The sequence below is a fragment of the Nonomuraea roseoviolacea subsp. carminata genome (genome assembly GCF_024172185.1).
GTDB classification, from domain to species: domain Bacteria; phylum Actinomycetota; class Actinomycetes; order Streptosporangiales; family Streptosporangiaceae; genus Nonomuraea; species Nonomuraea roseoviolacea.
In genome coordinates, this window is record NZ_JAMZEC010000001.1 from 2,620,634 (window position 1) to 2,728,925 (window position 108,292).

General features: G+C 71.2%; 117 protein-coding genes and 1 tRNA gene (2 of these 118 cut by a window edge). 44 read left to right on the forward strand and 74 right to left on the reverse strand.

The features are described from left to right. Positions 1 to 71, forward strand: the 3' portion of a protein-coding gene (locus tag HD595_RS11865; protein ID WP_253768441.1) for an adenosine deaminase. 949 nt of this gene lie to the left of the window's left edge; 71 of the gene's 1,020 nt are visible here — the last part of the coding sequence; its start codon lies beyond the left edge, outside the window; its stop codon occupies positions 69 to 71. 22 nt (positions 72 to 93) lie between these two features. Here the strand turns inward: HD595_RS11865 and HD595_RS11870 are convergent, their stop codons facing one another. Together HD595_RS11870 and HD595_RS11875 are read right to left on the reverse strand one after the other, a co-directional pair. Beyond that, a complete protein-coding gene (locus HD595_RS11870) occupies positions 94 to 897 on the reverse strand; it encodes a hypothetical protein (protein WP_253768443.1) in 804 nt (267 codons plus the stop codon). Then, on the reverse strand, positions 884 to 1,441 hold the full coding sequence (locus HD595_RS11875; protein WP_253768445.1) for an RNA polymerase sigma factor: 558 nt from the start codon (positions 1,439 to 1,441) through the stop codon (positions 884 to 886). The genes HD595_RS11870 and HD595_RS11875 overlap by 14 nt, the downstream gene beginning before the upstream one ends. 107 nt (positions 1,442 to 1,548) lie before the next feature. On the opposite strand from HD595_RS11875, the gene HD595_RS11880 reads away from it, so the two are divergent. Beyond that, positions 1,549 to 2,283, forward strand: a complete 735-nt coding sequence (locus tag HD595_RS11880; protein ID WP_253768447.1) for a class I SAM-dependent methyltransferase — start codon at positions 1,549 to 1,551, stop codon at positions 2,281 to 2,283. Positions 2,284 to 2,287: 4 nt separating this feature from the next. Here HD595_RS11880 and HD595_RS11885 read toward each other — a convergent pair whose 3' ends face one another. The 5 genes from HD595_RS11885 to HD595_RS11905 all read right to left on the reverse strand — a co-directional run bounded on the left by HD595_RS11885 (position 2,288) and on the right by HD595_RS11905 (position 8,809). Continuing rightward, complete coding sequence (locus tag HD595_RS11885; RefSeq protein ID WP_253768455.1) at positions 2,288 to 3,172, reverse strand: carbohydrate ABC transporter permease; 885 nt, start codon at positions 3,170 to 3,172, stop codon at positions 2,288 to 2,290. Further along, the gene (locus tag HD595_RS11890; RefSeq protein ID WP_253768458.1) at positions 3,172 to 4,056 is read right to left on the reverse strand and encodes a carbohydrate ABC transporter permease; all 885 of its coding nucleotides are present in this window, start codon (positions 4,054 to 4,056) and stop codon (positions 3,172 to 3,174) included. The genes HD595_RS11885 and HD595_RS11890 overlap by 1 nt, the downstream gene beginning before the upstream one ends. A gap of 70 nt (positions 4,057 to 4,126) precedes the next feature. Continuing rightward, positions 4,127 to 5,404, reverse strand: coding sequence for an extracellular solute-binding protein (locus tag HD595_RS11895; protein WP_253768459.1), 1,278 nt, complete (start codon positions 5,402 to 5,404; stop codon positions 4,127 to 4,129). 203 nt (positions 5,405 to 5,607) lie between these two features. Next, on the reverse strand, positions 5,608 to 7,470 hold the full coding sequence (locus tag HD595_RS11900; protein ID WP_253768461.1) for an acyl-CoA dehydrogenase family protein: 1,863 nt from the start codon (positions 7,468 to 7,470) through the stop codon (positions 5,608 to 5,610). Positions 7,471 to 7,537: 67 nt separating this feature from the next. Next, a complete protein-coding gene (locus tag HD595_RS11905; RefSeq protein ID WP_253768463.1) occupies positions 7,538 to 8,809 on the reverse strand; it encodes an APC family permease in 1,272 nt (423 codons plus the stop codon). Positions 8,810 to 8,889: 80 nt separating this feature from the next. Between HD595_RS11905 and HD595_RS11910 the strand changes: the two genes are divergently transcribed. Next, positions 8,890 to 9,372: an Lrp/AsnC family transcriptional regulator gene (locus HD595_RS11910; RefSeq protein ID WP_253768464.1), complete on the forward strand. Its 483-nt coding sequence runs from the start codon at positions 8,890 to 8,892 to the stop codon at positions 9,370 to 9,372. Between the two features lie 490 nt (positions 9,373 to 9,862). Here HD595_RS11910 and HD595_RS11915 read toward each other — a convergent pair whose 3' ends face one another. The 6 genes from HD595_RS11915 to HD595_RS11940 form a co-directional block, all read right to left on the reverse strand. Further along, entirely contained in the window at positions 9,863 to 11,008 is a 1,146-nt protein-coding gene (locus tag HD595_RS11915) for an acetyl-CoA C-acetyltransferase (RefSeq protein ID WP_253768466.1), read from the reverse strand. Between the two features lie 60 nt (positions 11,009 to 11,068). Then, the gene (locus HD595_RS11920) at positions 11,069 to 11,746 is read right to left on the reverse strand and encodes a hypothetical protein (protein WP_253768467.1); all 678 of its coding nucleotides are present in this window, start codon (positions 11,744 to 11,746) and stop codon (positions 11,069 to 11,071) included. A gap of 23 nt (positions 11,747 to 11,769) precedes the next feature. Next, positions 11,770 to 12,522, reverse strand: a complete 753-nt coding sequence (locus HD595_RS11925) for a class F sortase (protein WP_253768469.1) — start codon at positions 12,520 to 12,522, stop codon at positions 11,770 to 11,772. 7 nt (positions 12,523 to 12,529) lie between these two features. Next, complete coding sequence (locus HD595_RS11930; protein ID WP_253768471.1) at positions 12,530 to 13,438, reverse strand: hypothetical protein; 909 nt, start codon at positions 13,436 to 13,438, stop codon at positions 12,530 to 12,532. Between the two features lie 131 nt (positions 13,439 to 13,569). Further along, a complete protein-coding gene (locus HD595_RS11935; protein WP_253768473.1) occupies positions 13,570 to 14,487 on the reverse strand; it encodes a class F sortase in 918 nt (305 codons plus the stop codon). Continuing rightward, entirely contained in the window at positions 14,487 to 15,860 is a 1,374-nt protein-coding gene (locus HD595_RS11940; RefSeq protein WP_253768474.1) for a hypothetical protein, read from the reverse strand. Before HD595_RS11940 ends, HD595_RS11935 begins: the two co-directional genes overlap by 1 nt. Before the next feature lie 183 nt (positions 15,861 to 16,043). Between HD595_RS11940 and HD595_RS11945 the strand changes: the two genes are divergently transcribed. Both HD595_RS11945 and HD595_RS11950 read left to right on the forward strand, forming a co-directional pair. Continuing rightward, positions 16,044 to 17,189: an acyl-CoA dehydrogenase family protein gene (locus tag HD595_RS11945; protein ID WP_253768476.1), complete on the forward strand. Its 1,146-nt coding sequence runs from the start codon at positions 16,044 to 16,046 to the stop codon at positions 17,187 to 17,189. A gap of 97 nt (positions 17,190 to 17,286) precedes the next feature. Then, positions 17,287 to 17,448 (forward strand): hypothetical protein, encoded by a 162-nt coding sequence (locus HD595_RS11950; protein WP_175595499.1) that lies wholly within the window; start codon positions 17,287 to 17,289, stop codon positions 17,446 to 17,448. A 16-nt stretch (positions 17,449 to 17,464) separates the two neighbouring features. On the opposite strand, the gene HD595_RS11955 is transcribed toward HD595_RS11950, so the two are convergent. Next, the gene (locus tag HD595_RS11955; RefSeq protein ID WP_253768478.1) at positions 17,465 to 17,896 is read right to left on the reverse strand and encodes a MarR family winged helix-turn-helix transcriptional regulator; all 432 of its coding nucleotides are present in this window, start codon (positions 17,894 to 17,896) and stop codon (positions 17,465 to 17,467) included. 20 nt (positions 17,897 to 17,916) lie between these two features. Here HD595_RS11955 and HD595_RS11960 point away from each other — a divergent pair, with 20 nt between their 5' ends. Next, on the forward strand, positions 17,917 to 18,285 hold the full coding sequence (locus HD595_RS11960; RefSeq protein ID WP_253768480.1) for a MarR family transcriptional regulator: 369 nt from the start codon (positions 17,917 to 17,919) through the stop codon (positions 18,283 to 18,285). On the opposite strand, the gene HD595_RS11965 is transcribed toward HD595_RS11960, so the two are convergent. The 3 genes from HD595_RS11965 to HD595_RS11975 form a co-directional block, all read right to left on the reverse strand. Continuing rightward, on the reverse strand, positions 18,282 to 19,058 hold the full coding sequence (locus tag HD595_RS11965) for an alpha/beta fold hydrolase (RefSeq protein ID WP_253768482.1): 777 nt from the start codon (positions 19,056 to 19,058) through the stop codon (positions 18,282 to 18,284). The genes HD595_RS11960 and HD595_RS11965 overlap by 4 nt on opposite strands. A gap of 17 nt (positions 19,059 to 19,075) precedes the next feature. Further along, positions 19,076 to 21,295 carry an ATP-binding SpoIIE family protein phosphatase gene (locus HD595_RS11970; protein ID WP_253768484.1) on the reverse strand — a complete coding sequence of 740 codons (2,220 nt, stop codon included), beginning with the start codon at positions 21,293 to 21,295 and terminating at the stop codon, positions 19,076 to 19,078. A gap of 123 nt (positions 21,296 to 21,418) precedes the next feature. Next, positions 21,419 to 22,126, reverse strand: coding sequence for an iron-dependent transcriptional repressor DtxR (locus HD595_RS11975; RefSeq protein ID WP_301309491.1), 708 nt, complete (start codon positions 22,124 to 22,126; stop codon positions 21,419 to 21,421). 104 nt (positions 22,127 to 22,230) lie between these two features. Between HD595_RS11975 and HD595_RS11980 the strand changes: the two genes are divergently transcribed. Beyond that, a complete protein-coding gene (locus HD595_RS11980; protein WP_253768486.1) occupies positions 22,231 to 22,872 on the forward strand; it encodes a UdgX family uracil-DNA binding protein in 642 nt (213 codons plus the stop codon). On the opposite strand, the gene HD595_RS11985 is transcribed toward HD595_RS11980, so the two are convergent. Both HD595_RS11985 and pdxH read right to left on the reverse strand, forming a co-directional pair. Next, positions 22,847 to 24,085, reverse strand: a complete 1,239-nt coding sequence (locus tag HD595_RS11985) for an MFS transporter (protein WP_253768487.1) — start codon at positions 24,083 to 24,085, stop codon at positions 22,847 to 22,849. The two genes, HD595_RS11980 and HD595_RS11985, sit on opposite strands and share 26 nt — an antisense overlap. A 10-nt stretch (positions 24,086 to 24,095) precedes the next feature. Beyond that, positions 24,096 to 24,749 carry a pyridoxamine 5'-phosphate oxidase gene (gene pdxH / locus HD595_RS11990; protein ID WP_253768489.1) on the reverse strand — a complete coding sequence of 218 codons (654 nt, stop codon included), beginning with the start codon at positions 24,747 to 24,749 and terminating at the stop codon, positions 24,096 to 24,098. 177 nt (positions 24,750 to 24,926) lie between these two features. On the opposite strand from pdxH, the gene HD595_RS11995 reads away from it, so the two are divergent. Further along, positions 24,927 to 26,033: a citrate synthase 2 gene (locus tag HD595_RS11995; RefSeq protein WP_253768491.1), complete on the forward strand. Its 1,107-nt coding sequence runs from the start codon at positions 24,927 to 24,929 to the stop codon at positions 26,031 to 26,033. A 170-nt stretch (positions 26,034 to 26,203) separates the two neighbouring features. Next, positions 26,204 to 27,313, forward strand: a complete 1,110-nt coding sequence (gene serC / locus HD595_RS12000) for a phosphoserine transaminase (RefSeq protein WP_253768493.1) — start codon at positions 26,204 to 26,206, stop codon at positions 27,311 to 27,313. Between the two features lie 78 nt (positions 27,314 to 27,391). Here the strand turns inward: serC and HD595_RS12005 are convergent, their stop codons facing one another. From HD595_RS12005 to HD595_RS12040, 8 genes are all read right to left on the reverse strand, one after another. Further along, the gene (locus HD595_RS12005) at positions 27,392 to 28,015 is read right to left on the reverse strand and encodes a rhomboid family intramembrane serine protease (protein ID WP_253768495.1); all 624 of its coding nucleotides are present in this window, start codon (positions 28,013 to 28,015) and stop codon (positions 27,392 to 27,394) included. Positions 28,016 to 28,126: 111 nt separating this feature from the next. Next, entirely contained in the window at positions 28,127 to 28,891 is a 765-nt protein-coding gene (locus tag HD595_RS12010; RefSeq protein ID WP_253768497.1) for a crotonase/enoyl-CoA hydratase family protein, read from the reverse strand. A 6-nt stretch (positions 28,892 to 28,897) separates the two neighbouring features. Beyond that, positions 28,898 to 29,671: an SDR family NAD(P)-dependent oxidoreductase gene (locus HD595_RS12015; protein WP_253768499.1), complete on the reverse strand. Its 774-nt coding sequence runs from the start codon at positions 29,669 to 29,671 to the stop codon at positions 28,898 to 28,900. A 47-nt stretch (positions 29,672 to 29,718) separates the two neighbouring features. Further along, positions 29,719 to 30,057, reverse strand: coding sequence for an STAS domain-containing protein (locus tag HD595_RS12020; RefSeq protein WP_101785558.1), 339 nt, complete (start codon positions 30,055 to 30,057; stop codon positions 29,719 to 29,721). Positions 30,058 to 30,111: 54 nt separating this feature from the next. Continuing rightward, a complete protein-coding gene (locus HD595_RS12025) occupies positions 30,112 to 30,858 on the reverse strand; it encodes an energy-coupling factor ABC transporter ATP-binding protein (RefSeq protein WP_253768501.1) in 747 nt (248 codons plus the stop codon). Next, positions 30,855 to 31,610, reverse strand: a complete 756-nt coding sequence (gene cbiQ, locus HD595_RS12030) for a cobalt ECF transporter T component CbiQ (protein ID WP_253768503.1) — start codon at positions 31,608 to 31,610, stop codon at positions 30,855 to 30,857. The genes HD595_RS12025 and cbiQ overlap by 4 nt, the downstream gene beginning before the upstream one ends. A 10-nt stretch (positions 31,611 to 31,620) precedes the next feature. Beyond that, on the reverse strand, positions 31,621 to 32,649 hold the full coding sequence (locus tag HD595_RS12035; RefSeq protein WP_253768505.1) for an energy-coupling factor ABC transporter permease: 1,029 nt from the start codon (positions 32,647 to 32,649) through the stop codon (positions 31,621 to 31,623). 74 nt (positions 32,650 to 32,723) lie between these two features. Then, positions 32,724 to 34,547: a glycosyltransferase family 2 protein gene (locus tag HD595_RS12040; RefSeq protein WP_253768507.1), complete on the reverse strand. Its 1,824-nt coding sequence runs from the start codon at positions 34,545 to 34,547 to the stop codon at positions 32,724 to 32,726. 338 nt (positions 34,548 to 34,885) lie between these two features. On the opposite strand from HD595_RS12040, the gene HD595_RS12045 reads away from it, so the two are divergent. The 3 genes from HD595_RS12045 (at position 34,886) to HD595_RS12055 (ending at position 35,847) form a co-directional block, all read left to right on the forward strand. Continuing rightward, positions 34,886 to 35,236 (forward strand): hypothetical protein, encoded by a 351-nt coding sequence (locus HD595_RS12045; RefSeq protein WP_253768509.1) that lies wholly within the window; start codon positions 34,886 to 34,888, stop codon positions 35,234 to 35,236. A gap of 9 nt (positions 35,237 to 35,245) precedes the next feature. Continuing rightward, positions 35,246 to 35,605, forward strand: coding sequence for a ClpX C4-type zinc finger protein (locus HD595_RS45750; protein ID WP_301309492.1), 360 nt, complete (start codon positions 35,246 to 35,248; stop codon positions 35,603 to 35,605). 104 nt (positions 35,606 to 35,709) lie between these two features. Continuing rightward, complete coding sequence (locus tag HD595_RS12055) at positions 35,710 to 35,847, forward strand: hypothetical protein (RefSeq protein WP_253768511.1); 138 nt, start codon at positions 35,710 to 35,712, stop codon at positions 35,845 to 35,847. Between the two features lie 65 nt (positions 35,848 to 35,912). On the opposite strand, the gene HD595_RS12060 is transcribed toward HD595_RS12055, so the two are convergent. Beyond that, positions 35,913 to 36,575: an esterase/lipase family protein gene (locus HD595_RS12060; RefSeq protein WP_253768512.1), complete on the reverse strand. Its 663-nt coding sequence runs from the start codon at positions 36,573 to 36,575 to the stop codon at positions 35,913 to 35,915. Positions 36,576 to 36,631: 56 nt separating this feature from the next. On the opposite strand from HD595_RS12060, the gene HD595_RS12065 reads away from it, so the two are divergent. Then, positions 36,632 to 37,267, forward strand: coding sequence for a TetR/AcrR family transcriptional regulator (locus tag HD595_RS12065; RefSeq protein WP_253768514.1), 636 nt, complete (start codon positions 36,632 to 36,634; stop codon positions 37,265 to 37,267). Here HD595_RS12065 and HD595_RS12070 read toward each other — a convergent pair. The 8 genes from HD595_RS12070 to HD595_RS12105 all read right to left on the reverse strand — a co-directional run bounded on the left by HD595_RS12070 (position 37,254) and on the right by HD595_RS12105 (position 48,200). Further along, the gene (locus HD595_RS12070; RefSeq protein ID WP_253768515.1) at positions 37,254 to 38,165 is read right to left on the reverse strand and encodes a DMT family transporter; all 912 of its coding nucleotides are present in this window, start codon (positions 38,163 to 38,165) and stop codon (positions 37,254 to 37,256) included. The two genes, HD595_RS12065 and HD595_RS12070, sit on opposite strands and share 14 nt — an antisense overlap. A 64-nt stretch (positions 38,166 to 38,229) precedes the next feature. Then, positions 38,230 to 40,140: an APC family permease gene (locus tag HD595_RS12075; RefSeq protein WP_253768517.1), complete on the reverse strand. Its 1,911-nt coding sequence runs from the start codon at positions 40,138 to 40,140 to the stop codon at positions 38,230 to 38,232. Between the two features lie 125 nt (positions 40,141 to 40,265). Further along, positions 40,266 to 40,934: a response regulator gene (locus HD595_RS12080; protein ID WP_253768518.1), complete on the reverse strand. Its 669-nt coding sequence runs from the start codon at positions 40,932 to 40,934 to the stop codon at positions 40,266 to 40,268. Next, positions 40,931 to 43,489: a DUF4118 domain-containing protein gene (locus HD595_RS12085; RefSeq protein ID WP_308211123.1), complete on the reverse strand. Its 2,559-nt coding sequence runs from the start codon at positions 43,487 to 43,489 to the stop codon at positions 40,931 to 40,933. The genes HD595_RS12080 and HD595_RS12085 overlap by 4 nt, the downstream gene beginning before the upstream one ends. 32 nt (positions 43,490 to 43,521) lie before the next feature. Continuing rightward, a complete protein-coding gene (locus HD595_RS12090; protein WP_253768520.1) occupies positions 43,522 to 44,361 on the reverse strand; it encodes a potassium-transporting ATPase subunit C in 840 nt (279 codons plus the stop codon). Next, positions 44,362 to 46,464 carry a potassium-transporting ATPase subunit KdpB gene (kdpB, locus tag HD595_RS12095; protein ID WP_253768522.1) on the reverse strand — a complete coding sequence of 701 codons (2,103 nt, stop codon included), beginning with the start codon at positions 46,462 to 46,464 and terminating at the stop codon, positions 44,362 to 44,364. Then, a complete protein-coding gene (gene kdpA, locus HD595_RS12100) occupies positions 46,464 to 48,110 on the reverse strand; it encodes a potassium-transporting ATPase subunit KdpA (RefSeq protein WP_253768524.1) in 1,647 nt (548 codons plus the stop codon). Before kdpA ends, kdpB begins: the two co-directional genes overlap by 1 nt. Further along, positions 48,111 to 48,200, reverse strand: a complete 90-nt coding sequence (locus tag HD595_RS12105) for a potassium-transporting ATPase subunit F (RefSeq protein ID WP_253768526.1) — start codon at positions 48,198 to 48,200, stop codon at positions 48,111 to 48,113. Positions 48,201 to 48,510: 310 nt separating this feature from the next. On the opposite strand from HD595_RS12105, the gene HD595_RS12110 reads away from it, so the two are divergent. The 3 genes from HD595_RS12110 to HD595_RS12120 all read left to right on the forward strand — a co-directional run bounded on the left by HD595_RS12110 (position 48,511) and on the right by HD595_RS12120 (position 51,049). Then, positions 48,511 to 49,803: a hypothetical protein gene (locus HD595_RS12110; RefSeq protein ID WP_253768528.1), complete on the forward strand. Its 1,293-nt coding sequence runs from the start codon at positions 48,511 to 48,513 to the stop codon at positions 49,801 to 49,803. A gap of 135 nt (positions 49,804 to 49,938) precedes the next feature. Further along, the gene (locus HD595_RS12115; RefSeq protein ID WP_253768530.1) at positions 49,939 to 50,490 is read left to right on the forward strand and encodes a hypothetical protein; all 552 of its coding nucleotides are present in this window, start codon (positions 49,939 to 49,941) and stop codon (positions 50,488 to 50,490) included. A 4-nt stretch (positions 50,491 to 50,494) separates the two neighbouring features. After that, on the forward strand, positions 50,495 to 51,049 hold the full coding sequence (locus HD595_RS12120; RefSeq protein WP_253768531.1) for a YceI family protein: 555 nt from the start codon (positions 50,495 to 50,497) through the stop codon (positions 51,047 to 51,049). Between the two features lie 40 nt (positions 51,050 to 51,089). On the opposite strand, the gene HD595_RS12125 is transcribed toward HD595_RS12120, so the two are convergent. Continuing rightward, entirely contained in the window at positions 51,090 to 52,052 is a 963-nt protein-coding gene (locus tag HD595_RS12125; RefSeq protein WP_253768533.1) for a DUF1838 family protein, read from the reverse strand. 171 nt (positions 52,053 to 52,223) lie between these two features. On the opposite strand from HD595_RS12125, the gene HD595_RS12130 reads away from it, so the two are divergent. Continuing rightward, entirely contained in the window at positions 52,224 to 52,694 is a 471-nt protein-coding gene (locus tag HD595_RS12130; RefSeq protein ID WP_253768535.1) for an SRPBCC family protein, read from the forward strand. A 73-nt stretch (positions 52,695 to 52,767) separates the two neighbouring features. On the opposite strand, the gene HD595_RS12135 is transcribed toward HD595_RS12130, so the two are convergent. Then, positions 52,768 to 53,043 carry an FIG domain-containing protein gene (locus HD595_RS12135; protein WP_253768537.1) on the reverse strand — a complete coding sequence of 92 codons (276 nt, stop codon included), beginning with the start codon at positions 53,041 to 53,043 and terminating at the stop codon, positions 52,768 to 52,770. Positions 53,044 to 53,139: 96 nt separating this feature from the next. On the opposite strand from HD595_RS12135, the gene HD595_RS12140 reads away from it, so the two are divergent. The 3 genes from HD595_RS12140 (at position 53,140) to HD595_RS12150 (ending at position 55,044) form a co-directional block, all read left to right on the forward strand. After that, the gene (locus tag HD595_RS12140) at positions 53,140 to 54,036 is read left to right on the forward strand and encodes an alpha/beta fold hydrolase (RefSeq protein ID WP_253768539.1); all 897 of its coding nucleotides are present in this window, start codon (positions 53,140 to 53,142) and stop codon (positions 54,034 to 54,036) included. A gap of 46 nt (positions 54,037 to 54,082) precedes the next feature. Continuing rightward, the gene (locus HD595_RS12145; protein ID WP_253768541.1) at positions 54,083 to 54,499 is read left to right on the forward strand and encodes an HIT family protein; all 417 of its coding nucleotides are present in this window, start codon (positions 54,083 to 54,085) and stop codon (positions 54,497 to 54,499) included. A gap of 116 nt (positions 54,500 to 54,615) precedes the next feature. Further along, the gene (locus HD595_RS12150; protein WP_253768542.1) at positions 54,616 to 55,044 is read left to right on the forward strand and encodes a DUF6463 family protein; all 429 of its coding nucleotides are present in this window, start codon (positions 54,616 to 54,618) and stop codon (positions 55,042 to 55,044) included. A 3-nt stretch (positions 55,045 to 55,047) separates the two neighbouring features. Here the strand turns inward: HD595_RS12150 and HD595_RS12155 are convergent, their stop codons facing one another. Beyond that, entirely contained in the window at positions 55,048 to 55,470 is a 423-nt protein-coding gene (locus HD595_RS12155; protein ID WP_253768544.1) for a hypothetical protein, read from the reverse strand. Between the two features lie 10 nt (positions 55,471 to 55,480). Between HD595_RS12155 and HD595_RS12160 the strand changes: the two genes are divergently transcribed. Together HD595_RS12160 and HD595_RS12165 are read left to right on the forward strand one after the other, a co-directional pair. Further along, positions 55,481 to 58,978, forward strand: a complete 3,498-nt coding sequence (locus HD595_RS12160) for a protein kinase domain-containing protein (RefSeq protein ID WP_253768546.1) — start codon at positions 55,481 to 55,483, stop codon at positions 58,976 to 58,978. Between the two features lie 77 nt (positions 58,979 to 59,055). Next, positions 59,056 to 60,012: a hypothetical protein gene (locus HD595_RS12165; protein WP_253768548.1), complete on the forward strand. Its 957-nt coding sequence runs from the start codon at positions 59,056 to 59,058 to the stop codon at positions 60,010 to 60,012. Positions 60,013 to 60,145: 133 nt separating this feature from the next. Here the strand turns inward: HD595_RS12165 and HD595_RS12170 are convergent, their stop codons facing one another. Further along, positions 60,146 to 60,343, reverse strand: a complete 198-nt coding sequence (locus HD595_RS12170) for a DUF2283 domain-containing protein (protein ID WP_253768550.1) — start codon at positions 60,341 to 60,343, stop codon at positions 60,146 to 60,148. 809 nt (positions 60,344 to 61,152) lie between these two features. On the opposite strand from HD595_RS12170, the gene HD595_RS12175 reads away from it, so the two are divergent. Then, a complete protein-coding gene (locus HD595_RS12175; protein WP_253768552.1) occupies positions 61,153 to 62,442 on the forward strand; it encodes an NAD(P)/FAD-dependent oxidoreductase in 1,290 nt (429 codons plus the stop codon). A 740-nt stretch (positions 62,443 to 63,182) separates the two neighbouring features. Here HD595_RS12175 and HD595_RS12180 read toward each other — a convergent pair. The 4 genes from HD595_RS12180 to HD595_RS12195 all read right to left on the reverse strand — a co-directional run bounded on the left by HD595_RS12180 (position 63,183) and on the right by HD595_RS12195 (position 65,024). Next, the gene (locus tag HD595_RS12180) at positions 63,183 to 63,479 is read right to left on the reverse strand and encodes a hypothetical protein (protein WP_253768554.1); all 297 of its coding nucleotides are present in this window, start codon (positions 63,477 to 63,479) and stop codon (positions 63,183 to 63,185) included. Further along, entirely contained in the window at positions 63,472 to 64,014 is a 543-nt protein-coding gene (locus HD595_RS12185; protein ID WP_253768555.1) for a Panacea domain-containing protein, read from the reverse strand. Before HD595_RS12185 ends, HD595_RS12180 begins: the two co-directional genes overlap by 8 nt. 242 nt (positions 64,015 to 64,256) lie before the next feature. After that, positions 64,257 to 64,625 carry a hypothetical protein gene (locus HD595_RS12190; RefSeq protein WP_253768557.1) on the reverse strand — a complete coding sequence of 123 codons (369 nt, stop codon included), beginning with the start codon at positions 64,623 to 64,625 and terminating at the stop codon, positions 64,257 to 64,259. Between the two features lie 24 nt (positions 64,626 to 64,649). Next, the gene (locus tag HD595_RS12195; protein ID WP_210157602.1) at positions 64,650 to 65,024 is read right to left on the reverse strand and encodes a winged helix-turn-helix transcriptional regulator; all 375 of its coding nucleotides are present in this window, start codon (positions 65,022 to 65,024) and stop codon (positions 64,650 to 64,652) included. A 183-nt stretch (positions 65,025 to 65,207) separates the two neighbouring features. Here HD595_RS12195 and HD595_RS12200 point away from each other — a divergent pair, with 183 nt between their 5' ends. After that, positions 65,208 to 66,071, forward strand: a complete 864-nt coding sequence (locus tag HD595_RS12200) for an SDR family oxidoreductase (RefSeq protein ID WP_253768558.1) — start codon at positions 65,208 to 65,210, stop codon at positions 66,069 to 66,071. A gap of 1,100 nt (positions 66,072 to 67,171) precedes the next feature. Here the strand turns inward: HD595_RS12200 and HD595_RS12205 are convergent. The 7 genes from HD595_RS12205 to HD595_RS12230 all read right to left on the reverse strand — a co-directional run bounded on the left by HD595_RS12205 (position 67,172) and on the right by HD595_RS12230 (position 71,200). Then, positions 67,172 to 68,037, reverse strand: a protein-coding gene (locus HD595_RS12205) for an IS5 family transposase (protein ID WP_420540749.1) whose coding sequence is annotated in 2 segments (ribosomal slippage) — positions 67,172 to 67,641 and positions 67,641 to 68,037 — 867 coding nt in all. Because the reading frame shifts where the segments join, the coding sequence is not laid out codon by codon here. A 102-nt stretch (positions 68,038 to 68,139) separates the two neighbouring features. Continuing rightward, positions 68,140 to 68,871 carry a CAP domain-containing protein gene (locus tag HD595_RS47200; RefSeq protein ID WP_420540701.1) on the reverse strand — a complete coding sequence of 244 codons (732 nt, stop codon included), beginning with the start codon at positions 68,869 to 68,871 and terminating at the stop codon, positions 68,140 to 68,142. Between the two features lie 247 nt (positions 68,872 to 69,118). Next, positions 69,119 to 69,283 (reverse strand): hypothetical protein, encoded by a 165-nt coding sequence (locus tag HD595_RS12210; protein ID WP_253768560.1) that lies wholly within the window; start codon positions 69,281 to 69,283, stop codon positions 69,119 to 69,121. Between the two features lie 2 nt (positions 69,284 to 69,285). Next, positions 69,286 to 69,636, reverse strand: coding sequence for a hypothetical protein (locus HD595_RS12215; RefSeq protein ID WP_253768561.1), 351 nt, complete (start codon positions 69,634 to 69,636; stop codon positions 69,286 to 69,288). A 6-nt stretch (positions 69,637 to 69,642) separates the two neighbouring features. Beyond that, positions 69,643 to 69,891 (reverse strand): hypothetical protein, encoded by a 249-nt coding sequence (locus HD595_RS12220; RefSeq protein WP_253768562.1) that lies wholly within the window; start codon positions 69,889 to 69,891, stop codon positions 69,643 to 69,645. Between the two features lie 22 nt (positions 69,892 to 69,913). Continuing rightward, complete coding sequence (locus HD595_RS12225) at positions 69,914 to 70,687, reverse strand: hypothetical protein (RefSeq protein ID WP_253768564.1); 774 nt, start codon at positions 70,685 to 70,687, stop codon at positions 69,914 to 69,916. Then, positions 70,688 to 71,200, reverse strand: coding sequence for a hypothetical protein (locus HD595_RS12230; RefSeq protein WP_253768566.1), 513 nt, complete (start codon positions 71,198 to 71,200; stop codon positions 70,688 to 70,690). Positions 71,201 to 71,266: 66 nt separating this feature from the next. Between HD595_RS12230 and HD595_RS12235 the strand changes: the two genes are divergently transcribed. Then, entirely contained in the window at positions 71,267 to 71,953 is a 687-nt protein-coding gene (locus HD595_RS12235; RefSeq protein WP_253768567.1) for a site-specific integrase, read from the forward strand. A 95-nt stretch (positions 71,954 to 72,048) separates the two neighbouring features. Here the strand turns inward: HD595_RS12235 and HD595_RS12240 are convergent. The 6 genes from HD595_RS12240 to HD595_RS12265 all read right to left on the reverse strand — a co-directional run bounded on the left by HD595_RS12240 (position 72,049) and on the right by HD595_RS12265 (position 77,892). Beyond that, positions 72,049 to 72,121 (reverse strand) — tRNA-Thr (locus HD595_RS12240). 20 nt (positions 72,122 to 72,141) lie between these two features. Further along, a complete protein-coding gene (gene rlmB / locus HD595_RS12245) occupies positions 72,142 to 73,107 on the reverse strand; it encodes a 23S rRNA (guanosine(2251)-2'-O)-methyltransferase RlmB (protein ID WP_253768569.1) in 966 nt (321 codons plus the stop codon). A 230-nt stretch (positions 73,108 to 73,337) separates the two neighbouring features. After that, positions 73,338 to 74,027, reverse strand: a complete 690-nt coding sequence (locus HD595_RS46705; protein WP_253768570.1) for a winged helix-turn-helix transcriptional regulator — start codon at positions 74,025 to 74,027, stop codon at positions 73,338 to 73,340. Positions 74,028 to 74,031: 4 nt separating this feature from the next. Then, the gene (locus HD595_RS12255; protein WP_253768572.1) at positions 74,032 to 75,066 is read right to left on the reverse strand and encodes an alpha/beta fold hydrolase; all 1,035 of its coding nucleotides are present in this window, start codon (positions 75,064 to 75,066) and stop codon (positions 74,032 to 74,034) included. 112 nt (positions 75,067 to 75,178) lie between these two features. Next, positions 75,179 to 76,714, reverse strand: coding sequence for a TIGR03619 family F420-dependent LLM class oxidoreductase (locus HD595_RS12260; RefSeq protein WP_253768574.1), 1,536 nt, complete (start codon positions 76,712 to 76,714; stop codon positions 75,179 to 75,181). A gap of 986 nt (positions 76,715 to 77,700) precedes the next feature. Next, a complete protein-coding gene (locus HD595_RS12265) occupies positions 77,701 to 77,892 on the reverse strand; it encodes a hypothetical protein (protein WP_253768575.1) in 192 nt (63 codons plus the stop codon). Positions 77,893 to 77,997: 105 nt separating this feature from the next. Here HD595_RS12265 and HD595_RS12270 point away from each other — a divergent pair, with 105 nt between their 5' ends. Next, positions 77,998 to 78,780: a hemerythrin domain-containing protein gene (locus tag HD595_RS12270; RefSeq protein WP_253768577.1), complete on the forward strand. Its 783-nt coding sequence runs from the start codon at positions 77,998 to 78,000 to the stop codon at positions 78,778 to 78,780. 581 nt (positions 78,781 to 79,361) lie between these two features. Here HD595_RS12270 and cysS read toward each other — a convergent pair. Next, the gene (gene cysS, locus HD595_RS12275) at positions 79,362 to 80,753 is read right to left on the reverse strand and encodes a cysteine--tRNA ligase (RefSeq protein WP_253768578.1); all 1,392 of its coding nucleotides are present in this window, start codon (positions 80,751 to 80,753) and stop codon (positions 79,362 to 79,364) included. Positions 80,754 to 80,797: 44 nt separating this feature from the next. Next, positions 80,798 to 81,184, reverse strand: a complete 387-nt coding sequence (locus tag HD595_RS12280; RefSeq protein ID WP_253768580.1) for a PPOX class F420-dependent oxidoreductase — start codon at positions 81,182 to 81,184, stop codon at positions 80,798 to 80,800. A gap of 236 nt (positions 81,185 to 81,420) precedes the next feature. Here HD595_RS12280 and HD595_RS12285 point away from each other — a divergent pair, with 236 nt between their 5' ends. Continuing rightward, the gene (locus tag HD595_RS12285; RefSeq protein WP_253768582.1) at positions 81,421 to 82,620 is read left to right on the forward strand and encodes an RNA-guided endonuclease InsQ/TnpB family protein; all 1,200 of its coding nucleotides are present in this window, start codon (positions 81,421 to 81,423) and stop codon (positions 82,618 to 82,620) included. A 59-nt stretch (positions 82,621 to 82,679) separates the two neighbouring features. Beyond that, positions 82,680 to 84,203, forward strand: a complete 1,524-nt coding sequence (locus HD595_RS12290; protein WP_253768583.1) for a DUF2637 domain-containing protein — start codon at positions 82,680 to 82,682, stop codon at positions 84,201 to 84,203. A 410-nt stretch (positions 84,204 to 84,613) separates the two neighbouring features. Here the strand turns inward: HD595_RS12290 and HD595_RS12295 are convergent, their stop codons facing one another. The 4 genes from HD595_RS12295 to HD595_RS12310 form a co-directional block, all read right to left on the reverse strand. Further along, complete coding sequence (locus HD595_RS12295) at positions 84,614 to 84,892, reverse strand: GlsB/YeaQ/YmgE family stress response membrane protein (RefSeq protein WP_175605258.1); 279 nt, start codon at positions 84,890 to 84,892, stop codon at positions 84,614 to 84,616. 99 nt (positions 84,893 to 84,991) lie between these two features. Next, entirely contained in the window at positions 84,992 to 85,279 is a 288-nt protein-coding gene (locus HD595_RS12300; RefSeq protein ID WP_253768585.1) for a GlsB/YeaQ/YmgE family stress response membrane protein, read from the reverse strand. Positions 85,280 to 85,469: 190 nt separating this feature from the next. Beyond that, positions 85,470 to 85,949: a 2-C-methyl-D-erythritol 2,4-cyclodiphosphate synthase gene (ispF, locus tag HD595_RS12305; protein ID WP_253768586.1), complete on the reverse strand. Its 480-nt coding sequence runs from the start codon at positions 85,947 to 85,949 to the stop codon at positions 85,470 to 85,472. 17 nt (positions 85,950 to 85,966) lie between these two features. Continuing rightward, a complete protein-coding gene (locus HD595_RS12310) occupies positions 85,967 to 86,449 on the reverse strand; it encodes a CarD family transcriptional regulator (protein WP_043624891.1) in 483 nt (160 codons plus the stop codon). 239 nt (positions 86,450 to 86,688) lie between these two features. On the opposite strand from HD595_RS12310, the gene HD595_RS12315 reads away from it, so the two are divergent. Next, positions 86,689 to 87,273: a copper chaperone PCu(A)C domain-containing protein gene (locus HD595_RS12315; protein ID WP_253768588.1), complete on the forward strand. Its 585-nt coding sequence runs from the start codon at positions 86,689 to 86,691 to the stop codon at positions 87,271 to 87,273. A gap of 100 nt (positions 87,274 to 87,373) precedes the next feature. Here HD595_RS12315 and HD595_RS12320 read toward each other — a convergent pair whose 3' ends face one another. Both HD595_RS12320 and HD595_RS12325 read right to left on the reverse strand, forming a co-directional pair. Further along, positions 87,374 to 88,066, reverse strand: a complete 693-nt coding sequence (locus tag HD595_RS12320) for a response regulator transcription factor (protein WP_253768590.1) — start codon at positions 88,064 to 88,066, stop codon at positions 87,374 to 87,376. Beyond that, positions 88,063 to 89,232 (reverse strand): sensor histidine kinase, encoded by a 1,170-nt coding sequence (locus HD595_RS12325; RefSeq protein WP_420540753.1) that lies wholly within the window; start codon positions 89,230 to 89,232, stop codon positions 88,063 to 88,065. Before HD595_RS12325 ends, HD595_RS12320 begins: the two co-directional genes overlap by 4 nt. A gap of 132 nt (positions 89,233 to 89,364) precedes the next feature. Between HD595_RS12325 and phoU the strand changes: the two genes are divergently transcribed. Then, positions 89,365 to 90,009: a phosphate signaling complex protein PhoU gene (phoU, locus tag HD595_RS12330; protein WP_175595664.1), complete on the forward strand. Its 645-nt coding sequence runs from the start codon at positions 89,365 to 89,367 to the stop codon at positions 90,007 to 90,009. Between the two features lie 138 nt (positions 90,010 to 90,147). Here phoU and HD595_RS12335 read toward each other — a convergent pair whose 3' ends face one another. The 3 genes from HD595_RS12335 to mshA form a co-directional block, all read right to left on the reverse strand. Next, entirely contained in the window at positions 90,148 to 90,891 is a 744-nt protein-coding gene (locus HD595_RS12335) for a phosphoglyceromutase (protein ID WP_253768593.1), read from the reverse strand. Positions 90,892 to 90,960: 69 nt separating this feature from the next. Then, the gene (locus HD595_RS12340; protein WP_253768594.1) at positions 90,961 to 91,449 is read right to left on the reverse strand and encodes a type III secretion system chaperone family protein; all 489 of its coding nucleotides are present in this window, start codon (positions 91,447 to 91,449) and stop codon (positions 90,961 to 90,963) included. A 25-nt stretch (positions 91,450 to 91,474) separates the two neighbouring features. Next, positions 91,475 to 92,713, reverse strand: a complete 1,239-nt coding sequence (gene mshA / locus HD595_RS12345) for a D-inositol-3-phosphate glycosyltransferase (RefSeq protein ID WP_253781137.1) — start codon at positions 92,711 to 92,713, stop codon at positions 91,475 to 91,477. Positions 92,714 to 92,931: 218 nt separating this feature from the next. Between mshA and HD595_RS12350 the strand changes: the two genes are divergently transcribed. The 7 genes from HD595_RS12350 (at position 92,932) to HD595_RS12380 (ending at position 97,362) form a co-directional block, all read left to right on the forward strand. After that, complete coding sequence (locus HD595_RS12350) at positions 92,932 to 93,675, forward strand: SDR family NAD(P)-dependent oxidoreductase (RefSeq protein ID WP_253768596.1); 744 nt, start codon at positions 92,932 to 92,934, stop codon at positions 93,673 to 93,675. Beyond that, positions 93,668 to 94,486 (forward strand): class I SAM-dependent methyltransferase, encoded by an 819-nt coding sequence (locus HD595_RS12355; protein ID WP_253768597.1) that lies wholly within the window; start codon positions 93,668 to 93,670, stop codon positions 94,484 to 94,486. The genes HD595_RS12350 and HD595_RS12355 overlap by 8 nt, the downstream gene beginning before the upstream one ends. Positions 94,487 to 94,597: 111 nt before the next feature. Then, positions 94,598 to 94,954, forward strand: a complete 357-nt coding sequence (locus HD595_RS12360; RefSeq protein ID WP_308211124.1) for a BlaI/MecI/CopY family transcriptional regulator — start codon at positions 94,598 to 94,600, stop codon at positions 94,952 to 94,954. Then, entirely contained in the window at positions 94,951 to 95,856 is a 906-nt protein-coding gene (locus tag HD595_RS12365; RefSeq protein ID WP_253768599.1) for a M56 family metallopeptidase, read from the forward strand. Before HD595_RS12360 ends, HD595_RS12365 begins: the two co-directional genes overlap by 4 nt. Before the next feature lie 60 nt (positions 95,857 to 95,916). Then, positions 95,917 to 96,411, forward strand: a complete 495-nt coding sequence (locus HD595_RS12370) for a helix-turn-helix domain-containing protein (protein ID WP_301309493.1) — start codon at positions 95,917 to 95,919, stop codon at positions 96,409 to 96,411. Between the two features lie 3 nt (positions 96,412 to 96,414). Beyond that, a complete protein-coding gene (locus HD595_RS12375; protein WP_253768601.1) occupies positions 96,415 to 96,834 on the forward strand; it encodes a hypothetical protein in 420 nt (139 codons plus the stop codon). Between the two features lie 165 nt (positions 96,835 to 96,999). Beyond that, complete coding sequence (locus HD595_RS12380) at positions 97,000 to 97,362, forward strand: DUF2516 family protein (protein ID WP_253768603.1); 363 nt, start codon at positions 97,000 to 97,002, stop codon at positions 97,360 to 97,362. Between the two features lie 13 nt (positions 97,363 to 97,375). On the opposite strand, the gene HD595_RS12385 is transcribed toward HD595_RS12380, so the two are convergent. Further along, the gene (locus tag HD595_RS12385) at positions 97,376 to 98,167 is read right to left on the reverse strand and encodes an SGNH/GDSL hydrolase family protein (protein WP_253781141.1); all 792 of its coding nucleotides are present in this window, start codon (positions 98,165 to 98,167) and stop codon (positions 97,376 to 97,378) included. A gap of 29 nt (positions 98,168 to 98,196) precedes the next feature. Here HD595_RS12385 and HD595_RS12390 point away from each other — a divergent pair, with 29 nt between their 5' ends. After that, positions 98,197 to 98,958, forward strand: a complete 762-nt coding sequence (locus HD595_RS12390) for an alanyl-tRNA editing protein (RefSeq protein ID WP_253768605.1) — start codon at positions 98,197 to 98,199, stop codon at positions 98,956 to 98,958. A 9-nt stretch (positions 98,959 to 98,967) separates the two neighbouring features. Here HD595_RS12390 and HD595_RS12395 read toward each other — a convergent pair whose 3' ends face one another. Beyond that, positions 98,968 to 99,900, reverse strand: a complete 933-nt coding sequence (locus HD595_RS12395) for a TetR/AcrR family transcriptional regulator (RefSeq protein WP_253768606.1) — start codon at positions 99,898 to 99,900, stop codon at positions 98,968 to 98,970. 118 nt (positions 99,901 to 100,018) lie between these two features. Here HD595_RS12395 and HD595_RS12400 point away from each other — a divergent pair, with 118 nt between their 5' ends. Then, a complete protein-coding gene (locus tag HD595_RS12400; RefSeq protein WP_253768608.1) occupies positions 100,019 to 101,116 on the forward strand; it encodes an FAD-dependent monooxygenase in 1,098 nt (365 codons plus the stop codon). A gap of 6 nt (positions 101,117 to 101,122) precedes the next feature. Here the strand turns inward: HD595_RS12400 and HD595_RS12405 are convergent, their stop codons facing one another. Next, positions 101,123 to 101,560, reverse strand: coding sequence for a DNA-binding protein (locus HD595_RS12405; protein ID WP_253768609.1), 438 nt, complete (start codon positions 101,558 to 101,560; stop codon positions 101,123 to 101,125). 115 nt (positions 101,561 to 101,675) lie between these two features. Between HD595_RS12405 and HD595_RS12410 the strand changes: the two genes are divergently transcribed. Together HD595_RS12410 and HD595_RS12415 are read left to right on the forward strand one after the other, a co-directional pair. Continuing rightward, positions 101,676 to 103,322, forward strand: coding sequence for a DUF2207 domain-containing protein (locus HD595_RS12410; protein ID WP_253768610.1), 1,647 nt, complete (start codon positions 101,676 to 101,678; stop codon positions 103,320 to 103,322). 166 nt (positions 103,323 to 103,488) lie between these two features. Beyond that, positions 103,489 to 104,070 carry an ankyrin repeat domain-containing protein gene (locus HD595_RS12415; RefSeq protein WP_253768612.1) on the forward strand — a complete coding sequence of 194 codons (582 nt, stop codon included), beginning with the start codon at positions 103,489 to 103,491 and terminating at the stop codon, positions 104,068 to 104,070. Between the two features lie 16 nt (positions 104,071 to 104,086). Here the strand turns inward: HD595_RS12415 and HD595_RS12420 are convergent, their stop codons facing one another. After that, positions 104,087 to 104,698, reverse strand: coding sequence for a TetR/AcrR family transcriptional regulator C-terminal domain-containing protein (locus tag HD595_RS12420; RefSeq protein WP_253768613.1), 612 nt, complete (start codon positions 104,696 to 104,698; stop codon positions 104,087 to 104,089). 44 nt (positions 104,699 to 104,742) lie between these two features. On the opposite strand from HD595_RS12420, the gene HD595_RS12425 reads away from it, so the two are divergent. After that, the gene (locus HD595_RS12425; protein ID WP_253768615.1) at positions 104,743 to 105,156 is read left to right on the forward strand and encodes an ester cyclase; all 414 of its coding nucleotides are present in this window, start codon (positions 104,743 to 104,745) and stop codon (positions 105,154 to 105,156) included. A 113-nt stretch (positions 105,157 to 105,269) separates the two neighbouring features. On the opposite strand, the gene HD595_RS12430 is transcribed toward HD595_RS12425, so the two are convergent. Continuing rightward, positions 105,270 to 106,184 carry an asparaginase gene (locus HD595_RS12430; protein ID WP_253768616.1) on the reverse strand — a complete coding sequence of 305 codons (915 nt, stop codon included), beginning with the start codon at positions 106,182 to 106,184 and terminating at the stop codon, positions 105,270 to 105,272. Positions 106,185 to 106,245: 61 nt separating this feature from the next. Here HD595_RS12430 and dtd point away from each other — a divergent pair, with 61 nt between their 5' ends. Next, positions 106,246 to 106,671, forward strand: a complete 426-nt coding sequence (gene dtd, locus HD595_RS12435; protein WP_253768618.1) for a D-aminoacyl-tRNA deacylase — start codon at positions 106,246 to 106,248, stop codon at positions 106,669 to 106,671. 14 nt (positions 106,672 to 106,685) lie between these two features. Here the strand turns inward: dtd and HD595_RS12440 are convergent, their stop codons facing one another. After that, a complete protein-coding gene (locus HD595_RS12440; protein ID WP_253768620.1) occupies positions 106,686 to 107,663 on the reverse strand; it encodes a helix-turn-helix transcriptional regulator in 978 nt (325 codons plus the stop codon). 62 nt (positions 107,664 to 107,725) lie between these two features. Between HD595_RS12440 and HD595_RS12445 the strand changes: the two genes are divergently transcribed. After that, a protein-coding gene (locus HD595_RS12445) for an epoxide hydrolase family protein (protein ID WP_253768621.1) crosses the window boundary here: on the forward strand, positions 107,726 to 108,292 show its beginning. It continues 573 nt past the right edge of the window; 567 of the gene's 1,140 nt are visible here — the first part of the coding sequence; its start codon is at positions 107,726 to 107,728; its stop codon lies beyond the right edge, outside the window.

Below are 108,292 nucleotides of genomic sequence, written 5' to 3' on the forward strand. Positions count from 1 at the left end.
CGGCGGCGCCGGAGGAGACCCGCAAGGAGCTGCTGAAGGAGATCGACGACTGGCTCGCCGCTCCTGAGTGAGCGCCGCTCCCGGGAGGGCGGGTCAGCGCAGTGAGGCGGCGATGCGGGCGGCGCGGTTCTTGTCCCCCGCGCCCTCCAGGCGGTGGCCGACTCCCCCGCTCTCCCAGATGAGGGTGGGCGCGGCCTGCCGCAGCGGCACGGAGGTGCCGTCCTCGCGCTTGATGTAGCCGAGGGGGTGGGCGCCGCCGATCCACAGGGCGTCGACGCCCGCGGCGTGGACCTCCTCGGGGAAGGGCGGGCCGAGCTGCTTCCACAGGTACGGGCTGATGGTGCCGTCGAACTGGTCCAGGCGCAGGCCGCCGGGCCAGAGCATGGAGACGACGCGCCCGCCGTCGGCGACGGTGACGGTGTCCGGGGCCCCGAGGGCGGCCGGGGTCCTGACGGGGAAGCGGACCATGGCGCGGGCCTGGGCGAGGGTGACGGCGTGCTCTCCCGGCAGCGAGGTGGTTGTGGGCGCACCGGTGGCCGGGGTGGGTGTGGGCGCACCGGTGGCCGGGGTGGCGCCGAGGCGCAGTTCGATCCCGGCGTACCGGAGGATCTGGGCCACGGCGGCCCTGCCCTGCGGGGTGGCGGCCGTGAGGGCGGCCACGGCGAGCACGACGGCGGCGACGACGGCCCACCTGCGCCCGCGCCGGCGCCTCAGGGGGCGGGTGACGGGGGAAGCGGGGCTGTCGGCCAGGCGGGCGCGCACGGCCGCCGCGACGTCGGCGGGCGGCGGCGCGGGGACGTCGAGGGACTCGCCGAGCGCGAACAGCTCGGCTTCGAGGTCGCCGAAGCCAACCGGCTCGTCACCGCGATCGTCGTCGTGGGGCTCACGCGAGCTCACCGCCCACCTCCTCCCTCAGCCGGGCCAGCCCGCGGTGCGTGCTGGACTTGACGGTGCCCACCGGGCGGCCGAGCACCTCGGCGGTCTCGGCCTCGCTCAGCTGTAAGAAGTACCGGCAGACGACGGCGTCGCGTTCCCCGTCGGGCAGGCCGCGCACGGCCTCCAGCAGCCGCGCGCGGCGGTCCCCGGCCACGGCGGCGCCCTCCGGGTCGTCGGGGGCGACGGGGTCGGCGACGGCGCCGAGCCGGGCGGTGAGGCCGTTCCTGCGCCCGCGCGAGCGGGTGAGATTGTGCGTCTCGTTGGCCACGATCCGCAGCAGCCACGGCCGGAACGGCGACCCGCGGCGGAACGACGCGAGGGCGCGGTACGCCTTGACGAACGCCTCCTGCACCACGTCCTCGGCCTCGTCGGCGGCGCCGAGCATGGCGGCGGTGCGGTGGGCGAGCGCGCTGTAGCGGGCGACCAGCGCCTCGTAGGCGGTCAGGTCACCGTCGAGGGAACGGGCTATGGCCTCGTCGTCGTCCATGAACGTGTCAGATTCCACCGCATCCGGGACGGTCTGGGAAGGCCCGTTCGGCGCATCATGTGACCTTCGAGCCCGGCCGGGCACTAGACTCGGGCCAATCCGCGAGCCCTTAAAGGAACGGGACTATGTCTTCAGGGTATGACCGTGTAGTGCAGCCGGCGGCCGGCGACGAGGCGTTGGAGAACCACCTCGGTGGCGACGAGGCCAAGAACTACCGGCAGTACGAGCTGGACATGGTCGCCCCGCATGTCGGGCGGTCGATGCTGGAGATCGGCTCCGGCCTGGGCCACTTCGCCGAGCAGTTCCTGCCGCGGCTCGACCGGCTCGTGGTGAGCGACTTCGACCCCTACTGCGTCGAGCAGCTGCGCAAGCGGTTCGCCGGCCGCGACGACATCGACGTGCTCCAGTTCGGGCTGCCGACCGAGATCCCGCTGGAGGACAAGGTCGACACGGTCGTGATGATGAACGTCCTGGAGCACATCGAGGACGACGCCGGGGCGCTGCGCTCGCTGGCGAAGGTGACGCTGCCCGGCGGGCGGATCATCATCTGGGTGCCGGGCTACATGCAGCTCTACGGAGACTTCGACCGCAAGGTCGGTCACGTGCAGCGCTACACGCCCAAGACGCTGCGCTCGACGGTCGCCAAGGCGGGGCTCGACATCGACGTGCTCAAGCCGATCAACTTCCTGGGCGGCATCGCCTGGTGGGCGGCCGTGCGGCGGGGCGGGGTGGGCTACCCCGACCCGCGGCTGGTGAAGATCTACGACCGCACGGTGGTGCCGGCGACGCGGCTGATCGAGCGGTTCGTCACGCCGCCGTTCGGCCAGACGGTGTTCTGCGTCGCCCGCGTCCCCGGCTGAGCCGCTATTTGATGGAGCCGGCGGTGAGGCCGCCGACGACCTTCCGCTCGATCAGCGCGAACAGGATGATCACCGGGATGGTCGCGATGACCGAGCCGGCGAACAGGCTCTGCCAGTCCACCTGGTACTGACCGATGAACGAGTTGAGCGCCACGGTCAGCGGCTGGTTCACGGGCGTGGTGGCGAGGGTGAGCGCCACCACGAACTCGTTCCACGCGGCGATGAACGTGAAGATCAGCGCGGTGATGACGCCGGGCATGGCCAGCGGCAGCGTGATGCGGAACATCGCGCCGAAGCGGCCGTTGCCGTCGATGAACGCGGCCTCCTCCAGCTCGCGCGGGATCGACGAGAAGTAGGCGTTGAGGATCCACACCGCGAACGCCAGGTTGAACCCGCCGTTGACCAGGATGAGCGACCAGATCGAGTCGACCATGCCGAAGTGGAAGAACTCGCGGTAGATGCCGACGACCATGGCGGTCGGCTGGAACATCTGGGTGACGAGCACGAGGATGAGGAACGCCGTGCGGCCCCGGAAGTCGTGCCGGGCGGAGTAGTAGGCGGCGGGCAGGGCCACGAGCAGCACGAGGATCGTGGACCCGGCGGCGACCTTGAGGGTGACCATGAGGTTGCCGGCCAGGCCGCTGCTCCAGAAGCCGGTCAGGCTCGACAGGTCCCACGCGGAGGGCAGCAGGGTGGCCTCGCGCAGCGAGCTCTGCGGCCGCATCGCGGTGATCAGCATCACCAGGTACGGGAACACGAAGACGAACGCGATCACGTAGGCGGCGGCCGCGACGAGCGTGGTCTTGAGGCGCGGCATGGCCCGCCGGCCGGGGGGCCGGGGCCGGGCGTGCTGGTGGCTGGTGGCCGGGGGCGCGGTCGTGACGGCCATCAGGCCACCTCCTTGTTCCAGCGGGAGACCTTGAGGAAGATCACGGTCAGGACGAGCACCATGCCGAAGTTGACCACGGACATGGCGGCCGACTCTCCGATGTTCGAGCCCTTGAGGATGAACATGAGGATCGTCGAGGTGGCCGTGGAGTAGCCGGGCTGGCCGTGGGTCATCGCCCAGATGATGGGGAAGCTGTTGAAGACGTTCATCACGTTGATGAGCGCGGCCACGGTCAGGGCGGGCCGCAGCAGGGGCAGCGTGATGGACCAGTACGTGCGCAGCCTGGACGCGCCGTCCATCTTGGCCGCCTCGTAGACGTCGGCCGGGATGGTGGCCAGGCCCGCGAGCAGCGCGTACGTGGTGAACGGCACGGAGACGAAGACGGCGACGAAGACCAGCCACGGCATGGCGGTGGAGGCGTCGCCGAGCTGGTCGGCCGAGGCGCCGCCGAGCGCGTCGATGAGGCCGAGTTTGAGCCGGATCTGGTTGATGACGCCGACCTCGGGGTCGAGCATCCACTTGAAGATGATCGCGGTCATCAGCACGGACGCGGCCCAGGGGGCGATGAGCGCCCAGCGGGCGACGCGGCGGCCGGGGAAGCGCTGGTTGAACAGCTGGGCCAGGGCGAGCGAGACGAGGACGGTCAGGGCGACGACGGCGACGACCCAGATGACGCTGCGGACCATGATCTCCGCGAAGTCCTTCTCGTCGAACAGCTTGTCGTAGTTGGCGAAGCCGTAGAAGCCCTGCTCCACCCCCCGCCGGTTGATCTTGAGGAACGACGACCGGATCATCTCGACGACGGGCCAGAGGACGACGAGCGCGATGAGCACGACGGCGGGCCCGGTCCAGGCCAGCGGCTCCAGGGCACGCAACCTTCTCATGAATTACCTTCCAGGACGGTACGGCCGGCGTCCCGGCTGCGGGACGCCGGCCGTACGGTGCGCCGAGGGGTCAGCCGGCGTCGGCGGTCTTCTGGAGCTCGCCGAGCACCTTGGCCGGGTCGTCCTTGACGGCCCCGCCGATGGTCTGCTTGATCTCCGGGTTCACGTCGGCCCACTTGGGGTCCTGGAACGGGTAGAAGCTGGCGTTGGGCAGGGCGTCGAGGAACGGCTTGAGCTTCTCGTCGCTCGACAGCTTCTGGATGCCGCCGTTGGTGACGGGCAGCAGCTTGTACGTGTCGCTGATCTTCTGGGCGGCCGAGCCGGTGTAGAAGAAGTCGAAGAACTTCTTGATCTCGGCGGCGTGGCCGTTCTTGTTGAACGCCATGATCCAGTCCATGACACCGAGGGTGGTGTCGAGCGGGCCGGACTTGCCGGGGATGGGCGCGACGCCGTACTTGTCCTTCAGGCCGGCCGCGTCGAAGATCGGGATGGACATGGGGCCGCCGTTGACCATGCCGACCTTGCCGGCGCCGAAGTCCTCCCAGACCGTCTTGCGGTCCTTGGTGCCCGGGTTGGGGGTGGTCAGGCCGGCGTTGACCAGGCCCTTGAGGTAGGTGAACGTCTCGATGTTCTGCGGGGAGTTGATGGCCCACTTGCCGGAGGCGTCCTTGTAGCCGCCGCCGTTGCCGAGCATCCACAGGAACGACTCGCCCTGGGCCTCCTCCTGGCCGAGGGGCAGGCCGAACGGCTGGCTGACGCCGGCCTTCTTGAGCTTCTCGGCGTCGGCCTTGAGCTCGTCCCAGGTCTTGGGCGGCTCGCTGATGCCGGCCTTGGCGAACAGCTCCTTGTTGTAGAACAGGGCGCGGGCGGAGGAGACGAACGGGATGCCGTAGGCGGTGCCGTCGACCTTGCCGTACTCGGCGAACTTCTGCAGCATGTCGCCGGAGACGTTCGGGGAGAGCACCTCCTCGACCTTGTAGAGCATGTCGTCCTTGGCGAAGCCCGAGTAGTCGCCGGTCTGCAGGATGTCGGGCACCTGGCCGTTCTGGACCATGGTGGCGACCTGCTTGTCGATGTCGTTCCAGTTGATGACCTGGACCTCGACCTTGATGTTCGGGTTGGCCGCCTGGAACTCGTCGACGACGCCCTTCCAGAACGTCTCGCCGGAGTTGGGCTTCCCGGGGCCGTCGCCGTAGTCGGCGGCGACCATCTTCAGCGTGACCTGGCCTCCGTCGGACGCCTTCTGGTCGCCGGACGAGCCGGAGCCGCCCGAGCCCGAGCCGCAACTCGACAGGACCAGCATGGCCGCCACGCCGAGAGCGGCGCCGCCCGCAAGCTTGATTCTCACCTGTGTACCGCCTTCTCGTCGGACGGGGTCCCTGCTGGTCCGTACCAGTCGCCGTCCCGCCCAGAGGGATTTGGGGGTGCGTGAGCCGTCTCGCCACGCGTTTGCGTCAGCGTAAGCCCGCTTTCGGCGGCCGGTCTATACCGGCTCGTCTCGGTTCGGCAACATCTGGACCGGAAAGCGCTGACCGGTGGTCTAGACCGGGATCAGGTGATCTTCCGGCGGAGGTTCTCGCCGCCGGCGGGCGCGCCGACCCACGGTCCCTCGATCGACGGGTCGAGCACGCCCTCCTCCAGGAAGCCGTAGCGGCCGTCGAGGACGTACCGGGCCAGGCGGACGTCCGCGCTGTCGCTGTTGTCCCACAGCCGGGCGAACAGGGCGTCGGCCCGCCGCCTGGCCTGCCGGCAGAAGGTGTCGGCCAGCTCGTACGGCCGGCGCCCCAGGTCGGCGGCGTCCTCCTCGGCCCGGACGCAGGTCGCGGTCATGGCGAACAGCTCGGCCCCGATGTCCACGATCCGGCCGAGGAACGCCTGCCGGTGCTCCAGCCGGCCCTGCCAGCGGGACATGCCGTAGAACAGCGACCGGGCGAGCTTGCGGCTGGTCCGCTCCACGTAGCGCAGGTGGGGCGCCAGCGGGCCGAAGTCCGCGTACGAGGTGGGCAGGTTGCCCGTGCCGGCCACGAGCGTCGGCAGCCAGCGGGCGTAGAAGGCGCCGGCCCGCTTGAGCGCCCGGGCGCGGGCCTGCGGCGAGGCGTCCGGGTCGATCAGCTCGCCGGCGGCCGACAGGTGGGCGTCGACCGCCTCGCGGGTGATGAGCAGGCGCATGATCTCGGAGGAGCCCTCGAAGATCCGGTTGATGCGGGAGTCGCGCAGCATCTGCTCGGCGGGCACGCCGCGCTCGCCGCGGGCGGCCAGCGACTCGGCGCTCTCGTAGCCGCGCCCGCCCCTGATCTGCACCAGCTCGTCGAGCACCTGGTACGACAGCTCCGAGGCGTACAGCTTGGCCAGGGCGGCCTCGATGCGGATGTCGTTGCGCCGGTCGTCGGCCATGCGGCTGGTCAGGTCGCAGACGGCCTCCAGGGCGTACGCGGTGGCCGCGATGAAGGAGATCTTGGTGGCGACGGCCTCGTGCCGCCCGACGCTGCGCCCCCACTGGACCCGGGCGTCGCCCCACTCGCGGGCGATCTTGACGGCCCACTTGGCGTTGCCCGCGCAGGTGGCGGGCAGGGAGAGGCGGCCGGTGTTGAGCGTGGTGAGGGCGATCTTCAGGCCCTGGCCCTCGCGGCCGATGAGGTTGCGGGCCGGCACCCTGACCTGGCGGAACTCGGTGACGCCGTTCTCGATGCCGCGCAGGCCCATGAACCTGTTGCGGCGCTGCACCGTGATGCCCGGCGTGTCGGCCTCGACGACGAACGCGCTGACCTTCTCGCCGGTGCGGGCCATGACGACGAGCAGGTCGGCGACGACGCCGTTGGTGGTCCACAGCTTGACGCCGTCCAGGACGTACTCGTCGCCGTCGCGCACCGCGGTGGTGGACAGGCGGGCGGGGTCAGAGCCGACGTCCGGCTCGGTCAGCAGGAACGCGGAGATCTCGCCGCGCGCGCACCGGGGCAGGAACTCGCGCTTCTGTTCCTCGGTGCCGAACAGCTTGAGCGGCTGCGGCACGCCGATCGACTGGTGCGCCGACAGCAGGGTGGCCAGCGCGGGGCAGTACGAGCCGACCAGCATGAGGGTGCGGCAGTAGTACAGGTACGGCAGGCCGAGCCCGCCGTACTCCTCGCCGATCGTGATGCCGAACGCGCCGAGCCCGGCCAGGCCCTTGACGACCTCGTCGGGCACCTGGGCGGTGCGCTCGATCTCGGCGGGGTCGACGTGCGCGTCCAGGAACCTGCGCACCGCGCGGACGAACTCCTCCCCGCGCTTGGCCGGCTCGTCGGCCGGTGCGGGGGCCGGGCGCACGAGGTCCAGCCGGAAGTCCCCGAGGAACAGTTGCTTGGCGAAGCTGGGGCGCGTCCATTCCTTCTCGCGGGCCTGCTCGCCGAGCTCTCTCGCCTTCGCGTACTCGCTCATGGCATCCTCCCGCCGACGTTACGCTCCCTGGGGATGCCTGTGTACCCGGCGCTCCGGCGAGATCACCTCAAGGGATCGTCACGCGTGCCACCGGGCGGCGGGCCGAGACGCGCGTCGCCACCAGAGCGGCCAGCGCCAGCACGGCGGGCACCAGCAGGTACGCCCCGCAGCAGGCGAGCGCGGCCAGCGCGAGCCCGGTCGCGACCACGGCCATGACCCGCAGCCGCCCGCGGGGCAGCACCCGCACGGCCGCCGCCACGCCGGCCGCGGTCACCGCCGCCAGGCAGGCCGACGTGGCCCGCATCAGCGTGTCGAGGTCCACGGTCCAGACCAGTGCCAGGCCGGTCGTCACGGCCGTCGCCGCGGCCAGCAGCCCGAGGCTCCGGTACGGCGTGCGGCCGGGCCCGCCGCCCCGGGCGAACCAGGCGGGCAGCGCGCCGTCCCTGGCCAGCGCCGCCCCGAGGCGGGAGGCACCGGCGACGTAGGTATTGATCGCGCCGAACGTCAGCAGCACCGCGACGCCGCCGACGACCGGCCGGGCGGCGGAGCCGATGCCGATCTCCAGCAGCGCGGCCAGCGGCACCGGGCTCTCGGCGGCGCGCGGGCCGAGCACGCCGATCGTGGTGAGGGCCACGCCCAGGTAGAGGACCGTGATGAGGCCCAGGGTGGCGACGGTCGCCCGGGTGAGCCCGCGGCCGTCGGCGAACTCGGCCGACAGGTGGCTCGCGGCCTCCCAGCCGACGAAGGCGAACAGCAGCACCCCGGCCGCGTCGGCCACCCCCGGCAGGCCGTACGGGGCGAAGGGGGTGAAGTTGGCGGCCTCGGCGTGCGGCGCGGCGGTGAGCACGGCGCCGGCCAGCACCGCGACCAGCGCCAGCACCATGCCGAGCTGGAGCCGCCCGGAGGTGCGCAGCCCGGCGGCGTTGGCCGCGAACGCCAGCAGGAGCAGCGCCGCGGCGACCGCCCAGGTGCCGGTCCGGGAGTCCAGGCCGAGGGCGGCGGCCACGTACTCGCCGCCGACCAGCGCCCCGGCCAGCGCGCCCACGGGGATGACGCCGTAGAACCACCAGCCGACGACCGCCGAGGCGCGCCGCCCGAACGCCAGCGCCGCGAAGCTGGCCACTCCCCCGCCGTCGGGGTAGCGGGCGCCGAGCGCGGCGAAGGTGAGCGCCACCGGAACGCTCAGCAGCAGCAGGGCGACCCACGCCAGCACCGAGGCGGGCCCGGCCGCGGCGGCGGCGAGGTGCGGCAGCACGAGCATCCCCGGCCCGAGCACCGCCCCCACCAGCAGCGCCGTCCCCTGCGCGGCCCCGAGCCGCCCACCGATCTGTCCTGTCATACCGCGAAAAACTAGTCATTCGCCCGCTCTGATGGGACAGCGACCGAACACCTGGCCGGAACCGGTGCGAGACTGCCGCCATGGACGAACTAGATTCGGCGATCGTGCGCCTTCTCCAAACAGATGCGCGCCAGTCCAACCGCGAGCTGGCCCGCAGGCTCGGCGTGGCGCCCTCGACCTGCCTGGAACGGGTCCGCGCGCTCACCCGCCGCGGCGTGATCCGCGGCTACCACGCCGACATCGACCCCGCGGCGCTCAACCGGTCGGTCCAGGCGATGGTGTCGGTGCAGGTGCGCCCGCTCAGCCGGGAGGTCATCGACGCGTTCAAGCAGTCGGCCGCCGAGCTGCCGGAGGTGCTCAGCGTCTTCGTGCTGGCGGGCGGCGACGACTTCCTGCTGCACGTCGCGGTGCAGGACCTCGACCACCTGCACGCGTTCCTGCTGGACCGGCTGAGCAAGCGGCGCGAGATCGCGGGCTTCCGCACGTCGGTCATCTTCCAGCAGGTCCACGACACCGCCCCGGCCCGGCTGGAGCAGCCCTCGACGAAGACTTCGCGCGAATAATCGGTTGCGCCCCTTCCGGGACGCCCCCTACCGTCGAGGACATGCGTTTCTTCCTGTGATGAGCGGGGCCGACCTCGATCGGCCCGGCCACTCGGCAGCCCATCCGCCCGGCGGTGTCCACTCCCGCGGGCGAGTCCGTCCAGACGCGGCAGCTGAGCTTGTCGACCGGCGTCCCACAGCCGCGTCGCGAGTCACGTGAAGGAGCCTCGTATGCGAGTACATGCCAGCGGTAAGCGAAAGAAGAACGCCCCGAGTCTTCCGGGGACCCCGGCGTCGCCGGTGCCGCGGAAGATGCCCAGGATGCCGCAGCGGCCGGTCGCGCCGCCGCGGCGCATCCCGCCCAAGGGGCGCTAGACCACTACCGGGATGGTGGTGAGTGCGGCGCGCGGCCCGTACGCCATGGGCCCCCGCACACCACCGCGGCGCCCCGGCCTCCACGTGGGGCCGGGGCGCCGCGCTGGACCGCTTCTCGGGTTCTCGGGTTCTCGGGTCAGAGCCGTTCGATGATGGTGACGTTGGCCTGGCCGCCGCCCTCGCACATCGTCTGCAGGCCGTACCTGCCGCCGGTGCGCTCCAGCTCGTGCAGCAGCTTCGTCATGAGGATCGCGCCCGTGGCGCCCAGCGGGTGGCCGAGGGCGATGGCTCCGCCGTTCGGGTTGACCCGGGCCGGGTCGGCGTCCAGCTCCTTGATCCAGGCGAGCGGCACCGGCGCGAACGCCTCGTTGATCTCCACCACGTCGATGTCGTCGATCGACATGCCGGCCTTGTCCAGCGCCTTGCGGGTGGCGGGGATCGGCGCGGTCAGCATGTAGACCGGGTCGTCGCCCATGAGCGCGAGCTGGTGGATCCGCGCGCGCGGGGTCAGACCGTGCTCGCGTACGGCCTGCTCGGAGGCGATGAGCACCGCGCCGGAGCCGTCGGAGATCTGCGACGAGGTGGCCGCGGTGATCCGGCCGTCCTCCTTCAGCGTCTTCAGCTCGGCCATCTTCTCCAGCGTCGTGTCGGGACGCGGGCCCTCGTCGTCCTCGACGCCGTTGACCGGCGCGATCTGGTCGCGGAAGTAGCCGTTGGCGACGGCCTTGGCCGCCCGCTGGTGCGACTCCAGCGCGAACCGCTCCAGCTCCTCGCGGGTGAGGCCCCACTTCTGGCACATCAGCTCCGCGCCGCGGAACTGCGAGATCTCCTGCTTGCCGTAACGCTCGACCCACAGGTCGCCGAACGGGAACGGCATGCCCTTCTCCAGCGCCGCCGTGATCGAGGCGCCCATCGGCACGATGCTCATCGACTCGACGCCGGCCGCCACGACGAGGTCCTGGGTGCCGGACAGCACGCCCTGGGCGGCGAAGTGGACCGCCTGCTGCGAGGAGCCGCACTGCCGGTCGATCGTGACGCCGGCCGTGGTCTCGGGGAGCCCGGCCGACAGCCACGCGTTGCGCGCGATGTCCATGCTCTGGGGGCCGAACTGCATCACGCACCCCATGATGACGTCCTCGACCGCCGCCGGGTCGACGCCGGTGCGGTCGATCAGCGCCTTGAGCGTGTGCGCGGCCAGGTCAGTGGGATGGACGGTGGAAAGGCCGCCCTTCTTCTTGCCGACCGGGGTGCGGACCGCCCCGACGATGTACGCCTCTGCCACAGTGCCTCCTGAAACCGAGCATTATTCGGTTATAGGGAGAGACTACAACAGAACGATGCTCTACGCCTTCCCGGCCGGAGGCAGCAGATCGGTCACGGCGTCCACCCGGAACCGCCACCGGTCGACCACCAGGCCGTTCAGCGCCTCGGCCAGCCGCAGCGCGAGCGCGCCCAGCCGTTCCTGGTCGTCGCCGCGCAGCTCGATCGCCGTCAGGTCGGAGGCGAACGGCAGCAGCTCGCCCACGGCCGGCGGCCGGCCCTTCTGCGGCACCACCAGCACCCGCACGCCGTCGCCCGCGTGGACGAACTCCTCCTCCTGCTCGACCTCGCCCAGCTCGGCCTCCAGCAGGGGGCGCAGCTCGTCGTCCGCCGGACGTACGGGGACGATCACTGCGGGCCCGCCGCCCTCCTCGTCGGCCGGATCGCTCACCTCGCCCCGGCACACCGCGAGCCCGCCCAGCCGGAAGGCCAGGCCCTCGGCGAGGTAGCGGTCGAAGAAGTCGAACGGCAGCGGCCCCTCGGCCGACACCCGCACCGCCCACACCCGCTCCAGCACGCCGCCCACCAGGTCGGGCTCGGCCTCCACCGGCGCGTGGACCCGGACGTCGGTCGCGACGACGTCATCGCCGTCCTCGCGGGCGTCCGGATCGGCCAGCCGCACCAGCCGCAGCACCTCACCGCGGGCCGGCTTGACGGGCGACGCCGCCGTCGGGCCAGTACGCAGTCTCCGCTTCGCCATCCAGCCCATGCGCGCCTCCGCGATCAGCTTCGATAGGAGCTCGTCATCGTCGCGTAGACGATGATGTTATCGGTGTAGTGACCGATCGCGCGGTTGTACGTGCCACCGCAGGTGATGAGATGGAGCTGGGCGTTGGCCCGGCTGCCGTAGACCCGCTCGGTCGGGAACGTCTTCTTGCTGGCCTGTTCGATGCCGCCGACGGTGAAGACCGCCGTGACGCCGTCCTGGCGCTTGACCTCGATCGTGTCGCCGTTGACCAGCTCGTGCAGGCGGCTGAAGACGGCGCTGCGCGTGTAGGTGTCCTTGTGGCCCAGCATGACCGCGGCGCCGGCCTCGCCCGGGGTGGCCATCTCGCGGTACCAGCCCACGAGGTTGGGGTTACCGGCCGGCGGGACCTGGATCGTGCCGTCCTTGGCCAGGCCGAGCGACTTGATCGGGGCGTTCACGCCCAGCTTCTTGATCACGAGGCGGACCGGGCTGGAGGGCATCATCGGCGGCGCCGGGTCCGGCAGCGGCAGGGGCGGCGGCACGGTCGGCGCGGCCTTGAACAGCGCCTGCGCGGGCTGGCCGGTGGCCTTGCCGTCGGGCTGGGCGCCGAGGGACAACTGGTCACGCTGGGAGGCCAGCCCGTACTCCTCGGGGGAGTTGAAGACGATCAGCATGCCGGCCACGACCGTGATCACGCCCGCGATGGCGGCCAGGATGAGGACGGTGCGCAGCACCCGCCCACCGGGATCGTCGGGCGGCTCGCCTCCGTAGGGGTAGTGCTGGGCCATGGCGCCGTCAGCTCCTGTTGACGCCGCGGCGGCGCATCGCCAGCCCGCCGACGCCGGCCGCCAGGATCAGCGCGGAACCGACCAGCACGAACATCCGCCCGTCGGGCCCCATCTCGCCACCGGCACCGGTGTTGGCCCCGGCCTTGGGGGTCTTGGAGGACCGCTTGGTGGGGGTCTCGACCACGGTGACGTAGCTGGTCCGGGTCTTCTTGGGGGTGGGGGTGGTCTTGGTGGGGGTCGGCGTGGCGGTGGGGGTCGGAGTAGTCGGCGTGCTGCTGGGGGTGCCTGTGGAGGTTCCGGTGGGAACGCCGGTCGCGACTGTGACCAGAGCGGCTGCGGCCGACGCCTCGGACTCGCTGCCAGCCTTCACTGAGCAGGTGTACCACGTTGAGCCGGCGGCGCCGCTCGGGCCGACCTGCAACACGAAGTCATCAGGCACGACGGCCATCACGCCAGTGGCCTTGGGAGTGAGGCTGATCAGCACCTGCGGGACCGGCATCGTCGCGCTTGCCGTCACTGGAGAGAACGGTGTGGCCGTCGCGGTGACACCTCGCGTCTCGGTCGGCGTCGGGTTCGGAGTGCCCGTGACGATCACCGTCGCCTGGATCACGACGCGGTCGGTGGTCGGGATCGGCGAGCGCACCGTGAAGGACGGGCCGGGCGACGTGGGTTGCCCGATGTTCCACGTCACCACAGCCGTGGAGCTCGGCGACGGGGCCGTCAGGGGGCCTTGCAGGTCCATCTGGAACCTGTAGTCGGTGCCTGTGCCGGCCGTGTCAGTCTTGCAGGTGTAGGTCACGGGCTTCGGAGCCACGGTCTGGGCCACCGCCGGGACTCCGATGACTACGGCTGCCGCTCCGGTGACAAGGGCGGATGTCTTGAGGGCGAGGCGGCGCCGCGCCTTGGACGTCAGCACTGTCCTTCTCCGTTTCGGCACAGGTTCAACAGGCGTACCAGACTGGCAGCCACTGGTCACGGTTAGGTTGAGATCCTACGAATTGTGCCTGTAAATCTCCTGTAAACCGGGAAACCCGCGCAAATACGCTGTTACCCCTTCTTCTTGGACAGGGTCGCGTAAACGATGACGTTGTCCGTGTAGGAGTGGGCTGTCTTGTTGAAGACGCCCCCGCACGTGATCAGCCTGAGCTGCGCGTTCGTGGTGTTGCCGTACACCCGGCTGGTCGGGAACGCGGTCTTGCCGACCTGCTCGATCCCGCTGACCGTGAACTTGGTCACCTTCTTGTCCGACCGGTACACGTAGATCGCGTCGCCCTTGGCCAGCTCCCGCAGGCGGTAGAAGACGGCGGCGCCCTTGCGGGTGCTCACGTGGCCGTTGATCACCGAGGGGCCCAGCTCGCCGGGCACGGGCGAGAAGCGGTACCAGCCCGCCTGGTTGGGCTTGGACAGCGGCGGCGTGGTCAGGTTGCCCTTGAGGTCCACCGTGACCGAGCCGATCAGCGCGTTGACCTTGATCTTCGGGATCTTGATGCGGGTCGGCGCGGGCTTCTTCCTCGTCGTGGTCTTCGCGGGCGGGATCGCCGCCACGATCGGCGCCGCGGCCGGGGGCGGCGGCGCGTCGGGGCGGGCCGGGGTCAGGGGCACGTCCTTGCCGCCCGGGCCGACCGTCGGCGACAGCACGAACGCGCCCATGTTCTGGATCTGCACGGTGCTCGGCTCGCCCTGCGCGACCACGCCCGCGACGGGGGCGGAGCCGTCGTCCACGGCGGGGGCCAGCGACAGCAGCCCGGCCATGATGGCGCCCACGCCGCCCAGCGAACCGGCGACCAGCAGCCCCGGCATCGCCTTGTTGAGCGCCGCCTTGCGCGCCCGCGCGCGCTCGCTCACCGGCCCGGCCTCCAGCGCGTGTGGCTGCCCGGCCGGCGACGCGCTCGGCTGCCCGGCGGTCAGGGCGTTCGGCTGCTCGGGCTTCGGCTCGTTCGGCTGCCCAGTCGTGTGCTCGCTCATCAGCGGCCTCCTCCGGCGTGCGCGGCCTGCCGCCTGCGCAGCAGCAGCCCGCCCGTGGCGCTTCCCATCAGCAGCAGCGAGCCGCCGGCGATGAGCCCGTACGAGGAACTCGCGGGCTCCGGCGCCTCACCCGTGTCCACCCCGCCCTTGGGGGTCTTGGCCACCTGGGCCTTCACGTACCTGGTGGTGGTCGCCTTGGGCGACCGGGTGGGCGTCACCGTCGCGGTGGCCGTGGCGGTCCGCACGCCTCCGGTGACCACGCTGACGTGGGAAGCGCCGGGGGTGTGGGAGTAGGGCGAGGAGTTGTGCGGGTTGGGCGTGGTGGCCGTCGAGGTGGGGGTGCCCCCGGTGTTCGTCGGCGTCGGGGTCGTCACCGTGGGGGTGGGCGTCGTCGGCGTGGGGCTGGTCGGGGTGGCGCCGGGCACGACGAGGTCGATGGCGCCGGGGTCTCCCACGATCGTGCAGTGCGCCTCGTTGTACGGCGGCGGCACTTCGCTGTCACCGGTGGTCACCCGGAAGGCGTCGAGGTAGGCCTTCTTGGCCTCCTTGTTGACGATCTTGATGGTGTGCTCGCCATAGGTCAGCACCGGCGAGGCCCAGAGCACTTCCTTGGACTTGGTGCCTGTCATCGGCGTGCCGTTGGTGTCCTTGCCCGGCTCGACCAGCGGGTCGGTCACGGCGCGGCCGTCCAGGAATACCTGCACCGGCCCGAGATCCCGCTCTCGCCTGCCGATGTAGGCGACCTGGGTGCCGGTGAAGGTGAGTTCGGCGGAGGCACCCTGTTGTCCGGTCTCGCTCACGTCATAGAGGTGGTCGCCGAACTCCTCCGCGGTGCCATGTGACCACCAGGGGCCGTCATATTTGATGGCTTTGTTGGAGTCGTTGACCATGACCTCGCCCTTGGCGGGCTTGAACCTGACGGTCAGAGCGCCCGGCTTCACGCGGATCTTGCCGGGGCGCTGGATCGAGCCGGCGTCGGACAGCCCCTCGGGCAGGTCCAGGAAGGAACCCGGCATGAGCTCTGGCTGGTCCTTGAACCCACTGGGCAGCAACTGGCCGTTCCAGGCCCCGGTGATGCTCACCACGCCCTCGAGGTTGAGCGTGGAGCCCTTGGCGAAGAAGCCTGGAGATCCGAACTTCCTGTTCTCCTCCAGGTAGCTCAGCGCCCAGCCGACGTCGAGCATGCCACCGGCCGCGATCCTGGGCGTGACCCTCGCCTCGACCTTGACTCCAGCTCCAGCGACCCCGCCCGTGCAGAGGTATGTGGCCACCAGCGACGCTTCGGCCTGCCCAGGGTGGGATGCCGCCACGAAGGCGGCGGACGCGGCCATGCCGACCGTTGCGCCGATCAACGCCTTGCGCCACCGATTCACGGACACTCCCGACACACATCGACCGAAGGTAGATCTTAAGGCGATTCCACTTTCAATCAGACGATGTTCGGCACTTGTGATGAAGCCGTGTCCACCCCACAAAGGGGGCGCTCAGCCGGGGTATACCTCGGGGTAACAGAATCGTATTCTGGCGTCCGTCGCCGGCAGCCCAGGAGGAGACCGATGGAGCGAGACCTCTTCGAGGAGGAGCACCTGCTCTTCCGCGAGACCGTGCGCGAGTTCATGGCCCGGGAGGTGGTCCCGCACCACGCCCAGTGGGAGAAGGACGGCATCGTCCCGCGCGAGGTCTGGAAGAAGGCCGGGGAGATCGGGATGTTCGGCTTCTCGGTCCCCGAGGAGTACGGCGGCGCCGGGGTCACCGACTTCCGGTACAACACGGTGATCGTCGAGGAGATCATGCGCCACGGCGCGACCGGTCTCGGGTTCTCGCTGCACAACGACGTCATGGCCCCGTACATGGTGGAGCTGACCGACGACGCGCAGCGGCAGCGGTGGCTGCCGGGCTTCGCGAGCGGCGAGCTGATCACGGCGATCGCGATGACCGAGCCCGGCGCGGGCAGCGACCTGCAGGGCGTGCGCGCCACCGCCGTCCGCGACGGCGACCACTACGTGCTCAACGGGCAGAAGACGTTCATCACGAACGGCGTCAACGCCGACCTCGTCGTGGTCGTGGCCAAGACCGACCCGGAGGCCGGGGCGCGGGGCATCACGCTGCTGGTCGTGGAGCGCGGGATGGAGGGGTTCGGCCGGGGCCGCAACCTCGACAAGATCGGCATGAAGGCGCAGGACACCGCCGAGCTGTACTTCGAGAACGTGCGCGTGCCCGTGGCCAACCGGCTCGGCCCCGAGGAGGGGCAGGGGTTCTTCCAGCTCATGCGCAACCTGCCGCAGGAGCGCATGTCGATCGCGGTGGGCGCGGTGGCGGCGGCCGAGACCGTGCTGGAGCAGACCGTGGAGTACTGCCGCGACCGGCAGGCATTCGGCCGCAGCATCGGCTCGTTCCAGAACACCAGGTTCGTCCTGGCGGAGCTGGCCACCGAGACCGAGATCGCCCGGCACTACGTCGACAAGTGCGTCCTCGCGCTCAACGCGGGGCGACTGACGGCGGTGGACGCGGCCAAGGCCAAGTGGTGGACCACCGAGCTGCAGACCAAGGTCATCGACCGCTGCCTCCAGCTCCACGGCGGTTACGGCTACATGATGGAGTACCCCGTGGCCAAGGCGTGGGTGGACAGCCGCGTGCAGACGATCTACGGCGGCACCACCGAGATCATGAAGGAGATCATCGGCCGGTCGTTCGGTTTCTGACCCGCGACCGGCCCCGACGCTCCGGCGGCCGACACTCCCCATGGAGACCCGGCATGGCCGCGCGCGCCGGGCTTTCCGGCGGCGCATACTGGGCAGCATGGACGGCGGCCTGATCCTCCTGGTGTTCCTCGCGTTGCTGTTCGCCTGGGGCCTGAACCGCGTGCGGCGCGCGCTGCGCCTGGGCGCCGTCGGCTATGCCGGAATCATGATCGTCTTCGTGATCGTCATGTTGCTGCTCTGGGGCCAGACCTTCCGCTGACCGGCCGCCCGGCCGGCTAGCCGCCCGGCAGCGACTCGACGAAGCGGGTGAGCAGCCGCGCGAACTGCGCGCGCTCCTCGCCCGTCCATCCGACCATGGCCCGGTCGAAGGTCGCGCGCCTGCCCTGGTGGGCCCGCTCGACCGCCTCCCGCCCCGCCTCGGTCATGACGAGCAGCGCCCGGCGCCCGTCGGCCTGGTCGGCTTCGCGCCGCACCAGGCCGGCCGACACCGCCGCCGCGACCAGACGGCTGGCCCGCGGCTGGTCGACCGACAGCGCCTCGGCGACGGCCGACACGGTCACCGGCTCGCCGGCCGCCTCCAGCACGTCCAGCACCTCGTGCTCCGGGGCGGGGGCGCCGTGCTGCCGCGCCAGGACGCGCCTGCTCTGCCTGCGCCTGATGGCGACCATCGCGCGTTCGACCGTCTCAAGGTATTTGTCATCGTACATATAGTTGCTATTCTACATTCATGAAGAAGATGATCGGTTACTGGATCAAGCACCTGGACGAGCTGTTCGAGGGCACTCTCGACGGCACACTCGGCGCGGAAGGGGTGTCGCGCCGGGAGTGGCAGGTGCTCAACGTGCTGGCCGCCGGAGACGACCCCAGCGCGCAGCTCACCCCGTTCTCCGGGGTGGACGACGCGCGGGAAAGCCTGGCCGCCCGCGGATGGGCCGACGGCGCCGGGCTCACCGAGGAGGGACGGCGCGCGCACACGGCGCTCGCGGAGCAGGTCGGCCGCATCCGCCGCCGCGCCGCCGAGGGGGTGAGCCGGGAGGAGTACGCGACCACCATCGACGTGCTGCGCCGTATGGCGGCCAACCTCGAAGCCGCCTAGCCCCCGCTGCCCTCCAGCAGCACCCTGGCCACCAGCTCCGGGTCGTCGCTCATCGGCAGGTGCCCGCACCCGAGCAGCAGCTTGACCCGCTGCCCCGACCACCGGGCGGCGCGCACGGCCTGCCGGCGCGGCAGCAGGCGGTCGTGCTCGCCCCAGGCGATCGTGATCGGCGCCTTGGGCGGCGCGGGCGGCATCATCCCGGCGAACGACTCCAGCGTCTCCTCGAAGCCCGGCGCGGCCGCCATCGCCTGCGAGGCGGCCACCAGCGCCTCCGGCGCCAGCCTGGAGGGACGGGCGACCAGCAGCCCCGCCGTCAGCGCCCGGCCCGCCGGGTTGGCGGCGGCCCGGGCCGCCTGCTCGGGCGGCAGGGCCGCGGCCGACGCGCGCAGGGCGCGCAGCACCGTCCGGGTGTACACGAGCTCCGAGGGCGACCAGAAGCCGGCCGGCGACAGCGCGGTGGCGGTGCGGACCACGCCGCGCGAGGCCAGCTCCAGCGCGATGTAGCCGCCCAGCGAGTTGCCCGCCACGTGCGGCTCGCGCACGCCCAGCAGCTCGCAGAACGCCTCGACCGCGTCGGCCAGCGCCTCCGCGGTGTACGGCGTGCCGGCGGGCAGCGGCGGCGAGACCCCGAACCCGGGCAGGTCAAGGGCGATCACCGTGCGCGAGGCGGCCAGCCGGTCCATGACCGGCAGCCAGCCCTGCCAGTGGTGGCCGATGCCGTGGACGAGGATCAGCGGCGGACCGGCGCCGCGCCGCTCGAAGGCCAACTCCATGCAGAGGAGTGAACCACTCAGCGGCTGCGCGTGGGAATCTCGAACCAGACGGCTTTGCCTTCCCTGGTAGGACGCGAGCCCCAACGCCGGGCGAGCTGGTCGACGAGATAGAGGCCGCGGCCGCCCTCGTCGTTCTCCCCCGCGCTGCGGATGCGCGGCAACCGCAGGTCCTGGTCGAACACCTCGACCCAGACGGCCTCGTCGCCCCGGCGCAGCCGCAGCGTGAACTCCTTCTCGCCCACGACCTCGTCCTCGAAGCCCGGCACGTCCCACGACTCGTCGAACGGCAGCGGCCCGTCCACGGTCAGCTCGCGGCGCGGGACGGTGGCGCTCGCGGCGTGCAGCACCACGTTGGTGACGACCTCCGACACGAGCAGGCAGGCCAGCTCGGCCCGCTCCTCGGGTACGTTCCAGGCGTCGAACGCCTCCGAGGCCATGCGCCGCGCCTCACCGACCATGATCGGCTGGGCGGGGAACGTGCGCTCCTCCACGTCCAGGTCGGCCCCGCTGGAGCGGACCACGAGGATCGCCATGTCGTCGTCGATCTCGCCGGGCACGGCCACCGTGGCGGCGTCGGCCACCCGCTCCACCTCGGCGTCGGCGTACTTGGCGAGCTTCTCGCACAGCACGCCGAGCGTCTCCTCGTCGCTCGGCATCTGGCCGTCGCGGTTGGGGCGCCGGTCCACCAGGCCGTCGGTGTAGAGCAGCAGGGCGGCGCCGGGCGGCAGCACGCGGGTCTGCTCCTTGTAGACCAGGTCGGCGTGCAGGCCCTTGGCGCGCACGCCCAGCGGCTGGCCGACCTCCTCGATGTCCATCTCGACGCACTGGCCGTCGACCAGCAGCAGCGGCGGCGCGTGGCCGGCGTTGGCGAACGACAGCGTGCGCGACCAGGCGTCGTAGACGAGGTACTGGCAGGTCACGATCGGCGGGACGCTGACGTCGGCGCCGTTGTCGTCCTTCTCGGGAGTGGCGATGATGCGGGTCCACTCGTCGAGCCGGGCGAGGATGTCGGCGGGCGACTTGTCGTCCTGGGCGAAGGCGCGCAGGGCGGCGCGGAGCTGTCCCATGATCGCCGCGGCGCGGGCGCCCCGGCCCTCGACGTCGCCGATGACGATGCCGACCCGGCCCGCCGACAGCGGGATCACGTCGTACCAGTCGCCGCCGACCTGGGTCTGGATGCCCTGGCCGTGGGAGGCGAGCGGCGCGGCCGGGTAGTAGCGCACGGCGATCTGCAGGCCGTCGAGCTTCGGCAGCGCCCGCGGCAGCAGGTGCTTCTGGAACGACTCGGCGGTGTGCCGCTCCTCCTCGAACAGCAGCGCGTTGTCGATCGCGAGCGCCACGCGGGTGGCGATGGCGCCGACGAAGTCGCGGTCGAAGGCGTCGTAGTGGGGGCTGCGCCGGTCGGTCAGGTTGGACAGGCCGAGGTACATCTGGCCCAGCGTCTCGCCGCGCACGCACAGCGGCGCCACGATGGCGGAGGTCATGCCGACCTCGCCGCACAGCTTGGCGCTGTCCTCGCTCGGGGCGGGGAAGCTGCTGGCGGAGAAGTCCTCGACGAGGATCGTCTCCTGGCGGCGCATCGCGACCTCGGCGTAGTGGCCGGGCGGGTAGCGGATCTCGGCGCCGACGGGCTTCCAGGTGCCGGGCGGCGGGGTCCAGCCCTGCACGTGCTGCGACACCCGGCGCACCAGGCGGTCGCCCTCCATCAGCTCGATGAAGCAGTGGTCGGCGAACTGCGGGACGAGCATCTCGGCGACCCGCTTGAGGGTCTCCTCGACGTACAGGGAGCCGGCGAGCCGCTCGCCGATGCGCTCCAGCAGGCCGAAGCGGTCCTTCTCGCGCTCGTTGCTGCGCAGCGCCTCCCGCGCCGTGATCACGATGCCGGTCACCGAGCCGGAGGAGTGGCGCAGCGGCACGGCCTGGGCGCGCACGTAGACGATCGTGCCGTCGCCGCGCCGCACGTCGAACGTGCCCTCCCAGACGCCGCCCTTGAGCACGTGCTTGGCCAGCTCGATCGCGAGCGGGTGGTCCTTCTCCAGGATGCCGAGGGACAGCACCGACGTGTCGCCGGCCACGGACTTGCCGGGCCGGCCGAACAGCCTCTCCGCGAAGGGGTTCCAGTACAGGAGGTTGCTGAACCGGTCGGTCACCACGACCGCCATCTCGGCGTGGTCCAGGACGGACTCCGCGGCGAGGTGGTCGGCCGCGTCCTCGGAGAGATCCCCCCAGCGCTTCATCCGGAGACCACTCCTCGGGGAGGCATGTGCGCAAAGCGAACCACGGGCGCTCCTGCAACAGTCTTGACCGGAGGGGAGTGGAGGGCCTCCCTCGAGGGATTCAACCAAGCAGCAGCGCGCGCGTCAGCGCTTGGAGACGAAAACGTGCGCGGCGACGTCGCGCGGTAGCTCCGCGGGAGTGTTGTTCGCGTCACCGTCACCTGTCACCCGTACACCGTCGTCGCTCGCCGCGAGCGTGACCTCGCGTCCGGGTTGTATCCCAACTTGCTTGAGTTTAAGCATCACGGCGGGATCGCTTTGCACTTGTTCGCTAATTCGCCGCACGACGACCGGTACGTCCCGGGGACCGGCGAGCGCCGACATCGAGGTCAGGATGGACAGACCCGCCTCGTCGGACGGCTCCTTGGCCCCCAGCTCCGCCAGGCCGGGGATGGGGTTGCCGTGCGGGCACGTCGTCGGGTTGTGCAGCAGCGTCACCAGACGGGCCTCCACGGACTCGGACATCACGTGCTCCCAGCGGCACGCCTCGATGTGCACCTCCTCCCACGGCAGTCCGATCACCTCGGTCAGCAGGCACTCGGCGAGGCGGTGCTTGCGCATCACCCGGGTGGCGAGCGTGCGGCCCAGCTCCGTCATCGACAGGTGCCGGTCGCCCTCGACGCGGACCAGTCCGTCGCGCTCCATGCGGGCCACGGTCTGGCTCACCGTCGGGCCGCTCTGCTGGAGGCGCTCGGCGATGCGCGCCCGGAGGGGGACGATGCCCTCCTCTTCGAGCTCGTAAATCGTCCGGAGGTACATCTCCGTCGTGTCGATCAGGCCGTGTGCGGTCAAGGCTCCTCCCAACTGGAATGCTACGCCGGTCACGGCGGGGACTGAGCCCGTCCGCCTCGGGCACACAAGTCAGAGGAAACCTTACTTGCGGACAAGGACCGGCGATGGCAAAGGACGGCAACAACGGGGCGGCCCCGTTCCTTCCCGACCGCCTCGACCTGGACTCCCTTCGTGACGCGGCGACCCGCTGTCAGGGCTGCGACCTCTACCGTGACGCCACCCAGTCGGTCTTCGGCGAGGGACCGGCGTCGGCCCGGTTCATGCTGGTGGGCGAGCAGCCGGGCGACCAGGAGGACCGCAAGGGCGCGCCCTTCGTCGGGCCGGCCGGGCGGGTCCTGGACCGGGCGCTGGAGGAGGCCGGCATCGACCGCGACGACGTCTACGTGACGAACGCGGTCAAGCACTTCTCGTTCGTGCTCAGGGGCAAGCGGCGCATCCACCAGAAGCCGACGGCGGCCGAGGTGGACGCCTGCCGGCCGTGGCTGACGGCCGAGCTGGCGCTGGTGGAGCCGGAGGTGGTGGTGGTGCTGGGCGCCACGGCGGCGCGGTCGCTGCTGGGGCCGGCCTTCCGGGTGACGCGGCAGCGCGGGGAGCCGGTGCCTCTGGGGGAGGCGCTGGCGATCGCGACCATCCACCCGTCGGCGGTGCTGCGCGCCCCCGACCGGGACGCGGCCTACGCGGGCCTGCTCGCCGACCTCCGGGTCGCCGCGCACACCACCGTCAACGGCCGGCGCGGTAGTCCCTGAAGCGGGCGACGGACAGGCCGACGGCCAGCACGGCGGCGGCGCACGCGAGCCCGCCGCCCACCCAGGCCGCTCCCACCCCCAACGCGACGGCCGTGGCGCCGGCCCGCAGGTCGCCGAGGCGCGGCCCGCCGGCCACGACCACGAGGAAGACGCCCTGCATGCGCCCGCGCATCTCGTCGGGCGCGTGGAGCTGGAGGATGGACTGCCGCCACACGGACGACACGACGTCGGCCGCCCCGCCCACGGCCATGAACGCGACGACGGCCCACAACTGGTGGGCCAGCCCGGCCGCGGCGACCGACAGCCCCCACACGGCGATGACGGCGACGAGGGCGATCCCCTGCCGGGTGACCCGGCCGACCCAGCCGGAGAACAGCGCCCCGGCGGCCGAGCCGATCGCCATGGACGCGTTGAGCCAGCCGAGGGCGAGGGGATCGCCGCCGAACCGCTCGGCCGCCACCTGGGGGAACAGGGCGCGGGGCAGCGCGAGCACCATCGCGATGATGTCCACCACGAACGACATGAGCAGCACCTGGCTGCCGAGGATGAACCGCAGCCCCTCGACCACCGCCCGGGCGCCGGGCCGGCGCACCTCGCCCTCCGGCTGGAGCGGCGGCAGCCGCAGCGCGGCGTACAGGCCGGCGCCGAACAGGACGGCGTCGAGCGCGTAGACGGCCGCGTAGCCGGACCAGGCGAGGACGAGGCCGCCGATCATCGGCCCGGCGATGGCGCCGAGGCTGTACACCAGGGAGTTGAGGGCGTTGGCGGCCGGCACCAGCTCGGGGGTGAGGATGCGCGGGATGATCGCGCCCCGGGTGGGCGAGCTGATCGCGAAGCCGGTGGCGTTCACCGCGACGGCCGCGAGCAGCGCGTAGACGTTGTCCAGGCCGGCGAGCGCCTGGAACAGGATGAGCAGGGTGCTCGTCCACGAGATGGCCGAGCCGATCAGCAGGAGGCGGCGCCGGTCCACGGCGTCGGCGACGGCTCCTCCCCACAGGCCGAAGGCGACCAGCGGGACGAAGTTCGCCATGCCCAGCAGGCCCACCCAGAAGGACGAGTGGGTGAGGACGTAGACCTGCTGGCCGACCGCGACGAGGGTCGCGGCGTTGCCCACGTGCGAGACGGCCTGGCCGATCCAGATTCGCCGGTACGCGGGCACGCCCAGCGGCCGGGTGTCCAGTAGATGTCGTTTAACCAGCTCCCCGATTGCCACTTAAGGCACATTAAGGGGCAAGTCTCTCCAAGACCCACCGAGATCCGGTTCGCCGGTAGCGGAGGCGGTCGTGCATGCGGTCGAGCTGGCCCTGCCAGAACTCCACCTCCAGCGGCACGACCCGGTAGCCGCCCCAGAAGTCGGGCACCGGCGGATCGTCCGGCCAGCGCGCCGCCAGCTCCGCGTAGCGGGCGTCCAGCTCCTCCCGCGAGCGCACCACCGCGCTCTGCCGCGACGCCCACGCGCCGATGCGCGAGCCGTACGGACGGGAGCGGAAGTAGACCTCCGACTCCTCGTGCGACAGGCGCGTCACCGAGCCCTCGACGCGGACCTGGCGGCGGATCGGGTGCCAGGGGAACAGCAGCGAGGCCCGGGGGTTCTCGGTCAGGTCGCGGCCCTTGCGCGACTCGTAGTTGGTGTAGAAGACGAAGCCCCGTTCGTCGTAGCCCTTGAGCAGGACCGTGCGGGCGCTGGGCCGGCCGCCGGCCGAGGCGGTGGCCAGCACCATGGCGTTCGGTTCGGGCACGCCCGCCTGCAGCGCGTCCTCGAACCAGACGCTGAATTGGGTGATCGGATCGGCGGCGGCCCCGGATTCGAGCAGCGGCTCGCCCTCGTACGTGCGGCGAAGCCCGGCCAGCGAGGGCGGGCGCGAGGTGGCATCCACGAGACGATATTCTTGCGCGCTCGGCCGTGGACCCCCATACCGAGCCCCCGACCTGGGGTTATGGCGTTTCAACGGGTCCGGAGACCGAGCATCACTCGGCAGGGGGTTAAATTGACCCGCCGGTATCTCGACATCAAGGCATTGCCGGAACATGGCAAGAAAGGGAGGCGGCCAATAATGTCCGACTTCAAACCCGGCCTCGAAGGCGTCGTGGCCTTCGAGACCGAGATCGCGGAACCGGACAAAGAAGGAGGCGCCCTTCGATACCGGGGCGTCGACATCGAGGAGCTGGTCGGCCGTGTCCCGTTCGGACACGTTTGGGGCCTGCTGGTGGACAACAAGTTCCAGCCGGGCCTGCCCCCGGCGGAGCCGTACCCCATTCCCGTCCACTCCGGTGACATCCGGGTCGACGTGCAGAGCGCCCTGGCCATGCTGGCCCCGGCGTACGGCTTCAAGCCGCTGCTCGACATCTCGGACGAGGAGGCGCGCGACCAGCTCGCCCGCGCCTCGGTGATGGCCCTTTCCTTCGTGGCGCAGTCGGCGCGCGGCCTCGGCCTGCCGATGGTGCCGCAGAGCCGGGTGGACGAGGCGAAGACGATCGTCGAGCGGTTCATGATCCGTTGGCGCGGCGAGCCGGACCCCCGGCATGTCAAGGCCATCGACGCCTATTGGACCTCCGCCGCCGAGCACGGCATGAACGCCTCGACGTTCACCGCCCGCGTCATCGCCTCGACCGGCGCCGACGTGGCGGCCGCGCTGTCCGGCGCCGTCGGGGCCATGTCCGGCCCGCTGCACGGCGGCGCCCCGGCCCGCGTGCTGCACATGATCGAGGGCGTCGAGCAGATGGGCGACGCCAAGAAGTACGTGCAGAGCGAGCTGGACAAGGGCCAGCGGCTCATGGGCTTCGGCCACCGCGTCTACCGCGCCGAGGACCCGCGCGCCCGCGTGCTGCGCCGTACCGCCAAGGAGCTCGACGCCCCGCGCTACGAGGTCGCGGCGGCGCTGGAGCAGGCGGCGCTGGAGGAGCTGCACGCCCGCAAGCCCGACCGTGTGCTGGCCACCAACGTGGAGTACTGGGCCGCCGTGGTCCTCGACTTCGCCGAAGTGCCCTCGCACATGTTCACCTCGATGTTCACCTGCGCCCGCACGGCCGGTTGGGCCGCGCACGTCCTGGAGCAGAAGAAGACGGGCCGCCTGGTCCGCCCGAGCGCCAGGTACACCGGCCCGGCGTCGCGTCCGCTCAGCGACGTGCCCGGCGCCGCCGAGGTCGCCGGCACCATCTGACCCCGGCGCCCACAAGGCCGAAGGGTCCGCTCACCGCCCGGGTGCGACATCACCCGGGCGGTACGGCGCCGCCCGCCCGCGCCGCCGCCCGACGGCGCGCCCGGGCCCGCATATATCTCACATTCCGGACCCGGACCGAGTCACCCCGACCGGCTCAGTAACCTGGTCGGGTGGCTGACATCGTGATTCCCGCTGACATCAAGCCCGCCGACGGCCGCTTCGGCTGCGGGCCCTCGAAGGTTCGCACCGAGCAGCTGGCCGCCCTCGCCTCCGCCGGGGCGAGCGTCATGGGCACCTCCCACCGCCAGAAGCCGGTCAAGGAGTTGGTCGGCCGCGTGCGCTCCGGGCTGGCCGACCTGTTCTCGCTGCCCGAGGGCTACCAGGTCGTCCTCGGCAACGGCGGCACCACCGCGTTCTGGGACATCGCCTCCTTCGGGCTCATCCGCGACCGCTCCCAGCACCTGTCGTTCGGCGAGTTCTCGTCCAAGTTCGCCACCGTCGCCCGCAAGGCGCCGTGGCTGGGCGAGCCGTCGGTGATCAAGTCCGAGGTCGGCACCCACCCGACCGCGGTCGCCGAGGACGGCGTCGACGTCTACGCGCTCACCCACAACGAGACCTCGACCGGCGTGGCCATGCCGATCCGGCGGGTCGGCTCCGACGACTCGCTGGTGCTCGTGGACGCCACCTCCGGCGCGGGCGGCCTGCCCGTGTCGATCGAGGAGACCGACGTCTACTACTTCGCGCCGCAGAAGAGCTTCGCCTCCGACGGCGGCCTGTGGATCGCGCTGATGTCGCCGCGCGCGCTGGCCCGCGTCGAGGAGATCGCCGCGACCGACCGCTACGTGCCGGAGTTCTTCAGCCTGCCGGTCGCCATCGACAACTCCGCCAAGGACCAGACCTACAACACCCCGGCCGTGGCCACGCTCTTCCTGCTGGCCGACCAGCTCGACTGGATGAACGGCAACGGCGGCCTGGCCTGGACCACCTCCCGCACGGCCGACTCGGCGCAGCGCCTGTACTCGTGGGCCGAGAAGTCGTCCTACGCGTCGCCGTTCGCCGCGCCGGAGTTCCGCTCGCAGGTGGTCGGCACGATCGACTTCGCCGACGAGGTCGACGCGGCGGCGGTGGCCAAGGTGCTGCGCGCCAACGGCATCGTCGACACCGAGCCGTACCGCAAGCTGGGCCGCAACCAGCTGCGCATCGCGATGTTCCCGGCCATCGACCCGGCCGACGTCGAGGCTCTGACCGCGTGCGTCGACCACGTGGTCGAGCGCCTCTAGCCGTCGGATCACGCCTAAAGGGCCCCGCACCCGCCGGAGGAAAGGCGGCGTGCGGGGCCGTTTCGCGTCGCGAGGTCGTCAGGACGGCAGGGCGGCGGGGCGTTTGCGGCGCAGCGCCCAGGCCGCCACGACGCCGCCGATCAGGCCGAACAGGTGGCCCTGCCACGAGATGCCCTGCTGGTTGGGCAGCAGCCCCCACAGGATCGAGTAGTACGCGACGGCCACGCCGACGCCGATGAGGATGTCGAGGGCGCTGCGGTCGAACAGCCCCCGGCACACGACGTACCCGAAGTAGCCGAAGATCAGCCCGCTGGCGCCCACCGTGGTGATGTCCGGGCTGGACAGCCAGGTGCCGAGCCCGCCGATGACCATGATGAGGGCGCTGGCCGCCAGGAACCTGCCGAGGCCGCGCACGGCGGCCAGGAACCCGAGGACGAGCAGCGGCAGCGAGTTGGCCATGAGGTGGCCGAAGCCGACGTGCAGGAACGGCGCGAACAGGATGCCGTCCAGGCCGTCCACCCGCCAGCCGATGATGCCGAACTCGTGGTCGAGCGTGCCGTCGAGCACGTAGTCCACGACCTCGACGCCCCACATCACGCCGAGGATCACCAGCATGACGACGAGGGCGCTCAGCGCGCCGGTGAGCAGCGTGCCCGCCCCGCGCTTGACCGACTCGTACCTGGCCCTGGAATCGTCGCTCATACGCCCTCCCGCTCGACGCCCTCTCTTTTACCGTACGCAGGGCCCGTCATGCGCGCGTGAGGAAAACGGCCCCCTCCCCGGGGCGGGGAGGGGGCCGGGGACCGCGCCGGGCTACTCGCCCTTCCACTGGGGGGCGCGCTTCTCGGCGAACGCCGCCGCGCCCTCCATGGCGTCCTTGGAGCCGAACACCGGGTTGATGATCTCGCCCTGGCGGCGGAACATCTCCTCCAGCGGCCAGTCCTGCGATTCGATGATCACGCGCTTGGTCGCCGCGAGGGCCAGCGGCGCGTTGGCGGCGATCTTGCGGGCCAGCTCCAGCGCCCCCTCCAGGGCGGCGCCGGGCTCGGTGATCCGGTTGACCAGGCCCAGCTCGTACAGGCGCGAGGCCGGATAGTGGTCGCCGGTCAGCGCGATCTCCATGGCCACGTGGTACGGCACGCGGCGCGGCAGCCGCATGATGCCGCCCGCGCCCGCGACCAGCCCCCGCTTGGGCTCCGGCAGCCCGAACGTCGCCTCGGAGGAGGCCACGATCAGGTCGCAGGACAGGGCCAGCTCGAAGCCGCCCGCCAGGGCGTACCCCTCGACCGCCGCCACCAGCGGCTTGCGCGGCGGCGCCTCGGTGAGGCCGCCGAAGCCGCGCCCCTCGACCACGGGGAAGTCGCCGGCCAGGAACCCCTTGAGGTCCATGCCGGCGCTGAACGTGCCGCCCGCGCCGGTCAGGACGTAGGCGGACACGTCGGGGCGGCCGTCGAGCGCGTCCAGCGCCTCGGCGATGCCCCGGGCCACCGCGCCGTTGATCGCGTTGCGCGCCTTCGGGCGGTTGATCGTGAGCACGGCGACGCCGCCGGACTCCTCGACGAGGACGTCGTCAGACACGTGACCTCACTTGGGCTGGAAGCGGATGCCGCCGTCGAAGCGGACGACCTCGGCGTTCATGTAGTCGTTCTCGACGAGGGAGCGGACGAGGTGGGCGAACTCGCTCGCCTGGCCCATGCGCTTGGGGAAGACGACCGGCGCGACCAGCTTGGCCTTGAACTCCTCGGCGTTGGGGTTGAAGCCGTAGATGGGGGTGTCGATGATGCCGGGGCAGATCGTGTTGACGCGGACGCCGATGGCCGCCAGGTCGCGGGCGGCGGGCACGGTCATGCCGACGATGCCGCCCTTGGAGGCGGAGTAGGCGAGCTGGCCGGTCTGGCCCTCCAGGGCCGCCACGGACGCGGTGTTGATCACCACGCCGCGCTGGCCGTCGCCGTCCACGGGCTCGGTCTTCGCGATGGCGGCCGCGCCGATGCGCATGAGGTTGAACGTGCCGATCAGGTTGACCTCGATGACCTTGCGGTAGGAGGCCGCGCTGTGGGGGTTGCCCTCGCGGTTGACCGTGCGCTCGGCCCAGCCGATGCCCGCGCTGTTGACCACGACGCGCAGCGGCTTGCCGGTGGCGACGGCGGCGTCCACCGCGGCCTGCACCTGTTCCTCGTCGGCCACGTCGGTGCGGACGAAGACGCCGCCGAGCTCGTCGGCGACGGCCTTGCCGCGCTCTTCGTTCAGGTCGGCCACGACGACGGTCGCGCCGTGCCGCGCGAGCTCGCGGGCGGTGGCCTCACCGAGGCCGCTGGCGCCGCCGGAGATGATTGCTGCAGATCCGTTCACGTCCATATCCCGGACCTTATCCGCCGACCGAATGAAGTTCTACTCGGGGTGGGTTAAATCTCACCCACAGCGCTGTCGACGTCGGAGTACACCTTGATCCGCCGGTCGAGGCCGGTCGTGCGCAGGATCCGGGCCACCGGGGCCTGGGGCGCGGCCAGCGACACCCCGCCGCCCTCGCCGGTCGCCAGCCGCCACGCCTCGATGAGCACCGACAGGCCGCTGGAGTCCATGAACGACAGCTGCTGGAGGTCGAGGACGAGCCGGGCGCTGTCCTGCTTGATGGCGTCGCGTACCTCGTCGCGGAGGAACGGCGCCGTGAAAAGGTCGAGCTCACCCTCCACGGCCACCACCACGGCGTCACCGAGGGCGTGTCGCGCAAGCCGCAGCTTCATTGGGCCCCTCCTCGATGAGCCACTGTACTTCTCCTGGAGGCGCCGTGGCGCGGCTCAGGCGGGCTCTGCGGGGGCCGGGATGGCGAAGCCGTACGGAAGCTCCAGCCGGTGGGCCGCGAGCAGCTCGGGGTCCGCGAGGAGCTCGCGCGTGGGCCCGTCGGCGGCGATCACCCCGTCGGAGAGGATCAGCGAGCGCTCGCACAGCTCCAGCGCGTACGGCAGGTCGTGCGTGACCATGAGCACGGTCACGTCGAGCGAGCGCAGGATCTCGGCCAGCTCCCTGCGGGCGGCCGGGTCGAGGTTGGACGACGGCTCGTCCAGCACGAGGATCTCCGGCTCCATCGCGAGCACGGTCGCCACGGCCACCCGGCGCCGCTGGCCGAAGGACAGGTGGTGCGGCGGCCGGTCGGCGGCCTCCAGCATGCCGACGCGTTCGAGGGCGCCCTTGACCGCGCGCTCCAGCTCCTCGCCGGTCAGGCCCATGTTGGCCGGGCCGAAGGCCACGTCGTCGCGGACGGTCGGCATGAAGAGCTGGTCGTCGGGGTCCTGGAAGACCAGGCCGACCCGGCGGCGGACCTCCTTGAGCGTGTCCTTGCGCACGGGCGTGCCGGCCACGGTCACCGTGCCGTGCCCGGGGGTGAGGATGCCGTTGAGGTGCATGACGAGCGTGGTCTTGCCCGCGCCGTTCGGGCCGAGCAGCGCGACGCGCTCGCCCCGGCCGATCGTGAGGTCCACGCCGAACAGCGCCTGCGTGCCGTCCGGGTAGGCGTAGGCCAGACGCGAGACTTCGAGAGAGTTCACAGGGACAGTCCCAACACCGCTAGAGCCGAAACCGGCAGCAGGAGCGCGACCCCCCACTGCGCGGCCGACGCCGAGACCTCGCCGAGCATCGGCATCCGGCCGGAGTAGCCGCGGCTCAGCATCGCCAGATGCACTCTCTCACCCCGCTCGTACGAGCGGATGAACAGGGCGCCCGCCGAGCGGGCGACGGCCGGGAGCTGCCGGACGTCGCGGGCCTCGAAGCCGCGCGACTCGCGGGCCACCCGCATCCGCCGCATCTCGTCCAGGATCACGTCGAGGTAGCGCAGCATGAACATGGCGATCTGCACCAGCAGCGACGGCACGCGCAGCCGCTGCGCCCCGAGCAGGATCGTCCGGGGCTCCGTCGTGGCCGCGAGCAGGATGGAGGCGACCACGCCCAGCGTGGCCTTGGCCAGGATGTTCCACGCCGCCCACAGCCCCGGCACGCTGAGCGAGAGGCCGAGCACCGTGGTCCGCTCCCCCATCCCGATCACCGGGATGAGGAAGGCGAACAGCACGAACGGCAGCTCGATCGCCATCCGCCGCAGCACGTGGCCGGGCGGCACGCGGGCGGCCCAGGCCACGGCCGCCAGCAGCAGCGCGTACAGGGCGAACGCCCAGAACCGCTCGCGCGGCGTGGCCACCACGACCACGGCGAAGGCGAACACCGCGAGCAGCTTGCACTGCGGCGGCAGCCGGTGGACCGCCGAAGCGCCCGGCAGGTAGAGCTGGTGGTGGTGCCCCGCGCCCACGACGTTCCCCTCAGACCTTGATCTTGTCGTCCCCGGCGGCGGCCTGCCCGCGGGTGCGCGCCGCGTAGCCGACGGCGCCGGCGACGAGCAGCACGATGCCCACGCCGATGACCCCGGCGACGCCGACGGGGATGCCGCCGACCTCGCCGTAGTCGCCCAGCGGCGACCAGCTCATCAGGTGCTCCGTCGCCTGGTCGATGAAGCCCTTGTTCTCGGCGACCGCCTCCAGGCCGTCGGGGCTGGAGGAGGCGAAGAACGACACGACGCCCGCCAGCAGCAGCGTCAGGCCGACGCCGCCGAGCAGGAACGGCCGCAGCCCGTGGCCCGCCGTCGCCGGCCGGGCGGCCGGCTCCACCGTCGTGGCGCCGTCCGGGCCGCGCAGCACCAGCGACGAGGCGAGCCCGCGCGCGCCGTACACGAGGTCGGGCCGGACGGCGAGCACCGCGCCCACGGTGAACGCGGTGATGAGGCCCTCGCCGACGCCGATGAGCACGTGGACGCCGCCCATCGCGACGGCCACCGCCGACACCTCGATCGGCGCGGTGCCGCCGATCCAGAACAGCAGCGTGAACGCCAGCGCCGCGGCGGGCACCGAGATCAGGGAGGCGAGGAACGCGGCGGCCGTCACCCCGCCCTTGCCCCGGACGAGCTGGGTGACCAGCCGGAAGACGCCCCAGCCGACGAGCACGGTGACGATGCCCATGATCGTGACGTTGATGCCGAGCGCGGTGAGCCCGCCGTCGGCGAAGAAGACGCCCTGGACGAGCAGGACCACGGCCATGCACAGGACCCCGGTGTAGGGGCCCACGAGTATCGCCGCCAGCGCGCCTCCGAGCAGGTGCCCGCTGGTGCCGGCGGCGACCGGGAAGTTCAGCATCTGCACGGCGAAGATGAACGCGGCGACGAGGCCCGCCATGGGGGCGGTGCGGTCGTCGAGCTCGCGCCGGGCGCCGCGCAGGCACACGGCCACTCCGGCCGCGGCCACGGCTCCGGCGGAACCGGACACGGCCGCGTTGAAGAAGCCATCGGGTACGTGCATGGCACATCCTTCACCTAGGGCAGCACAACAGCCCTACTTTAGGACATTGTCTTGCACCTGCACATAGTTGGCAATTAGGGCAAGATCCTTCGTAGCATGGTACGAGCGGTGAGCTTCCGGACCACCGCGCTCAATCGTCCCTTACCCGGCGTCGCGTACGGCCGCACGCTGCGGAACATCGCCCCTCCCCACAGGCGGCGCGGCGCGGCCACCGTCTCGGCGTCGGCCTCGACCCGGAACCGCGCTGGCGGCCCGCCCACCACCACCTCCAGGTAGGCGTCCCAGGTGCCGGGCGACAGGCGGCCGATCGCGGGCCGGGCCGCGAACCCGCCGCCCGGCAGCGGCACCACCCGCTCGGCCCGCTCGTCGCCGGTGCGCCGCTCGCGCCAGATCAGCCGGCGCAGCGCCGACGCGCCGGGCGCCGACCCGCCGACCGTGACCTCGCCGTCCATGGCCAGCCGGCTGCCCAGCGCCCACCGCGTGCGGGTGACGCGCACGCTGCCGGGCACCGCCGCGAGGTGCCCGCCGACGTCGACGCTGAGGTTGCCGTTGTCCTTGGTGAAGTACGGGATGACCACCGCCTCGCCGACGAGCCGGGCGGCGGGCCGGGCGACGTCCTCGTCGCGGTCGGCCCCCAGCCGGCCGGTCCGCAGCACGCCCTCCAGCTCGATCGCGATCCGCGCGTCCCAGATGCCGGAGCCGAGGCGCGAGACGTCCAGGCGGGCGGTGAAGCGCTCACCCTCGCACGCGGCGGGCACGACGACCTCGCGGCCCGCGTCGTGCCGGTCGCGCAACACCAGCGACATCGCGTACGGCAGGTGGACGCCGTCGAGCCCGGCCGTGCCCGCGACCACGAGCACGCCCTCCTCCCAGCGCAGCGCCGTCAGGCGGCGGCGGACGGCGGCGGCCTCGATGTCGGCCAGCCGGCCGAGCCGGTCCACGTCGTCGAGCGAGGCGACCCGCTGCTTGCCCATGCGGCTGAGCCGCGCGTGGACCCCGGGCGTCAGCCACTCGTCGCACAGCGCCGCCACCTCCTGCGCGATGTCCTTGCGGCGCACCTGGTCGGACTCCAGGAACGGCACGCCGAGCTGGGCCAGCACGTCCAGCCGGAAGTGGCGCAGCAACAGGTGGTCGCGCAGCGGTCCCGGCGGAATGTGCTCCAGCATGAGCTGGACCGGGCCCCGGATCATGGCCAGCCAGCCCAGCGGGTCGCGGCTGCCGGACTGCTGCATGATGCTGCTGCCGTCGGGCCGGGCCACCAGGTGGTAGCAGTCGTGCTCGGCGACCACGGAGATCACCCCGGCGTGGCAGTAGGCGTGGACGGTGAAGTAGATGTCCTCGCCCACGAGCCGGCTCTCGGCGAAGCGGATGCGGTGGCGTTCGAGCATCTCGCGGCGGAAGAGCTTGAAGCACGACAGGCTGTTGTAGACCGTGCTGGCGCCCAGCTCGGCCCGCTCGGCGTCGCGGGCGAACATCGAGACGGGCGCGCGGCGGCCGTGGCCGACCATCTTGCCGAGCACGATGTCGGAGCCGTTGCGGTCGGCCATGGCGACCATGCGCTCCAGCGCCTCGGGCCCGAGGTAGTCGTCGGCGTCGCAGAAGAAGACGTAGCGGCCGGTGGCGTGGTCGAGGCCGACGTTGCGCGGGCGCCCGGCGCCGCCGCCCGCGCCGTTCAGGCGCACGACCTTGACGCTGGCCCTGTGGTAGGCGGCGTAGAGGTCGAGCAGCTCGGCGCTGCCGTCGGTCGAGCCGTCGTCGACGACCACGATCTCCTTGCGCACCCGCTGGACGAGCACCGAGGTCAGGCAGCGGTCGAGGTACGGCCGGCAGTCGCGGGCCGGGATGACGACGCTGACGTCCACCGTCTCGCCGTCCTTCGCCGATGTCGTGATAGCCACAGCCGCGCCCCTCGCCGCTACAGTCCGCCTCCACTTGATTTCAGTATGTGACGAAGCGCGGGGGCCGCGTGGGGCGATCGGCGGACTTCGTCACCGGCTTTTTTCTCGTCCCCTGATGACTCCGACAATTGTTGGCGCATGCCGGGAAAGCCCAGGTAATATCGCCAATCGGTCACTATTCGTCAGCACCGAATTACTTTCAGGAAGGCGTTTCTCCACCGCGGGGTAGAGAACTTTCCCACTGGTAGGAGTGCCGTACCCCGGAGGGCTCGACGGTGATCCGCCGGCCCGCGTCACGCGTCTACGCTTAGGCAATCTCGACCGGGGAGGTGGCGGGAATGGCATCTGATCTCCGCAGACACGGGGAAACCGGCTCGGCCGTACGCGCCGCCGAGCTCATCGTCTCCTCGGCACGCCTGCGGGAGCTCTCCGAGTGCTCGGCGGTGCTCCGCCGCACGCGGCTGAGGGCCGAGGAGATCGTGAAGGAGGCGCGGGACCTGCTCGCGGAGGCCGAGCGGCAGGGCGACCCCGACCGGATCCTCGCGCTCAGCGCCCAGCTCGACGAGGCGCGCCGGGCCTATCGCAAGGTGGTCGACGCGTACCTGACGATCTGCCGGCGGATCCGGGAGGAACGCCAGGAGATCGATCGGGCCCGCATGACCCTTGTCAGGCATGGCCTGACGGGCTAGTGTCAGGCCATGCCTGACTGGGAAGAGAAACTACGCTGTTCGTTCTGCCACAAGGCGAGCGCGGACGTCGCCAAGCTCATCGCGGGCCCCGGCGTCCACATCTGCGACGAGTGCGTCGGCCTCTGCGTCGACATCCTGGAGCAGGAGCGGCTCGCCGCCTCCACCGGACCCCGCCTGCCCATGTGGGAGAGCATGAGCGAGGAGCAGATCCTCGACCACCTGCCCAAGATCGTCACCGTCCAGGTCCAGGTCGACGACAACCTGCACGACTGGGTGCGCCACCTGCGCACGCGCGACGTGAGCTGGGAGCGCATCGGCGCCGCGCTGGGCATGACCCGGCAGTCCGCGTGGGAGAGGTTCCGGGAGTGACGCCTTCCGGGTCTCACCGCGGCCGGATTTCGCGGGGACCGATATCCGGCGAACGGTAAACCGAAGTGACCGGTGGGGCGTCCCTCCTGTAAGGGAGGCCCACCATGAGCGTCCTCGACGGCCTCGCGGCGCCGGATCTCGCGGAGCTCCGCCTGGAGCTGCTCCTGACCGCGGCGCTGCACCACGAGGCAGAGCGGCTGACCGCCCTCCGCGACGAGGCGGGGCGAACGGCCGCCGACTGAACGGGCTCCAGCTCCCCGGCCGCACCCGGGGAGCTGGAGTTGGGGGCTCTCGATCCGGTACGGGGTCAGGCCGGGCAGCCGCCGTCCAGGGCGGTCAGGACCGCGGCGATGAACGCCTGGTTCCCCGGCTCCTCCGCGTGGGGCACGCCCGGTATCTCGGCCCGGCACGCCACCCCGTCGATGGTGTCGTTACGGGTCTCGTCGAGCGAGCTGGCCAGCACGGTGTAGCGGACCGCGCCGGGGGTCGGGTCGCCGCCGTTGAGCTGCTGCATGAACGTGCCCGACGGGCACATCTGGCCGCCCTGCGCGACCGGGAGCAGGCAGGCGGGCCAGTAGCCGCGCTGGCCGGTGCCCATGGAGACGTAGCCGAGCGTCTTGGCCGCGCCGCCCAGGGACTTCAGGTAGTACCGGGCCGACAGGCCGCCCATGCTGTGGCCGACCAGGCTCACCTTGTCGGCGGCGTGCGTCTGGCGCACCTGCTCGACCAGCGCGGCGATGGCGTTGGCATTGGCGACGTTCTCCTCGCTGGGCAGGTCGATGGCGTACGTCGGGTGCCCGGCCTGCTCCAGCGCCGCCTTCATCGGGGCGAAGGCATCGGGCGTGCCGTTCCAGCCGTGGACGAGGATGACCGGCTCCCCCTGGGACTGCCGCGCCCAGGCCACCCCCGAACTCGTGCTCAGGGCCGCCGCCAGGACGACGACCCCCGCTCCCGCCAGCAGACGCCCCATGGCCGCCACCTAACTTACTTAGTGCTCGGTAAGTGAGTTGCGCTAGGTTTAACACCATGAGCCGCGCCGATCAACCCCTCCACGGGGACGGACCCGTCACGAGCCGCCGCGAACGGGCGCGCCTGCGCCGCGAGGAGATCATCCTCATCGCCTCCGAGCTGTTCGCCGAGCGGGGTTACCGGGGCACCTCGCTGGCCGACGTGGCCGCTCGGGCGGGGATCACCGAGCCGGGGCTGCTGCACCACTTCGGCACCAAGGCGGGGCTCCTGCTGGCGGTGATCGAGCGGCGCGACCTCGACAGCGAGGCGTTCGCCATGGAGCTGCTCGGCATGGAGCCGGCCGACCGGCTGCGGGCGCTGCCGGAGTTCGCCCGGCGCAACAGGGACCGGGCGGGCCTGGCCAAGCTGTTCACGGTGCTGGCGGCCGAGAGCCTGGAGCCGGACGCGCCGGGGCACGACCACTTCGTCGCCCGCTACCGCGCCCTGCGCGCCATCGTCGCCGACACGATCCGCTCGGCGCAGGAGGCGGGGCTCACGCGGGCCGGGCTGGAGCCGGAGGTCAAGGCGGCCGAGATCATCGCCACGCTCGACGGACTGCAGACCCAGTGGCTGCTGGACCCGGAGGCGGTGGACATCGTCGCCGCCGTCGAGTCCTACGCCCGCACCCTGGAACGCGACCTCACCGGCTCGTGACCGGCGAGGCGACGGGCTCCGGCGAAGCCGCCCGGCGCCGCGACACGGCGACCCCGGCCAGGCACAGCGCCCCGCCCAGCAGGGTGACCAGCCCGGGCACCTCACCGAGCAGCACCCACGACATCGCCACCACCAGCACCGGCACCGCGTAGGTAGTGGCGCCCATCTTCCCGGCCGTGGTCCGCGCCAGAGCGAACGCCCAGGTGGTGAAGGCCAGCGCGGTCGGGAACACCCCCAGGTAGACCATGTTGAGCGTCGCCGACAGGGGGGCGCGGGCCGCCTCGCTCACGAGCACGCCGGCGAAGGGCAGGCAGGCGACGGTTCCGATCAGGCATCCGTAGAAGGTGACCTGCAACGCGCCGGCGTGCCGCAGCGCGGGCTTCTGCGCCACGACTCCTCCGGCGTACGACACGGCGGCCAGCAGGCACAGCAGCACGCCGAGCACGGAGGCGTGCCCGCCGCCGGACACCGAGGCCCCGACGACCACCGCGCCCGCGAACGACACGCCCATGCCGATCAGCAGCGGCCGGGGCAGCCCCTCGCCCAGCAGGCGCGCGCTCAGCAGGGCGATGAGGATCGGTCCGATGTTGACGACCATGGCCGCGGTCCCGGCGTCCACCTGGCGCTCGCCCCAGTTCAGGACCACCATGTACGCGCCGAACCACAGCACGCCCGAGGTGACGATCCCCGGCCACGCGGCCCGCGGCGGCCATCCCACCCGCCGGACCAGGGCGATGGCGCCCAGCACGAGCGTCCCGGCGAGCAGCCGCCCGAGGGCCAGCGCGCCCGGGGAGTAGGCCGCGCCGGCGCTGCGGATGGACACGAAGGCCGAGGCCCACAACACGACGGTGACGCCGGCCGCCGCCAGGGCGGGCCACTCGCTCTTTCGGAACACCATGGCCCCAACGGTATGGGGATAATCCTTCGTCATTGACCGAAATGTCACACCAACAAGAGGCGTCTCAGCCGACGTGGACGTGCGGCCGGCGTTCCAGGTCGCGCTCGGCCTGGCGCAGCACCTCCCGCGTCAGGGCCGGCACGTCCCCGCCGCCGAAGACCAGGTACCGCAGCATGGCCACGACCGGGTTGCCCTCGGTCCAGTGGAAGTAGATGTGCGGGACCCCGCCCGTGCGCTCGCGCAGGTAGAGCAGGATCGCGGCGAGCGTGTTCGGCACGGCCGAGCTCTCGACTGTGAGGATCTTGTGGCCGTAGCGCTCCTCGCCCCTGACGTCCAGCTCCGTCTCGAACTCCGACGCGTCGGGCACGGTCACCTCGACGAACATGACGGGCTCCGCGCTGCGCAGCCGGTGGTTGAGCCACGTCTCGCGCACCTTGGCGTTGTACTCGTCCTGGTCGCGCCGGTGCGGCTCGTTGGCGATCAGGTGGATCTCGCCGCACGCCTCGTTGACGAACTCCTCGGCCAGCGGGTCGAGCCGCACGTCGGTGACGCGCAGCTCGGTCGAGCGGGTGGCCCGCGACAGCAGCGAGGTCAGGATGATGGCCGCGATGAAGAAGGAGGCGATCTTCACGCCCTCGGGCCGCTCGATCACGTTGTCCACCAGCGTGTACGCCAGCACCAGCGAGATGACGGCGAAGCCGGCGGTCGCCCCGTGCTGCCGCCTGCGGCGGGCCGACAGCGTCACCGCGACCGCCGCCGACAGCATGAGCACCAGCACGCCGGTCGCGTACGCGCCGCCCTGGGCGTCCACGTTGGCGTCGAAGATGACCGTGATGGCGAACCCGATCGCCGAGAACACCAGCACCAGGGGCCGCACCGCGCCGGTCCACTCGGGCGCCATCCCGTAGCGGGGCAGGTAGCGGGGCACGAGGTTGATCAGGCCGGCCATGGCCGAGGCACCGGCGAACCAGAGGATCGCGATCGTGGAGATGTCGTACGCGGTGCCGAACCAGTTGCCGAGGTAGCCGTGCGCGAGGTAGGCCAGCGCCCTCCCGTTGGCCCTGCCGCCCTCCTCGAACTCGTGGTGCGGGATGAGCACGGTCGTGACGAAGCTGGACAGGATCAGGAAGACGCTCATGATGAGGGCGGCGGTGGTGAGCAGCCGCCGGGCGCCCGCGATGCGCCGCTTGATGTCGCCCTCGATCACCGGCATCACGGCCACGCCCGTCTCGAACCCGGACATCCCGAGCGCCAGCTTGGGCATCACGACCAGCGAGAGCCCGATCATGGCCAGCGGGCTGCTGAATCCGGTGCCGAGCGCGTCCCGCCAGTCCACCACCACCTGCGGCGCCTCCAGCACGTGCAGGAGCGCGGTCGCCACCACCACCGCGTTCAGGGCCAGGTAGACGAAGACCAGCACCACCGCGATGCCGATGGCCTCGCCGAAGCCCAGCAGGAACACCCCGCCGAGCAGCGCGAGCAGCAGCAGCGTGACCGGGACCGCCTGGCCCTGGAGCGCGTCGGGGACGAGCGGGTTCTCCAGGATGTGCGCCGTCGCGTCCGCCGCCGACAGCGTCATCGTGATGACGAAGTCGGTGGCGGCGAACCCGAGCAGGGCCAGCACGAAGATCTTGCCCCACCACTGCGGGGCGAGCCGCTCCAGCATGGCGATCGAGCCCTGCCCGTACGGGCTCTCGGCCGCCACCCGCCGGTAGACGGGCAGCGCGCCGAGCAGGGTGAGCCCCACCAGGAACAGCGTGGCCAGCGGCGACAGGAGGCCGGCCGCCAGCGCGGCGATGCCCGGCTGGTAGCCCAGCGTGGAGAAGTAGTCGACGCCGGTCAGGCACATCACCCGCCACCACGGGTGCTTGACGTGGGGACCGTGCTCGATCTGCCTGCGGTCGGTCTGCAGACCTTCGAGGAGCCACGAACGCAGCGTTCCCTCGGTAGCGACTGGCCGTTTCGCCAGCACCATTTCGGTCACCCTTCACGAAACACGCCTAAAACCGAAAGCACCCTACCCAGCCCGGAAGGGCAAATGGCCAGGTGAGGGCGTCAAGAATGCGTATGAACGCATATATTTCGGCGGGCCGGGCGGCGTCACGGCTTGAAGCGATATCCCATGCCGGACTCCGTGATGAGGTGGGCCGGATGAGCCGGGTCCCGTTCGAGTTTCTTGCGCAACTGGGCCATGTACTGGCGCAGGTAGTGCGTCTCCTTGACGTGGCCGCTCCCCCACACCTCCGACAGCAGGTGGCGCTGGCTGACGAGCTTGCCCGGGTTGCGGAGCAGGATCTCCAGGATTCCCCACTCGGTCGGGGTCAGCCGCACGTCCCCGGAGATCGTCTTGGCGGTCAGGTCCACCGTGTGGTCACCGATCTGGACCTTGGCCAGCTCCTCCTCGTGCATGCCCGCCCGGCGGGTGACCGCGCGGATGCGGGCCAGGAGCTCCTCGATGTCGAACGGCTTGGTCACGTAGTCGTCCGCGCCGGCGTCCAGCGCCTCGATCTTGTCCTGGTGCGCGTACCGGCCGGTCAGCACGATGATCGGGACGGAGGTCCAGCCGCGCAGCCCGTGGATGACGTCCAGCCCGTCCAGGTCGGGCAGCCCGAGGTCGAGCAGGACCAGGTCGGGGTGGAACTCCGCGGCCTGGCGCAGCGCCGCCCCGCCGTCCGGGGCCGTCGCGACCTCGTAGTGGCGGGCGACGAGGTTGATCCGCAGCGCCCTGAGCAGCTGGGGCTCGTCGTCGACGACGAGGACGCGGGTCATGGCGCCACCGCCCGCGACGAGATGGGCAATGCGAGGATCATGGTGAGACCTCCCCCTGGTGTCTCGTCCGGGACGAGAGTGCCGCCCATGGCCTCGGCCAGCCCCCGCGACAGGGCCAGCCCGAGGCCGACGCCGGTGTGGTTGTCGCGGTCGCCGAGCCGCTGGAACGGCATGAAGACGCGGTCGTGCGCCTCGGGCGGTATGCCGGGGCCACGGTCGATCACCCGGACCTCCACCTGGTCGCCGTGCCAGCTCGCGCTGATCAACGCCTTCCGGTCGGCTGGACTGTAGCGCACCGCGTTCGACAGCAGGTTGACCAGCACCCGTTCGAGCAGCGCCGGATCGGCCACCACCTCGGGCAGCTCGAACGGGATGTCGCTCTCGACCCGGTCGCGCAGCGGGCCGAGATCGTCGATCGCCGGCGGGACGATCTCCTCCACGGCGACGGGCTGCAACGCCAGGCCGAGGACGCCGGCCTGGAGACGGCTCATGTCGAGCAGGTTCTCCACCAGCCGGTTCAGCTTGTCCAGGGACTCGTCGGCCGTGGCCAGCAGCTCGTCCCGGTCCTCGGGCGACCAGGCGACGTCCGTGGCGTTCAGGCTGTCCACGGCGGCCTTGGCCGAGGCGAGCGGGGTGCGCAGGTCGTGGCTGACGGCGGCGAGCAGCGCGGTGCGCATCCGGTCGGCCTCGGCCAGCGGCTCGGCCAGCTCGGCCTGCTCGCGCAGCCGATCCTGGCGCAGCGCGACGGCGATCTCGGCGGCGAACGCCTCCAGCACCCGCCGGTCGCTGGCGGCCAGCAGCCGCCCGCGCGCCGCCAGCACCAGGCCGTCGCGGACCGTCACGTCGGTGTCGGCCCCGGCGGGGCAGGTGACCGGGGCTCCGCCCGCGGTCGCCAGGATGCGCCACGCCTGCGGCTCGGCCGGGTCGTCCGGGCTCGGCGGGCCGATGCGCTCCAGCAGAGTCACCGAGGTCAGGCCGAACGTCTCGCGCAGCCGGGCCAGCAGCGAGGGCAGCGCCGCCTCGCCGCGCAGCACGTGCCCGGCGAGCGTGGACAGCAGCTCGGCGTCGGCCTGCGCGCGCATGGCCTCCCGCGTACGGCGGGCCGCGAGGTCCACGATCGTGCTCACCACCCCCGCGACCAGCACGAACACCACCAGGGCGAGAAGGTTCTCCGGGTCGGCGATGGTGAACTCGCCGACCGGCGGGGTGAAGAACCAGTTGAGCAGCAGCGACCCGCCGACCGCCGCCGTCACGGCCGGCCACATGCCGCCGGCCAGCGCGACCCCGATGACCAGGCACAGGAACAGCAGGATCTCGCTGGGCAGCGAGACCCCGTCGCGGAACGGCAGGAGGGCCAGCGTCAGCAGCGGCATCCCGGCGGCCGCGACCAGCCATCCGGCGACCCTGCGGCGCCTGGTGAGCGCGGCGCGCGAGCGGGCGGGCCGCGCCCGGCCCCGCTGCGCCTCCGCGTGCGTGATCATGTGGACGTCGATGCTGCCGGACCTGGCCGTCGTCTCCACCCCCACGCCGCGCGAGAGGAGCTGCGCGAACCGGCCGCGCCGCGACGCGCCGAGCACGAGCTGGGTGGCGTTGACCCCGCGCGCGAAGTCCAGCAGCGCCCGCGGGACGTCGTCGCCGACCACCTGGTGGTACGTGCCGCCCAGCGACTCCACCAGCGCCCGGTGCCGGGCCAGGCCGGCCGGATCGGCCCCGGCCAGGCCGTCCCCGGTGGTCACGTGGACGGCCAGCAGGTCCGCGCCCTTGGACCGCGCGGCGATCCGGGCCGCCCGCCGCACCAGCGTGTCGCCCTCCGGCCCGCCGGTCACCGCCACCACCACCCGCTCGCGCGCCTCCCACGTGCCCTCGATGCCGTGGGCGGCGCGGTAGCGGTCGAGCTGCTCGTCCACCTTGCCCGCCACCCACAGCAGCGCCAGCTCCCGCAGCGCTGTCAGGTTGCCCTCGCGGAAGTAGTTGGACAGCGCGGCGTCCACCTTCTCCGGCGCGTACACGTTGCCGTGGGCCATCCGGCGGCGCAGCGCCTCCGGCGACATGTCCACCAGCTCGACCTGGTCGGCGCGGCGCACCACCTCGTCCGGCACGGTCTCCCGCTGCTCGATGCCGGTGATCTGCTCGACGACGTCGTTGACCGACTCCAGGTGCTGGATGTTCACCGTGGAGACCACGTCGATGCCGGCGTCCAGGATCTCCTCGATGTCCTGCCAGCGCTTGGCGTTGCGCGAGCCGGGCACGTTGGTGTGGGCCAGCTCGTCGATCAGCGCCACCCTCGGGGCGCGGGCGATGACCGCGTCCACGTCCAGCTCGGTGAAGCTCGCGCCGCGGTGCGCCAGCGTCCGGCGCGGCACGACCTCCAGCCCCTCCAGCAGCTCGGCGGTGCGGGCGCGGCCGTGGGTCTCGACGAGCCCCACGACCACGTCCCGGCCGCGCTGCCGGGCGCGCCGGCCCTCGCCGAGCATCGCGTACGTCTTGCCCACCCCGGGAGCCGCCCCGAGGTAGACCCGCAGACGCCCTCTGGCCGTGGCCGGTCTCGTGGTCACGGCCGGTCTCGTGGTCACAGCGGGTCTCGTGGTCACGGCCGGTCGAGGGCCAGGTTGAGTTCGAGCACGTTCACCGCGGGCTCGCCCATGAAGCCGAGCGCCCTGCCGGTGGTGTGCTCCCTGATGAGGGCCCGGACCCGGTCCACGCCCACTCCTCTCTCCCTGGCCACCCGCGGCGCCTGGAGCTCGGCGTAGGCGAGCGAGATGTGCGGGTCGAGCCCGGAGCCGCTCGCGGTCACGGCGTCGGCGGGCACCGCGACGGCCGCCTCCGCCACGCCGCCCCGGACGGGGACGGTGCGGCCGGCCGCGTAGTCCTCGCCCGGCCGCGCGCACTCGACCTTGACGCCACGGTACTCGGCGGCGAACGGCGTCGCGGGGCACGCCTGGTTGACCGACACGGCCCGCACCGGCTTCCCGACGGCCGGGAAGACCTTCAGCACGGCACCGGCCCCGTCCGGCGTGCAGTACGGCCGGGCGCCGCTGACGCCTTCCCGCTCGCCGATCGCCTTGGAGCGGGCGCAGACCTGGGTGAGCAGCGACGCGCGGTCCGGCGTGTCCACGACGTCCTCCGGGCCGAGGTTGCTCGCCGCGGTGGAGAGCATGTCGTAGCCGTCGCCGGCGGCCGACGGCCGCGACTGGAAGTACCTCGCGACGGGCTTCCCGGCGGCGTCGGTGAAGCTCTGGCCGACGAGCGCGCTGCCGACGGTCCTGCCGTCCCGCTCGATCATGGAGCCGTTGGCCTGGCGGCCGAACAGGAGCTGGGCCACTCCGGTCACCGCGAGCGGGTAGAGCGCGCCGGTGACCAGCGTCAGCACGACGAGCGCGCGGACGGCGGCGAGGTGCTGGCGGATCCAGCTTGGCATGCGGTCCATTTACGACATCCCCGGAAGGAACTGGATGAGCAGGTCGATGAGCTTGATGCCGGCGAAGGGGGCCACGATCCCGCCGAGCCCGTAGACGTACAGGTTGCGGGAGAGCAGCTTGGAGGCGCCGGCGGGCCGGTAGCGGACGCCGCGCAGCGCGAGCGGGATCAACGCGATGATCACCAGGGCGTTGAAGATCACCGCGGCCAGGATCGCCGACTGGGGGCTGGCCAGGCGCATGACGTTGAGCGCGTCCAGGCCCGGGTAGACCGCGGCGAACATGGCCGGGATGATGGCGAAGTACTTCGCGACGTCGTTGGCGATCGAGAACGTGGTCAGCGCGCCGCGCGTGATGAGGAGCTGCTTGCCGATCTCCACGATCTCGATGAGCTTGGTGGGGTTGGAGTCGAGGTCCACCATGTTGCCGGCCTCCTTGGCGGCGGAGGTGCCGGTGTTCATGGCCACGCCGACGTCGGCCTGGGCGAGGGCCGGGGCGTCGTTGGTGCCGTCGCCGGTCATGGCGACCAGCCGGCCGCCCTCCTGCTCCTTGCGGATCAGGGAGAGCTTGTCCTCGGGCGTGGCCTCGGCGAGGAAGTCGTCCACGCCGGCCTCCTCCGCGATGGCTTTGGCCGTCAGCGGGTTGTCGCCGGTGATCATGACGGTGCGGATGCCCATGCGGCGCATCTCGTCGAAGCGCTCGCGCATGCCCTGCTTCACGACGTCCTTCAGGTGGATGACGCCGAGCACCCGGCCCTTCTCGGCCACGACCAGCGGGGTGCCGCCGCTGGCGGAGATGCCGTCGACCAGGTGGCCGACCTCGTCGGTCGGGTGGCCGCCGTGGTCGCGCACCCATTTCATGACCGCCGTGGCGGCGCCCTTGCGGATCTCGCGGCCGTCCAGGTTCACCCCCGACATGCGGGTCTGCGCGGTGAACGGCACCCACTCGGCGTGCGCCAGCTCGCCCGGCTCGCGCTCCCGCAGGCCGTACACCTGCTTGGCGTGGACCACGATGGAGCGGCCCTCGGGCGTCTCGTCGGCCAGGCTGGACAGCTGCGCCGCCCTGGCGAGCTCCTCCGCGGTGACGCCGCGGATCGGCACGAACTCGCCGGCCTGCCGGTTGCCCAGCGTGATCGTGCCGGTCTTGTCCAGCAGCAGCGTCGAGACGTCGCCCGCCGCCTCCACGGCGCGGCCGGACATCGCGAGGACGTTGCGCTGGACGAGACGGTCCATGCCGGCGATGCCGATGGCCGACAGCAGCGCGCCGATCGTGGTCGGGATCAGGCAGACCAGCAGCGACACCAGTACGACGCCGCTCACCCCGTCGCGGCTCAGGGCGAGCGAGCCGGGCACGCCCGGGTTGACGGACATGGAGTAGATCGCCAGCGGCTGCATGGTGGCGGTGGCGACCAGGAAGATGATCGTCAGCGCGGCGAGCAGGATGTTGAGCGCGATCTCGTTGGGCGTCTTCTGCCGGTTCGCGCCCTCGACCAGGGCGATCATCCGGTCCACGAAGCTCTCGCCGGGCCGCTGCGTGATCTCGACCACGATCCGGTCCGACAGCACCTTCGTGCCGCCCGTCACCGCGGAGCGGTCGCCGCCGGACTCGCGGATCACCGGGGCCGACTCGCCGGTGATGGCCGACTCGTCCACGGACGCGATGCCCTCGACCACGTCGCCGTCACCGGGGATGATCTCGCCGGCCTCCACGACGACGAAGTCGCCCTGCCTGAGCTCGGGCGCGCCGACCACGTCCCACTCCGCCGAGGTCCGGCCGCGCAGGCGGCGGGCGGTGGTGTCGCGCTTGGCCGCGCGCAGCGTGGCGGCCTGCGCCTTGCCGCGCCCCTCGGCGACGGCCTCGGCCAGGTTGGCGAAGACGACCGTCAGCCAGAGCCACCCGGCGATCGCCCAGCCGAAGAACGAGGTCTCGGTGGTGGCGGCCAGGATCGTGGTGGCCAGCGCGCCGATCTCGACGATCAGCATGACCGGGTTGCGCCACAGCGTGACCGGGTTGAGCTTGCGCAGCGCCTCGGGCAGCGACGTGAGGAGCTGCCGGGGGTCGAGCAGGCCGCCGCCGACCCGCTTGGCGGTGCCTTCGAGCACGTGCGTGGACATCAGGACAGTCCTTCTGCGATCGGACCGAGCGCGAGCGCGGGGAGGAAGGTGAGGGCGACCAGGATGATCGTGACGCCGACCACCATGCCGACGAACTGCGGGCGGTGGGTCGGGAGCGTGCCGGCCGACTCGGGCACGGGGATCCGCCGGGCCAGCGAGCCGGCCAGGGCCAGCACGAAGACGATCGGCAGGAAGCGGCCGAACGCCATGCACAGGCCGAGGGCCACGTCGTACCAGGGCGTGTTGACCGTGACGCCGCCGAAGGCGGAGCCGTTGTTGTTGGAGGCGCTGGTGAAGGCGTAGAGGATCTCCGAGAGCCCGTGCGGGCCGGTGTTCAGCATCGCCGCGAGCCCCGCCTTGTTGGCCATCGCGACGGCCGTGCCGGTCAGCACCAGCACCGGCGTGACGAGGAAGTACAGCGAGGCCAGCTTGATCTCGCGGGCGCCGATCTTCTTGCCGAGGTACTCGGGGGTGCGCCCGACCATGAGCCCGGCCACGAAGACCGTGATCAGGGCCAGGATGAGCATGCCGTACAGTCCGGAGCCCACGCCGCCGGGTGCGACCTCGCCCAGCATCATGTTGAACAGCGTCATCATGCCGCCGAACGGGGTGTAGGAGTCGTGGAACGAGTCGACCGCCCCGGTGGAGGTGAGGGTCGTGGCCGCCGCGAAGGTCGCGGAGTCGGCCACGCCGAAGCGGACGTCCTTGCCCTCCATCGCCGCGCCGACGGCCTGCGGGACCGTGGCGGCGCCGTGCAGCTCGAACACCGTGGTCAGCGTCACCGAGGCCAGCGCGATGACGCCCATGACGGCGGCGATGGCGTAGCCCTGGCGGACCTGGCCGACCATCCGGCCGAAGGTGCGCGGCAGGCTGAACGGGATCACCAGGATGAGGAGGATCTCGAACCAGTTGGTCCAGCTCGTCGCGTTCTCGAAGGGGTGGGCGGAGTTGGTGTTGTAGAAGCCGCCGCCGTTCGTGCCGAGCTCCTTGATGACCTCCTGGCTGGCCACCGGGCCGCCGGTCAGGTGCTGCGTGCCGCCCGTGAGCGTGGTGATCGTGTGCGGCCCGGCGAAGTTCTGCACCACGCCGCCCACGACCAGGACGATCGCGCCGGCGAACGCGAGGGGCAGCAGGACGCGCAGGGTCCCGCGGACCAGGTCGACCCAGAAGTTGCCGATGGTGTCGGCGCCGTCGCGGGCGAGCCCGCGGACGAGGGCTACGGCGACCGCCATGCCGACCGCCGCGGAGACGAAGTTCTGCACCGCCAGCCCGGCCATCTGCACCAGGTGCCCCATCGTGGACTCACCGGAGTACGCCTGCCAGTTGGTGTTGGTCACGAAGCTGACGGCGGTGTTCCAGGCGACGTGGTCGGGCACGGGGGCGAGGCCCAGCGACAGGAACAGCTTGTCCTGCAGGCGCTGGAAGGCGTACAGGAAGAGGATCGAGACCGCCGAGAAGGCGAGCAGGCTGCGCGCGTAGACGGGCCAGCGCTGCTCGGACTCGGGCCGCACGCCCACCAGGCGGTAGACGACGCGCTCGGCCCGGCTGTGCCGGACGCCGGTGTAGACGCGGTACATGTGGTCGCCCAGCGGCTTGTGGACCAGCACCAGCGCGACGACGAGCGCGACGACGAACAGTGCGGCCATCTAGAAGCGCTCCGGGTGAAGGAGGGCGGCGACCATGAAGACCACCAGCACGACGGCGCCGACCAGACCTATGGCGTTGACGGCACTCACAGCCGTTCCACCGCCTTCACCACGAGCCCGAAGACCACGAAGACCGCGATCGTCAGGGCGACGAAGATGACGTCAGCCATCCCCACTCCTCGGATACGTTTCCTGCGTTGCGGGCCCCCGGACGGGCGGCCTCACATGACAGCAAATCGCCGGATTTTGGGGTTTTGGCGCTTCTTGACGGGATTCATACGCCTCCCGCCGGAATATTGACGGCCTTTCTACGCCACGTGCGATCCGCGCCGGCCGGTTGACGGCCACCGCCCCCTGGGTCAAGATCACCTCAACCGAGACGCGCCCGCGGAGGACCCGCATGGCCAAGCACTGGACGGCGACCGCCCTGACGTGGTTCGCGCGGACGGCCGCCGCCGCGGTGCTGGCGTCGGCCGCACTGACGCCCGCCCACGCGCAGGTCCACGCCGCGCCGCTCAAGGCGTTGAGCCTCACGGGGCTCGACCTGACCACCGGGTCCGACCCCCACACGACGCCGCCGCCGGCCGAGTACGAGCAGGTGGGGATCGGCGGGGCGCTGACCGGGACCGACCGCGTCGCTCTGCCGGGGAGCGAGGACCCCGGCTGCGCGGCCCGGGCGTCCCATCTTCCGCTGCTGCGGGTCCGTACGTGGTTCTGCTGGAACCCCGGCGCCCAGGGCGACAAGCGGGACCTCCCCCACTCCCCCTGGGTCCCGCAGGGGCTGGCCACCTCGGGCGAGGCGCAGCTCGGCGGCCTCCCGGTCGGCGGCGACCACAGGGCGCTCATCGCGAGCTGGACCTGGCTGAACTCGCCCGACCCCGACGCGCCCGACTACCGCACCAACTCCGTCGTCCTGTCGGTCGTGGACCTCGACGAGCGCCGCTACCGCGACGTCCTGCCCGTGTGGGTGGACGGGCAGGGCAGGCTGCGCCGCGTGTACGGGCACGGGGGCGGCCTGGCGTGGTACGGCCCCTACCTGTTCATGACCTCCAGCTCCAACTGGAACGGCTACGCGGGGCCCGACTCCACACGGCCCACCATCCGGGTGTTCGACACCCGCAGGATCTACCACAAGAGGGACGGAGGCGGCGGCGACTACAGGTACGTCATCCCGGAGGTGCGGCACTACGTCACGCCGATCCTGTTCGACTACGTCTCCCTGGACCGCCGCAGCTCCGGTGGCGCCACCCTGGTCGCGGGCACGTACAAGCGCTCCGGCGGCACCTCCGCCTCCCTGGCCGGCACCAAGCTGGTCCGCTACCGCTTCCAGCCGCCCCCGGACGGCGACTACCGGCTCGCCACCGCGCCCGTCCAGGCGTGGGTGTCCACCGTTCCGGCCGACCCGGCCGACGCCATCAGCGACGTGCAGGGCGTCCAGGCCGACGGCGACCGGCTGTATCTCGACATGTCGGCCGGCTCCCACCCCGGCCCGGACCCCGGCCGGCGCTTCGCCACCGTGGACGTCGACGGCGCCGCCTCCACCTGGACGATCAACGCCCACACGCGCTGGGCCCACCGGCCGGAGGACCTGTCGCTCTGGTACGCCACCGGCGAGCTGTGGGGGCTCACCGAGGGCGAGGAGGAGCGGGTCGTGTTCTCCGTCGGCGTCGCCGACATCCCGGCTCCCGCGTGAGGCGGCCTCCGACAGGGTCGATCCACCGCCAAGAAGCGCCCAACGTCGAGGACGACGCGTGCGGCGCTCCGCGCCGTCGGGTATCCCGCTGCACGAGAAGGGCATGACCCGAAAGATCATCGAAAGCGAGCGCACATGGCCGACAACCCGCTGATCGTCGTTCCGGCCCCCACCGAGACACCGGGAGGCGCCGGCATCACCTGGTGCACGCTCTCCCCCAACGGGTCCGCGCTCGCGCTCGCCGCCTACGAGGCGAGCGGTGTGCAGGACTCCTCAGCCGACGTGCAGGCCGACCCCACGACCATCCAGCTCGCCATCTCCGGCTCCCAGCAGACCACTCTCAAGGTCACCATCGACGGCCAGAGCGCGGACGACCTCTTCCTGCAGATCTTCGAGAACGGCGAGGACCGCGGCAACGTCAATGCCAGCGGCTGCTGGAACCCGTGCGGCTACAGCTCCCTCGCCCAGTCCTGGAGCCCGTTGAGCGACCCGCTCTTCAGCGCGGCGTACGCGGTCAGGAGCCAGTCGTCGAACGGCTGGGGCGGAGCGGCCTGCGACGCGTTCGCCGCCGGAATCGTCCTGGGCCTGGTCGCGGCGAGCTCCAAGGAGGGCTGGCAGGTGTACGACGCCTACGAGCGGATCAGGTCCATCGCCTGGACGTTCGTCACCATCGGATGCGGCTCCTAGTCGGATGGGCATCACCGCCGGCAGCTACCCGCTGGGACCCGAGTCCGGCCGGCTCCTGGTCACGACGACGCGCGCCGGGTTCGGCGCCAAGGCCGGCCATGATCTGACCATCGAGGTCACCCGCTGGCGCGGCGAGGCCACCATCGACCCCGCGGACCCGGCCGGCTCCTCGGTGACCGTGGAGGTCGACGCGGGGTCGTTCGAGGTCCGCGAGGGGACCGGCGGCGTCAAGCCGCTCACGGCCTCCGACCGCGCGGAGATCGAGAAGAACATCCGGGAGAAGGTCCTGTACAGCGCGCGCCACCCGGTGATCACGTTCCGGTCGTCGCGGGTCGAGGGGACGGCGGAGTCGTTCCGTGTCGAGGGCGACCTCACGATGGCCGGCGCCACCCGGCCCGTCGTGGTCGAGGGCTCCGTGGCCGGGGGCCGGGTGACGGGCTCGGCGGTCGTCGTGCAGTCGCGCTGGGGGATCCGGCCGTACTCGGCGTTCCTCGGCGCGCTCAAGGTGGGGGACGAGGTCGGAGTACGGTTCGACGTCGGGCTCGTACCGGCGCCATAAGTCGCTCCCGCCTTGGGGAGCGGCTGGGATCAGGGCGCGGTCAGGCCTTGCCGTTGGCGGCGCACCAGGAGGCCCAGGTGGTGGCCCCCTTGCCGAGCTGCTTGTTGTAGAAGGACGTCCAGGAGTTCTCGCTCGGGCCGGGCGCGGTGGGGGCGGCCTTGTAGAGCGGGTAGGCGGCCTCGACCTCCGCGCGCAGCCACGGCTCGATCTCGCCGTAGGAATCCAGCGACCAGCTCCGCGCGTGGTAGGTGAGCTGCCCGCGGACGTCGGTCTCCGGCAGGCACATGAACGGCGCCCACGGGCTCGTCCGCGCCCAACTGATCTTGGTCTTCATGGCCCCCTTGGGGACGCTGCCCGCGACCGTGCGGGCGGCGACCTCGCGCTCGTCGACGTAGAAGTCGAACATCTCCTGGGCCGCGTAGACGCCGTTCACCAGGCCGAACGAGTCGCCGAGCGCGGTCTTGAGGTCCGTGCGCACCGGGATGTCGCTGGTCCACTCGGTCTCGTCGTGCATCTGCCGCAGGGGCGGGCCGACGTAGGAGGAGGTGACGTTGAACGGGCCGAAGTTCACCGCGTCGTTGTTGATCGGGACGACGGGGTACGTCTTGGAGTCGATCGGGTTCTTCCACTCCCGCAGGACCTTCGTCGGGTCGGCGGGGTCGGTGTAGAAGACGATCTCACGGGAGAGCTGGTAGAGCTGCGTGGTGCCGGGCACCCGGTACAGCCGCCGGATGTTGTAGCCCTCGATGTTGAACAGTTTCTGGCCGTGACGCAGGCTCGGGTCGTACGCGTTGCCCTCGATGTTGGCGTAGACGGAGCCCGAGATCCGGAACACCATGTCCCGCCCGTCCGGCCGCCCGTTGGTCTGCAGGGACAGCAGGGCGCTCTTGTCCGTGACCGTCTTGTACACCGGACCCGGGGCTGTCGGATCATCCAACTCGTCGCCCGCCGCCGCTCCGGGGACGGCGACGCCCACCGCCAGCGCGGTGAGGGCTGCGGACAAGATCAAACCACGACGCTTGAACAAGGGTGCTCCATGCGCTGCAGAGGGTGACAGAACCAGCGCGATCATGTCAGTTGTCGCGTCTTAGCCTCAACTATCACGTTCGTGATCTTTCGGAGCTTCCCGGCGGCGGCGCGACCTTGCCACAATTCCGCGACAGAACGCGCAGACATGGGAAGCACGGGAGGCCGGGTGTCGCACAGCGTGCTGACCCACGAGTTCCGCATCGACGCCGCGCCGGAGGAGGTGTTCGTGCATCTCACGACTCCGGAGAGCTACGTCGGCCTGTCGCCGCTCGTGGTGGCCGTCCGCGACGTGGACCGCTCGCGGCCCGGGGTGATCCGGTACACGGCCGTCGAGCGGTTCCGGCTCCTCCCGTTCCTGACGTACGACTTCCTCACGTACGACAACCCGATCGACGTGGCGCTCCACACCGACGGGCTGTCCGTGTACGGCGAGGTGCGAAGCCCCGGACGTGTGCGCATGGCCTACCGCTTCGACCTCGCGCCGGACGGCGGCGGCACGCGGGTGCGCGACCGGCTCGACCTGACGGCTCCGTGGCTGGTGGCCGGGTTCGCGGCGGGCCAGGCGCGCAAGGTCCAGCTCGCCCGCGCCCGGATCCTCGCGGAACGACTGTCCTAGCGGGGAACGCGGGGGGCTGTGATCACCCCAGGAACACGTGGGTCGCGATCACCCCAGGACCGCGGGGCCGTGATCACCCCAGGAGCAGCGACCGCGCCGTCGCCGGCGCCTCCCCCAGCGCCCGCGACAGGCGGGGGTCCTCGGCGGCGGCCTCCTCGCCGACGACCGGGGCGTCCAGCACCTCGCGCAGCCGCCGGCTGATCAGTTCCTCTGCCTCACGGTCGGCCACGGTGACCACCTCGCCGGGCGACTTCTCGGCCACCTCCCCGTCGGCCAGCGCCCGGAAGCGGGGCAGGATCGCGACGCGTGCGGCGTCCATGACGATCTCGGTCACCTGATCGACATCCATGATCACAACCCTACGCGCCATGTGACGAGACGAACCGGTTCGTCTCGTGTTATGGTCGTTCCGCACTCGAACCCCTGAGGCCCTGAGGAGTGACCCATGACCCGAGTGACAGACCCAAAGCTTCCCCGCCACGAGACCTTCGTCGACGTCACCGACGGCTACCGGCTGTGGGTGCAGACGACCGGCGACCCGGAGCGGCCCGCGCTGCTGCTCGTGATGGGCGCCAACGCGAGCGGGCTGAGCTGGCCCGACGAGCTCGTCGAGCTGCTGTCCCGCGACCACTTCGTCGTCCGCTACGACCACCGTGACACCGGACGCTCCACCCACGCCTTCGCCGAGCGTCCCTATCCGATCCGCGCGCTCGCGGACGACGCGATCGCGATCCTCGACGCGCTGCGCATCCCCCGCGCCCACGTGGTCGGCATGTCGATGGGCGGCACCCTGGTCCAGTTGCTCCTCCTCGACCACCCGGACCGGCTGCTGAGCGCCACGATCCTCGGCTCCGCCCTGATCGGCGGCGCGGCCCCCGACCCCGACATCAAGGACGAGGACCTGCCCGGGCCCGACCCCCGGCTGCTCGCGCTGTGGGCCGAGCTCGGCCAGGAGCGCGACGCGGAGGCGGAGCTGCGGTGGCGCGTCGCCCACTGGCGGGTGCTCAACGGCGACGTCCTGCCCTTCGACCCCGAGGAGTTCGCCGATCTCGAACGCCGGATCGCCGCCCACAGCGGCACCTGGCACAGCCCGGCCGCCCACGCCCTGGCCGACCAGTCGGGCATGGAGCGCGGGGCCGAGCTCGCGAAGGTCTCAGTGCCGACCCTGGTGATCGACGCGCCTGAGGACCCCATCACCCCGCCGCCGCACGCCGCCCGGCTGGCGCGCGCCATCCCCACCGCCACGCTGGTCACGGTGCCCGGTCTCGGCCACGCGCTGCCCCGCGCCGTCGTACCGTCACTGGCGACGACGATCACGGACCACACCGGCCGCCGGTCGTGAGAAATACGGGTGCGGCAGACCTGCCGCGACCTGGATCATGCCCCGTATGGCAGTCTGCGTCTTCTGCGAGATCATCGCTGGGCGGGCCGAGGCCAGCATCGTCCAGGACGATGAGAGGGTGGTGGCCATCCTCGACCACAGGCCCGCCACGGTCGGCCATGTCCTGGTGATCCCACGCGCGCACATGGCCGGGCTCGCGGACGCCGACGACGCGATCGGCGCGGCGATCTGGCGGGCGGCACGACGCGTGTCGGCCGGGCTGCGCGCGTCCGGACTCCGCTGTGACGGGGTGAGGCTGTCACTGGCCGACGGGGAGGCCGCCGGGCAGGACGTCTTCCACCTTCACCTGCACGTGGTGCCGCGCTATCCCGGGGATGGCGTCGTGGTCACCGCTGACTGGAAGACACGCTCGCGCGAGCTCCTCGACCAGGACGCGGCCCTGATCCGGGGGGCGCTCAGGTGATCGCGCGCCCATGAACCGCGTCGCGGGTCAGCACCCGCACGGCTCCCCGGGACGAGGGAGCGACATCCCTCCCGCAGGGGAGCCCGCCGCGCCGCGACCCGGAGAAGCTGGCACCCATGAGCACCACACCCGCGGTCACCCCACCCGCATCGCCCGCTCCCCCGAGCCGGCTCACCATCTGGGCCGGCCGAGCCATGGTCCTGATCGCCGTGGCGCACACCGTCCTGTTCGCCACCCTCGCCCCCTGGTCGAGCTGGCTCGCCGGTGACCTCCGCAACGATCCTCCGGACAGCGACTCGGTGGCGACGTTCTGGGCGCTGCCGGGCGGATTCGTCGTGGTGCTGGCGCTGCTCGGGCTGCTGGCCGCGCGGGCCGGGCGGCAGGGACAGCTCCTTCCCGGGTACGTCGGCTGGGCGCTTCTGGGCTGGGGAGCGCTTGCCGTCAGCCTGATCGGGCCGAGCGGCTTCCTTTCCATAGCCGTCCCCGCCGGACTGCTCATCGCGGCGGACGTCGTCGCCCGACGACGGCTCCGCGGCGCGCCCTGACGGTCACCTGGAGATCGGCACGGGAGACCAACCGGCTGCAACGCTCGACGATCTCACCGGACACGACGACACGCGGTATCCGCCCTTGTTGTCCAGCACCATGGCGGCGACCAGACCCACGACGGGTGCTCCACCTCCAAGCCCGAGCGCCGCACAGATCAGCACCTGCGCCAGTTCTCCGTCCCTCGCCGGCGCCCCCGCGAGGGCCATTCCGTTGTAGAGGGCCAGGTATCCCAGGATCAGCGTGCCGAAGAACCAGACGAGGCCGAGCAGAGTCAGTGCCGTGCTGCCTCGCGAACCACTGCGTCCCGGCCCCATGAGCGAAAGTGTTCGCAGCGGATGGTCCCGGAAGCAGTACGGCCGGCTCACGATTGCACACCGGCCGTCTTCCGGGAAGCCGGCAAACTTCGGGCGAAGAATCTTCATCTAACGCGCCGTGGACGCACTGCGCGCGGGGGATCCGCAGCACATCGGGGATTACTGGCTGGCCGGACGGCTCGGTTCGGGCGGCCAGGGAGTCGTGTACGAGGCCTACGACCCCGAGGGGCACAGGGTCGCCATCAAGGTGTTGCACGCGTCGGACGACGGCGGCAGCCGTGACCGCTTCGCCAAGGAGGCGACCGCGGCCGGCCGGGTGGCCTCGTTCTGCACGGCCCGGGTGCTCGCCGCCGACCTGGAGGGGAGCAGGCCGTACATCGTCTCGGAGTACGTGGCGGGGCCGAGCCTGCGCAAGGCCGTGAACGAGGGCCGCAGGTTCGCCGAGGACGACCTCCACCGGCTGGCGACGGCGATCGCCACCGCGTTGACCGCGGTCCACGACGCGGGCGTCATCCACCGCGACCTGAAACCGGACAACGTGCTGCTCGGCCCGGACGGCCCGCGCGTGATCGACTTCGGCATCGCCCGTACCCTCGACATGTCGCTCACGAGGACGGGCGAGGTCTCGGGCACGCCCAGCTACATGGCGCCCGAGGTGTTCATGGGGCAGCGCGCCGGGGCGCCCGCCGACGTGTTCGCGTGGGGTGCCGTCATCGTGTTCGCCGCCACGGGGCAGGATCCGTTCACGGCGGACACCCTGGGCGGCGTGATGCACCAGGTGCTGTCCTCCACACCGGACCTGGGGGCGTTGCCGCAGCGGCTGGCCCGGTTGGTGGGGGCCGCGATGGCGAAGGATCCCGCCGCCAGGCCCGCGGCACGGGACCTGCTGCTCGCGCTGGTCAACGGCAACGCCACCGACACCAGGGGACTGCTGGCCGCGGGCAGCCGCTCGGCGCAGGGCGTGCACGGGCCCGAGCAGAGTGATCCGGCGCTGGGCACGATCGCGGAGGACGCCTACGCGGCGCTCGCGCCCGAGGAGCGCGACCTGGCCGCCGAGGTGTTCCTGCGGATGGTGACCGTGGACGAGGACGGCTACGAGAGCGGGCGGTGGGCCTCGCGCGAGGAGCTGTACGGCGGGCGCCCGGAGCGCGAGGCGGCGGCGATCGAGCGGATCCTGCGGGCGTTCTCGTACGTGGTGACCACGAAGGACACCTCGGTCGCCCTGTCCAGGCCCGCGCTGCTGAGGGCCTGGCCGCGGCTGCGCATGTGGGTCGACGCCGACCGCGACGGCCTGGCCGCGCTGGGCCAGATCTCCGCGGCGGCCCGGCGCTGGTCCGACAACGGCAGGCGGGACGGCGACCTGCTCCAGGGCAGCCGCCTGGAGCAGGCGCTCAGCTGGGCGGCGACCGGCCGGCGTCACGTGACGCTCACCCCCGCCGAGCGGGACTTCCTGCGGGCGGGCACCGAGCTGACCAGGAAGCGGGCCCGGCGCAGGACGCTGACCACGATCGCGCTGGCCGGGTTGCTGGTCGTGACCATGATCGCCGGCGGGCTGGCCGTCTATCAGCGGCAGCAGGCCGCCGGACAGCGTGACATCCTCACCGCCAAGCAGGTCGCGGCGGAGGCCGACCGGATGCGCACGACCGACCCGGTCAAGGCGATGCTGCTGAGCGTGGCCGCGTGGCGCGTCTCACCGCAGCCGGAGACCCGGTCCAGTCTCATGGCCTCACTGCAGCAGCAGGAGACGGCGGTGTTCCGCGATCCCCCGGTCAAGGGCATCGCCCACCGCGCGCTCAGTCCTGACGGGCGCACACTCGTCAGCGTCAGCGAGGCCGGGGTGAACGTCTACGACGTCCGTACCGGCGAACGCACCGGCGGGTGGGCCGGGCTGAGGCTGAAGGACGGGCCCCCCGAGGAGCCGGCGCTCAACAAGAGCGGCCGCCTGCTCGCCATGATCATGGGTTCGGAGCTCGGCGTCTGGGACCTCACCTCGGGCAAGCAGCTGGTACGGCGCTCCGTGGGGGAACGCGGCCAGTTCAGCGTGGCCTGGGGTGAGCACGAGTCGATCCTCACCGTGATGCGCCAAGGCGAGATCGTCTACCTGCTGGACGTGGCGACCGGCAAGCAGTTCGGCAAGACCCTGGCCCTCTACTCGGACGGCCTGATGCCGTGGCAGCCGCCGCTCGTCGATCCCACAGGCAAGCACCTGCTGCTGGCAGGTGGGCGCTTCGTCGAGCTGGCGCTACCGGGCTTCACCCCGGAGCGGCGCCTCGCGCCCTGCCGCACCCACCTGGACGCGGCGGCTTTCACTCCGGACGGCAAGACCATCGCCTGCGCGGCCGCCACGATCGCGCTCGTCGACGCGGCGACCGGCCGGGAGCGGAAACGGGGCGATGACGACTGGGCCTGCGACATCTGCACGAGGCCCGGGGTCGAGCTGCGCTTCAGCCAGGACGGCGGCTTCCTGGCCGCCTTCATCGAACGCGAGCTGCGCGTGTGGAGGGTCGCCGACCGCAAGCAGATCCTCACCTACCGGGCCGAGGACGAGCTGACCGACCTTCGGTTCGACGCCGACGGCAGGACCCTGCGCTACCTCTACGACAACAGGGTCATCAGTCTCGACCTGTCGCCGAGAGCCGCCGCCACCCATGTCCGGAAGGGGGTGGCGAAACTCGGTCCCGGAGGACGGTGGGCGGCGATGGAGGATCCCGACCAGAACCGCCTCGGACTCTGGGACCTGGCGAGCCGCAAGGAGGTGGCGACGTTCCCGCTCAGCGAGTTCGCGGCGTGGGGGTTCGACCGGACCGGCACCCGCATGCTCATCGCGGACCTCGCGAGTGTGCGGCTGATCGACCTCGACACGCGCGAGAAGCTCTGGCAGGTCTCCACGCCCCACACGAACACGAACAGCCCCGAGCGCGTCGACTTCAGCCAGGACGGCAGGACGATCGCGCTCACCCTCCGGCCGTCCTCCCAGGAGGGCAGCCTCCGGCTCCTCGTGCTGGACACCGCCGACGGGCGCGTCCTGCGCACGTTCGACTCGGAGATCGGCGGCGGGCCGTACACGCCGGACGGACGCCTCGCCTCGGCCTTCGGACGGTTCATCGACCTCACCACCGGCAAGCCGGACGGCGCGGCCTTCGACGTCGGACGCGGCGCCTCGGCGGTGGCCGTCAGCGACCAGGGACGGCTGGCGTTCAGCGCCGGTCCGGCCGGCCGCATAGCGATGTGGACGGTCCGGGGGCCCGAGCAGATCACGCCGGTTCTGCGCGGGACGACGGGCGAGATCACGGAGCTGGCCTTCTCCCCCAAGGGCGATCTGCTCGCCAGCGTGACCAGGGACGGCATCCTCCAGATCTGGGACGTCAACGCCATGCGGCGGCTGGGTGGCGCGTTCGACCTGCACGGCTCCCAGATCACCTCGCTCGCCTTCAGCCCGGACGGCTCCACCCTCTACGCCGCCGACTGGGGTTCCGTCCAGAGGATCCCGATCGGCGCCGAGTGGATCGTCCAGGACGTGTGCCGCCGTGCCGGGCACACGCTCTCCCCGGCGGACTGGGCCGCCTCCTTCAAGGAGGTGCCGTACCGCGACATCTGCCCGCGCAGACAGCCGTAGGAGAGAGCTGGTGATGAACGTGGATGCCGGAATCCGGCCGGCGCCCCGCGGAACAGCACCCTCGCTAGGATCCTTTCGTGATCTCCGAACTTGTCGACCGGATCATGGCCGGCGATGACGATGCGGTCGTCGAGCTGGAGGAGGAGGCCGACGACGATCCGGCCGTCCTGCGGCGGCTGCGCCCACATCTCGTGCGCCTGCTCGATGCCGAGGTCTACATCCCCCCGAAGCTGTTCAGCGACGCGGATGAGGCCTTCCAGCGGGAAGCCGTACTGCGGATCGAGTCGGGCGGCCGATCCGCTTGGGGCCTCGTGGCGACCCTCACGGCGGTCCGCGGTCCTGTCGTGGAGGCCGCATTCCATCGCTGGCTGGAACGGCCACCGTACGACATGGAGCCGGCCGACCTCGCCCGATCTCTGCGCCGGTACGGCTGGGACTTCGATGATCACGGACGTCGACGGGAGATCTGCGCGAACGTCGCGTACCGCCTGGAACCCGAGCCCCTGCCTGCCGGTGGCGCACCCGCTGAGCAGAGATGCCCGTGGTGCACCAGCCCGCTGTGGGTCGCACTCGACGGCGACCCGGCCGACCCGCGATTCGCCGCCGCCCTCGCCCACACCGGCTGGCGGGGACGCCTGCGGATACTCACCTGCTTCTTCTGCACCACCTATGCCACCATCTTCACGCAGGTGAGCCCGGACGGCGCCGCGACCTGGTCCGCCCACACCACTCAGCCCGCGCACCTGAAGAAGCGAAAGCCGCTACCTGAAGATCCCCCTGCGGTACGCCTCGCGCCGGGCGCGGAACGGCACGGCGAGTACGAAGGACACGACTGCGAAGGCGGCTCCACGCTCGGCGGACGACCCGGCTGGATCCAGGACCCCGATTTCCCCGATTGTCCCGCCTGCGGAAAGCTGATGAGCTACATCGGCGCCGTGGCCGGAGGCGACACCATCGGGCAGGAGCATGGCGTCCACTTCCTCTTCCTGCACGCGCCGTGCGGGCTCGCCGCCACGGTCAGCCAGTTCGACTGAACCCGAGGCACCCGTGCGCCGCTGCCGTACGCGCCATTCGGGGCCTGAGTCGTTACGCCCAAGGAACGCTGTGGCCACCGGTGGTCGTACATGACGTCATCGCCGTGTCTCCCCGTTCAGGAGTGCCTCTTTCCTACCGTTCGGGCCACTCAGCGAGGATCTCGATACCGATCACGCGGCCATCAGGATCAAGATCCAAGTTGACTGTCGCTCCATCCATCGTGACCGTCCTCGCGACTCCACCCTGAGCGATGGGACCTCGCAGGTAGACGTACGCGGCTCCCGCCTCAGGGTCGTAGGTCCATGTGCCGGGATGCTCTTCCAGAGTCATGAAGTCTCCTGTCAGCAAGGGGCAAGATCGAATTTTGTCCTGCAAGGTTCCCGAACGATCTTCATCGGCGTTCGCAGGCGTCCGCCACCTCGCCTGACGGCATCCTCGCCGTACGTCCCCCGTCCGCCCACCTGCGCCCCTGGCTACCACTCGCCGAGAGACTTCACGTCCCATGAGAGCCGGATCGTGGGCTTGGTCTGGAGCACAATCGGCTCCTTATGGTCCGCACGGAGTCTCCCGAGGCGCCGCAGCCGCTTGACGTACGTGATCTCCTCGCCGTCCGCGTAGAGGCTGATATACGCCTCACCCGCCGTGGGGTCGATGGAGAAGAGGACCGATATCGCGTCTCGGGCGAGTCGAAATGAGTGGAGGCCGACTGGCCAATGAACGTCCTCGTACTCGCCCTGCGGGTCGCTCCAAGAGCCAGATCAGTTCCGCCAGCTCGGGGATCTCCATGACGGGACCCTACTTGAGGACGCCCACGGACAGCAGTTGCCTGACACCACGCACGCACGCCTGCAGGTCGCCCCAACAGCGGCGCGCCTTGTTGTCCCAGATCCGCCAACCGCCGGGAACCCCTCCGGCGACGTGGCGTCTCCTGCCGACGAACCCTGGATCACCGATCGCCCCCAAGCACATACGACGCCCAGCCATGCACTGGCGATCGTAGGGCTGCTCCGGCCACCGTCCTCACCGCCGATCGCCGGGCCGTCCGCGCCTCGGCATGACATAGATCACGTGCACCGATGTCAGGTTCGGCCGCACTGTCTTGTCTTGGAGGTGAGTGATCGAACGAAGGGCAGGCGACCATGAAGAACATCCTCATCGTGGGCGGCGGTTATGTCGGCATGTACACCGCCTTGCGACTGCGGAAGCTGCTGCGCCAGGGCGAGGCCGCGGTCACCGTGGTCGATCCTCGCGGCTACATGACCTACCAGCCGTTCCTGGCCGAGGCGGCCGGAGGGACCGTCGAACCCCGCCACGTGGTGGCGCCGCTGCCTCGGATACTCAAGGGTGTGCGGGTGCTGACCGGGCGGATCACCGGAATCGAACACGCGGCCAGGCGGGCGGAGTTCACACCCGCGCAAGGACCGGTCAGGACCCTCCAGTACGACATCCTGGTGATGGCGGCCGGATCGATCACCAGGACTCTGCCCATCCCGGGGCTGGCGGAGAACGCGGTCGGTTTCAAGACCCTCGGCGAGGCGGTCCACCTGCGCAACCACGTGCTCACCCAGCTCACGGCCGCCTCGTCGACCGACGACCCGCAGGTCCGGCGCCGGGCACTGACCTTCGTGTTCGTCGGCGGCGGGTTCGCGGGCGTGGAGGCCCTGGCCGAGCTGCAGGGCCTGGCTGACGAGGCTGTCCGCTACCACCCGACCCTGGAACGCAAGGACATGCGCTGGATCCTGGTCGAGGCCACCGACAAGATCCTTCCCGAGCTCGACGACAGCCTCGGCAGGTGGACGGCGCGGGCGCTGGCCCGTCGCGGGGTCGAGGTGCGGCTGAACACCCGGCTGGCCTCGGCAGCCGACGGCCACGCCGTCCTGGACGACGGAACCGAGGTGGACACGGGCACCCTGGTGTGGGCCGCGGGCGGCAGGCCCAACCCGCTCGCCGCGACCAGCGATCTGCCGGTCGACGCCGCAGGCCGGATCATGGCCACCGCCGACCTCACCGTGGACGGCGTCCCCGACGCCTTCGCCGCGGGCGACTGCGCGGCCATCCCGGACCTCACCAGGCCCGGCCAGTTCTGCGGCCCGAACGCCCAGCACGCCGTACGACAGACCAAGACGCTGGCCCGCAACATCGTCGCCCACCTGCGAGGCCGCAACCTGCGGCCCTACCGCCACGCCTACCTCGGTTCGGTCGCCGGGCTGGGCCACCACCAAGGCGTCGCCCAGGTGTACGGCCTCAAGCTGACCGGCCTGCTGGGCTGGCTCGCCCACCGGGCTTACCACCTGGCGTGGGTGCCCACCGTCAACCACAAGGTCCGGGTACTGGCCGACTGGACGTTCTCGGGGCTTTTCCGCCGCGAAGCCGTACAGCTCGCAGGGTTGGAAAACCCCGGCGACGACTTCAGGCAGGCCGCGGCCTGAGGCCCGGCTCTCCCCGGTGCGGTCTGCGCCTCGGAGGGGGTCGGCCCTCCGCCTGGCCCCGGATCCGGGCGGGGACCGGCCACCGGGCCAAAGCCTCTGGCGGATTGTGAGCCTGGCTGTCGCCGGCTCGGGGAGCGCCACGGTGACCAGTATGCTCGGGGAGAGGGTATTCACGTGATACGGCGCGGCCCAGGACGTGCTCGTCCGACCCGGGATGCCCCGAGCCACTACGCCGGCGAGACGGCGGTGGAAACCGCGGACATCATCCTGCCCGCTGACCGGTACGCGCTGCTCCACAGCGGCAAGATGGGGCGCGCATCGAGTGGAGCTCGGCATGCAGGAGCTGGCGGTCTTCTGTGAGGCCGGCTTCTTCTTCCCCTCATCGGCGCCGACGTAGCCCTTGTCATCCAGGGCGATCAGTCCGGCAGCTTTCAGGCGGCGCACGATGCCCCAGATCCAAGCCGGGTAAGAGCCGGAGGCCCACAACGGTGTGGAGCAGTAGGGCCGCTCGGCGGTGACTCGGTCGATGGGGATCACTCCCGGGTGAACACACTCCGGTGGCTCCCAAGTTGGCTCTCGAAGGCGCCGAAGACACCGGTTGAAGAGCGGAAAGCAGAAGGCCCCTGACGGCATATCGCCTGTTGAGGGGCCTTTCCGGTGCAGAGCCGACGAGGGGAATCGCACTGGCATCGCATTCGATCATGCAGTGCCACGGCCGCCCCGCCCCTCGCATCAGCCTGCTACACCGGCCAGTTCAAGGTCGAGATCTGATTGCAGCGAACGGTACGGCGCGTCTCGTAGATCCAGTATGAGCAGCACACCACCTGCCCACCGTGGAGCGTTCCCGGGATGGACGCGAACCACAGGTTCTCCCCCTCCCGGCGCGCACCCGCGTATGGGTCCGCACACCGGTTCATGATCCAGCGCGTGACGGCCAGGCACACGCCACCGAGAGCGGCCGACGCCGGCTCGGTCTTCTCCCAAAGGGAGAGCTTCTCGACGAACTCCTTCAGCTTCCAGTCGACGTTGTCAGGCACGGGCGGCCAGCCACGCGCGGATGTCCTCCAGACTGTCCGTGCGTCGCGGCTCGTCAGTGCGCCGCGTGGCGGCTTGCAGCATGTTCTTCACCTCGGCGGGATCCAGGCCGAGGTCGTCTTCCTTCGCGGCCTGGGCAGCGAAGAACGCCCTGATCCACTCCACCTCGATAAGGGCGCTGCCGCCCGGCGCCCTCCCAGCGTCCGCGCGCCGCCACGGCGCCTCAGCCTGGATGCGATCCTCCAGTTCCTGCGTGCTGAGCTTGCCGTACCTGCTGAGGACGTACCCGACGGTGTTCAGTTCGGCCTCGCCCAGCCCGGCCGGCTCGCCGAGGGCGCCACCCGTCTCCTCGTCCCACAGTGCATCCACTCCCAGCCCGCTGTCCCACGCACAGATGGCGTCCCCGAACAGAGGCCGGCCGAAGAACGCCAGATGGTGGCCTTGCGCGTAGTACAGCAGCGCCTGGAGCTTCCGGGCGCCGAGCTGCGGCTGCCGCTCTCGGAATGCTGCTGCGATGTCATGGGCTGAGGCTGGCATGCCCCGACGATATGCCTCGCCCTGCGGCCGGTCTCGGCCTTCACCCAGTCGAGACCTACGGTCGTCCGCGCCTTGGGCATACGCCGCTGTTGCGGTTCGTCGCGTCATGGTCCAGTCCCCTCGCCGTGATCGTGGGCCACGACCTTGACGCTACGCCGCTGGCTGTTGGCCGTCATGACACGCCGAGGTAAGACGAACCCCACCAAGACGTCGGCGCGCGCAGCTCTCGTCCACCGGACGAGTCAGGGTCTCACCGCGGGCCAATCCGGGTCGGGGAGTTGCTCGGCGATCCGCCAGATCTGCGCGTTGCCACCCCAAGAACGGCGATGCCCATGCACGTAGAGGCTCCGCTTCTCCCCCGCCCCTGGCGGGTTCTCAACGAAGGACACGTCGCGTGCTGCACGGACGGGCCAGGACACGTCAACGCGCACGCCTGAGCCGCCCGGGCCGGCCACCATGATGCGGACCCGGCGTGCCTCCCTGATCTGCCGGTCGGGATACATCTCCTCCCAACGGGGATCCCCGCGATCATCAAGCAGGATGGCCGACACCGACACGATGCTGTCTAGCCGCCTCAACCCATGGCCGGTCTCGGCGAGGCGGCCGTCCATGACCAGACCGCTGGCCGCCGCTGATTACCTGGTGCGCTCAAAGCGGTCGTCGTACTCTTCGCGGGCGGTGATGACTTCTTCGATGTGCAGCACGGACCACTCCGTGAGCGCCTTCAGCGGTTCCCGCAGCGTCTGGCCGAGCGCGGTCAGCTCATACTCCACGTGCGGCGGCACCTCTGGGTAGACGGTCCGGCTGACCAGCCCGTCGCGTTCGAGGGTGCGCAGCGTCTGGGTGAGCATCTTCTCGCTCACACCCGCCAGCGCCTGCCGGAGATGACCGAACCGGGAGGTCCCGTTCCGGCCGAGTTCGCCCAGCACGAGGACCGCCCACTTGCTGCCGATCTGGTCGAGCAGGTCCCGCGACGGGCAGCCGCGCTCGTACGGATCGAATGACGGCATGGGCCCGGTCACATTCTCGACAGCAGCCATACGGCTCACCTCAATGCTTTCGCTACGGTAAGTACCGTACCAAGAAGTGGCTACTCCCCAACAGAGAGTGTCCAGGTCATTCTGTGTTCTATCCCGCTGCGGACGGACCGCGGCAGGCGTGCGAGGCACACGCGGAAGGAAGGAATGACCATCATGCCGATCGTCGTCACTGGAGCCACCGGCCAGCTGGGCAGGCTCACCGTCGAGGCACTGCTGCGGCGCGGGATTCCGGCCGCGGACATCATCGCGACCGGCCGGGACATCGCCGGGATCAAGGATTTGGCCGACCGAGGCATCACGGTACGCCGCGCCGACTTCGCGGACACGGACGGCCTGGCCGAGGCATTCGCGGGGGCGGACAGGCTGCTGCTGATCTCGGCCTCGGTCCCCGTGGGCGAGCGGGTCGCCAACCACCGCCGCGTGATCGACGCCGCGGCATCCGCAGGCGTGTCGCTAGTGGCGTACACGAGCACGACGCACGCAGACACGGCCACCACCGTCATCGGTGCCACGCACAGCGAGACCGAGGCGTATCTGCGGGACCGCGGAATCCCCAGCGTGCTGCTGCGCAACGGCTGGTACTTGGAGAACTACACCAGCCAACTGCCGCAGATCCTGCAGAACGGCGCGGTCGTCGGCGCCGCAGGCGAGGGGCGGATCAGCGCCGCGTCCCGCGCCGACTACGCCGAGGCCGCAGCGGTCGTCCTCACCGCTGAAGGCCACACCGGCGCCGTGTACGAGCTCGGCGGCGACGAATCCTTCACCCTGACTGAGCTCGCCGCCGCGATCTCCGCTGCGGCTGGAAAGCAGGTTACCTACGCTGACCTCCCGGTGGCCGACTTCGCCCAGGTACTGGACGCCGCAGGCCTACCCGCCGAGCTGGCGGAGGTCCTCGCTGACGCTGACCGCGGTATGAACCGCGGCGAGATGTACACCGACTCTGGCGACTTGCGCCGCCTGATCGGCCGCCCGCCCGTGACCCTGGCCGAGGCACTCGCGGCCGCCCTGCATTACTGAGGTTGAACTCGTGATGTGGCCGAGTTGCTCAGGTGGGTCTGATTGCCAGGCCGGTCTCGGCGAGGCAGCCGTCTATGAGTTCGCTGCGGTACTGGATGTGCCGTAGGCCGCGCCGGATGCGCTGGACGAGGTGTTCAGGGGTACTGAAGGCGACGTTGGAGAGCCAGCCGCGTCGCAGGAGGGACCAGATCCCCTCGACTGGGTTGAGGTCGGGTGCGTAGGGCGGTTTCCCGCGGCCGGGGGTTGGTGAGTCGAGATCGGACCGCCCGCAGGAATCGCCACCCGTACCCGTCGGCGATGGCAGGGTCGTGCCTCTGCTCGACCTGGCCGTTGATCCACTCGCAGTACGCCCAAGTCGCCTGTGTCCGCTAGCTCGCATGCGACCAGCTCTTCCTCGGCGAGACAGCGTGCGGCGTCGAGCGGGTGAGGCGACTCCTGACCATGACGCGTAGCCGAGGGACACGCCGGCCAGACCGAAGCTGCGCATCTCGTTGTGGTGGAAGCCGGCGGCGAGTAACTCGCGCTCGGCCTGCTCGGCGGAGGTGACGCAGGTGTCGCTGCCTGCTTGTTCCCGATCTACGAGGATGCGGGGGGCGCAGATGATTCGCAGGGCGGTGTCGAGCATCTGCCCGACCCAGGTGGGGCTGTGCAGCCAGTAGAGGCTGAGCACGTACCGCCAGCGCAGCCCCGATCTCCTGCGCGTGCGCCTGCCTGGTCAGCTGATGCGTTTGGCACTCGGCCACGTACAGCTGCTTCCACGCTTCGGGGTCCTCGGCCGCTTCGGCGACACGGGCGTCCCTGTCCGCGCGCACGTCGTCGAGGGTGGAACGCGGTACCAGGCGGCCAGTGAACACCAGCCACAACACCGCGAACAGAACCACGACCGCGCGCCTTGAACGATCGGGATCTGCGCCCATTCCACGCGACCTTCAGATGCCGGGGAGCTGCGTCATGGCTAGACAGGACAGCGGAGCGTGATGGGGTTACGCATTGTCCGCCTCCACGTAGCCGGACAGGCGGCGAGCGGTCGCCTCAGGGATCCCGACAGCCCGCAGCGCCTCGTAGTCCTCGGCGTTGGCCTAGGGCCTGTTTTGTGGATCTCATGCAAGCCATAGCAGCAGGCAGGCGATGGTGACAGCTGCCTGGTAGTGAACGGCGAGCTTGTCGTAGCGGGTGGCGATGCCTCTGAACTGCTTGAGCCGGTTGAAACAGCGTTCGACGACGTTGCGACGTTTGTAACGGGCAGGGTCGAACGCGCAGCGCCGGTGCCCTCGATGAGCTCGCCCAGCCAGCTGGTCGACGCGTTCAGGGATGGTCGCGCTGATACCCCGCCGGCGCAGATAGGTACGGATGGCCCGGGAGCTGTAGCCCTTGTCAGCGATGACGTGCTGAGGCCGGGTGCGGGGACGGCCAAGGCCGAGCCGAGGGACGCGAACGGCTGCCATCACACGGGTGAACTCGGTGCAGTCGTTGATGTTGCCGCCGGTGAGAACGAACGCCAGCGGCAGGCCGCGTCCGTCGGTGGCCAGGTGGAGTTTGGTGGTCAGTCCGCCGCGCGAGCGCCCGAGCGCCTGTCCGCCTTGATCCCCAACGTGATGGTTCGTCCTTGCCGGGTTCCCCCTTTACGGGCGCCCGCGGCGTGCTGGTGGGCCCGGACAATGGTCGAGTCGACGCAGACGGCCGACCAGTCCACCGCTCCTGCCGCATCCTCGTGAGCCTGGACATGCTCCAGCAGCCGCTGCCACGTCCCATCCGCTGACCAGCGACGGAACCGCTGATAGATCGTCTGCCAAGGGCCATACCGTTCGGGGATGTCCCGCCAGTCGGCACCGGTGCGGATCTTCCACACGATGCCGTTGAGCACTTGACGGTGATCCCGCCACCGGCCACCTCGTCCTGGGTGGGCCGGCAGTAGCGGCGCGATACGTTCCCACGCGGCATCGGTTAACTCATGGCGACGGACCATGTACCCATCGAGCCACACCCGAGCTCATCGCGCTGCCCGAATCGGCGAATCAGGAGGTTGAACCCACCTCCTGATCCACAAAACACGCCCTAGGGCCGGTGTCTAGCCGCAGCTCCCAAGCATCTGCACAAAGGTAATGGCAGGGTAGAAGTCGGCGGGGGCGTTCGGGTCAGCGCTTCCCGTCTCCGTACCGAGAGCTATCTGGACGAACTCGGGGCGTAGCATGTTTTCTCTGTGGAGTGGGCTATTCTTCCAGAATTCGAAGGCCGCCCTGGGCGTTACTTTGTCGTTTCCCCAACCTGTGTAGGTATTCTCGCCGACAGACCATGTAGGACATGAGCTGCCATAGTTGTTGTTCTTTGCCCGCTGTACGGGGTCAGTCTTGGACACAGGGTCGTAGTGGGGGTCGCAGCGCGTGGGGTCGGGCGGGTAGGGCCTGCAGCCAGGAACCTGTGCCACCGTTCCCCACCACCGCTGTTGTGCCGAAGCTCTGGCGTGGTCGGCTGCAGCGCCCCGGATTCCTCTGGCGGTGGTTCCTCGCAAGAGGATGACCCGGTGCAACGGCGGCCTTTGTTCTTGCGCGCGGAATTCGTTCACCATACAGAGCATCGCATATTCCATGTTGATGAACTGCTGGCGATAAAAGACCCTGCCTCGGGCTGTGTCAGGAAACGCTGACTGCGGCTGGTATACGAGGTCGGCATTGGCGCAGGCCATACCCGATGTAGCCGCACTGGTTCCGGTAGCGATCAGTGGCGGGACGACTGCGGCCAGGGCGAGAAGTATCGCGCCAGATGCTATGGAGAAAGGTGACGGGAGTGTTATGCCATGCATGTCCGCTCTCCCCTCGTGGGGCCCTTGCGGCTGGTATATCCCCACGAGAGCAACCAAAGCGAACAATTAGTGCAAGATGCGTAAACCTATCTATTCCTCGTTAATGGATCCTCTTTGTCAGCCCGTGGGCTCAGAACACATACATGATCCATTTTGACATGCCGTTGGAGGAGAAGCCGACCAACTCGCCCGTCGCAGGAACCCGTCAAGAGAAGCGCGGTCAGTGTCTCCCCGCTCTGGGTGCACATCAGGACGTACCCGCCTGCTGGGCCTTGCCCTTCTCGCGGACCTGACCGCCCTCATACCGCTTGGCGATGGACTCGGCGCTGGGCTTGCTCGGGTTCGAGTAGACGACCCGGCCGTTCACGACGACCTCGTACTGCGTCTTGTTTTTGCTGCAGCCACACCCCATGGTCAGGCTCCTCCCTTGATGTGGGCGGCCGTGCTGGCCGCGATTTCCGCCCGGGCCGGCGCGAGCTCGGCCGCCAGGCGATCTATCCAGGCCCGCACCTCCGCCCGGCGTTTCAGCTCGTCCACGCCGGCGGCGGCGAGCAGTTCGATGTCCACCCCCGGCAGGGGTGGCGCGCTGGCCGGCGTGGCGGACGCGGCGAGGGCCAGGTTGGCCCGGCCGATCACAGCCGACGCAGCGAGCCGGGACGGGTGGCCGGGCACGGACACGGACACGGACAGGACCGCGCGTAGCGCCCACTTCCCGTTGCGCTCCTGCCGCATGTGGTACGACGGCTGGCAGGCGGCGAAGACCATCCGGTCCTACTCGCTCAGCCACGGGGCGACCGTCCCGGAGAACCACATGCCGCCGGAGTTCATGCCGACCGTGACGATGCCGGCGACCGTCCTGGTGTCGTCGAACTGGCAGCTGGCGGTTTCGCACTCGGCGCCGTCGCGGTTGTGCGGGGCGTTCATGGTGAACGCGCCGACCTTGACGGTGGAGCCGTCGTCGAGCTGGAACCGCGCGCGGAGGAACGCCGTGGTGTCGATGGCCCCGAGGCTCTCGATCATCAGGTTCTTGCCTGGGTACGCCTCATGGGGGACGCCGCGCTGGGCGACCCACCCGTAGATGCGGCCGTCCCGGTAGTGCACCCCGCCGAACCGGGCGGCAGCTCCTCGGCCGTCGGCTCGCGGAACCACGCCGCCGGCAGCGGCGGCAGGGCCCCATCTCGCTCCACGCGGATGCCTCCAGCTCGCTCATCTCGTCTCCCGCCCACGATGACTGCAGGGATGGGTCGCCGGGCTCCATGCCGCCCGACATGGCCGCCGCCACCTCGCCGGCGCCTTCCGGCAGGGTGGACGCCGCCACGTACAGCCCGCGGGCCAGCCGCACGATGCGCCCAGCCTGCGCGGCGCGGGCCAGGTAGTCCCGGGCGGAGGCGACGGTGATGACGAGCGCGTCCGCGACCTGAGCCGCACCGACCGGGGTGGGGCTGGTCGCGACATAGGTGACGACGTCGCGCATCCGCTCACCCGACGGCTTGTCCCCACAGGCAGCGGTGACCTCGTCCCCGTCGAGCACGATCCGCGCCGCAGCGAACGCCGGCATCGACACCAACGTGGCACCACGGATCCGGCCGCGGGTGACCCGCATGACCATGTCGCCGGACCGCTCCGCCATCACCACCTGGCCCGCCGTGTCATCGGCGTCCCCGGCCGCGGCGGTGATGATGCCGGACGCGGTGAAGGCGGCGTGGAGGCCGGCGGCGGGGACGCGGCCGTGGAGGTCGATGGTCCACTCCACCATGTGCGTGGCGCGAACGGGGCCGCTGGACGCGGTCTGCTCGGTGACGTGGGTGGCGCGCACTCAATGGCTGCCGTCCGGCAGCGGCAGGACGCCGGCGGCGGTGAGAGAAGCGAGCATGATCACCTCCTCGCCTTCCTCGTCGGGGGCATCACCTTCGTCGTGTTCCGCGGGCGGCCGGCGGTCGATGAGCTCCACGTCGATGTCGTCCGGGTCGATGGACACGCCGAGCGGCGCGCCCTCCTGGAGCAGGCGGATCGCAGACGCTCCCGCAGCCTGCGATGGGTAAAGCACGCCGGTGGCGGGGATGCGGTCCCCGTCGCGGGCGAGCGTTTCGATGGCGCCGGCGAGCTCGGCGCCATCGTGGCCGGCGAGCATCTCATCGGCGTACTGGAGCGGCCACGGGCCGGGCCCGTCCCAGTAGAGGGCGCCGGGGGGCGAAGAACGGCCGTCGCCGGTCTGCTGGTTCTCGACGTCGTGCTCGGCTACGCGGGCGGCGAGTTCGAGCAGGGTGGTGACCTGGCTGCGCGTGCGGCTGATGTCCCCCAGCGGCAGGTCGCGGGGGTGCAGCCGCAAGGTCTCGGCCAGGGCCTTGATGGCGTGGCCAGCGGGTCGAGGTCGCGGGTGGCGAGCCGGAGAGCCTTGGCCAGCGACGCGTTCATCGCGCGCTCCCCTGACACCAAGCCTGTCCTGGTTGACGTGTCCGGGGTGTGGCCGGGCGAGCCGCTGCCCGCGTGGTCACGCGCTGTCCCAGGCCAACGGTTTGAGCCGCCGGCCGCCCGCGGTATCGAGCGGCGACCGGTCCTGCTGGGCGTTAATGCTGCGTCGTCGAAGGCGAAGCTCGTCGAGTTCGCCATCTCGCAGGGGTTGTCTCCAGCCGTGGCCGAGGCCATGACGCGGCAGGAGTTGCCGGCTCGGGTGGTGCAGCCTTATCACCGGGCCGACCTTGGAGTAGTGGCGTCGTGGGTGCCGGTGCGGGAGGGGGTGACGCCGCACGGCGAGCGGCACGGCCATTCGACCTTGTTGAACGGGCTCGGGACGCCGGTTCGGCTGCGGGACGATCGGATGGGGCACGCCTCTCCTGGGATGCGGCGCGGTGACATGCAGCGCCGGTACACGCACATCGCCAAGGAATGGCGGGCCCAGCTGCGGAAGGACCTGCAGGAGGTGTGGGAGCAGGCGCTCGCCGAGCGCGCGTGGTTTTCCATGCATTCCCCCGTCGCAGCCCTGGACGACCTGCTGATGCCGTTCCGGGAGGGCAAGCGGAAGCCGTTGGTGCCGTTCTCGGCGGACGCTGAAGTGGTGGCACTGGCGGCTGGCGAGGACTAGCAGGGGTGTCGCACTGTCGCACTCACGACGCATTCGATCAAGAAACGCCCGACCGGAGTGATCTCCGATCGGGCGTTTTCCCTGTTCAGGGCTAGAGCCGACGAGGGGAATCGAACCCCTGACCTTCTGTTTACAAGACAGATGCTCTGCCGATTGAGCTACGTCGGCACGGCCTACCAGTGTAGAGCCTAGCGACGCCTGTGACGAGCGACCTCGTACAGCGTCACTCCCGCCGCCACACCCGCGTTCAGCGACTCCGCCGCCGCGCGCATCGGGATGCGGGCCACCACGTCGCAGTGCTCGCGCACCAGCCGGGACAGCCCCTTGCCCTCCGAGCCGACGACGATCACGAGGGGTTCGGTGAGCAGGTCGACGTCGCCGATGTCGGTGCGGCCCTCGCCGTCCAGGCCGATCACGAACAGGCCGGCATCGCGGTACTCGCGCAGCGCGGCCGTGAGGTTGGCGGCGCGGGCCACCCGGAGGTTGGCGAGCGTCCCCGCGGACGTCTTCCAGGCGCCGCCCGTGACGCCCGCAGAGCGGCGCGAGGGGATGAGCAGGCCGTGCGCCCCGAACGCGGTGGCCGAGCGGGCGATGGCGCCCAGGTTGCGCGGGTCGGTCACGCCGTCGAGGGCGACGATGAGCGGCGGCTCGGCCGCGTCCTGGGCGAGTTCGACCAGCTCGGACGGGTGCGCATAGTCGTAGGCCGGGATCTGGAGCACGAGGCCCTGGTGCACGGCGCCGTCGGTGAGGCGGTCGAGCTTGTCGCGCGAGGACTCCAGCAGCGCGATGCCGCGCTCGGTCGCGGTCTTGATGGCGTCGCGGACGCGATCGTCGTTGTCGATGCGCTGCGCGACGTACAGGGCGCTGGCCGGCACCCCGGCGAGCAGCGCCTCCAGCACCGGGTTGCGACCGCCGATGTACTCGGGCGCGTCCTCCGAACGCCTCTGCCGCGTCGCGGCCGGGCGCCGCCCGCCGCCGCCCCGCTCCTCGCGGGCGACACGTTCGGCTCGCGCCTTGTCCTTGTACCAGTGGCGCATCTCGGCGGGCGGGGTCGCGCCCCGGCCCTCCAGGCCCCGGCGGACCTGACCTCCGGTGCCCTTGGTCGGGCCCTTCTTCTTCGCGGGCCTGCCCGACGCCCTACCACCAGCTGCCATGCCATCAAGGGTACTGGCGGGCACGGCCCACTCATGCCCGTCCGGTTTCGTCCTGTTCGGCCGGCGCACGGGCGGCTCCGGGTTGCTCCACATCTCGGGACTCCGGGCTGATTCAAGTTCCGGGACTTCGAGTTGCTCAAGTCCCGGGCTCCGGTTTACTCGGGTGCCTGGGGCGACAGGTACTCGCGTGCCCCGCTGCGAAAGGTTCCTCCGGAGTCCGGGTTTCGGCGTCAGGCTTCCTGCGCCGCCTGCTCGTACCGGGACTGCGGCTGGGGCAGCCGGAACAGCGTCTTCAGCCTCCCGACCGCGTCCGCGTCCCCCGACACCCGTACGACCTCGTGCCTGATGGCGTCCGCCAGCGTCCGCTCCCCCGCGGCGAGCTCAGCCAGCGTCTCGTCGTCCATCTCGATCACGGCGTCCGGCCGCTGCGCCGCCCCCAGCACAGTCTCGATCGTCCCGTCCTCGACCCGGGCGTAGAAGACTTCGTCCGCGATCCGGAACTCGAACACCGCCCGCGCCCCTGACGCCGCCTCCGCGTCGAAGCAGGCCCGCAGTCCGAGCACTGCCCAGCCGGCGCGGAACGCCTCGTCGTCGCGGCGCTCGCCCATGGCCCACTTCATCCCCCACCGCGCGAGCGCGAGCACCGCGGGGCCCAGCTCGGCGCCGGCCTGCGTCAGGGCGTACGCGGGGGTGCGGGCGGGCGCCGGCAGCACGACCTTGCGCGCCAGGCCCTCGCGTTCGAGGTGCTTCAGCCGGGCCGCGAGCAGCCCCGTGCCGAGACCGCGCAGGCTGCTCTGCAGGTCGCCGAAGCGCTTGGGCCCCGTCAGGAGCTCGCGCACGAGCAGCAGCGTCCAGCGCTCCCCCACGATGTCGAGGGTGCGGGCCGTCGCGCAGAACTGGTTGTACGTCCGCTGATCCACTTCTTCACTGTAGCTCTGGCGCTTCCTGATTCTGAACCTGCGGGATGTCGAGAAGGTAGCGCGCGACCGTCTCCGGATCCGTGACCATCAGGTCGTGCGGCCCGTCAACGGGCACCGTCCGATACCCGAGCTTCTCGGCCAGCCGGTCGAAGGGAAGGCTCTGCGGGACGCAGTAGAGGGCGGTGCCCGGGACCAGGTCCACGGCGCCGGTGAGGGTGGTCGTGTCGGTGAACGTACGGAGCGGGTGGGGACGCAACCGATCCCGGACCCACTCGACGTCATCGGGGTCGGTGACGCCGTACATCGCGGGCGCCGGCGCGGGGATGAGCCCGTTCTCGTCCGCGGCGGCGCGGATCTTGTCCGCGAACGCCTCGGGCGCCAGGGTGAACAGTCCCGCCCCGTCCGGGCCTACCCAGGCGTCGATCAGGATGAGGTGCTCGACGCGTTCGGGGCGGCGGTCGGCGGCCTGCCGTACGACGAGGCCGGCGTAGCTGTGGCCCACGAGGACGACACGGTCGTGGTGTTCGGGGGCGGTTGTTCCCGGTGTCGGTGGGACTCTTCGTGGGTTGTCCGCCCGGGTTTGTGAGAGAGCCGCGGCTGTCGGTGGGGTGTGGGCGGGCGCTCCTCGCGTCGTACGTGCGGGGGTCTCCGGTGAAGGCGCGAGCGTCCGCGGGGAGGTTGTGGGGGTGCCCGGGGCGGCGGTGTCGGATCCGGGTGCGGGTGCATGAGGCGCGGCCCGATCGAGGGGCGGCGCGTCGCCGCCTGGCGCAGGTGTCTCGGATACCGCCGGGATGTCCGGGGCGGCGGTGTTGGATCCGGTTTCGGGTGTATGAGGGGCGGCCTGATCGAGGTGCGGTGCGTCGCCGCTTGGCGCAGGCGTCTCGGATGCGGTGTCGTGCGCGGGCGCGGCGAAGGTGGGCTCCTCAAGTGCGTCCAGCGCCTCGATCACCTGCTGTACGTGCTCGTCCAGCCCGGTGGCGGGCGTGGCGGCGAGGTCGATCGTGACGGTGCGGGCACCGGCTCGTTCGAGCAGCGGCACGACGCGATCCCAGGCCGTGGGGCCGTGCCAGGCGCCGGGCACGAGGACGTACGTGGTCATGATGGTGTTCCTTCCCGTCGTCGGCGTGTCTCGGTTCCTGGCGGCGGCTTGGCTACGCATGGCGTACGAGGGGCAGCACCTGGGCGGCGAACCCCTCCAGCGCCGCTCGGTGATCGTCCACGGCCAGCCTGATCACCACGTGGCGCGCCCCGGCTTCCCCATACGCCTGGAGCCAGGCGGCGGCGTCCTTGGGCGTCCCGGCGAACATGGCCTGGATGCCCTCCACGACTTCCCGGGGTGCGTTGTAGTAGCGCTCGATGCTGGTACGGAGGCGGAGGCGGGCCCGGTCGGGGTCGTCGTCCAGGCAGAGGGTGGCGTAGAGGGCGGGGGTCGGGGCCAGGGCGGGGGTCGGGGCGGCTTGCACGTCCCGGATGCTTCGATCGCCCGGCACGCCCAGAGCGCGTGGAGCGCCAAGGTCGCTGCGGTTCTCACGGTCGCTGAGGCGGCCGCGGTCGCGGTGGCGGCTTGGGCCGCGTGGGTCCAGCCGGTCGCCCAAGGTGCTCTGGTCGTTTCCGTTGCTGCCGCTTACGACCCTTTGGTCGTATGGGTTGCTTCCGTGGCTACTGTCCCCGCGGTCGCTTGATTCGTATGAGCCGCGTAGACCGCGCAGATCGGGTGAGTCGCGTAGGTCGCGTTCGCTTGAGCGTGCGTCGTCACCAAGCCGCTTCATGTGCGACGACTGGGACGTGTTCTGATGGTCGGGGCGGAGAGCGCCCCGCCTCGACGGATCGTCTTCCCCCTGTGCTCCCGGGTCGTGGAAGGTCGGCGCGTCCAGAAGGGCTGACCGTGCTGAGGTGATGGACGTCCATTCGGCGGCGTACGTCCGGTGGTCGGGCGGATACGGGAGCCAGCCGTCCGCCATCCTCGCGACGCGCCGCAGCGCGGCGTCGGAGCCGCCTCCCGCCAGCCAGATCGGCGGGCCTCCCCGCCGGGCCGGTCTCGGGGCGAGGCGCACGTCGTTGAAGGCGAAGTGTGTCCCCTGGTACGAGACCTCGTCCTCGTTCCAGAGGCGACGCATGGCGTGGATGGCCTCCTCCATGCGGCTGACCCGGCGCTTGAAGCCGACTCCGATCGCCTCGAACTGGGCCTCGGTGTTCGGGGTCGGGAAACCGGCGCCCATGCCCGCCACCAGGCGCCCTCCGGACATGAGGTCCAGCGTGGCCAGTTGGTGGGCGAGCAGAATCGGGTGCCGCAGAGCCGGCAGCAGAACCGCTGTACCGAGCGTGACGCGCTCGGTGAGCGCCGCGGCGGCCGCCAGCACGAGCAGCGGATCGGCACGCGGACGCGTTACGGGGCTGTCCCCCGCCCAGACCGAGTCGAAGCCCAGTTCCTCGGCCAACCGCGCCTGATCGATCAGGGAGGTGAGGTCGCGATGATCCATGACCACCCAGTCGCGGGTCGGGAGCAGGTAGCCGATCCGCAGCTCAGCGGCTTGGGACGGAGTCACGCCGGACGCTTCGTCGGGTGATGTGCCGGGGGTTTCACGGAGCGGCCTGTTGGCAGGCGCGTCGCCCGCCCTGGCCGACGCTCCCGCCGTAGCCGCGTCCGGCGCGTCGGGGGGCCGGTTGCTGTCCTTGCTGTCGCCCATGACGCTCCCTCTCTCACTCCAAGGTTTGAGCCGATGTGGTGATCTTAAGTGTATGCTTCTTGATTTTGAAGTACTAGCTTGCAAATCAGGTAGACACTCATACATGTCCATGGTGAGCGGAGCCCAGGGAGGGAGCCGCAGCGTGGCACGCGCCTGTCGGGAACAATCCGCAGGTCGAAGGCTGTTGATAGATGCTGTGGGTGGTGCCGGAGGTCGGCCGCGACACCTCATCACCTTGCCTCTGCGCGGCGCCGGTGAGCCTCTGACCGGGCACCACGCTTGAGAGGCCGTCCAGCCTTTCACCCCTGTGGACGGTTCTGGCGATCGCCGGACACCAGCGCGGGGACTGGCGAGGGTGCCGCTCGGCTTGGGGCCGTTCTGCCGGCCCAAGTGTGAGGGCTGGGCAAGGGGCGGCGGCTCCATGCAGGTGTCCGCCGAATGCAGCGTGAGAGCCGAACACGTCTAAGGACAGGGGCGAGCCGCGGCGCGCGGTCGAGATCCGCCCTGAAGGGCGAACCGGGTCGCGGGGCGACGAGCGCACTTACCGACCGGCACGGACATTGACGAAACCCGGTTTTTCGGCGGCCGGGGCACCAGCGTGGGTTGACTGCTCCAGGCGGAGGCAATGGGGCTTCAGCATGGGCTTCGCATGAAGCCCGGGATGGCTGGAGGGTGACTCGGCGTCAACGGGTTGCGTTCACGCGTTTGGCGATGGGCCCACAGCCCGACGGCCACAACAAGTCGGCAAATGGGGCAGATATTACTAATTCTTCACTGAAGCCACTCCGAGCAGGAGGCGTCGGTAGACGAGACCATCAGGAAGGTCATTTATGACGTACATCGACAAGAACGGCGGTGTGAGCGTCGCGCGTCATGCGCACGAAAGCTCACAGCTGTCGGATGAGAGGTTCGAAGACGAAAGGCACGCACAGAAAAGGGTCGCGGACGCGAGGCTTTCCGACGAAAGAGTCAGGGCGGGAGGCGGCTCAGGCCACAGCGACCCTGACCAGGCCGATCCAGGCAAGCGTGTCGCAGGTCAGGTCGGTCCAGGCAGGCGCGGTCCGGGCCAGCGCGTCGCAGGCCAGGCCGGTCCAGGCCAGGGCGTCGCAGGCCAGGCCGGTCCAGGCCAGGGCGTCGCAGGTCAGAAAGCCGCAGGCCGTCATGCCACAGGCCGGCACGCGACAGACCGGAACGTCGCGGGCCACAACTCAGGTGGCGCGGATGTCACCGTCCCCCGGCTCGTACATCGTTCCCTGCGCGACGACCTCCACAGGCTGGCCGACGTGATCGGCGGGCTGGCGGACGCCGTCAAGGCGAGCGCCGTGCCGCCGGTCTCCTTGGTCGTGGCCGACTCCGCGCCCACTGCTGCGAGCGGTATGGAGCGGGCGGCACAGGCATCCCCGGCCGCCCCGTCCAAGCGCACGCTTGGCGTCTCTGTCTCGTCCCAGCAGACGTCGAGGGCGGCTGCGCCCTCCCAGCGGGCGCCGGAGGTGCCGCTGGTGTCCCGGCGGCGGGCTGTGGCCGTGCGGGACTACATCACACTCCTCTGCGAGGAGATGGATCGGCATCACGAGTGCGCGGAGCGGATCCTGTGGCCGATCCTGTCCGAGTCCGCCGGCGCCGCCATCGACATACGTCCGTATCTGGAGAGCCGCGACGCCCTGACGCCGATCGTGGCGGGGCTGCGGGCGGCGGCCGACCAGTTCGTGGACGATCCTGAGGCGGGCGCGGCGCTGCTCGCCGCGCTGCTGCGGGTGGTCAGGGACCGGATCGACGAGCACGTCGACCACCTGGACCAGGACGTCCTGCCGCTGATCACCCGGTACGTCTCCGCCGAGGACTACGCGGTGGCCACGCGGCGGATGCGCTCCACCATCGCCCCGCACCGTGTCCCCTGGGTGCTGCCCTGGGCGGCCCGGCTGGCGACCCCGGAGGAGCGCCACCGGCTCATGCGCGAGGCGGGGGTGGGCAGGCGGGCGCTGCTGGCGATGTCCGGGCGGGCGTACGCGCGGCTGGAGCGTCGTGTGTTCGGCCCCGCGATCAGGCACTCGCACCTCTGCCCCTGACCGCGACCGCCACCTGACAGGCGGATCTCCCGGTTGCCGAGGCTTCGCCGCCTCGGGCGGTCGCGTCGTCTGGCTCCTCCCAGTCCTCACGTGTCGGGAGGTGGCAGGGCAGGCCGGGGCCGTCCGCAGCAGGACGGGGAGCTGCGCCGGGGCGACAGCGATGCACAGCCCGTACAGCAGCCCGGCGGATACCTGCCCGGACGGGCTGGGCGCGCGCCAAGAGCCAAGCCCGACAGAGAGCAGGCCGGACGATAAGACGATAAGCAGGCGCGCCGAAGAGTACGCAGGGCGCGGAGTAAGCGGGGCGCGGAGCGAACACGGCCCGGAGCGAACAGGGCCCGGAGCAAGCAGGACCCGGAGCGAACACGGCCCGGAGCAAGCAGGGCCCGGAGCAAGCAGGGCCCGGAGCAAGCAGGGCCCGGAGCAAGCAGGACAGAGACCGAACGGGCCAGAGAGCGAACAGGGCAAGGCGCGTGCGAGAGCCCCCGCCGTCAGCCGCAGAAAGCCCGCTCAGCACCCACGCAAAAGCCCGGACGCTCCCCCGAAGGAACGCCCGGGCCCATACGCGCGAAGCCGAAAGCTCAGTGGGAAAGCTCCCACCGCGCCCCGTGCGGCGTGTCCTCGACCGTGATCCCCGCCGCCGCCAGCTGGTCCCTGATCGCGTCCGCCGCCGCGTAGTCCTTGCGTGCCCGTGCCGCCGTGCGCTGCTCCAGCGCCACCGCGACCAGCGCGTCCACCACCGGCTTGAGGTCGGACCCGGCCGAGCGCCACTGGGGCGAGCGCGGGTCGAGGCCGAGGACGTCCAGCATGTTCTGCGTCTCGGCCAGCAGCCGCGCCACGGCCTCCTTGTCGCCGCGCGCCAGCGCCACGTTGCCCTCGCGCACCACCTCGTGGACGACGGCGAGCGCCTGCGGCGTGCCCAGGTCGTCGTTCATCGCGTCGACGAACGCCTGGGGCAGCGGCGCGTCGGCGTCCACGTCGTGGATGACCTCGGCCGCCCGCGTCACGAACCCCTCGATGCGCTGGTAGGCGGCGGCCGCCTCGCGCAGCGCCTCCTCCGAGTAGTCGATCGAGGAACGGTAGTGCGGCACCGCCATGTAGTAGCGCAGCTCCACCGGGCGTACCTTCTGCACCATCTCCGGGATCAGCAGCGAGTTGCCGAGCGACTTGCTCATCTTCTCGGCGCCGATCTTGACCAGGCCGTTGTGCATCCAGTAGCGCGCGAACCCGTCGCCCGCCGCCTGCGACTGGGCGATCTCGTTCTCGTGGTGCGGGAACGTCAGGTCGATGCCGCCGCCGTGGATGTCGAACGTCGGCCCGAGGTACTTGGTCGCCATCGCCGAGCACTCCAGGTGCCAGCCGGGCCGGCCCGGCCCCCACGGCGTCGGCCACGTGGGCTCGCCGGGCTTGGCGCCCTTCCACAGGGCGAAGTCGCGCGGGTCGTGCTTGCACGACTCGTCGTCGGTGTCGGCGGCCGGCCGCATGTTCTCCAGCTTCTGGTTGGAGAGCTTGCCGTACTCGTCGGCGTAGGAGACCACGTCGAAGTAGACGTCGCCGCCCGAGGCGTAGGCGTGGCCGCGCTCGATCAGCCGCTCCATGAGGGTGATCATCTCGGGCACGTGCCCGGTCGCGCGCGGCTCGACGGTGGGCGGCAGGCAGCCGAGCGTGTCGTACGCCCAGGTGAACGCACGCTGGTTGCGCTCGGCCACCACGAACCAGGGCACGCCCTCCGTGGCCGCCACTCTGATGATCTTGTCGTCGATGTCGGTGACGTTGCGGCAGAACGTCACGTCGTACCCGGAGCGCAGCAGCCAGCGCCGCAGCACGTCGAAATTCACGCCTGAGCGGATATGCCCGATATGCGGCGGAGCTTGCACGGTTGCGCCACACAGGTAAATCGACGCCCGGCCGGGTTCCAGAGGAACGAATTCTCGAACGGCGCGTGTGCTGGTGTCGTACAAGTGCAGGCTCACGAAGGAAAGGCTAACGCCTCAGCCACGCTCACATGCCGAATAAATCACCCTCGCAGGATGACGCGCTCCGGAGTGACCCTGACGATCAGCCTCCGGGTGCCCGGCGCGTCCTCCCACGGCTGCCCCATGTACTTGTGCGAGAGCTCCTGGATGAGCTTGCCCTCCGGGTCCTCCTCCAGCGTGACGCGACCGCGCACCTCGGCGTACCGGTAGGGGTTGGCGGGGTCGATCACGAGCAGGCTGGTGCGCGGGTCCCGCTCGAAGTTGCGCGGCTTCACGCGTCCGGCGGCGGTCGAGAACAGCACGTCGTTTCTGTCCGTACGCACCCAGACGACTGTGCTCTGGGGCGATCCATCCGCGTTCAGGCTGGTCACCGTCGCGTAGTTGGGTCCGTCGAACAGCTCGCGCACGGCGTCGGAAAGCTCGGCCATGGTCTCCTCCTCGATCAGTCGTGAACGCCATCAGCATCCAGGCAGGGGCCGCCCTCCTCGGACGACCGGGATGCCGCCTTTGGTCTGACCCCTGAATCCCACCACAGGTTTTCCTCTCTCCAGAGCGGGAGGTGGATGGTGCTGTCACACTCATCGTGTGGCTGGCAGGGTGCGCACCTCCGACGCGGCGTCTGACGTATGCCCGCGCGGGACGCGGCGCCACATCCGAACACGGTATGGGGGCGGTGGCGGTGCGCAGGTCTTTCAAGTTCCTGCTGCGGCCGACTCGTCGTCAGGAGATCGCGCTGATGGCGTGCCTCGATGATCATCGCCAGTTGTACAACGGGGCGTTGGAGCATCGACGTACGGCCTATCACAAGGCGGGTGTGAGCGTCCGGTATGGCGATCAGTCCGGGGAGTTGAAGTACATCCGGGCTGGCGACGAAGGTGGTCAGGGCCGCTGGTCGTTCTCTTCACAGCAGGCCACATTGCGCCGGCTGGACAGGGCCTTCGCCGCGTTCTTCGCCCGGGTCAAGGCGGGGCGCGCGCCGGGATTTCCGCGGTTCAGGGGACGTGGCCGGTTCGACACGGTGACCTGGCCCAAGGACGGCGACGGCTGCAGATGGGACTCCCAGCCCGAGCGTGCTTCGGCGACCTTCGTCCGCCTGCAAGGGATCGGGCACGTGCGCGTTCACCGGCACCGGACGGTCAAAGGCCGGGTGAAGACCGTCAGTGTGAAGCGGGAAGGTGTCCGCTGGTTCGTGATCGTTTCCTGCGAGGATGTGCCTGCCGAGCCGCTGCCGGCCACGGGCGCGGTCACCGGCGTGGACGTGGGCATCGCCTCGCTGGTGACGACGTCCCAGGGTGAGCATGTGGCCAACCCGCGTCACCTTGCCGCCTCCGCCGACCATCTCGCGGCGGCACAGCGGGCTGTGGCCCGCGCCATGCGGGGCAGCAGGCGTCGCGGCAAGGTTGTGGCGAGGGTCGGCGCGCTGCACGCCAAGGCGCGACGTCAGCGCCTGGATGGCGTACACAAAGCCGCGCTCGCCCTGGTCCGCGCCTACGACGTGATCGTGCATGAGGACTTGCGGATCACGAACATGACCCGCTCAGCAGCCGGCACGCTCGATGCGCCTGGCCGTAACGTCGCGGCCAAGTCCAGCCTCAATCGCAGCATCCTGGACGCGGGTTGGGGGATGTTCCTGACGATCCTTTCGCACAAGGCTGAAAGCGCCGGTCGAAAGCTGATAGCAGTGGACCCCGCCAACACCTCCCGCACGTGCGCCCGTTGCGGGCACTGCGCGCAGGCCAACCGCGTCAGCCAAGCCGTGTTCGCCTGCACGGCCTGCGGGCATACAGCGCACGCCGACGTGAATGCGGCCGCCAACATCCTGAGGGCAGGGCTTGCCCTTCGTGAGGCCGCGGAAGCGGCTTAGCGAGAAGCCGCTCCCTTCAGGGAACGGAGGAGTCACTCTTCTGTAGGCTCGACAGCGCCATGGACGTGACTCCCCCCTCTACGCTCCGCCGCCTCGGCATCGCCTTGGCCGGTGTCGCGGTCGCCGCGCTGACCGGCGCCGCGTGCGCGCTCTCCTTCGACGACCTGCGGTCGCTGGCCGAACTCGGCGATACCCGGGCCGACCTCGCCTATCTCTATCCAGCGGCGTTCGACGCGCTGCTCGTGGTGGCGCTGATCAGCCTCCTGCTGCTGCGCTCGGCGCGCCTGCTGGTCCGGATCCAGACGGCGATCGTCCTGGTCGTGCTGCTGGTGGCCGCCGCCGCAGCGAACGTCTCGGCCGCCTTGGGGCTGGAGCCGGACGTACGGCAGGCGGCCGTCGGCGTGGCCGTCGCGCCGTGGGTCATGCTGGCGGTGGCGCTGTGGCTGTGGCTGCTGCTCATCAAGCACGTACAGAACCGGCGTTCCGTACGCGACGACGACCTGGACGACGACGGCGACGAGCGGGACCTCGTCCCCTTCCCGCGCGGCCGCGCCCTCGACGCGCCGCCGCCCCTCTCCGAGACGCCGCCGCTGACCGAGCCGCTGGAGCAGGTCCTGGAGCCGACACCGGTCGTGGGCCCCACCCCGGCGCCCGAGACGCCGCCGATCTCCGAGCGGGTGACGCGCCGACCGGCCCCTGAGCCGACGGCGTCGGAGGTGGCAGTGGCCGGGGCCTCGGGTCCTGTCGGGTCCGCGGACGTTTCCGACGAGGCCGTCACGCCGTCTCGGGCTTGGGCTCAGGAGCGGGAACGGGAGCGGGAGCGGCAGGGCTCGGCCGTGCCGGGGGCTGCCCGGGAGGAGGCTGTGCGGGCGGAGGCGGCTCAGGCCGAAGCTGCGCGCGCCGAAGCTGCACGGGCCGAAGCGGCACGGGCCGAAGCGGCACGGGCCGAAGCGGCACGGATCGAAGAGGCTCGGGTTGCGGCCGTACGGGCGGAGGCGGACGCCTCCCGGGAGGGCGCGTCCAGCGTGTCTGCCGGTGCAGGGACGGCGGAGGCCGGGCCGGTGGAGGACTCCGTGGCAACCGACGCCGCGACTCCCGACGCCCCTTCAGGGCCGCGGCAGGAAACCTCCGAGCAGGAGACGTCGCGGCGTGAGGCTCCCCGTCAGGAGGCGTCTCAGCCGGAGGCCCGCCCTCGGTCCGAGGCTCCTCGGCAGGAGCCTGCGCGGCGGCCGGTCCGCTGGGGTGACCGGGTGAAGCCGACCGACGTCCTCGTCCACCCCCGTACCCCGGCCGGCAAGGACGCCGACACCCAGCCCGTGCCCGTCGTCACCGACGACCGCCCGGCTGCCCCCGCGAGCAGCGGGCCGGACCCGGCGCACGGCCGCGAGGCCGCCGACCCGGGCGAGCCCCGCGCCACCGCCGCGGCCGAGAAGGCCCCCGCAGGGCCCGCGCACGACGGCGAGCGTGACGAGTCCATGGTCGACACCGCCCCTCACCCCGTCATCCACGAGGAGCCCGTCGAGGCCTACGACGACCCTCCGGGCCGCCGCGTGCGCAGCACCCCCCTCCCACCCGAGGAGTGACCGAGGCGGCGGGGGCCGGCCGGCCCCCGCACGCGGCGCCCTCGCGCCGACGTGACGGACACACCCGCCGTCACCACGAAGCACTGACGTGACGGGCACACCCGCCGTCGCCACGAAGCGTTGACGTGACGGGAGCGGGAGGCGGGGTCGTCGGCGGCGTACGGGAGGGCGGCGGCGACGCAGAACCGGCTGGGGCAGGCCGAGGAACTGGAAGTGGATGGGACGCGACAGGCGGGGCCGACAAGCCCCCGAACGGCCCAGCCAAGGCGAAGGCTCCCCGAGGGCCCGGAGCACGCCCCAAGGCCGTCTCAGCGCCCTCCAGGCAACACGGAGACCCGCTCGGCGAACCGAGCGGGTCTTTCCGCGTATACCGTGTGCCGCGCCGCTCTCAGGAGCGCGGAGTCGTGGTCCTAGATGCTCCGCGAACCGCTACCGCGGCGCAGTCCGGCCACGAGGCCGACACCGACGATCGCCAGGACCACCTGCATGACGAGCTCGATCCAGTCGATGCCCGGGGTGGTCTCAACGCCGAGAACCTGCGCGATGAGGGTGCCCAGCAGGGCGGCGACGATGCCGACGACGACGGTCAGGATCCACCCGATGGCCTGCCGGCCGGGCAGCAGCAGACGGCCGACGGCACCGATGACGGCGCCGATGACGATCGCGCCGAGGATGGACTGAATAGTCATGGTACGAAACCTCCCCATGAGGGTGAGCCGTTCACTCTCTCACGGTGAGATCAGTACCCAGGCGCGCACAATTATGCGTAGAAATTACGTTGGCGCTGGTCAGACGCCGGTAGGTCCTGGGCCGGTAGCTTTTCCGGCGCTCATCCGGGTCACCAGGAGCACGCCGCCGATGGCGAGGACGAGTTGGAGAATGTGCTCGATCCAGTCGATGCCCTTGGTGTCGGCCCAGCCGAAAAGGTGCGCGATGAGCGTGCCGAGCAGAGCGGCCACGATGCCGACGATGAGCGTCAGGCCGATGGACATGTTCTGCCTGCCGGGAACGATGAGCCTGGCCAGGGCGCCGATGATGGCCCCGATGACGACGGCGGAGACGATGGCGCCGATCATGTGTACTCCCCCCGAGATGTTCACATGCCACAAGGGGATTTACCCGGCATAACGGTCCACTACTCCTCCGAGAGGCGACGGTCCGTACCGCGCCAGTGACGGACCGTCGCCTCGGTCGGCATGGCGGGTGGAGCGGCTCCGACACCGGCGCTCAGGCGCCCGCCGTGGACGCCCCTCGACCGCGTCCGTACTAGGAGACGCCCGAGGAGGTGGAGTGGTTGACCACGAGAGCGGTGGCGATGGCGGCGACTCCCTCACCGCGGCCGGTGAGGCCGAGCCCGTCGGTGGTGGTGGCGCTGACGCTCACGGGCGCGCCGACGGCGGCCGACAGCGTCTTCTCGGCCTCGGCGCGGCGCGGCGCGAGCTTGGGCCGGTTGCCGACGACCTGGAGCGCGACGTTGCCGATCTCGAACCCGGCGGCGCGGACCTTGCGGGCCGTCTCCTCCAGCAGGGCGATGCCCGAGGCGCCGGCCCAGCGAGGATCGGCGGTGCCGAACAGGCCGCCCACGTCGCCGAGGCCGGCGGCGGACAACAGCGCGTCGCAGGCCGCGTGGGCGGCGGCGTCGCCGTCGGAGTGACCGGCGAGACCCGTCTCGCCCGGCCAGTGCAGGCCGGCGAGGTGCAGCTCCCGCCCGGATGCGAACGGGTGGACGTCGACACCGACGCCCACCCGCGGAATGTCCGTGTTCAGGAGTTGAGAACCTCGTCGAGCAGGGCCTCGGCCTTGTCCTCGTTGGTCTTCTCGGCGAGCGCGAGCTCGCTCACCAGGATCTGGCGCGCCTTGGCGAGCATGCGCTTCTCACCGGCGGAAAGGCCGCGCTCGCGGTCCCTCCGCCACAGGTCGCGGACGACCTCGGCGACCTTGTTGACGTCCCCCGACGCGAGCTTCTCGAGATTGGCCTTGTAGCGGCGGGACCAGTTGGTCGGCTCCTCCGTGTGCGGCATCCGGAGGACGTCGAAAACCCGCTCGAGGCCTTCCTGGCCCACTACATCACGCACGCCGACGAGTTCGGCGTTTTCTGCTGGCACCTGGACGGTAAGGTCGCCCTTGTCGACCTTGAGCACCAGGTAGGTCTTTTCCTCACCCTTGATGGATCGCTTGGTGATTGCCTCGATCCGAGCAGCCCCATGGTGGGGGTAGACGACAGTGTCGCCGACCTGGAAAGTCATGTGACAAGTACCCCTTCCGCTGTACTCCAGGGTACCACGCGTTCACAGCCTCCCGGAACAGTGAAATCACCATAACTGCAGGTCAAAGCCGCATATTAGGGGTTGACAAGTGGTCAACTGTATGAATCGCATATGCCTGCACGGCTAATGACCTGCGGGGTCGTGAAATGACCATGGAAACAGGTCGATATGGTAGGCGCTGCACCATCACGCACGCGCGAACCAAGGAGAACCCGCCCGTGACCAGCCGTCGCTGGATTGTCGCCGCCGCCGCGCTCCTGGCAGCTCCCGTTCTTGCCGGCTGTTCGGCTGGATTCGGCGCCAACACCAACAAGCCGTACGCCCCCAACGAGGCCGGAGTCCTCATCGAGCAGGGCAAGTACGGCTCGCCGCGTGGCGTCCAGATCCCCCAGGCGTTCATCCTCGGTCCCGATTCCGGCGCCCAGCTCGCGTGGCGCGGCTCCGCCCCGATCTACCTGAACATCATCAACACGACCGGCACGCCCGACACCCTCACGGCCGTCTCCGCGGGCTCGCTCGGCACGGTGAAGGTGGCCACGCCGATCCAGCTTCCGCCCAACCAGCTCGTCAACACCGGCAAGCCGACGCCCCAGCTCATCCTGGAGAGCCTCGCCAAGAGCCTCAGGGGCGGCGAGACGGTCCGGCTGGACCTCACGTTCGCCAACGCCGGGGTCGTCTCCATGAACGTGCCTGTGGTCACGCGCAGCCGCGAGTTCAAGGACTACCCGGCGGCCCCCGGCGCCACCGCCGCCCCCACGCCCACCCCGACGCCGTCCGCCACGGCGAGCGAGGGTGAGCACTGACCCCACTCAGCGTTTCGAGACGCGAAACCCCGGTCCGTGCGAACGGCCGGGGTTTCGCGCGTCCGGGCGTGTCGCCGCCCGGGCGCAGAAGCAGGCGCGGTCAGGCGTCGGCGGAGTCGAACTTGTAGCCGAGCCCCCGCACCGTCAGGATGCACCGCGGGTTGGACGGGTCGGCCTCGATCTTCGCGCGCAGCCGCTTGACGTGGACGTCCAGCGTCTTGGTGTCGCCCACGTAGTCGGCGCCCCAGACCCGGTCGATGAGCTGCCCGCGCGTCAGCACCCGGCCGGCGTTGCGCAGCAGCACCTCCAGCAGCTCGAACTCCTTCAGCGGGAGCTGCACCTGCTCTCCCCGCACGGCGACGACGTGCCGGTCGACGTCCATGCGGACCGGGCCGACCGCGAGCACGGCGGTCTCCAGCTCCTCCACGGGGTCGCCCTGCCGCCGCAGCACCGCGCGGATGCGCGCCACGAGCTCCCGGGAGGAGAACGGCTTGGTGACGTAGTCGTCTGCGCCCAGCTCCAGGCCCACGACCTTGTCGATCTCGCTGTCCTTGGCGGTCAGCATGATCACCGGCACCTTGGAGCGCTGCCGCAGCGACCGGCACACCTCGGTGCCGGGCAGGCCGGGCAGCATGAGGTCGAGCAGCACCAGGTCGGCGCCGTTGCGGTCGAACGTCTCGAGCGCCTCGGGACCGGTGGCCGCCACGGAGACCTCGAAGCCCTCCTTGCGCAGCATGTAGGACAGCGCGTCGGAGAAGGACTCCTCGTCCTCCACCACCAGCACTCGGGTCATCGGGCCGCCTCCAGGGGACTCGCGGGTTGTACTGGTACGGCCGTGCCGCCGAAGGCGGGCAGCCGAAGCGTGAAGGTGGAGCCGGAGCCTTCCTTGCTCCAGACGGAGACCTCGCCGGCGTGGGCGACGGCGACGTGCTTGACGATCGCCAGGCCGAGGCCGGTGCCGCCGGTCGCGCGCGAGCGAGCCGCGTCGACGCGGAAGAAGCGCTCGAAGATGCGCTCCAGCGACTCCTCCGGGATGCCGATGCCCTGGTCGCTGACGCTGATCTCGACGGAGTCGCCGGCGGGTCTGACGCTGACGACGACGCGGGTGTGCTCGGGGCTGTAGGCGATGGCGTTGTCGATGAGGTTGCGCAGGGCGGTGACGAGCAGCTCGTCGTCGCCCCAGATGCGCAGCCCCTCGGCGCCGCCGGTGGCCAGCGTGATGTCCTTGGCGCTGGCGCGGGTGTTGCAGCGGTCGATGGCGTCGTGGATCGCCTCGTCGATCGCCACCTGGCCGGGGGTCGGGATGGGTTCGGCGCCCTGGATGCGGCTCAGCGTGATGAGGTCCTGGACGAGGTAGGTGAGCCGGGCCGCCTCGTGCTGCATGCGGCCGGCGAAACGGGTGACCGCCACGGGGTCGTCGGCGGCGTCCTGGATGGTCTCGGCGAGCAGGCTCAGGGCGCCCACGGGCGTCTTGAGCTCGTGGCTGACGTTGGCGACGAAGTCGCGGCGGACCGCCTCGACCCGGCGCCGCTCGGTCTGGTCCTCGGCGAGCACCAGCACCTGCCCGTACGAGCCGAGGGGCGCCACGCGCACCGCGAAGCTGGTGGTCTCCTGGCCGAACTTGTGGCCGGCGACGTCGATCTCGCTCTCCCTGATCTCGCCGTCCCTGCGTACCTGCCGGGCGAGGGCGAGCAGTTCGGCGGCCATCAGCCTCTCGCCCTTGACCAGCCCGAACGCGCGGGCGGCCGAGCTGGCGCGCAGCACGCGGTCGTGCGCGTCGAGGACGACGGCCGAGGAGGGCAGTACGGCCAGCACCGACGCGACGCCCTGTGGCAGCGCGCCCGGGTCCGGCACCTCGGCCGCGGCGGCACGCCTGGGGCTCTCGATCTGGTTGCGGTAGAACAGGACCGCGACTGCCCCCACGACGAAGCCGGCCAGGGCCGCGAAGCTCATGGCCATCTCACTCATGTCATCGATGGTAGGCGGACGATTTCGCGCGACACTCCTCTCACCAGGGGATGAACGGCCCTTTCCCGGAAAGTTCATCTGACGGTCGGAGTTCGTTCATCGGCGCACACATACGGTGACGGCATGCGCGATGCGTACCATGAGGATCTTGATTCCCTGACCGACAAGCTGGTCGAGATGACCAGGCTTGTCCGCTCGGCCATCTCCCGGGCCACGACCGCCCTGCTGGACTCCGACCTGCAGCTCGCGGAGAGCGTCATCTCCCGTGACGCGGAGGTGAACGGCATCTTCGAGGACGTCGAGACGACGATCTTCGAACTGATGGCCCGCCAGCAGCCGGTCGCGGTGGACCTGCGGATGGTCATCACGGCGCTGCGCATGGGCACCGACCTGGAGCGGATGGGCGACCTGGCGGTCCACGTGGCCAAGGTGGCGCGGCTGCGCCATCCCGAGTCGGCGATCCCGGCCGAGGCCCGCTCCACGATCGTCGAGATGGGGCAGATCGCCGAGAACCTGGTCACCAAGGCCGGGAGCTGCATCGCCTCGCGCGACGTGGACTCGGCCCTGGAGCTCGACCAGGACGACGACGCCATGGACCGGCTGCACCGCAGGCTGTTCCGGACGATCCTGGCCAAGGACTGGGCGCACGGCGTGGAGCCGGCCATCGACATCACGCTCATCGGCCGCTACTACGAGCGGTACGCCGACCACGCGGTGCGCGTCGCGAGCGCCGTGGTCTACCTGGTGACGGGCTCGCGCCCCGCCTGAGACGCCGTCGTCCCCACCTGAGACCCCTGAGACCCCTGAGACCCCTGAGACGCCGTCTCCCGAGCCTGGGACGCCGTCTTCCGATGCCGGCCCGGAGTCACCGGGCCGGCATCGGTCGTTCTCGGATCCGGGGCGTTCTCAGCGCCCCTGGTTGGCGACCGCCTGGATGGCCGCCGCCGCCGCGTCGGGGTCGAGGTACTCGCCGCCCCGCCGCAGCGGCCGGAACGACTCGTCGAGCTCGTAGCGCAGCGGGATGCCCGTCGGGATGTTCAGGCCCGCGATCTCCTCGTCGCCGATGCCGTCGAGGTGCTTGACCAGCGCGCGCAGCGAGTTGCCGTGCGCGGCCACGAGCACCGTGCGGCCGGCCGCGAGGTCGGGGACGATCGCGTCGTACCAGTACGGCAGCATGCGGTCCACGACGTCCTTCAGGCACTCCGTGCGCGGCCTGAGCTCCGGCGGCAGCAGCGCGTACCGCGCGTCGCCCGCCTGGGAGTACTCGTCGTCGTCGGCGATCGGGGGCGGCGGCACGTCGTAGGAGCGGCGCCACAGCATGAACTGCTCGTCGCCGAACTCCTCTCGCGTCTGCGCCTTGTTCTTGCCCTGGAGTGCGCCGTAGTGGCGCTCGTTGAGCCGCCAGGAGCGGCGCACCGGCAGCCACAGCAGGTCGGCCTCGCCGAGCGCGAGCTGGGCCGTCTGGATGGCCCTGGTCAGCAGGCTGGTGTGGACCACGTCGGGCCGCAGCCCGGCCTCCACCAGGAGCCTTCCGCCCCGGCGGGCCTCGTCCTCGCCCTTGGCCGACAGGCTGACGTCAACCCAGCCGGTGAACAGGCCCTTCGCGTTCCAGTCGCTCTCGCCGTGCCGCAGCAGCACCAAAGTCGCCATGCGGACAATCCTAGGGGCCTGCTCCAAAACGCCGCCGGGCCAGGTGCTCGCGCGCCCGGCCGCGGATTCTCAGTCGTCCGTACGCCCGGGGTCGGCGAAGCGGGCGAACGCCTGGAGGTTGGCCAGCGACTCACCGCGCTTGGCCCGCCACTCCCACTCGCGCCGGATCGACGAGGCGAACCCCAGCTCCAGCGCCCGGTCGAACCAGTCGTCGGAGTAGGTCAGCACGCAGCCGAGGAGGCGGTCGATCTCGTCGTCGGTGACGGCCGCGAGCGGCACCCGCCCCACGAGGTAGACGTCGCCCACGGAGTCGACGGAGAAGTGCACGCCGTACATGCCGCCGTTGCGGCCCAGCAGCCACTTGTAGAACTCGGCGTGGTTCTCGTCCGGCTGACGGCAGAAGAACGCCTCGACGTGCAGCACCTGCTCGCCGACGATCAGCCAGGTCATGGTGGCCAGCTTGTGCTGGCCCGGCAGCTTCACCAGGAAGGCTCCGGGCCGGGGCTCGTCGTAGGAGACGTCCGCGGCCTTGAGCGCGGCTTCGACGACATCGCGCATGCCGTACACCTTACGAGCCGGAGCCCTAGGAGTTGATCGCGAGGGGCAGCCGGTGCAGGTGGGCGACGGCCTCGGCGTAGACGTCCTTGAGGTGCGCGGCGGTGGCCTGCCAGCCGAAGGCGGCGGCGTGCGTGCGCGCGCCCGCCGACAGGTGCTCGCGCCAGCGCGGCGAGGTGACGAAGCGGCGCAGCGCCCGCGACCACTCGTGGGCGTCGTGGCCGTCCACGAGCACGCCCGACACGCCGTCGCGCACGGCCGTGCGCAGCCCGCCGACGGCGGCCGCCGCGACGGGCGTGCCGCACGCCTGCGACTCCAGCGCGACCAGCCCGAACGACTCGCTGTACGACGGCACGACCGTGACGTCGGCGGCGCGGTACCAGTCGGCCAGCTCCTCCTGCGGGGCGGGCGGCACGAGCCGCACCACGTCGGAGATGCCCAGTTCGGCGGCCAGCTCGACGAGGAGCGCGGGCCGGGCCAGGCCGTTGCCCGACGGGCCGCCCACGCAGGCGACGATCAGGCGCTCGCGCAGCGACGGGTCCTCGATGAGCATGCGGGAGGCGGCGCGCAGCAGCACGTCGGGGGCCTTCAACGGCTGGATGCGGCCGACGAAGAGCAGCACGTGGGCGTCCTGGGGCAGGCCGAGCCGGTGGCGGGCGGCGCCCTTGGAGGCGGGCTGGAAGACGGTGAGGTTGACGCCGGGGTTCACGACGGCGACGCGTTCCTCGGGCGCCCCGTACAGGTCGATGAGCTCCTGGGCCTCGTCGGCGGTGTTGGCGACGAGCCGGTCGGCGATCTCGACGACCTGCTCCTCGCCGACCACGCGGGCCTGCGGCTCCGGGCGGTCGTCGCGGGCCAGCAGGAGGTTCTTGACCTTGGCCATGGTGTGCATGGTGTGCACGAGCGGGACGCCCCAGCGCTCCTTGGCCAGCCAGCCGACCTGGCCCGACAGCCAGTAGTGGGAGTGGATGACGTCGTAGCGGCCGGGGTCGTACATGGCCTCGGTGCGCAGCACTCCGGACAGGAACGCGCAGAGCTGGCTCGGCATGTCGGCGCGGTCGAGCTCCTCGTACGGCCCGGCCGTGAGGTGGCGGACGAGGACGCCGGGGGCGAGCTCGGTCACCGGCGGCAGGTCGCCGGCGGTGGCGCGGGTGAAGATGTCCACCTCCACGCCGAGCTGGGCGAGCCGCTTGGCGGACTCGACGATGTAGACGTTCATGCCGCCGGCGTCGCCCGTGCCGGGCTGGTCCAGCGGTGACGTGTGCATGCTGATCGTCGCGACCCGGTTCACCGGCCGTCGCCTCACCCGACATCACCTCCCAAAACGAAACCAACCAAACAGAATTTTCCGGCATTCCCGACATGTCCTCTCGGCCGGGGTCCTGCGTGCCGTCATGGGGCGATGCGGGGGGCCGGAATCCACCGGCGTTCCCGACATGTGGTCTCGGCCGAGGGCGGGCGCGCGGTCCTGGCAGGATGTGGCCCATGAGGAGAACGGCTGTGGTGACCGGTGCGAGCAGCGGCATCGGCGAGGCGACGGCGCGGCGCCTCGCCGCCGAGGGTTACGACGTGGTGGCGGGCGCCAGACGGCGCGACCGGCTGGAGCGGCTGGCCGAGGAGCTGCCCGCGATCAGGCCCGTCACCCTCGACGTGACCTCGCAGGAGTCGGTAAACGAGCTGGCCGCCGCGCTGGAGCGCTGCGACGTGCTCGTCAACAACGCGGGCGGCGCGCTCGGCGTGGAGTCCCTCGCCGAGGGACGGATCGACGACTGGCAGGCGATGTTCGACACGAACGTGCTGGGCACGCTGCGCGTGACCCAGGCGCTGCTGCCCAAGCTGGTCGAGTCGGGCGACGGCGTGGTCGTGCTGCTCACCTCGACCGCCGGCATGGTGCCCTACGAGGGCGGCGGCGGTTACGTCGCGGCCAAGCACGCCCAGTCGTCCATGGCCGGCACGCTGCGGCTGGAGCTGGTCGGGCAGCCGGTGCGGGTGGTGGAGATCGCCCCCGGCATGGTGCGCACCGAGGGGTTCGCGGTCAACCGGTTCCGGGGCGACGAGACGGCCGCCGCCCGGGTCTACGAGGGCGTGCCCGACCCGCTGACCGCCGACGACGTGGCCGACGCGATCGCCTGGACCGTCACCCGCCCGTCCCACGTCAACATCGACCGCATCGTCATGCGCCCCCGCGCGCAGGCCGCACAGCACAAGGTCCACCGCGTCAGTGGCTAGGCCGGCCGGGCCGGCGGGCCGGCCCGTCGGCTCGATCACCCGGGGCACCACCGGCCAGAACCGGCTGCGGCGGGCCGACCGGTGGATCGCCGCGGCCCACGGCGGCCTGCTGCGCGGCGCCGAGCGGCCCCTGGTCGTGGATCTCGGCTACGGCGCCTCGCACGTGACGACGCTGGAGCTGTTCACGCGGCTGCGCCGGATCCGGCCCGACGTCGAGGTCACGGGCATCGAGATCGACCCGGCACGGGTGGCGCTGGCCAAGCCGTACGAGCGGCCGGGGCTGAGCTTCGCGCTCGGCGGTTTCGAACTGCCCGTGCCGCGGCCGCCGGTGCTGGTGCGCGCGTTCAACGTGCTGCGGCAGTACGACGAGGAGGAGGCGTGGCACTACTGGGACCTGCTGCGCGCCCGGCTGGCCCCCGGCGGGGTCCTGGTCGAGGGCACCTGCTCCGAGGTGGGCCACCGCGCGGTCTGGGCCGGGCTGACCGCCGAGGGGCCGCGCACGCTCACGTTCTCGGCCCGCTTCGACGCCTTCGAACGGCCCTCCGACCTGGCCGAGCGGCTGCCCAAGACGCTCATCCACCGCAACGTCCCGGGTGAGCGCATTCATACCTTCCTGCGCGACTTCGACCACGCGTGGGCGGTCTGCGCGCCGTACGGGGCGCACGGGCTCCGGCAGCGGTGGCTGGCGGCGGTGACCATGCTGGCCCGCACGTGGCCGATCCCGCGTCAGGCGCCGCTCGGCGGAGTGGCCCGGTGGCGGCTGGGCGAGGTCACGCTGCCGTGGCAGGCCGTCGCGCCCCTGAGGCACTGACCTCTTTGCGGTGTTTCTTGCCATTCGGTGAGGATCTTGTGCACCGATGTGCCGGAGGTCTCACGACGTCCGGATGCGTGCTCGACAGGTCGTAGTACTACGCTGGAGCGTGTGAAGGGTCTCGGCGAGCTCGAACGCAGCATCATGGACATCCTCTGGGCGCAGAGCGCGGCGCTCACCGCCCGCGAGGTCGGCCGGCTCATCGCCGACCGCGACCTCGCCCCGACCACGGTCATGACCGTTCTCGACCGTCTCACCCGCAAGGGGTTCCTCCACCGCACCCGCGACGGCCGCGCATGGCGGTACGCGCCCGCCGCGTCACGCGACGCGTACGTCGCGGAGCTTATGCTGGAAGCGCTCGACATGACGGGCGACCGCTCGGCCGCCCTCACCCGCTTCGCCCAGGGCGTCTCCGGCCCCGAGGCGGAGATCCTGCGAAGAGCCCTCACGGAGCTGGAGGACGAGTGACCACGGCAGCGGTGCTGGCAGCGCTCGCCACGGCGTGCGGGCTCGGCTCCTGGTGCTTCACCACGGCCCGCTGGACCTCCCGGGCCCCCAAGACCGCGATCCTCCTCTGGCAGGCCCTCGGCGTCTCCTGGGGCCTGGCCTCGACCGGCGCGATGCTGGCCTTCGCCGTCCAGCCGTACGGCGAGGGCGTGCTGCACGGGCTGGTCTCCTTCGCCACCGGCCGCTCGCCGCGCGAGCCGTGGGACGCGCTGCACGTGGTGGCGATGGTCGCCGGCCTCACCGCGCTGGCCGTGCTGGTCGCGGTCCTGCTCACCGCGGGCGTGCAGACCCTGCGGGCCCGTCACCGCCACCGCACCCTGCTGGCCCTGATCTCCCACGACGACCCGGTGCTGCCGGGCGTGCGCGTGCTCGACCACCCGAGCGCCGCCGCCTACTGCGTGCCGGGGCTGCGCTCGCAGGTCGTGGTCAGCCAGGGCGCGCTGAGCTTGCTGTCGAAGGACGAGATGGCCGCCGTGCTCGCCCACGAGGCGGCCCACGTGCGCGAGCGGCACGACCTGGTGCTGCTGCCGTTCGCGGCGCTGCGCCGGGCGCTGCCCTGGTCGAAGGTGGTCCGTGACGCGCAGGCCCAGGTGGAGCTGCTCATCGAGATGGCCGCCGACGACCGCGCCCGCCGCTACTGCTCGCCGCGCCGGCTCGCGACCGCGCTGCTCAGGTTCGGCACGGCCGGCGCCATGCCGACCCCGCACGGCATGCTCGGCGTCGGCACCCACAACCTCATGGCCCGGGTCGACCGGCTGCTCAAGCCGGCGCCGGAGCTGCCGGTGAGCCTCCGGTACGGCGCCGTCGCGCTGTCCGTGACGTTGGTCACGTCCACGCCGTTCCTCTGGATCTACCAGCTCTGACGCTTGCTGGCGTTCACCACTTCGTTTGCAATTGCAAGCAGAGTGGCGCACAATGGAGGCATGGCACTACCGAAGGTCGGCTCGATCGGCGAGTACATCCGCGAGCAGAGGCAGCAGGCGAAGATCTCGCTGCGCCAGCTCGCGGCGGCGGCGGGGGTCTCCAACCCCTACCTGAGCCAGATCGAGCGCGGCCTGCGCAAGCCGAGCGCGGAGATCCTCAACCAGATCGCCAAGGGTCTGCACATCTCCGCCCAGGCGCTGTACGTGCAGGCCGGCCTCATCGAGGACCGTGAGACCCCGAGCGACGTCGTCACCGCCATCAGGGCCGACACGCATCTCACCGAGCGGCAACGCCAGGTGCTGATTGATATCTATGAGTCGTTCCGCAAGGAGAAGCGCGCCGAGGATGAGCAGACCTCCCAGAATGCTCATCCCCGGAGCGGCTCCGTCACGGACGACGAGCAGTCGCTGCCGGCGGAGCTTCGCGCCGCTCTTGAGCCCTATGCGGCGTCCACCGGCAACGGCACCGTCAACCAGGAAACCAAGGAAGGTTAACCCATGACGCTCGCCACCGAGGTCAAGAAGCTCACCGATTCCAAGCCGTTCTACGCCGTGGCCGGCGTCGGCGACTACGCCGTCGAGAAGCTGCGCGAGCTGCCCGAGCAGCTCCAGAAGCTCCAGGCTCGCCGGGTCGACCTCGGCAAGGACCTGCCCGAGCTGGCCCGCGTCTACGCCGACAAGGCCGAGGGCCTCGCCAAGGAGCTGCCGGAGAAGGCCCGCGGCTACGCCGACCAGCTCACCCAGCGCGCCTCCGTGGTCTACGAGGACTTCGCCACCCGTGGCCGCAAGGCCGTCAGCAAGGTGAGCGGCGAGGCCGCGCTGGAGCTGGAGGAGGTGTCGGAGGCCGCCGAGCCGCCCGTCGCCACCCCGGTCACCCCGGCCAAGAAGACCCGCACGACCACCCGGGCCAAGGCCTGACCGTCCGCTCGTGAGGCCCGTCCCCGTCACCGGGGGCGGGCCTTTCGTCTTCCGGCCGCCTCGCCGGTCCCCTCGTCCGGTCCGTCCGCGCCGGGAGTGCTCGGCGGCCGGTGCGGGCCATTAGGCTGAAGCCGATTCATCGCGAGCGTGAGGCGGAGCGCACACATGGACATCGTCAACGGCGGACTCAACTTCCTCTTCCTGCTGCTCTCCGCCGGCATCCTCGGCATGTCGGCCTACGGGCTGGTGCACGCGCTGCGGGTGCCGCCTGCCGCGTTCCTGGCGGCGGGCAAGCTGAAGAAGAACATCTGGCTGATCATCCTGGGCCTGGCGACGCTGTTCTCGCTGGCGGGCGCGTGGTCGTTCCTCACCGCGTTCCTCGTCGTCGGCGGCATGCAGTTCATCGGGCTCGGCGCGGTGAGCATCTTCTCGATCGCCGCGGTGATCGCCGCGACGGTCTACATCGTCGACGTGAAGCCGGCCGTCAAGGGCATGGGCCGCGGCGGCGGCCCCTACGGCGGCTGGTGACCCCTCCGGTCCGCTAGCTCCGCAGCGACCGGGCCAGCCAGCGGGCCAGCATCAGATGCCCGGCGGACGTCGGGTGGACGCCGTCGGGCAGCACCACGGCCGACGGGTCGCCGGTGACCCAGCGGCGCCTCAGCGGGTCGAGGAACTCCACGCCCTCCCGCCGGGCGACCGCGGCCAGGGTGTCGCGGATGCGCAGCGCCTTGTCCGGGACCGCCTCCAGCCAGAGGGGGCCGACGACGACGATCCGCGTGGCGGGCCAGCCCGCCCGCGCCTCGCGCACCAGCCGGGTGGCCGCCCGCCCGACCTGCGCGGTGCTCCAGCGCTGGTCGTTGTGGCCGCCGGAGACGACGAGCACGTCCGGGGCCGGACGCCAGGCCAGCTCCTGCTCGTACGACTGCTGGAACGTGCGGCCGGCGCGCCCGCGGTTGAGGTAGCCGGTGCCGCCCGCCCCCGCGACGACCGGCTGCCAGCCGAGCAGACGGGCGGCCTGACAGGCGTAGGCCCGCCAGGCGGGCACGGGGCCCGAGCCGACGGTGAAGCTGTCGCCCAGCACCATCATCACCGGCGCCGCGCCGGGCTCGCGGCGGCTGGGGGGCGCGGGCAGGGAGCGGCGCGTGGACGACGCGCTGGAGCGCTCGGAGGTGACCGCCCGGGGCGGGCCGGCCCCTCGGGAGGCGGCCACCGGGTGGCCGGGCGCTTGCGAGGGGGGCGCGATGGCGCTCGCCGTACATGCTGATATGACGGGACATATCGCCAGGAACAGCGCGGCCGATGCGGTCAGGGGGGAACGCACCAGGTCGCGCATCGCCACCTCAGGAGCTCTAGGCTGCCGCCATGACCATCGACCTCCATGGACGTACGCGAAGGCTCGAACTGGCCGACCAGAACCTTCGCGACTTCGAGGCCATCGTCCTCGACGCCACGCCCGACGGAATCGTCTTGGATCGGTCCGCATTCTATCCGGGCGGCGGCGGCCAGCCCGCCGATCACGGAGTTCTGCTCTGGCAGGGGGTGGAGACGCGGATCGAGGGCGTGCGCAAGGGCGACGACCTCCAGCTCATCCCGGCCGAGGGCGACCCGATCCCGCCCGCGGGCACGACAGTGCGGGCGGCCGTGGCCGACGAGCGCCGCTCCGCCCTCATGCGCACCCACTCGGGGCTGCACGTGCTGTGCGGGGTGGTCTTCCGCGACTACGGCTCGCTGGTGACGGGCGGCAACATGGACGCCCTGATCGTGCCCGAGCGCGGCACGGTCGGCACGGCCCGCATGGACTTCAACCTGCCGGAGGTGCCGCCGGGCTTCCGCGAGGCCGTGGAGGCCGCCTGCAACGCCGAGATCCAGGCCGACCGGCGCATCGACGTGCGGGTGTTGCCCCGGCCGGAGGCGTTCGCTATCCCCGACATCATCCGCACCGCGTCCAACCTGGTGCCGGAGTCGGTGACGGACGTGCGGATCGTCGACATCGTGGGGCTGGACACGCAGGCCGACGGCGGCACCCACGTGGCCTCGACCCGGCAGATCGGCCGGCTGCGGGTCGCCAAGATCGAGAGCAAGGGACGCGGCTTCCGCCGGGTGCGCGTCGAGATCTGCGACTGAGCGCCCCGCTCATCCGCGCTCGATGATCAGCGCCAGCCCGTCGAGCAGCGGGCGCAGGCCGAACTCGAAGAGCCGGTCGAGGTCGAGCTCGAAGTCGCCGCCGAGGTCCTCGACCACCTTGACGAACGTGGGATAGCCGCCCCGGGCGAGCAGCGTGGGGTACGGGGCGTGCCGGTCCATCCACTCCTCGTCTGTCAGGCCGGTGGCGGCCTGGGCCTGCTGCTCCAGCTCCAGGTTGGCCGCGATGCCCTGGACGTAGCTGTAGAGCAGGATGTGGATCTGCAGCATCGTGTCGGGGTCGAGGCCGTGGCCGTCGACCGCCGCGAGCGCCCATTCGGTGTGCCGGAGCAGGCCGGGCGAGGGCCGTGGCCGGGTGAGCGAGGTCACCCAGGCCAGCCACGGATGCCTGCGGTAGGCGGCCCACTGCAGGCGCGCGGAGACCTCCAGCCGCGCCCGCCAGCCGGGCGGCGGCTGGTCAGGGAGCGGGAACTCCCCGATCACCGCGTCGGTCATCAGCCCGACGAGGTCGTCCTTGTCGCGCACGTGCCGGTAGAGCGACATCGTGGACACGCCGAGCCGCCCGGCGACGCCGCGCATGGAGACGGCGGCCAGCCCTTCGGCGTCGGCCGTCTCGACGGCCGCGGCGACGACGCGCTCCCGCGTCAGCTCGTGCTCCCCTCCCCCGGCCCGCCGCGCGCCTGCCTGGCCGCCCGCGACGGCTCCGGGACGCCATGAGGTCACCAGCGTGCCGACGCGCGGCTCGGCCCTGACGACGCCCTCCTGGGCCAGCACGGTGAGGGCCTTGGCGGCGGTGGCGAGCGCGACGCCCCAGTCCTGGGCGAGCCGCCGGGTCGAGGGCACCCGGTCGCCCTCCTTCAGCTCCCCGCGGGCCACCCGGGCCTTCACGTCCTCGACGATCCGCAGGTACGGCGGAGCCGACATCGAACCTCCTGGTCATCGCTGTACTAGTACAGAATAGTACATTCACCTGCTTGTACGCATCAAAAATACGATGTACATTCAGCCGCGTACACCGTCCAGACAGACAGGAGTCCTCCCCATGAGCAGTGTTCTCGTCTCCGGCGCCGGCATCGGCGGGCCCGTCCTCGCGTACTGGCTGGCCCGGCACGGCTTCGACGTGACGATCGTGGAGCGCGCCACCGCGCCGCGCCGCGGCGGCCAGGCCGTCGACCTGCGCGGGGCCGCCGTCACCGTGGCCGAGCGGATGGGCGTTCTGGAGCAGGTCCTCGCCCGGCGCACCCACATGCTCGGCATGTCGATGGTCGACCGCGACGGCAACGAGATCATGCGCACGACCGAGCGCACGGTCAGCGCCGGCCGGCTCGACGGCGACGACGTCGAGATCATGCGCGAGGACCTCGTCGCCATCGTCACCGCCGCGGCCGGCGACGCGGAGACGATCCACGGCGACTCCATCGCCACGCTGGAGCAGGACGCCGGCGGCGTGGACGTGACGTTCGAGCGGGGCGACCGGCGGCGTTTCGACTACGTGGTCGGCGCCGACGGCCTGCACTCCAACGTCCGCGCGCTGGCGTTCGGCGAGGAGTCGCGCTTCGTCCGCCACCTCGGCATGTACGTCTCCATCTTCAGCGCCCCGAACTTCCTCGACCTCGACCGCTGGCAGATCTGGTACCGCGAGGGCGACGCCGGTTACGGCGTCTACAGCGCGCCCGGCAACGCCACGATCAGGGTGAACGCCGGGTTCGGGGCCGGCCCGCTCGCCTACGACCACCGCGACGTCGAGGCGCAGAAGCGGATGATCGAGGAGCACTGCTCGGCGCTGGGCTGGGAGACGCCGCGGCTGATGAAGGCGATGTGGGAGGCCGAGGACTTCTACTTCGACGCGATGGCCCAGGTCCACATGGACCGCTGGTCCGCGGGGCGGGTCACGCTGCTGGGCGACGCGGGCTACTGCGCCTCGCCGCTGTCGGGCCAGGGCACCAGCCTGGCGATGGTGGGGGCGTACGTGCTGGCGGACGAGCTGGGCGCGGACCCGCGGGGCGCCTTCGACCGGTACGAGGAGCGGATGCGGGAGTTCGTCCGGCTCAACCAGGAGCTCGCCACGGAGAACCCCGGCGAGGCCGCCTCCGACGAGAGCGTGCGGCGGGCGGCCACGGCCGTCTCCCTCGACCGCTGAAGGTCCTTACTCGGGGTCGTCCGCGTCCGGGGCGACCCGGCCGACCAGCCGCTCGTAGCGCTGCCTGGCGGCCTGCGGGGTGCCGAGCCCGAGCCCGAAGGCGATCTCCTGCCAGGTCATGCCGCGGCCGCGGGCCATCTGGAGAAGTCCGGCCTCCAGCTCGTCCATCTCCCCGCGCGCCTGCGGGACGAGGGTCAGCGCGGCGGTGATGTCGGCGTGGTCCACCTCCGGCTCTCCGTCGTCCGGCCGCGCGGCCCCGCTGAGCAGGAACGCCACCAGCCGCACGGCCTCGTGCGGCCCGATGGCCGACGGGTGGGTCTGCCGGAGCCGTTGCTCCTGGGTGGAGGCGTGCCGCTCGGCGATGCGGAACAGGGACGCGTGGACGCGATGCGCCCGCGCCTGCTCCGGCTGCGGGGGCGTGAAGGGATCGTCGGTCGATGACATGGGACGAGCATGCCGAGCTGAACGAGTTGATGTCAACAGAATGATTTAAACAACTCGTTCAAAGGCGAGTCGGGCCCCCGAGCCGGTGGGCCGGTTGCCGCTACGATGTCCGGCCATGACGGGATTCAGGCGCGCGCTGGCCGCCACGAGCGCCGCCGTTCTGGGGCCGGCCGCCCTGGCGGCGACGATCCTCACGATCACCCCGGCCCCGGCCCAGGCCGCCCACGCGGGGATGACCGACGAGATCACGATGACCCTCCGCAAGGACGGCACTCTGCACGTCACCGAGAAGATCTCCGGCGCGACGGGGGCGCTGCGCCGGACGTTCCTCACCCGCACCCGCCACGACGACGCCGACGACCGGCTCTACCAGATCACGGGCGTCAAGGGCGGCAAGCTGTCCGGCGACGAGCTCGCCGTCACGGCGCCCGCCACCGTCGAGTACGACGTCAAGGGCACCGTGACGCCCGCCGGGACCGTGCAGGAGATGCGGTGGTTCGCGGTCAACGGATGGAGCGTCCCCGTCGCCAAGGCCACGGTCAAGGTCGCCGGGCCGGGCCTGGTGCAGAGCCTGTCGTGCTTCGCCGGGGAGCTGACCTCGGCCGTCGGCTGCACCACCGCCGCCATGGACCACACCGGCACCTCGGCCGAGTTCGAACAGGAGAACCTCGCCCCCGGGCAGGCGCTCACCGTCGTCGTGGCCTACCCCAAGGGGGCCAGCGCCGGGGCGCCCATCCTGGACCGGCGCTTCTCGCTGACCTCCGCGTTCGCGCTGAACACCGTCACCGGCGGGGCGCTCGCCGCCCTCCTCGTGCTGCTGCTCGGCGGCCTGGGGCTGCTGTACTGGACGCGCGGGCGCGACGCCAGGGTCGTCGCCCACGAGAAGGACCACGACAAGGGCGTGCCCGTGCAGAACGGGCACTTCTCCCCGCCCGACGGGGTCCGGCCCGGCCAGATCGGCACGCTCGTGGACGAGCAGGCCGACGTGGTCGACGTGACGGCGACGATCGTGGACCTGGCCGTGCGCGGGTTCCTGCGGATCGACGAGCAGCCCCGCCAGGCGTACGACGCGCCCGACTGGATGCTGGTCAGGGTGCCGGCCGGGCATCCCGCCGCCCTCCTGCCGTACGAGCGGGCGCTCTACGACGCGATCTTCGACGGGCGCGACGCGGTGCTGCTGTCGCAGCTCTCCGGCTCGTTCGCCGGCCACCTGGGCAAGGTGCGCGACGCCCTGTACGCCGACGTGGTCAGGCAGGGCTGGTTCGCCCGCCGGCCCGACACCGAGCGCACCAGGTGGACGATGACCGGGGTGGCGCTCATCGGCGTCGGCGTGCTGGCGACCGTGGCGCTGGCCTGGTTCACCTCGTACGGGCTGCTCGGGCTGGCGCTGATCATCGCGGGCGGCGCGCTGGCGGTGGGCGGGCAGTACATGCCGGCCAAGACCGCCCGCGGGTCGGCGGCACTGGCGCACACGCTGGCCTTCCGCGAGTACCTGTTCTCCGGCGACCTCGGCGAGGTGCCGGAGCAGCACCGGGTGGAGCTGTTCTCGCGCTACCTCCCGTACGCGGTGATCTTCGACGGCGTGGAGCACTGGTCGCGGATCGTCGCCTCGGTCACCGGCAACGGGCACCAGGCCGACAACCTGTACTGGTACCACGGGCCGGCGGAGTGGGACCTGTCGAAGTTCGCCGGCTCGATGCGCACCTTCACCACCACGACGTCGGGCGCCATCTCGGCCAGCCGCCAGTTCCGCACCCTCTGATCCGGTCCGCGCCCAACCCCTTCCGGCCGCCCCGGCCGCGTGCCGTCCACCGGGGTATGGGACCTTCTATTCGGGAGAAGCCGCTGGTCGGGGCGGGTCCGGCCGGGAGGCGACGCGCCGGGCGGCCCCGCCGCGAGCGGCGGGCGCCGGCGTGAAAGGATCAGGCGTGCGCGACGAGGAACTGCTGACGGCCGTGGCCAGCGGCGACGCCGTCGCCGTGCGTGAGGCCGTGACCGAGGGGGCCTGGCTTGAGGCACGCGACGCCCGGGGCCGCACCCCGCTGCTCCTGGCCGCCGCCGCGGACCACGTGGACGTGGCGCAACTCCTGGTGTCGGCCGGCGCCGACCCCGACGCGCCCGACCACCAGGGCGACACGGCGTGGCTGGTGACCGGGGTGACGGGCAGCGTGCCCATGCTGCGCGTGCTGCTGCCCGCCGGGCCCGACCTCGACCACGTCAACCGCGACGGCGCCACGGTGCTGATCCTGGCCGCCCGGCGCGGCCACGCCGACTACGTGCGCGCGGCGCTGGAGGCGGGCGCCGCCGTGGACCACGCCGACGACCAGGGGCTGACGGCGCTGCTGGCGGCGGTCGTCGAGGGTGACGGCTCGGAGACCTACCAGGAGGTCGTCCGGCTGCTGCTGGCGGGCGGCGCCGACCCGCGGCGCGCGGACCGCGACGGGATGACGGCGTTCGAGCACGCGGTCGTCAAGGGGCACCTGGAGGTGGCGGCCCTCCTGCGCCCCTGATCCCCCTCGGAGGGGCTCATCTCGGTGCGAGGCCGGCCAGGAGGGCGTCCAGGGCGTAGGTGAAGCGGTCCTGGTGGTCCTCGGGGGTGCCGAGCCCGGCCGCCAGCGCCGCGCCGAGGACGGGATGGCGCGCCGGATCGACGGGGGGCTCGGGGTCGGGCTCGTCGTGCCCCGGCGTGCGACCGGCCTCGGCGAGCACCTGCCCGATGACGAACGTGCCCAGCGTGGTGATCACGTGCAGCGCCTCGCTGGGGCTGAACCCCTCCGCCACCAGCGCGCCGGCGGCGGTCTCCACGGTCCGCAGGCCGCCGGGCGTCGCGACCGGCCGGGTGGCGAGCAGCGGCAGCAGCCCGGGATGGGCGAGCAGCGCCGCCCGGAACGACACCGCGAACGCCCGCGCCCACTCCCGCCACGGCCCTTCCGGCCACACGGTGACCCCGGCCAGGGTGCGGTCCACGAGCCCGTCGAGGACGGCGTCCTTGTTCGGCAGGTAGTAGTACAGCGTCATCGCCTCGACGCCGAGCTCCTTGCCCAGCCGGCGCATGGACAGCGCCGCGACGCCGTCCCGGTCCACCAGGTCCAGCGCGGCGTCCAGAATCCGCTCCCTTGACAAGCCAGCCCGTTTCATACACCGTAAGATACGTTCTTACACCGTAAGAGAGCGAGTTCGCCATGAACACCCTCATCCGCGACTTCGTCACCGCCCTCAACGAGCGGCGGCTGGACGACCTGCACGACTTCCTGGCCGCCGACGTCGTCGACCACAACAAGATCATCTTCGGCGAGCCGGACGAGCCCGGCGCGGCGTTCGAGGGCATCCGGATGCAGCTCGACGCCTTCGACCCCTTCCACCTGTCGGTGGAGGAGGTCGTCGAGGACGGGAACCGCGTCGTGGCGCGCCTGCTGATGACCGGGACGCACTCCGGCCACCACCCGCGCATGCCGGAGCCCACCGGGAAGAGCTTCACCGTCGAGGCGATCTTCATTTTCACGCTGCGCGACGGGAGGATCAGCGAGATCCGCGCGGTCAGCGACCGCCTGGGCATGTTCGCCCAGCTCGCCTGGGACTGGCCGGACGTCGCCTGAGCGACGAGACGGGCTCAGGCGGAGGCCGCCCGAACGACGCGACGGGCTCAGGCGGAGGCCGCCTGAACGACGCGACGGGCTCAGGCGGGGGTCGCCTGAACGACGCGACGGGCTCAGGCGGGGGTCGCGGCCAGGCGCACCTCGCCGACGACCCGGCCGCCGCCCAGGACGGGCGTCGTGGCGGGCAGCTCGCCCGTCTCCAGGCCCAGCGAGCGCAGCGCAGCGACCGTCGCCGGCGTCCGCGCCCGCGCCGCCCCGTCCTCGACCTTGACCGCGCCGGCCCGGCCGTCCTCCAGGGTGAAGACCTCGAAGCCCTCCGCCCCCGACTTCAGCATCAGCCCCGGCACGGCCCGCATGAGCGACGACTCCGCCCGGCTGCTGCCCGATGTCCACTCCGGATACGCCGTCACGGCCTCGAAGATCCGCCGCTCGGGCGAGCCCGCCTCACCGAGCGGGAACGCCCGGAACGCCCGCGCCATCCCCAGCATCGACACGAAGTACAGGGGCGCACCGCAGCCGTCCACACCCGCGGCGGACATCCGCTCGCCGGTGAGCTCCTCCGCGGTGGCCCGGATCGCCCGCTGGAGCGGATGGGTGATGTCCAGGTAGGTGTCGAGCGGCCACCCGTTCGCCACGCAGGTGGCGAGCATGGCGGCGTGCTTGCCGGAGCAGTTCATGAACACCCGGGCTCGTTCCGGCACCGAGCGGTCCTCCGGGTAGTCCTCGGGGCACCGCAGCCCCGACTCGTCCAGACCGGCCCCGGCGAGGATCTTCCGCACCCCCTCGGCGTGGAACGGCTCGCCGGCGTGCGAGGCGCAGGCCAGCGCCAGCAGCTCCCCCTCAAGCCGCAGACCGGCGCGCAGCATGCCCAGCGCCTGCAGGGGCTTCATGGACGAACGCGGCGACGCCGGCACGTGCACCGCGCCGTGCGCCTCCACGGGACGGCCGTCCGCACCCACCGTCAGCATCCGGACGTGGTGCCTCGACTCCACGAACCCAGAACGGACAACCTCCACCACCAGCGACATTTCACGCCCCTTTCCGGCCAAGAGTCTACGAAGACTCCGTCCTGCGCCAGAATGGGATCCCATGCGAGCAGTGGTGCAGCGAGTGACGTCCGCGTCCGTGGTGGTGGACGGCCAGACGGTCGGGGCCGTCGACGAGCCCGGGCTGCTGGTGCTGGTCGGGGTCACGCACACCGACACGGCGGCCGAGGCCCGCAGGCTCGCCGCCAAGCTGTGGGGACTGCGCGTCCTGCACGGCGAGAAGTCGTGCTCCGACGTGTCGGCGCCGCTGCTGGTCATCAGCCAGTTCACGCTGTACGGCGACGCGCGCAAGGGCCGCCGCCCCACCTGGCAGGCGGCCGCCCCGGGGCCGGTGGCCGAGCCGCTGGTGGAGGCGGTGGTGGAGGAGCTGCGGGCGCTGGGGGCGCACGTGGAGACGGGCAGCTTCGGCGCCGACATGAAGGTCTCTCTGGTCAACGACGGGCCCATCACCCTGATCGTGGACGTCTGACCAGCCTTTTCGGTTCAGCCGGCGGGTGTCCGCCGGCTGGCGTCGATCGCGCGCTGATAGCGCTCCGTCAGGCTGCGCAGCGCGTCGACCAGTTCCGGCGCGTCCACGATCGTGAAGTCGGCGCCCAGCAGTCCCAGGTACAGGGCGAGCATCTCGGGATGGTCCGAGCCCGGCTCGAACGCGCACCGGTCCTCGCCCAGGGACTCCACCTCGATGGGGATCGGCAGCCGGTCCCGCACGTGCGCCGCGGGCGCGTGCACGATCACCCGTGCCCGGTACCGCCAGGTCGCCTCGCCAACTCCGCGTGCCACCTGCGCCGTGATCTTCTGGTCGGGCGGCAGCGCGCGGGGCGTGAAGCGCGGCCCCGTCGGCGTGCGCGGCTCGATCCGGTCGACCCGGAAGGTGCGCCAGTCGTCCCGGTCCAGGTCCCAGGCCACCAGGTACCAGCGCCGCCGGTCGTTGACCAGGCGGTACGGCTCGACCGAGCGCCGACCGGCCGCGCCGGAATGCGGCCGATAGTCGAACCGGAGCCGCTCATGGTCCCGGCACGCGCTCGCGATCAGGGTCAGCACGTCCGGATCCACCCGCGGGCCACGCGAGGGCATCGGCAGCGCGTACGACTGGAGGGCGCTGACCTGGCGGCGCAGCCGCGCGGGAAGCACCTGCTGCAGCTTGGCCAGCGCGCGCACCGAGGTCTCCTCGATGCCGGCGATCGAGCCGTTCGCGGCGGTACGCAACCCGACGGCGACCGCCACCGCCTCCTCGTCGTCCAGCAGCAGCGGCGGCAGGGCGCCGCCCTGGCCGAGCCGGTACCCGCCGGCCACACCTGGCCGCGCGTCGACCGGATAGCCCAGCTCGCGCAGCCGGCCGATGTCATTGCGGATGGTGCGGGTCGTGACACCGAGCCGGGCGGCGAGCTCGGTGCTGGTCCAGTCGCGTTGAGCCTGCAACAGGGACAGCAGGCGCAGCAGCCGCGCCGAAGTCTCCAACATTCTTTGATCCTGACGGCAATCTAGGAACGACCCTTTCCCCTATTGTTCCTAGTCTTCTCCCCATGAGCACAAGCAGCGCCGTCAGCGGCATCCAGCCCTTCCGCATCGAGATCCCCCAGGCCGACCTCGACTACCTGCACGACCGGCTCGCCCACGCCCGCTGGCCCGGCGACGCACCCGGCGGGGAGTGGACCCGCGGCGTCCCGCTGCCCTACCTGAAGGAGCTCGCCGAGTACTGGCGCACGCGGTACGACTGGCGCGCCCAGGAGGCGGAGCTCAACCGGTACCCGCAGTTCACCACCGAGATCGACGGCCAGCGCATCCACTTCCTGCACGTCCGATCCGAGCAGCCCGGCGCCAAGCCGCTGCTGATCACCCACGGCTTCCCCAGCTCGGTCGCCGAGTTCACGCACCTGATCGAGCCGCTGGTCGACCCGGCCGAGGGTCAGGCCTTCCATGTCGTCGCGCCGTCCCTGCCCGGGTACGCCTTCTCCACCCCGCTGAGCGGGCCGGGCTGGGCGATGGGCCGCACCGCGCGCGCCTGGGCCGAGCTGATGCGCCGGCTCGGCTACGAGCGGTACGGCGTGCACGGCGGCGACGTCGGCGCCGGCGTGTCCGGCATGGTCGGC

What these genes read in the sequence shown, in the direction of transcription:
- HD595_RS12145 (WP_253768541.1), top strand. Translation starts at nt 54,083, where the DNA reads ATGGCAGTCTGCGTCTTCTGCGAGATCATCGCTGGGCGGGCCGAGGCC.
- HD595_RS12120 (WP_253768531.1), top strand. Translation starts at nt 50,495, where the DNA reads ATGGGCATCACCGCCGGCAGCTACCCGCTGGGACCCGAGTCCGGCCGG.
- HD595_RS12140 (WP_253768539.1), top strand. Translation starts at nt 53,140, where the DNA reads ATGACCCGAGTGACAGACCCAAAGCTTCCCCGCCACGAGACCTTCGTC.
- HD595_RS12430 (WP_253768616.1), bottom strand. Translation starts at nt 106,184, where the DNA reads ATGTCGCTGGTGGTGGAGGTTGTCCGTTCTGGGTTCGTGGAGTCGAGG.
- HD595_RS12260 (WP_253768574.1), bottom strand. Translation starts at nt 76,714, where the DNA reads ATGGGCGACAGCAAGGACAGCAACCGGCCCCCCGACGCGCCGGACGCG.
- HD595_RS12290 (WP_253768583.1), top strand. Translation starts at nt 82,680, where the DNA reads ATGGACGTGACTCCCCCCTCTACGCTCCGCCGCCTCGGCATCGCCTTG.
- HD595_RS12135 (WP_253768537.1), bottom strand. Translation starts at nt 53,043, where the DNA reads ATGGATGTCGATCAGGTGACCGAGATCGTCATGGACGCCGCACGCGTC.
- HD595_RS12395 (WP_253768606.1), bottom strand. Translation starts at nt 99,900, where the DNA reads ATGTCGGCTCCGCCGTACCTGCGGATCGTCGAGGACGTGAAGGCCCGG.
- HD595_RS12185 (WP_253768555.1), bottom strand. Translation starts at nt 64,014, where the DNA reads ATGCCAGCCTCAGCCCATGACATCGCAGCAGCATTCCGAGAGCGGCAG.
- HD595_RS12055 (WP_253768511.1), top strand. Translation starts at nt 35,710, where the DNA reads ATGAGCGTCCTCGACGGCCTCGCGGCGCCGGATCTCGCGGAGCTCCGC.
- HD595_RS12155 (WP_253768544.1), bottom strand. Translation starts at nt 55,470, where the DNA reads ATGAAGATTCTTCGCCCGAAGTTTGCCGGCTTCCCGGAAGACGGCCGG.
- HD595_RS12015 (WP_253768499.1), bottom strand. Translation starts at nt 29,671, where the DNA reads ATGGACGTGAACGGATCTGCAGCAATCATCTCCGGCGGCGCCAGCGGC.
- HD595_RS11920 (WP_253768467.1), bottom strand. Translation starts at nt 11,746, where the DNA reads ATGGCGAAGCGGAGACTGCGTACTGGCCCGACGGCGGCGTCGCCCGTC.
- HD595_RS12195 (WP_210157602.1), bottom strand. Translation starts at nt 65,024, where the DNA reads ATGCCGTCATTCGATCCGTACGAGCGCGGCTGCCCGTCGCGGGACCTG.
- HD595_RS12400 (WP_253768608.1), top strand. Translation starts at nt 100,019, where the DNA reads ATGAGCAGTGTTCTCGTCTCCGGCGCCGGCATCGGCGGGCCCGTCCTC.
- HD595_RS12320 (WP_253768590.1), bottom strand. Translation starts at nt 88,066, where the DNA reads ATGACCCGAGTGCTGGTGGTGGAGGACGAGGAGTCCTTCTCCGACGCG.
- HD595_RS12110 (WP_253768528.1), top strand. Translation starts at nt 48,511, where the DNA reads ATGGCCAAGCACTGGACGGCGACCGCCCTGACGTGGTTCGCGCGGACG.
- HD595_RS11880 (WP_253768447.1), top strand. Translation starts at nt 1,549, where the DNA reads ATGTCTTCAGGGTATGACCGTGTAGTGCAGCCGGCGGCCGGCGACGAG.
- HD595_RS11970 (WP_253768484.1), bottom strand. Translation starts at nt 21,295, where the DNA reads ATGAAGCGCTGGGGGGATCTCTCCGAGGACGCGGCCGACCACCTCGCC.
- HD595_RS12130 (WP_253768535.1), top strand. Translation starts at nt 52,224, where the DNA reads ATGGGAAGCACGGGAGGCCGGGTGTCGCACAGCGTGCTGACCCACGAG.
- HD595_RS12350 (WP_253768596.1), top strand. Translation starts at nt 92,932, where the DNA reads ATGAGGAGAACGGCTGTGGTGACCGGTGCGAGCAGCGGCATCGGCGAG.
- HD595_RS12390 (WP_253768605.1), top strand. Translation starts at nt 98,197, where the DNA reads ATGACCATCGACCTCCATGGACGTACGCGAAGGCTCGAACTGGCCGAC.
- HD595_RS12420 (WP_253768613.1), bottom strand. Translation starts at nt 104,698, where the DNA reads ATGAAACGGGCTGGCTTGTCAAGGGAGCGGATTCTGGACGCCGCGCTG.
- HD595_RS12325 (WP_420540753.1), bottom strand. Translation starts at nt 89,232, where the DNA reads ATGGCCATGAGCTTCGCGGCCCTGGCCGGCTTCGTCGTGGGGGCAGTC.
- HD595_RS12045 (WP_253768509.1), top strand. Translation starts at nt 34,886, where the DNA reads ATGGCATCTGATCTCCGCAGACACGGGGAAACCGGCTCGGCCGTACGC.
- HD595_RS12280 (WP_253768580.1), bottom strand. Translation starts at nt 81,184, where the DNA reads ATGGCCGAGCTTTCCGACGCCGTGCGCGAGCTGTTCGACGGACCCAAC.
- kdpB (WP_253768522.1), bottom strand. Translation starts at nt 46,464, where the DNA reads ATGTCCACGCACGTGCTCGAAGGCACCGCCAAGCGGGTCGGCGGCGGC.
- HD595_RS12405 (WP_253768609.1), bottom strand. Translation starts at nt 101,560, where the DNA reads ATGTCATCGACCGACGATCCCTTCACGCCCCCGCAGCCGGAGCAGGCG.
- HD595_RS12065 (WP_253768514.1), top strand. Translation starts at nt 36,632, where the DNA reads ATGAGCCGCGCCGATCAACCCCTCCACGGGGACGGACCCGTCACGAGC.
- HD595_RS12190 (WP_253768557.1), bottom strand. Translation starts at nt 64,625, where the DNA reads ATGGACGGCCGCCTCGCCGAGACCGGCCATGGGTTGAGGCGGCTAGAC.
- HD595_RS12005 (WP_253768495.1), bottom strand. Translation starts at nt 28,015, where the DNA reads ATGAGCGACGATTCCAGGGCCAGGTACGAGTCGGTCAAGCGCGGGGCG.
- HD595_RS12425 (WP_253768615.1), top strand. Translation starts at nt 104,743, where the DNA reads ATGAACACCCTCATCCGCGACTTCGTCACCGCCCTCAACGAGCGGCGG.
- HD595_RS12060 (WP_253768512.1), bottom strand. Translation starts at nt 36,575, where the DNA reads ATGGGGCGTCTGCTGGCGGGAGCGGGGGTCGTCGTCCTGGCGGCGGCC.
- HD595_RS45750 (WP_301309492.1), top strand. Translation starts at nt 35,246, where the DNA reads ATGCCTGACTGGGAAGAGAAACTACGCTGTTCGTTCTGCCACAAGGCG.
- HD595_RS12115 (WP_253768530.1), top strand. Translation starts at nt 49,939, where the DNA reads ATGGCCGACAACCCGCTGATCGTCGTTCCGGCCCCCACCGAGACACCG.
- HD595_RS11960 (WP_253768480.1), top strand. Translation starts at nt 17,917, where the DNA reads ATGAAGAAGATGATCGGTTACTGGATCAAGCACCTGGACGAGCTGTTC.
- HD595_RS12385 (WP_253781141.1), bottom strand. Translation starts at nt 98,167, where the DNA reads ATGCGCGACCTGGTGCGTTCCCCCCTGACCGCATCGGCCGCGCTGTTC.
- HD595_RS12335 (WP_253768593.1), bottom strand. Translation starts at nt 90,891, where the DNA reads ATGGCGACTTTGGTGCTGCTGCGGCACGGCGAGAGCGACTGGAACGCG.
- HD595_RS12410 (WP_253768610.1), top strand. Translation starts at nt 101,676, where the DNA reads ATGACGGGATTCAGGCGCGCGCTGGCCGCCACGAGCGCCGCCGTTCTG.
- HD595_RS12210 (WP_253768560.1), bottom strand. Translation starts at nt 69,283, where the DNA reads ATGGGGTGTGGCTGCAGCAAAAACAAGACGCAGTACGAGGTCGTCGTG.
- HD595_RS12080 (WP_253768518.1), bottom strand. Translation starts at nt 40,934, where the DNA reads ATGACCCGCGTCCTCGTCGTCGACGACGAGCCCCAGCTGCTCAGGGCG.
- HD595_RS11965 (WP_253768482.1), bottom strand. Translation starts at nt 19,058, where the DNA reads ATGGAGTTGGCCTTCGAGCGGCGCGGCGCCGGTCCGCCGCTGATCCTC.
- HD595_RS12070 (WP_253768515.1), bottom strand. Translation starts at nt 38,165, where the DNA reads ATGGTGTTCCGAAAGAGCGAGTGGCCCGCCCTGGCGGCGGCCGGCGTC.
- HD595_RS12295 (WP_175605258.1), bottom strand. Translation starts at nt 84,892, where the DNA reads ATGACTATTCAGTCCATCCTCGGCGCGATCGTCATCGGCGCCGTCATC.
- HD595_RS12220 (WP_253768562.1), bottom strand. Translation starts at nt 69,891, where the DNA reads ATGATCGAGAGCCTCGGGGCCATCGACACCACGGCGTTCCTCCGCGCG.
- mshA (WP_253781137.1), bottom strand. Translation starts at nt 92,713, where the DNA reads ATGCACACGTCACCGCTGGACCAGCCCGGCACGGGCGACGCCGGCGGC.
- HD595_RS12285 (WP_253768582.1), top strand. Translation starts at nt 81,421, where the DNA reads ATGGGGGCGGTGGCGGTGCGCAGGTCTTTCAAGTTCCTGCTGCGGCCG.
- rlmB (WP_253768569.1), bottom strand. Translation starts at nt 73,107, where the DNA reads ATGGCAGCTGGTGGTAGGGCGTCGGGCAGGCCCGCGAAGAAGAAGGGC.
- phoU (WP_175595664.1), top strand. Translation starts at nt 89,365, where the DNA reads ATGCGCGATGCGTACCATGAGGATCTTGATTCCCTGACCGACAAGCTG.
- HD595_RS12300 (WP_253768585.1), bottom strand. Translation starts at nt 85,279, where the DNA reads ATGATCGGCGCCATCGTCTCCGCCGTCGTCATCGGGGCCATCATCGGC.
- HD595_RS12170 (WP_253768550.1), bottom strand. Translation starts at nt 60,343, where the DNA reads ATGACTCTGGAAGAGCATCCCGGCACATGGACCTACGACCCTGAGGCG.
- HD595_RS11900 (WP_253768461.1), bottom strand. Translation starts at nt 7,470, where the DNA reads ATGAGCGAGTACGCGAAGGCGAGAGAGCTCGGCGAGCAGGCCCGCGAG.
- HD595_RS11980 (WP_253768486.1), top strand. Translation starts at nt 22,231, where the DNA reads ATGGCAAAGGACGGCAACAACGGGGCGGCCCCGTTCCTTCCCGACCGC.
- HD595_RS12440 (WP_253768620.1), bottom strand. Translation starts at nt 107,663, where the DNA reads ATGTTGGAGACTTCGGCGCGGCTGCTGCGCCTGCTGTCCCTGTTGCAG.
- HD595_RS12175 (WP_253768552.1), top strand. Translation starts at nt 61,153, where the DNA reads ATGAAGAACATCCTCATCGTGGGCGGCGGTTATGTCGGCATGTACACC.
- HD595_RS11935 (WP_253768473.1), bottom strand. Translation starts at nt 14,487, where the DNA reads ATGAGCGAGCACACGACTGGGCAGCCGAACGAGCCGAAGCCCGAGCAG.
- HD595_RS11925 (WP_253768469.1), bottom strand. Translation starts at nt 12,522, where the DNA reads ATGGCCCAGCACTACCCCTACGGAGGCGAGCCGCCCGACGATCCCGGT.
- HD595_RS11995 (WP_253768491.1), top strand. Translation starts at nt 24,927, where the DNA reads ATGTCCGACTTCAAACCCGGCCTCGAAGGCGTCGTGGCCTTCGAGACC.
- HD595_RS11955 (WP_253768478.1), bottom strand. Translation starts at nt 17,896, where the DNA reads ATGTACGATGACAAATACCTTGAGACGGTCGAACGCGCGATGGTCGCC.
- HD595_RS12090 (WP_253768520.1), bottom strand. Translation starts at nt 44,361, where the DNA reads ATGGACCGCATGCCAAGCTGGATCCGCCAGCACCTCGCCGCCGTCCGC.
- HD595_RS12375 (WP_253768601.1), top strand. Translation starts at nt 96,415, where the DNA reads ATGACGCTCGCCACCGAGGTCAAGAAGCTCACCGATTCCAAGCCGTTC.
- HD595_RS12150 (WP_253768542.1), top strand. Translation starts at nt 54,616, where the DNA reads ATGAGCACCACACCCGCGGTCACCCCACCCGCATCGCCCGCTCCCCCG.
- HD595_RS11910 (WP_253768464.1), top strand. Translation starts at nt 8,890, where the DNA reads ATGGACGAACTAGATTCGGCGATCGTGCGCCTTCTCCAAACAGATGCG.
- HD595_RS12020 (WP_101785558.1), bottom strand. Translation starts at nt 30,057, where the DNA reads ATGAAGCTGCGGCTTGCGCGACACGCCCTCGGTGACGCCGTGGTGGTG.
- HD595_RS12310 (WP_043624891.1), bottom strand. Translation starts at nt 86,449, where the DNA reads ATGACTTTCCAGGTCGGCGACACTGTCGTCTACCCCCACCATGGGGCT.
- HD595_RS12215 (WP_253768561.1), bottom strand. Translation starts at nt 69,636, where the DNA reads ATGGTCTTCGCCGCCTGCCAGCCGTCGTACCACATGCGGCAGGAGCGC.
- HD595_RS11890 (WP_253768458.1), bottom strand. Translation starts at nt 4,056, where the DNA reads ATGAGAAGGTTGCGTGCCCTGGAGCCGCTGGCCTGGACCGGGCCCGCC.
- HD595_RS11885 (WP_253768455.1), bottom strand. Translation starts at nt 3,172, where the DNA reads ATGGCCGTCACGACCGCGCCCCCGGCCACCAGCCACCAGCACGCCCGG.
- HD595_RS12200 (WP_253768558.1), top strand. Translation starts at nt 65,208, where the DNA reads ATGCCGATCGTCGTCACTGGAGCCACCGGCCAGCTGGGCAGGCTCACC.
- HD595_RS12340 (WP_253768594.1), bottom strand. Translation starts at nt 91,449, where the DNA reads ATGCGCGATGTCGTCGAAGCCGCGCTCAAGGCCGCGGACGTCTCCTAC.
- HD595_RS12035 (WP_253768505.1), bottom strand. Translation starts at nt 32,649, where the DNA reads ATGCACGTACCCGATGGCTTCTTCAACGCGGCCGTGTCCGGTTCCGCC.
- HD595_RS11950 (WP_175595499.1), top strand. Translation starts at nt 17,287, where the DNA reads ATGGACGGCGGCCTGATCCTCCTGGTGTTCCTCGCGTTGCTGTTCGCC.
- HD595_RS12075 (WP_253768517.1), bottom strand. Translation starts at nt 40,140, where the DNA reads ATGGTGCTGGCGAAACGGCCAGTCGCTACCGAGGGAACGCTGCGTTCG.
- HD595_RS12370 (WP_301309493.1), top strand. Translation starts at nt 95,917, where the DNA reads ATGGCACTACCGAAGGTCGGCTCGATCGGCGAGTACATCCGCGAGCAG.
- HD595_RS47200 (WP_420540701.1), bottom strand. Translation starts at nt 68,871, where the DNA reads ATGCATGGCATAACACTCCCGTCACCTTTCTCCATAGCATCTGGCGCG.
- HD595_RS12380 (WP_253768603.1), top strand. Translation starts at nt 97,000, where the DNA reads ATGGACATCGTCAACGGCGGACTCAACTTCCTCTTCCTGCTGCTCTCC.
- HD595_RS11945 (WP_253768476.1), top strand. Translation starts at nt 16,044, where the DNA reads ATGGAGCGAGACCTCTTCGAGGAGGAGCACCTGCTCTTCCGCGAGACC.
- dtd (WP_253768618.1), top strand. Translation starts at nt 106,246, where the DNA reads ATGCGAGCAGTGGTGCAGCGAGTGACGTCCGCGTCCGTGGTGGTGGAC.
- HD595_RS11905 (WP_253768463.1), bottom strand. Translation starts at nt 8,809, where the DNA reads ATGACAGGACAGATCGGTGGGCGGCTCGGGGCCGCGCAGGGGACGGCG.
- kdpA (WP_253768524.1), bottom strand. Translation starts at nt 48,110, where the DNA reads ATGGCCGCACTGTTCGTCGTCGCGCTCGTCGTCGCGCTGGTGCTGGTC.